This is a genomic window from Streptomyces sp. NPDC046900, from assembly GCF_040644975.1.
Lineage (GTDB): Bacteria > Actinomycetota > Actinomycetes > Streptomycetales > Streptomycetaceae > Streptomyces.
In genome coordinates, this window is record NZ_JBEYXD010000008.1 from 64989 (window position 1) to 179108 (window position 114120).

Annotated in this window: 102 protein-coding genes, 1 tRNA gene, 3 pseudogenes and 1 riboswitch (1 of these 107 cut by a window edge); of the genes and pseudogenes, 38 read left to right on the forward strand and 68 right to left on the reverse strand. The window is 70.6% G+C overall.

Going from position 1 to position 114120, the window contains the following annotated elements:
- Both ABZ904_RS10875 and ABZ904_RS10880 read right to left on the reverse strand, forming a co-directional pair.
- Positions 1-245: pseudogene (locus ABZ904_RS10875) on the reverse strand (hypothetical protein); the annotation flags it as partial.
- A 235-nt stretch (positions 246-480) separates the two neighbouring features.
- A complete protein-coding gene (locus tag ABZ904_RS10880; protein ID WP_359409195.1) occupies positions 481-777 on the reverse strand; it encodes a hypothetical protein in 297 nt (98 codons plus the stop codon).
- Positions 778-1114: 337 nt separating this feature from the next.
- Between ABZ904_RS10880 and ABZ904_RS10885 the strand changes: the two genes are divergently transcribed.
- The 6 genes from ABZ904_RS10885 (at position 1115) to ABZ904_RS10910 (ending at position 5996) form a co-directional block, all read left to right on the forward strand.
- Positions 1115-1762 carry a class F sortase gene (locus ABZ904_RS10885; RefSeq protein WP_359409193.1) on the forward strand — a complete coding sequence of 216 codons (648 nt, stop codon included), beginning with the start codon at positions 1115-1117 and terminating at the stop codon, positions 1760-1762.
- A 73-nt stretch (positions 1763-1835) separates the two neighbouring features.
- Complete coding sequence (locus tag ABZ904_RS10890) at positions 1836-2297, forward strand: universal stress protein (RefSeq protein ID WP_360997998.1); 462 nt, start codon at positions 1836-1838, stop codon at positions 2295-2297.
- Positions 2298-2454: 157 nt separating this feature from the next.
- Positions 2455-3879: an amino acid permease gene (locus ABZ904_RS10895; RefSeq protein ID WP_361822522.1), complete on the forward strand. Its 1425-nt coding sequence runs from the start codon at positions 2455-2457 to the stop codon at positions 3877-3879.
- A 119-nt stretch (positions 3880-3998) separates the two neighbouring features.
- Positions 3999-4544 (forward strand): sigma-70 family RNA polymerase sigma factor, encoded by a 546-nt coding sequence (locus ABZ904_RS10900; protein WP_360998000.1) that lies wholly within the window; start codon positions 3999-4001, stop codon positions 4542-4544.
- A 136-nt stretch (positions 4545-4680) separates the two neighbouring features.
- Positions 4681-5196 carry a hypothetical protein gene (locus ABZ904_RS10905; protein ID WP_359409185.1) on the forward strand — a complete coding sequence of 172 codons (516 nt, stop codon included), beginning with the start codon at positions 4681-4683 and terminating at the stop codon, positions 5194-5196.
- 143 nt (positions 5197-5339) lie between these two features.
- On the forward strand, positions 5340-5996 hold the full coding sequence (locus tag ABZ904_RS10910; protein ID WP_360998002.1) for a zf-HC2 domain-containing protein: 657 nt from the start codon (positions 5340-5342) through the stop codon (positions 5994-5996).
- A 44-nt stretch (positions 5997-6040) separates the two neighbouring features.
- Here the strand turns inward: ABZ904_RS10910 and ABZ904_RS10915 are convergent, their stop codons facing one another.
- The 3 genes from ABZ904_RS10915 to ABZ904_RS10925 all read right to left on the reverse strand — a co-directional run bounded on the left by ABZ904_RS10915 (position 6041) and on the right by ABZ904_RS10925 (position 10496).
- On the reverse strand, positions 6041-6901 hold the full coding sequence (locus tag ABZ904_RS10915; RefSeq protein ID WP_359409181.1) for a DNA-formamidopyrimidine glycosylase family protein: 861 nt from the start codon (positions 6899-6901) through the stop codon (positions 6041-6043).
- 49 nt (positions 6902-6950) lie between these two features.
- Positions 6951-9023 (reverse strand): SpoIIE family protein phosphatase, encoded by a 2073-nt coding sequence (locus ABZ904_RS10920; protein ID WP_361822527.1) that lies wholly within the window; start codon positions 9021-9023, stop codon positions 6951-6953.
- Positions 9024-9101: 78 nt separating this feature from the next.
- Complete coding sequence (locus tag ABZ904_RS10925; protein ID WP_360998007.1) at positions 9102-10496, reverse strand: DUF6777 domain-containing protein; 1395 nt, start codon at positions 10494-10496, stop codon at positions 9102-9104.
- A 223-nt stretch (positions 10497-10719) separates the two neighbouring features.
- Between ABZ904_RS10925 and ABZ904_RS10930 the strand changes: the two genes are divergently transcribed.
- Positions 10720-12144, forward strand: coding sequence for a lipase maturation factor family protein (locus ABZ904_RS10930; RefSeq protein ID WP_359409175.1), 1425 nt, complete (start codon positions 10720-10722; stop codon positions 12142-12144).
- Here ABZ904_RS10930 and ABZ904_RS10935 read toward each other — a convergent pair.
- The 8 genes from ABZ904_RS10935 to ABZ904_RS10970 form a co-directional block, all read right to left on the reverse strand.
- Complete coding sequence (locus ABZ904_RS10935) at positions 12132-12971, reverse strand: amidohydrolase family protein (protein ID WP_360998009.1); 840 nt, start codon at positions 12969-12971, stop codon at positions 12132-12134. The genes ABZ904_RS10930 and ABZ904_RS10935 overlap by 13 nt on opposite strands.
- Positions 12968-13282, reverse strand: coding sequence for an L-rhamnose mutarotase (locus ABZ904_RS10940; protein ID WP_359409171.1), 315 nt, complete (start codon positions 13280-13282; stop codon positions 12968-12970). Before ABZ904_RS10940 ends, ABZ904_RS10935 begins: the two co-directional genes overlap by 4 nt.
- Positions 13279-14274, reverse strand: a complete 996-nt coding sequence (locus ABZ904_RS10945; protein ID WP_360998012.1) for an aldo/keto reductase — start codon at positions 14272-14274, stop codon at positions 13279-13281. Before ABZ904_RS10945 ends, ABZ904_RS10940 begins: the two co-directional genes overlap by 4 nt.
- On the reverse strand, positions 14271-15026 hold the full coding sequence (locus ABZ904_RS10950; protein WP_360998014.1) for an SDR family oxidoreductase: 756 nt from the start codon (positions 15024-15026) through the stop codon (positions 14271-14273). The genes ABZ904_RS10945 and ABZ904_RS10950 overlap by 4 nt, the downstream gene beginning before the upstream one ends.
- A complete protein-coding gene (locus ABZ904_RS10955; protein ID WP_359409165.1) occupies positions 15023-16363 on the reverse strand; it encodes an L-fuconate dehydratase in 1341 nt (446 codons plus the stop codon). The genes ABZ904_RS10950 and ABZ904_RS10955 overlap by 4 nt, the downstream gene beginning before the upstream one ends.
- A gap of 77 nt (positions 16364-16440) precedes the next feature.
- Complete coding sequence (locus ABZ904_RS10960) at positions 16441-17466, reverse strand: ABC transporter permease (RefSeq protein WP_359409163.1); 1026 nt, start codon at positions 17464-17466, stop codon at positions 16441-16443.
- Entirely contained in the window at positions 17459-18958 is a 1500-nt protein-coding gene (locus ABZ904_RS10965) for a sugar ABC transporter ATP-binding protein (RefSeq protein ID WP_360998016.1), read from the reverse strand. Before ABZ904_RS10965 ends, ABZ904_RS10960 begins: the two co-directional genes overlap by 8 nt.
- Positions 18955-20040 carry a sugar ABC transporter substrate-binding protein gene (locus ABZ904_RS10970; RefSeq protein WP_360998018.1) on the reverse strand — a complete coding sequence of 362 codons (1086 nt, stop codon included), beginning with the start codon at positions 20038-20040 and terminating at the stop codon, positions 18955-18957. The genes ABZ904_RS10965 and ABZ904_RS10970 overlap by 4 nt, the downstream gene beginning before the upstream one ends.
- A gap of 162 nt (positions 20041-20202) precedes the next feature.
- Here ABZ904_RS10970 and ABZ904_RS10975 point away from each other — a divergent pair, with 162 nt between their 5' ends.
- Positions 20203-20937, forward strand: coding sequence for a FadR/GntR family transcriptional regulator (locus ABZ904_RS10975; RefSeq protein WP_359409157.1), 735 nt, complete (start codon positions 20203-20205; stop codon positions 20935-20937).
- A 307-nt stretch (positions 20938-21244) separates the two neighbouring features.
- On the opposite strand, the gene ABZ904_RS10980 is transcribed toward ABZ904_RS10975, so the two are convergent.
- The 6 genes from ABZ904_RS10980 to ABZ904_RS11005 are packed head-to-tail and all read right to left on the reverse strand — an operon-like array spanning position 21245 to position 30727.
- Positions 21245-24262 (reverse strand): glycoside hydrolase family 38 C-terminal domain-containing protein, encoded by a 3018-nt coding sequence (locus ABZ904_RS10980; RefSeq protein WP_361822535.1) that lies wholly within the window; start codon positions 24260-24262, stop codon positions 21245-21247.
- A 30-nt stretch (positions 24263-24292) separates the two neighbouring features.
- Complete coding sequence (locus ABZ904_RS10985) at positions 24293-26314, reverse strand: endo-beta-N-acetylglucosaminidase (RefSeq protein WP_360998022.1); 2022 nt, start codon at positions 26312-26314, stop codon at positions 24293-24295.
- A 40-nt stretch (positions 26315-26354) separates the two neighbouring features.
- Positions 26355-27587, reverse strand: coding sequence for a glycosyl hydrolase (locus ABZ904_RS10990; protein ID WP_359391470.1), 1233 nt, complete (start codon positions 27585-27587; stop codon positions 26355-26357).
- 36 nt (positions 27588-27623) lie between these two features.
- A complete protein-coding gene (locus ABZ904_RS10995) occupies positions 27624-28535 on the reverse strand; it encodes a carbohydrate ABC transporter permease (protein ID WP_359391469.1) in 912 nt (303 codons plus the stop codon).
- Entirely contained in the window at positions 28532-29425 is an 894-nt protein-coding gene (locus ABZ904_RS11000; RefSeq protein WP_361822539.1) for a sugar ABC transporter permease, read from the reverse strand. The genes ABZ904_RS10995 and ABZ904_RS11000 overlap by 4 nt, the downstream gene beginning before the upstream one ends.
- Before the next feature lie 6 nt (positions 29426-29431).
- Entirely contained in the window at positions 29432-30727 is a 1296-nt protein-coding gene (locus tag ABZ904_RS11005) for an extracellular solute-binding protein (RefSeq protein ID WP_359391467.1), read from the reverse strand.
- Between the two features lie 215 nt (positions 30728-30942).
- On the opposite strand from ABZ904_RS11005, the gene ABZ904_RS11010 reads away from it, so the two are divergent.
- Positions 30943-32022 (forward strand): LacI family DNA-binding transcriptional regulator, encoded by a 1080-nt coding sequence (locus ABZ904_RS11010; RefSeq protein ID WP_359391466.1) that lies wholly within the window; start codon positions 30943-30945, stop codon positions 32020-32022.
- Between the two features lie 137 nt (positions 32023-32159).
- Here ABZ904_RS11010 and ABZ904_RS11015 read toward each other — a convergent pair whose 3' ends face one another.
- Entirely contained in the window at positions 32160-34508 is a 2349-nt protein-coding gene (locus ABZ904_RS11015) for an alpha-L-fucosidase (RefSeq protein WP_361822542.1), read from the reverse strand.
- 236 nt (positions 34509-34744) lie between these two features.
- Here ABZ904_RS11015 and ABZ904_RS11020 point away from each other — a divergent pair, with 236 nt between their 5' ends.
- From ABZ904_RS11020 to ABZ904_RS11035, 4 genes are all read left to right on the forward strand, one after another.
- Positions 34745-36088, forward strand: a complete 1344-nt coding sequence (locus tag ABZ904_RS11020) for an amidase (protein ID WP_359391464.1) — start codon at positions 34745-34747, stop codon at positions 36086-36088.
- A 285-nt stretch (positions 36089-36373) separates the two neighbouring features.
- Positions 36374-36547: a hypothetical protein gene (locus ABZ904_RS11025; RefSeq protein ID WP_359391463.1), complete on the forward strand. Its 174-nt coding sequence runs from the start codon at positions 36374-36376 to the stop codon at positions 36545-36547.
- Between the two features lie 95 nt (positions 36548-36642).
- Positions 36643-37830: an alcohol dehydrogenase catalytic domain-containing protein gene (locus tag ABZ904_RS11030; protein ID WP_359391462.1), complete on the forward strand. Its 1188-nt coding sequence runs from the start codon at positions 36643-36645 to the stop codon at positions 37828-37830.
- Between the two features lie 61 nt (positions 37831-37891).
- Positions 37892-38266 (forward strand): TraR/DksA C4-type zinc finger protein, encoded by a 375-nt coding sequence (locus ABZ904_RS11035; protein ID WP_359391461.1) that lies wholly within the window; start codon positions 37892-37894, stop codon positions 38264-38266.
- Positions 38267-38403: 137 nt separating this feature from the next.
- Here ABZ904_RS11035 and ABZ904_RS11040 read toward each other — a convergent pair whose 3' ends face one another.
- From ABZ904_RS11040 to ABZ904_RS11050, 3 genes are all read right to left on the reverse strand, one after another.
- Positions 38404-39927, reverse strand: a complete 1524-nt coding sequence (locus ABZ904_RS11040) for an FAD-dependent oxidoreductase (RefSeq protein WP_359391460.1) — start codon at positions 39925-39927, stop codon at positions 38404-38406.
- Between the two features lie 173 nt (positions 39928-40100).
- On the reverse strand, positions 40101-40583 hold the full coding sequence (locus tag ABZ904_RS11045; protein WP_359391459.1) for a GNAT family N-acetyltransferase: 483 nt from the start codon (positions 40581-40583) through the stop codon (positions 40101-40103).
- Between the two features lie 54 nt (positions 40584-40637).
- The gene (locus ABZ904_RS11050; RefSeq protein WP_359391458.1) at positions 40638-40814 is read right to left on the reverse strand and encodes a hypothetical protein; all 177 of its coding nucleotides are present in this window, start codon (positions 40812-40814) and stop codon (positions 40638-40640) included.
- A 473-nt stretch (positions 40815-41287) separates the two neighbouring features.
- Between ABZ904_RS11050 and ABZ904_RS11055 the strand changes: the two genes are divergently transcribed.
- Together ABZ904_RS11055 and ABZ904_RS11060 are read left to right on the forward strand one after the other, a co-directional pair.
- Positions 41288-41848 carry an inositol oxygenase family protein gene (locus tag ABZ904_RS11055; RefSeq protein ID WP_360998032.1) on the forward strand — a complete coding sequence of 187 codons (561 nt, stop codon included), beginning with the start codon at positions 41288-41290 and terminating at the stop codon, positions 41846-41848.
- A gap of 195 nt (positions 41849-42043) precedes the next feature.
- Positions 42044-43297 (forward strand): glycosyltransferase 87 family protein, encoded by a 1254-nt coding sequence (locus tag ABZ904_RS11060; RefSeq protein ID WP_359391456.1) that lies wholly within the window; start codon positions 42044-42046, stop codon positions 43295-43297.
- Here ABZ904_RS11060 and ABZ904_RS11065 read toward each other — a convergent pair.
- Positions 43267-43971 carry a nucleotidyltransferase domain-containing protein gene (locus ABZ904_RS11065; RefSeq protein WP_361822548.1) on the reverse strand — a complete coding sequence of 235 codons (705 nt, stop codon included), beginning with the start codon at positions 43969-43971 and terminating at the stop codon, positions 43267-43269. The genes ABZ904_RS11060 and ABZ904_RS11065 overlap by 31 nt on opposite strands.
- Before the next feature lie 149 nt (positions 43972-44120).
- Here ABZ904_RS11065 and ABZ904_RS11070 point away from each other — a divergent pair, with 149 nt between their 5' ends.
- Positions 44121-44303, forward strand: coding sequence for a hypothetical protein (locus tag ABZ904_RS11070; RefSeq protein ID WP_361822551.1), 183 nt, complete (start codon positions 44121-44123; stop codon positions 44301-44303).
- A gap of 5 nt (positions 44304-44308) precedes the next feature.
- Here the strand turns inward: ABZ904_RS11070 and ABZ904_RS11075 are convergent, their stop codons facing one another.
- The 4 genes from ABZ904_RS11075 to ABZ904_RS11090 form a co-directional block, all read right to left on the reverse strand.
- Positions 44309-44542 (reverse strand): hypothetical protein, encoded by a 234-nt coding sequence (locus ABZ904_RS11075; RefSeq protein ID WP_359391453.1) that lies wholly within the window; start codon positions 44540-44542, stop codon positions 44309-44311.
- Positions 44543-44648: 106 nt separating this feature from the next.
- Positions 44649-46139, reverse strand: a complete 1491-nt coding sequence (locus ABZ904_RS11080; protein ID WP_361822554.1) for an SDR family NAD(P)-dependent oxidoreductase — start codon at positions 46137-46139, stop codon at positions 44649-44651.
- Between the two features lie 290 nt (positions 46140-46429).
- Complete coding sequence (locus ABZ904_RS11085) at positions 46430-47791, reverse strand: wax ester/triacylglycerol synthase family O-acyltransferase (RefSeq protein ID WP_359391451.1); 1362 nt, start codon at positions 47789-47791, stop codon at positions 46430-46432.
- Between the two features lie 145 nt (positions 47792-47936).
- Positions 47937-50267 carry a GH92 family glycosyl hydrolase gene (locus tag ABZ904_RS11090; RefSeq protein WP_360998037.1) on the reverse strand — a complete coding sequence of 777 codons (2331 nt, stop codon included), beginning with the start codon at positions 50265-50267 and terminating at the stop codon, positions 47937-47939.
- Between the two features lie 460 nt (positions 50268-50727).
- Here ABZ904_RS11090 and ABZ904_RS11095 point away from each other — a divergent pair, with 460 nt between their 5' ends.
- Entirely contained in the window at positions 50728-50880 is a 153-nt protein-coding gene (locus ABZ904_RS11095) for a hypothetical protein (RefSeq protein ID WP_360998039.1), read from the forward strand.
- A gap of 29 nt (positions 50881-50909) precedes the next feature.
- On the opposite strand, the gene glgC is transcribed toward ABZ904_RS11095, so the two are convergent.
- The 3 genes from glgC to ABZ904_RS11110 form a co-directional block, all read right to left on the reverse strand.
- Positions 50910-52130: a glucose-1-phosphate adenylyltransferase gene (gene glgC / locus ABZ904_RS11100; protein WP_359391448.1), complete on the reverse strand. Its 1221-nt coding sequence runs from the start codon at positions 52128-52130 to the stop codon at positions 50910-50912.
- A 38-nt stretch (positions 52131-52168) separates the two neighbouring features.
- The gene (gene glgA / locus ABZ904_RS11105) at positions 52169-53326 is read right to left on the reverse strand and encodes a glycogen synthase (protein ID WP_359391447.1); all 1158 of its coding nucleotides are present in this window, start codon (positions 53324-53326) and stop codon (positions 52169-52171) included.
- Between the two features lie 75 nt (positions 53327-53401).
- Positions 53402-54121, reverse strand: a complete 720-nt coding sequence (locus ABZ904_RS11110) for a (2Fe-2S)-binding protein (RefSeq protein WP_359391446.1) — start codon at positions 54119-54121, stop codon at positions 53402-53404.
- 228 nt (positions 54122-54349) lie between these two features.
- On the opposite strand from ABZ904_RS11110, the gene ABZ904_RS11115 reads away from it, so the two are divergent.
- Positions 54350-55444 carry a DMT family transporter gene (locus ABZ904_RS11115; protein WP_359391445.1) on the forward strand — a complete coding sequence of 365 codons (1095 nt, stop codon included), beginning with the start codon at positions 54350-54352 and terminating at the stop codon, positions 55442-55444.
- Here the strand turns inward: ABZ904_RS11115 and ABZ904_RS11120 are convergent.
- Positions 55434-56627 (reverse strand): transglycosylase family protein, encoded by a 1194-nt coding sequence (locus tag ABZ904_RS11120; RefSeq protein ID WP_361822561.1) that lies wholly within the window; start codon positions 56625-56627, stop codon positions 55434-55436. The genes ABZ904_RS11115 and ABZ904_RS11120 overlap by 11 nt on opposite strands.
- A gap of 307 nt (positions 56628-56934) precedes the next feature.
- On the opposite strand from ABZ904_RS11120, the gene gndA reads away from it, so the two are divergent.
- On the forward strand, positions 56935-58374 hold the full coding sequence (gndA, locus tag ABZ904_RS11125; protein ID WP_359391443.1) for an NADP-dependent phosphogluconate dehydrogenase: 1440 nt from the start codon (positions 56935-56937) through the stop codon (positions 58372-58374).
- 468 nt (positions 58375-58842) lie between these two features.
- Here gndA and ABZ904_RS11130 read toward each other — a convergent pair whose 3' ends face one another.
- The 4 genes from ABZ904_RS11130 to ABZ904_RS11145 all read right to left on the reverse strand — a co-directional run bounded on the left by ABZ904_RS11130 (position 58843) and on the right by ABZ904_RS11145 (position 61156).
- Positions 58843-59529: an aspartate/glutamate racemase family protein gene (locus ABZ904_RS11130; RefSeq protein WP_360998047.1), complete on the reverse strand. Its 687-nt coding sequence runs from the start codon at positions 59527-59529 to the stop codon at positions 58843-58845.
- A 20-nt stretch (positions 59530-59549) separates the two neighbouring features.
- A complete protein-coding gene (panD, locus tag ABZ904_RS11135) occupies positions 59550-59969 on the reverse strand; it encodes an aspartate 1-decarboxylase (protein WP_359391441.1) in 420 nt (139 codons plus the stop codon).
- A 338-nt stretch (positions 59970-60307) separates the two neighbouring features.
- Positions 60308-60448, reverse strand: a complete 141-nt coding sequence (locus ABZ904_RS11140) for a hypothetical protein (protein ID WP_359391440.1) — start codon at positions 60446-60448, stop codon at positions 60308-60310.
- 177 nt (positions 60449-60625) lie between these two features.
- Positions 60626-61156 (reverse strand): TerD family protein, encoded by a 531-nt coding sequence (locus ABZ904_RS11145; protein WP_359391478.1) that lies wholly within the window; start codon positions 61154-61156, stop codon positions 60626-60628.
- A gap of 244 nt (positions 61157-61400) precedes the next feature.
- On the opposite strand from ABZ904_RS11145, the gene ABZ904_RS11150 reads away from it, so the two are divergent.
- Positions 61401-62114: a DUF2993 domain-containing protein gene (locus ABZ904_RS11150; RefSeq protein ID WP_359391439.1), complete on the forward strand. Its 714-nt coding sequence runs from the start codon at positions 61401-61403 to the stop codon at positions 62112-62114.
- Between the two features lie 182 nt (positions 62115-62296).
- Here the strand turns inward: ABZ904_RS11150 and ABZ904_RS11155 are convergent.
- From ABZ904_RS11155 to ABZ904_RS11185, 7 genes and pseudogenes are all read right to left on the reverse strand, one after another.
- Positions 62297-62508: pseudogene (locus ABZ904_RS11155) on the reverse strand (ISAs1 family transposase); the annotation flags it as partial.
- A gap of 680 nt (positions 62509-63188) precedes the next feature.
- Positions 63189-63431 (reverse strand): DUF5302 domain-containing protein, encoded by a 243-nt coding sequence (locus ABZ904_RS11160; RefSeq protein WP_359391438.1) that lies wholly within the window; start codon positions 63429-63431, stop codon positions 63189-63191.
- Between the two features lie 211 nt (positions 63432-63642).
- Positions 63643-65058 carry a DEAD/DEAH box helicase gene (locus tag ABZ904_RS11165; protein ID WP_361822565.1) on the reverse strand — a complete coding sequence of 472 codons (1416 nt, stop codon included), beginning with the start codon at positions 65056-65058 and terminating at the stop codon, positions 63643-63645.
- Between the two features lie 882 nt (positions 65059-65940).
- Complete coding sequence (locus tag ABZ904_RS11170; RefSeq protein ID WP_360998167.1) at positions 65941-66915, reverse strand: antibiotic biosynthesis monooxygenase; 975 nt, start codon at positions 66913-66915, stop codon at positions 65941-65943.
- 5 nt (positions 66916-66920) lie between these two features.
- On the reverse strand, positions 66921-69638 hold the full coding sequence (locus ABZ904_RS11175; protein WP_360998169.1) for a molybdopterin cofactor-binding domain-containing protein: 2718 nt from the start codon (positions 69636-69638) through the stop codon (positions 66921-66923).
- Positions 69635-70462: an FAD binding domain-containing protein gene (locus tag ABZ904_RS11180; protein WP_360998171.1), complete on the reverse strand. Its 828-nt coding sequence runs from the start codon at positions 70460-70462 to the stop codon at positions 69635-69637. The genes ABZ904_RS11175 and ABZ904_RS11180 overlap by 4 nt, the downstream gene beginning before the upstream one ends.
- Positions 70463-70930: 468 nt before the next feature.
- Positions 70931-71158 (reverse strand): DUF2945 domain-containing protein, encoded by a 228-nt coding sequence (locus ABZ904_RS11185; protein WP_361822569.1) that lies wholly within the window; start codon positions 71156-71158, stop codon positions 70931-70933.
- A 254-nt stretch (positions 71159-71412) separates the two neighbouring features.
- On the opposite strand from ABZ904_RS11185, the gene ABZ904_RS11190 reads away from it, so the two are divergent.
- Entirely contained in the window at positions 71413-72423 is a 1011-nt protein-coding gene (locus tag ABZ904_RS11190; protein WP_359391432.1) for a LacI family DNA-binding transcriptional regulator, read from the forward strand.
- Positions 72424-72496: 73 nt separating this feature from the next.
- Here the strand turns inward: ABZ904_RS11190 and ABZ904_RS11195 are convergent, their stop codons facing one another.
- The 4 genes from ABZ904_RS11195 to ABZ904_RS11210 form a co-directional block, all read right to left on the reverse strand.
- The gene (locus ABZ904_RS11195; RefSeq protein ID WP_361822572.1) at positions 72497-73363 is read right to left on the reverse strand and encodes a carbohydrate ABC transporter permease; all 867 of its coding nucleotides are present in this window, start codon (positions 73361-73363) and stop codon (positions 72497-72499) included.
- Entirely contained in the window at positions 73353-74315 is a 963-nt protein-coding gene (locus tag ABZ904_RS11200; RefSeq protein ID WP_361822575.1) for a sugar ABC transporter permease, read from the reverse strand. Before ABZ904_RS11200 ends, ABZ904_RS11195 begins: the two co-directional genes overlap by 11 nt.
- Positions 74312-75679 (reverse strand): sugar ABC transporter substrate-binding protein, encoded by a 1368-nt coding sequence (locus ABZ904_RS11205; protein ID WP_359391429.1) that lies wholly within the window; start codon positions 75677-75679, stop codon positions 74312-74314. The genes ABZ904_RS11200 and ABZ904_RS11205 overlap by 4 nt, the downstream gene beginning before the upstream one ends.
- Before the next feature lie 89 nt (positions 75680-75768).
- On the reverse strand, positions 75769-76815 hold the full coding sequence (locus ABZ904_RS11210) for a glycoside hydrolase family 172 protein (protein WP_361822578.1): 1047 nt from the start codon (positions 76813-76815) through the stop codon (positions 75769-75771).
- A 284-nt stretch (positions 76816-77099) separates the two neighbouring features.
- Here ABZ904_RS11210 and ABZ904_RS11215 point away from each other — a divergent pair, with 284 nt between their 5' ends.
- Together ABZ904_RS11215 and ABZ904_RS11220 are read left to right on the forward strand one after the other, a co-directional pair.
- Entirely contained in the window at positions 77100-78578 is a 1479-nt protein-coding gene (locus ABZ904_RS11215) for an FGGY family carbohydrate kinase (protein ID WP_359391427.1), read from the forward strand.
- A gap of 240 nt (positions 78579-78818) precedes the next feature.
- Positions 78819-80453: a fucose isomerase gene (locus ABZ904_RS11220; protein WP_361822582.1), complete on the forward strand. Its 1635-nt coding sequence runs from the start codon at positions 78819-78821 to the stop codon at positions 80451-80453.
- Positions 80454-80568: 115 nt separating this feature from the next.
- On the opposite strand, the gene ABZ904_RS11225 is transcribed toward ABZ904_RS11220, so the two are convergent.
- Positions 80569-81174, reverse strand: coding sequence for a gamma carbonic anhydrase family protein (locus tag ABZ904_RS11225; RefSeq protein WP_359391425.1), 606 nt, complete (start codon positions 81172-81174; stop codon positions 80569-80571).
- Between the two features lie 241 nt (positions 81175-81415).
- Between ABZ904_RS11225 and ABZ904_RS11230 the strand changes: the two genes are divergently transcribed.
- Positions 81416-81631: a hypothetical protein gene (locus tag ABZ904_RS11230; protein WP_361822584.1), complete on the forward strand. Its 216-nt coding sequence runs from the start codon at positions 81416-81418 to the stop codon at positions 81629-81631.
- 106 nt (positions 81632-81737) lie between these two features.
- Here ABZ904_RS11230 and ABZ904_RS11235 read toward each other — a convergent pair whose 3' ends face one another.
- The 5 genes from ABZ904_RS11235 to ABZ904_RS11255 all read right to left on the reverse strand — a co-directional run bounded on the left by ABZ904_RS11235 (position 81738) and on the right by ABZ904_RS11255 (position 84064).
- A complete protein-coding gene (locus ABZ904_RS11235) occupies positions 81738-81944 on the reverse strand; it encodes a hypothetical protein (protein ID WP_359391423.1) in 207 nt (68 codons plus the stop codon).
- The gene (locus ABZ904_RS11240; RefSeq protein WP_359391422.1) at positions 81931-82182 is read right to left on the reverse strand and encodes a DUF6400 family protein; all 252 of its coding nucleotides are present in this window, start codon (positions 82180-82182) and stop codon (positions 81931-81933) included. Before ABZ904_RS11240 ends, ABZ904_RS11235 begins: the two co-directional genes overlap by 14 nt.
- A gap of 144 nt (positions 82183-82326) precedes the next feature.
- Positions 82327-83088, reverse strand: a complete 762-nt coding sequence (locus ABZ904_RS11245) for a metallophosphoesterase (RefSeq protein WP_360998188.1) — start codon at positions 83086-83088, stop codon at positions 82327-82329.
- Positions 83085-83372, reverse strand: coding sequence for a hypothetical protein (locus ABZ904_RS11250; RefSeq protein ID WP_360998190.1), 288 nt, complete (start codon positions 83370-83372; stop codon positions 83085-83087). The genes ABZ904_RS11245 and ABZ904_RS11250 overlap by 4 nt, the downstream gene beginning before the upstream one ends.
- Complete coding sequence (locus tag ABZ904_RS11255; RefSeq protein WP_360998192.1) at positions 83372-84064, reverse strand: nucleotidyltransferase family protein; 693 nt, start codon at positions 84062-84064, stop codon at positions 83372-83374. Before ABZ904_RS11255 ends, ABZ904_RS11250 begins: the two co-directional genes overlap by 1 nt.
- Positions 84065-84374: 310 nt before the next feature.
- On the opposite strand from ABZ904_RS11255, the gene ABZ904_RS11260 reads away from it, so the two are divergent.
- Positions 84375-85241 (forward strand): oxidoreductase, encoded by an 867-nt coding sequence (locus tag ABZ904_RS11260; RefSeq protein WP_360998293.1) that lies wholly within the window; start codon positions 84375-84377, stop codon positions 85239-85241.
- A 59-nt stretch (positions 85242-85300) separates the two neighbouring features.
- Here ABZ904_RS11260 and ABZ904_RS11265 read toward each other — a convergent pair whose 3' ends face one another.
- Both ABZ904_RS11265 and ABZ904_RS11270 read right to left on the reverse strand, forming a co-directional pair.
- Positions 85301-86539, reverse strand: coding sequence for a SpoIIE family protein phosphatase (locus ABZ904_RS11265; protein WP_361822588.1), 1239 nt, complete (start codon positions 86537-86539; stop codon positions 85301-85303).
- Positions 86540-86672: 133 nt separating this feature from the next.
- Positions 86673-88574, reverse strand: a complete 1902-nt coding sequence (locus ABZ904_RS11270; RefSeq protein ID WP_361822687.1) for an ABC transporter ATP-binding protein — start codon at positions 88572-88574, stop codon at positions 86673-86675.
- A 204-nt stretch (positions 88575-88778) separates the two neighbouring features.
- Between ABZ904_RS11270 and ABZ904_RS11275 the strand changes: the two genes are divergently transcribed.
- The 5 genes from ABZ904_RS11275 to ABZ904_RS11295 all read left to right on the forward strand — a co-directional run bounded on the left by ABZ904_RS11275 (position 88779) and on the right by ABZ904_RS11295 (position 94897).
- Positions 88779-89741, forward strand: coding sequence for a lysylphosphatidylglycerol synthase domain-containing protein (locus ABZ904_RS11275; protein WP_359391417.1), 963 nt, complete (start codon positions 88779-88781; stop codon positions 89739-89741).
- A 72-nt stretch (positions 89742-89813) separates the two neighbouring features.
- Complete coding sequence (locus ABZ904_RS11280; protein WP_359391416.1) at positions 89814-90578, forward strand: crotonase/enoyl-CoA hydratase family protein; 765 nt, start codon at positions 89814-89816, stop codon at positions 90576-90578.
- A gap of 271 nt (positions 90579-90849) precedes the next feature.
- Positions 90850-91947, forward strand: a complete 1098-nt coding sequence (locus ABZ904_RS11285) for a mechanosensitive ion channel family protein (protein ID WP_359391415.1) — start codon at positions 90850-90852, stop codon at positions 91945-91947.
- A 171-nt stretch (positions 91948-92118) separates the two neighbouring features.
- Complete coding sequence (locus tag ABZ904_RS11290) at positions 92119-92523, forward strand: DUF4186 domain-containing protein (RefSeq protein WP_361822593.1); 405 nt, start codon at positions 92119-92121, stop codon at positions 92521-92523.
- A gap of 154 nt (positions 92524-92677) precedes the next feature.
- Positions 92678-94897, forward strand: coding sequence for an NADP-dependent isocitrate dehydrogenase (locus ABZ904_RS11295; protein ID WP_359391413.1), 2220 nt, complete (start codon positions 92678-92680; stop codon positions 94895-94897).
- Positions 94898-95105: 208 nt separating this feature from the next.
- On the opposite strand, the gene ABZ904_RS11300 is transcribed toward ABZ904_RS11295, so the two are convergent.
- The 7 genes from ABZ904_RS11300 to ABZ904_RS11330 form a co-directional block, all read right to left on the reverse strand.
- Positions 95106-96482 (reverse strand): NtaA/DmoA family FMN-dependent monooxygenase, encoded by a 1377-nt coding sequence (locus ABZ904_RS11300; RefSeq protein ID WP_360998202.1) that lies wholly within the window; start codon positions 96480-96482, stop codon positions 95106-95108.
- 22 nt (positions 96483-96504) lie between these two features.
- The gene (locus ABZ904_RS11305) at positions 96505-97713 is read right to left on the reverse strand and encodes an LLM class flavin-dependent oxidoreductase (protein WP_361822596.1); all 1209 of its coding nucleotides are present in this window, start codon (positions 97711-97713) and stop codon (positions 96505-96507) included.
- A gap of 111 nt (positions 97714-97824) precedes the next feature.
- Entirely contained in the window at positions 97825-97956 is a 132-nt protein-coding gene (locus ABZ904_RS11310; protein WP_359391410.1) for a putative leader peptide, read from the reverse strand.
- A gap of 130 nt (positions 97957-98086) precedes the next feature.
- Positions 98087-99112, reverse strand: coding sequence for an ABC transporter substrate-binding protein (locus tag ABZ904_RS11315; RefSeq protein ID WP_361822599.1), 1026 nt, complete (start codon positions 99110-99112; stop codon positions 98087-98089).
- 73 nt (positions 99113-99185) lie between these two features.
- Positions 99186-99971 carry an amino acid ABC transporter ATP-binding protein gene (locus tag ABZ904_RS11320; protein WP_360998208.1) on the reverse strand — a complete coding sequence of 262 codons (786 nt, stop codon included), beginning with the start codon at positions 99969-99971 and terminating at the stop codon, positions 99186-99188.
- A complete protein-coding gene (locus ABZ904_RS11325; protein ID WP_359391407.1) occupies positions 99968-101008 on the reverse strand; it encodes an amino acid ABC transporter permease in 1041 nt (346 codons plus the stop codon). Before ABZ904_RS11325 ends, ABZ904_RS11320 begins: the two co-directional genes overlap by 4 nt.
- Before the next feature lie 368 nt (positions 101009-101376).
- Positions 101377-101487, reverse strand: a riboswitch (SAM riboswitch).
- 87 nt (positions 101488-101574) lie between these two features.
- Entirely contained in the window at positions 101575-102456 is an 882-nt protein-coding gene (locus ABZ904_RS11330; protein ID WP_361822602.1) for a glutathione S-transferase C-terminal domain-containing protein, read from the reverse strand.
- A gap of 427 nt (positions 102457-102883) precedes the next feature.
- On the opposite strand from ABZ904_RS11330, the gene ABZ904_RS11335 reads away from it, so the two are divergent.
- The gene (locus ABZ904_RS11335) at positions 102884-103399 is read left to right on the forward strand and encodes a MarR family transcriptional regulator (RefSeq protein WP_361822605.1); all 516 of its coding nucleotides are present in this window, start codon (positions 102884-102886) and stop codon (positions 103397-103399) included.
- 215 nt (positions 103400-103614) lie between these two features.
- Here ABZ904_RS11335 and ABZ904_RS11340 read toward each other — a convergent pair whose 3' ends face one another.
- Entirely contained in the window at positions 103615-103953 is a 339-nt protein-coding gene (locus ABZ904_RS11340) for a GNAT family N-acetyltransferase (protein ID WP_359391403.1), read from the reverse strand.
- 22 nt (positions 103954-103975) lie between these two features.
- Positions 103976-104965, reverse strand: a complete 990-nt coding sequence (locus ABZ904_RS11345) for a pirin family protein (RefSeq protein ID WP_361822608.1) — start codon at positions 104963-104965, stop codon at positions 103976-103978.
- A 123-nt stretch (positions 104966-105088) separates the two neighbouring features.
- On the opposite strand from ABZ904_RS11345, the gene ABZ904_RS11350 reads away from it, so the two are divergent.
- The 4 genes from ABZ904_RS11350 (at position 105089) to ABZ904_RS11365 (ending at position 108276) form a co-directional block, all read left to right on the forward strand.
- Positions 105089-105577 carry a carboxymuconolactone decarboxylase family protein gene (locus tag ABZ904_RS11350; RefSeq protein ID WP_359391401.1) on the forward strand — a complete coding sequence of 163 codons (489 nt, stop codon included), beginning with the start codon at positions 105089-105091 and terminating at the stop codon, positions 105575-105577.
- A 268-nt stretch (positions 105578-105845) separates the two neighbouring features.
- Entirely contained in the window at positions 105846-107015 is a 1170-nt protein-coding gene (locus tag ABZ904_RS11355; protein ID WP_359391400.1) for an MFS transporter, read from the forward strand.
- A gap of 129 nt (positions 107016-107144) precedes the next feature.
- Positions 107145-107564, forward strand: coding sequence for a hypothetical protein (locus tag ABZ904_RS11360; RefSeq protein WP_360998220.1), 420 nt, complete (start codon positions 107145-107147; stop codon positions 107562-107564).
- Between the two features lie 175 nt (positions 107565-107739).
- Entirely contained in the window at positions 107740-108276 is a 537-nt protein-coding gene (locus ABZ904_RS11365) for an NUDIX hydrolase family protein (RefSeq protein ID WP_359391396.1), read from the forward strand.
- Positions 108277-108423: 147 nt separating this feature from the next.
- Here the strand turns inward: ABZ904_RS11365 and ABZ904_RS11370 are convergent, their stop codons facing one another.
- Entirely contained in the window at positions 108424-108978 is a 555-nt protein-coding gene (locus ABZ904_RS11370; RefSeq protein ID WP_361822612.1) for an ester cyclase, read from the reverse strand.
- A 172-nt stretch (positions 108979-109150) separates the two neighbouring features.
- Here ABZ904_RS11370 and ABZ904_RS11375 point away from each other — a divergent pair, with 172 nt between their 5' ends.
- Entirely contained in the window at positions 109151-109762 is a 612-nt protein-coding gene (locus ABZ904_RS11375) for a helix-turn-helix domain-containing protein (RefSeq protein WP_359391392.1), read from the forward strand.
- A 332-nt stretch (positions 109763-110094) separates the two neighbouring features.
- Positions 110095-111099, forward strand: a complete 1005-nt coding sequence (locus ABZ904_RS11380) for a helix-turn-helix domain-containing protein (protein ID WP_359391390.1) — start codon at positions 110095-110097, stop codon at positions 111097-111099.
- A gap of 212 nt (positions 111100-111311) precedes the next feature.
- Here the strand turns inward: ABZ904_RS11380 and ABZ904_RS11385 are convergent.
- A pseudogene (locus tag ABZ904_RS11385) lies at positions 111312-111509 on the reverse strand (YbhB/YbcL family Raf kinase inhibitor-like protein); the annotation flags it as partial.
- Between the two features lie 103 nt (positions 111510-111612).
- On the opposite strand from ABZ904_RS11385, the gene ABZ904_RS11390 reads away from it, so the two are divergent.
- Positions 111613-112143, forward strand: coding sequence for an NTPase (locus tag ABZ904_RS11390; RefSeq protein ID WP_359391388.1), 531 nt, complete (start codon positions 111613-111615; stop codon positions 112141-112143).
- Positions 112144-113167: 1024 nt separating this feature from the next.
- Here ABZ904_RS11390 and ABZ904_RS11395 read toward each other — a convergent pair.
- A tRNA-Pro gene (locus ABZ904_RS11395) sits at positions 113168-113241 on the reverse strand.
- Positions 113242-113343: 102 nt separating this feature from the next.
- On the reverse strand, positions 113344-114120 hold the 3' portion of the coding sequence (locus ABZ904_RS11400; protein ID WP_361822617.1) for a LysR family transcriptional regulator. It continues 147 nt past the right edge of the window; the window shows 777 of its 924 coding nt (coding positions 148-924); its start codon lies off the right edge, out of view — the gene reads right to left on this strand; it ends in the stop codon at positions 113344-113346.

Sequence of the window (114120 nt, forward strand, 5' to 3'; positions counted from 1 at the left end):
GCGTCGGAAACGCATGCGGCGTCGGAAACGGATGCGGCGTCGGAGACGGGATCGGGAACGGATACGGGATCGGGAACGGATACGGCGTCGGAAACGCATGCGGCGTCGGAAACGGATGCGGCGTCGGAGACGGGATCGGGAACGGATACGGGATCGGGAACGGATACGGCGTCGGAAACGGATACGGCGTCGGAAACGGCGGGGGCTACCGCGGGAACGGGGGCGGAGGCGGATACGAACAGCACGGCGTGCAGGCAGGCGGCGGGGGCAGCGCCGGCGGCTTCGACCCGAAGAAGATCGGTCTTGGCGCAGCGCTCATCGCGGGCACGGTCGGCGCGGCCTGGCGCATGACACGCCGGCGTAGCGCATCCGGGTCCTGACGCGCACCGCCGCCCCTCGACCGACCGCACCCCGGAGCCCATCGGGTTCCGGGGTGCGGTCTGTTCTGGTGCCGGAGCAGGCTCGGGATCCGGGCCAGGATCAGCTCTCGTCGTCCGACCGGCCACGCCACCACACCACCCCGCCCGCGATGATCGCCGCCGCCACCAGGCTGCCGCCGATCGCCATGTCGGTGGGCGTGGCGCCCGAGGACGTGCCGTCGGCACCGCGGCGGACCGCGTCCCCTGTACCGAGGACGGCGTCCGGCGGGAGAAAGGTTCTCTGACCGGGCGCGGCGACGGCGGTATCCGGCTCGTCCCGGGCCATGGCCGCTGGTGCGGCGAACCCGAGAGCCGCGGCCGCGATGGCACTGACCGCCAGGGCAGCACTGGTATGCATGAGGCCTCCGCGGGAGGCGCCCCGGGGACCGTCCCCCGGTCGAATGGGAGAAAGCACCTCCTCGACGAACCCTCGAACGGGATACGCGCGAGCGCATGTCGGGGGTGGCCCGACCCGGTGAGAGGACAAGCGGCGGACCGGACGGCCGGGCTGACGTCCCCGTAGTTCACGACGTGTCAGAAATGCGGCTGATCCGGGCAACTCGGACGGCGTACCGCGGAACCGCCCTCCGCCACCCGTTCGCTCTCTCCCCGTCGCTCACACAGTTCGCTGCGCCTAGCGTTCTTCTTGTTGCGTGACGGACGCGGTGACGGCCGCGTGGAGAGGGGAATCGCGAATGTCTGCGTCCGAGTCGGCCGGCAAGGAGAAGCGCGCCCCGTGGGGCGTGATGGCCCTCGTTCTGCTGACGGGCCTCGCTCTCGTGCGCAACGGATCGGGCGTGCTGCACGTGGGCCCGCCGCAGCCGGCCTCCGCGGCGGCCCCGGGTACCAGCGGCACCCAGAGCCCCACCAGGACTCCCGCCCCCCTGACGTATTCCGTGGTCAGCCGCGTCCGGATCCCGGCGATCCAGGTCGATGCCCCCGTCATGCCGGTGGGCCTGGACGCGTCCGGCTGGGTGAGCGCGCCGCCGTCCGAGGACCCGAACCTCGCGGGCTGGTTCACGGGCGGGGTCTCGCCCGGTGAGAAGGGCACGGCCGTGATCGTGGGGCATGTGGACAACAAGGAAGGGCCCGCCGTCTTCTACGGACTGGGCTCCCTGAGGCAGGGCAACCGCATCGAGGTCCGGCGCCTGGACGGGAAGACCGCCGTGTTCGAGACCTACGGCAACGAGGTCTTCGACAAGGCGCACTTCCCCGGCGCACGCGTCTACCGCAGCAAGGGCACCCCGGAACTGCGTGTCATCACATGCGGCGGCGGATTCTCCGAGGAGCACGGTTACGCGGGGAACGTGGTGGTTTTCGCCCGCCTGGTCCAGGTGCGCTGAGCCGGGCCGGCCGCATGGCTTCCCCCGCCGCCCGCACAGCCCCGGACCTGCGACTTCCGATAGCCTCACTGCCGTGAAGGAACAGCACTCGCATCGGTTCGAGCGCGGCACCGACGGGCCCAAGGTCATCGTCGTCGGGGTGGACGGCTCCGACTCCTCGCTCCGGGCCGCGGCCTACGCCGGCGGACTGGCCAGGCGGCAGCGTGCGCTGCTCGCGGTCGTGTACGTGCAGCCGGTGATGGCGGCGGGGGCGGCACTCGGGGTGCCGGTCGCCGAGACGACCGACGCGATCGCCGAGGACCTGGTGAAGTACATCCGCGAGGCCACCGAGCGGGTCAAGGACATATTCGAGGTGCGCTGGGAGTTCCACACCTTCCGGGGCGACCCCTTCAACGGGCTGGTCAAGGCGGCCGACGAGCTGAAGGCGGACGCGGTCGTGGTGGGCGCCTCCGAGCAGGCCGGCCACCGCATCGTCGGCTCGGTGGCGATCCGGCTGGTGAAGGCGGGGCGCTGGCCGGTCACGGTCGTACCGTAGAAACAGCCTCCCGGCGGGGCCGGACCCGCCCGCGAGGCGGCGGCCATGAGTGGTCGCGCCCGGGCGCGAGGGCATGCACGCCGTCTTCCGTCCTTCGCCTCTCTGCGCCATCATGATCCGCCGTCAGCAGATTGCCGTCTGCGAAGAGGTGAGGCTCATGGCCGGGCTCAAAGTGGGCGAGGGGATTCTCCGCCGCAAACCCATCGAGCACATCGAGGAGACGGAGGCCCGTGAGGGCACCCGGCTCGACCGTTCACTCGGGCTGTGGCAGCTGACCGCCATCGGTGTCGGCGGGATCATCGGGGCCGGCATCTTCACCCTGGCCGGTACCGTCGCCAACGGCACGGCGGGTCCCGCGGTCCTCGTGTCCTTCCTGATCGCGGGCGTGGCCAGCGCGGCCGCCGCACTCTCGTACGCCGAGTTCGCGGGCCTCATCCCCAAGGCGGGGTCCGCCTACACATACGGCTACGCGGTGCTCGGCGAGTACGCCGGCTGGTTCATCGGCTGGGATCTGCTGCTGGAGTACACGGCGATCGTGGCGGTGGTGGCGATCGGCATCTCCGGCTACTTCGGCTTCCTCGTCGGGGAGATGGGCGCTCATCTGCCGGCCTGGATGCTGGGCGCGCCGGGCACCGGAGCCGGGCACCGGGTCGACCTGTTCGCGGTCGTGCTGTGCCTGCTGATCGCGTGCCTGCTGAATCTCGGCATCCGCAACGCGGCCCGTTTCGAGACGACGGTCGTGGCCCTGAAGGTCCTCGTCGTCCTGCTGGTGATCGCCGTCGGCGTCTTCCACATCGACACCGCCAACTACCACCCGTTCTTCCCGTACGGCGTCGGCGGTGCGTTCACCGGTGCGGCGACCGTCTTCTTCGCGGTCTTCGGGTACGACGCGATGTCCACCGCGGCCGAGGAGTCCAAGGACGCGCAGCGCCACATGCCGAAGGCGATCCTGTACTCGCTCGGCATCGCGATGGTTCTGTACGTGGCGGCCTGCCTCGTGCTGACGGGCATGCAGAACTACAAGCACATCGACAAGGAGAGCGGCTTCTCCAGCGCGTTCAAGTCGGTGGGCCTCGGCGGTCTCGCGGATCTGATCGCGCTCGGCGCCATCGTCGGCATCCTCACGGTGATGTTCACGTTCATGCTGGGCGTCACCCGGGTGTGGTTCTCGATGTCCCGGGACGGGCTGCTGCCGAAGTGGTTCGCGAAGACGCATCGCACACGTCATGTCCCCACGCGTGTCACCTGGATCGTCGGGGCCGCCTCCGCCGTCATCGCCGGGTTCCTGCCGATCTCCGAGGCGGCCGAACTGACCAACATCGGGATCCTGCTGGCGTTCGTCGTGGTGTGCGTGGCGGTGATCGTGCTGCGCTACCGGCAGCCGGACCTGCCGCGTACCTTCCGCACGCCGTGGATGCCGTTCGTGCCGGCGCTGGGCGTGGTCTTCTCGCTCTGGCTCATCACGTTCCTGCAGTGGCAGACCTGGGTGCGCTTCGCCGTGTGGTTCGCGATCGGCCAGGTCGTCTATTTCGGTTACTCCTACAAGCACTCCGAGCTGGCCGGGACCGGCACGTCGCGGTGAGACGTCACCGCTCCCCGGCCGACCGCTCGCCGCACCGTTCACCGATGAACAGCGACCGCCCACCGCACAGCCCGGTCGCGCACCTGTCCGGGCGGCGTGCGGCGCGTTGCCATACGCGCATGACGGCCGGAACCACCACCCGCACCGGGACGACCGCCGAGCACGAGCTGGCCGAGCTGCAGCGCGAGCACGGCCGCCCCCTCTTCGCCCTGCTGCTCAGGCTCTCGGACGGCGACCGCCAGCGCGCCGAGGATCTGCTGCAGGAGACGTTCGTACGCGCCTGGCAGCACCCCGAGGCCCTGCGCGCACACGATTTCGACTCCGTGCGCCCGTGGTTGCTCACGGTCGGCCGACGGCTCGCCATCGACGCCCGGCGGGCCCGCCAGGCGCGTCCCGCAGAGGTCGGGGACGCCGTGCTGGAGAACCTCCGGGTGATTACCGACCACGCGGAACGGTCCGCCGCGATGCTCGACGTACGCGAGGCTGTGAAGACTCTCACGCCCGAGCACCGGGATGTGCTGGTGCAGGTGTACTTCCAGGGGGCCAGTGTGGCGGAGGCTGCCGAGGCCCTGGGAATCCCGCCCGGTACGGTGAAGTCTCGCGCGTACTACGCCCTGCGCGCCCTGCGCAGGGTTTTGCCGGGTTACGCGGCCGAGCTGCGGTGAAACCGAAGGCCGAGTCAAGCCTCCGTAAAGCGCCTTGCTGCGGACCATGGTTGAGCACTCAGCTTGCCTCATCCGTGTTCGGGACTGGGGGCCCGGGTTCGGGCGACGCGCACGTACCGGAGGAAGGCAGGAAGGGATGCTGCACAGAGGCCAAGAGAGCACGGACGGCACCGGCGGCGGTGAACTGGCCGTCCCCATGGCGTGGCTCTACGCCGAGTACATCGCGGACGAACTGCTGCGGACCGGCGACCTCATGCCGCCGACGTCCTTCGAGTTCCGCGCCGGGCGTGACGCCCTGGCACTGACCATCTTCCTGTCCGACACCGGCGGCGAGCTGTCCGGGATCCGGGTGGTCTCACAGCTGGAGACCTGGCTTTCGCTGACGGCGTACGACCAGCCCTGGCAGGACTGGGTGCGCGAGCGGATGGCCGAGCTGACCGCCGAGGCGGTCGCGACGGCAGGCCCCGCACCGGATCTGGAGCTGGCGTCGGCGGCCTGGCGCTGGCTGGAGGAGACCGAGCTGCTCGCCCCTGACCTTGACGCGGTGCCCGGCGGCGCGGCCGTGGTCGGCGAGGACGACGGTCCCAAGGTCTGGACGCCGGCCTGGCAGCTGGGACTCCCCCTCGGGCATCTCGCCATCCATCTTTTTTGAGCACGGACCAATCCGCAGACCCGACGGCTCCGAATGTCTTGGCCGCGATTCGGTAACGGCCTTGAGTGATTCAGCCGTCAGGTCCGTACCGGTGAGCAACAGCAACACCACCCCCACCCCGCTCACCGGCATGAGGATTTGGTATGAGGTCCCTGGAACGCCATCGCGACGTCGGTGCCTACGCGCTCGGCGTGCTGGACGAAGCGGAAGCCTTTCGCTTCGAGGACCACCTCATGGAGTGCCCCAGTTGCACGGCACACGTGAGCGAGTTCCGCCCCGCGGCACGACAGCTGATGCTGTACCGCCAAGCGACCCCGCGGTCCGTGCATCCCTTCGCGGCCCCCGGGCCGCGCCTGCTGGAGCGGCTGCTCGAGGAGGTCACGGCCAAGCACCGCAACGAGCGCAGGCGCCGGCTGTACGCGGTCGCCGCCGCCGCGGTGTTCGCGGTCGGCGCGCCGGCAGCCGCGCTGGCGACCGGGCACGGCTCGCCCTCGGCGGCCACGGCCATGAGCGCCACCGACCCCGACACGGGCGTGTGGGCGGAGATCACCACACAGGACCGGCTCTGGGGCAGTCAGGTCGACGTCACGGTCAAGGACAAGTCCGGACCGCACCCGTGCCGGCTGGTGGTGATCGGCAAGGACGGCACGGAGCACACGGTGACGAGCTGGATGGTGCCCTCGGACGACGGCGAGGCGACCTCCATGCAAGGGGGCTCGGCGCTGCAGTCCGGGCAGATCGACCGCTTCGAGGTGCGCACCAGCGACGGGCAGCACCTGGTCACACTGAAGTCCCGCTGATCGGGTAGGACCGGGCGCCGGTGTCCCGCCGCCGACAGCCCGCGCTACTTCAGCAGCCGTGACAACCGGCGGTCTGCGAGCGGCTTGCCGCCCGTCTGGCAGGTGGGGCAGTACTGCAGCGAGGAGTCGCTGAAGGAGACCTCGCGGATGGTGTCCCCGCACACCGGACACGGCTCCCCCGTGCGGCCGTGAACCCGCAGGCCGCTCTTCTTCTCCGCCTTGAGGCGGCCGGCGGCCAGACCCCGCGAGCGCTCCACCGCCTCGGTGAGGGTGGTCCGCAGCGCCTCGTACAGGTGCCCCGTCTCCTGCGGCGACAACGACGCGGCCAGTTTGAACGGGGACATCTTCGCCGCGTGCAGAATCTCGTCGCTGTAGGCGTTGCCGACACCCGCGATCAGGCTCTGGTCGCGCAGTGCTCCCTTGATCTGCCGGCGCTCGCCCGCGAGGAGCCGCGCGAGCCGCTGCTCGTCGAAGTCGGCGGCGAGCGGGTCCGGGCCCAGCCGGGCGATCCCCGGGATCTCCTGCGGATCGTGTACGACGTACACGGCGAGCCGCTTCTGGGTGCCCGCCTCCGTCAGGTCGAAGCCCTCACCGGTCTCCAGCGCGACCCGGAGGGCGAGCGGGCCCTTGCCTGGACGGGGCACGCCGTCGGGCAGGCGGTCCTTCCACTGGAGCCAGCCCCCGCGGGCCAGATGGGTGACGAAGTGCAGTCCGTCGGCCTCCAGGCCGAGGAACTTGCCGTACCGGCCGACCGCGGTGACGGTGCGGCCCTCGAAGGCGTTGACCGCCGGGTCGTACGTCTTCAGGACACTGATGGCGACGGGCAGCACCCGCACCACCTCGTGACCGACGACGTGCTCGGTCAGGAAATCCTTGAGCGCTTCGACCTCGGGCAGTTCCGGCATGTGTACCAGAGTGCCATCTGCCGCCGGCGACGCGCCCCGTCCTTGGGTGTCAGCCGCGTCGCGGGACCAGGAACTCGCACCACACGACCTTTCCATAGCCCCTCGGCTCCACCCCCCACACGTCCGTGAGCCGGTCGACGAGCAGCAGGCCGCGGCCCGAGACGCACTCCTCGCTCGCCTCCCGGCGCCGGGGCAGGGCACTGGAGGTGTCCTCGACCTCCACGCGGAGCCTGCGGTCGTGCCCGGTGACGATCCGCAGGGTGACGGTGGCCGAGCCTTCGGTGTGCAGCAGGACATTGGTGATCAGCTCGTTGGCGACCAGTTCGATCTCCGAGGACCGCTCGGCCACCCCCCAGGCGCTCACGGCGGCGCGGATCGCGCGGCGGGCCTCGGTGAGCGCGTCCGGGTCGCCGGGCTCCACGTGCTGCTGCAGGCGTCCGCCGGACCGCTGGTACAGACACCCGCGCCGCAGCAGCAGGATGGCCACGTCGTCGTCGCCACCTCGCTCCTCGGCCACGTCGATGAGCAGGTCGGCGAGGTCGCGCACATCGTCCGGGCCGGCGCAGACCAGGTCCCGCAGGATCATCATGCCGTCGTCGATGTCGGCGCCCGGCTCTTCGATCAGGCCGTCGGTGCACAGCAGCAGGGTCTCGCCGGTCCTCAGCTCGACGGTGGTGACTGCATATTCGAGGCGGTCGAATTCGGCGGACAGCCCGAGCGGAAGCCCGCCCTCGATGGACACGAGCCGGCAGCCGCCACCGGGCAGCCGCACCAGCGGCTCCAGATGGCCCGCGCGGACCACCTGCACCACTCCGGTGGACAGATCGGCCTCGGCGTACAGGCAGGTGGCGAAGCGCTCGGTGTCGAGTTCCTTGAGGAAGACCGAGGCGCGGGCGACCACGGTGGCCGGTGTGTGGCCCTCGGCCGCGTAGGCGCGCAGCACGATGCGCAGCTGGCCCATGACCGCGGCCGCGTGCGTGTCGTGGCCCTGGACGTCGCCGATGACCGCGCCGACCCGCCCGCCGGGCAGCAGGATCACGTCGTACCAGTCGCCCCCGATGTCCCGGCCGAGGGCACCGGCGCGGTAGCGGACGGCGATGTCGGCGCCGGGCACGCAGGGGATGGAGCGGGGCAGCATCGCCTGCTGCAGCCCCTGGGCGAGGTCCTTCTCCTGCTCGTAGAACATGGCGCGCTGCAGGCTCTGCGCGATGCTGCCGCCGAGCGCGATGAGGATGTTGCGTTCCTCGGGAGTGAAGCCGTACCGGTCGTCGTACAGCAGGCCCAGGCCACCGATGGGCCGTGCCTGCACGATCAGCGGCAGATAGGCCGCCGAGGTGATGCGCAGGTTCGTCAGATTCGGCCACAGGACGGGATAGCGCTCGGCGAACTCCTCCGGGGACTCGATGAACCGCGGGGTGAGGGTGCGCACCGCCTCGCTCATGGGGTACGGCTCGTCGATACGGGTGACCAGCGTGCCCGGTACGGAGCTGCCCGCGGGTCCCTGGACGACGAGCCGGAGGCGGCCCGCCTCCACCAGTCCCACGACGAGGCTGGTCGCACCGAGGTGGGTGAGGCCGCGACAGTCCTTGAGGACGTCGATGACGTCCTGGACGGTGCGGGCCTGGGCGAGCGCCGCGCTGGTGATCTGGACGACGTCCGTCTGCCGGCGCAGGGCCTCGTCGTGGGTCGTCTGCTCGGTGCGGGTCCGGCTTTCGCGCAGTTCCTGCGCGGCGTCGCGGACGATGCCGATGATCCGGCGCGGTCTGCCCGTCCCGTCGCGCCGGATGTGGCCCTGGGCGTGGGCCCAGCGCAGGGTGCCGTCGCGGTGGCGGACGCGGAAGTACGTGCCGTAGTTCTCGCTGCCGTCCTTGATGGCCCGGGAGATCAGGGCGTCGAGACGCTCGAACTCCGTCGGCGGGATGCGTGCGGAGAGACTCTCGGGGCGGCCGTCGTATTCGTCGAGGCGCACGTCGAAGATCTCGTGGGCCAGGGCGTCCATGTGGAACAGCCCGGTGTCCAGGTCCCAGTCGAAGCTGCCCATCTGGTTGAGCGCCAGGATCGGATCCGGGTGGTCGGGCCAGTCCTTCGGGAGTGACAGGGCGCCCGCTCCCTGATCAACCATGGGGCCACCTTGCCAGGATTTACCCGAATATTCGACTTCTGCCCCTCTGTCCCGCGGGCCTGCCGGTACGCCGCCGGTTCAGTGGCCGAGTATCCGGGCCGGGCTGTCCAGCAGAGGGCTCTCGGTGCCGGTGGCCTGGGGGACCGGACCGCCTCCGTCAGCCACGCCGGACGTCTCGGGCACGCCCGCGGGGCCCGTGTCCTCGCCCGGCGAGTGCAGGGAGGCCGACGCGTCCGGGGCGGAGGGAGGGGATGCCGGAGCCGAGGGGGAAACCGGGGGTGCGTCGGCCGTCGGGGAGGCCGCCGGAGCCGTCGCGGCGGCCGGAGGCGCGGCCGCCGTGGCAGACGGTGTGCCCGAGCCGGAGGGGGCCGACGACGGAGCCGCGACGATGGTGGGGGCGGCGCAGTCGTCGCCCCGCTTGGTGGTCTCGGCCGGGGACTGCCCGGACTGCGACGGCTGCCCCTTCGGCGCGACGGTCACGGTCGCGCCCGGCGTCACACAGTCGAGCCCGGACCGCGCCGGCAACCGGCTCTTCTCGTACGGCGCGGCGCCCGTCCCGCTCGGGGAGGGTGTGTCGAGCGGTGGCGCATCGCGTTCGTCCGGAACCTCCTCGGACTCGTCCGCGTGCTCCTCGGGCTGTTCGGTCCGCGTGTCCTCCGTGTCGGGCGTGCGCATCCTGTCTTCGGACGACCCCGAGTCGCGCCCGGGCGGCGGTGGTACGACCACGTCCCGGCGTCCGTCGTCGCCGATCCGGCGCTCGATCCAGGTGTCCTTGTCCTCGATGTTGATGATCATGATGTTCAGGATGATCTGAGGGGCCGGGGTCACCACGACCACCTGCCCGGGCCGGTAACCGGACCAGGGACGGCCTTGGATGGCGGGGGTGCCCTGCAACCGTGCGGGTTCGCTGATGGGGTTGCCGCCGGCACAGCGCACGCGGGGCACACCGCGGTTGTCGACGAGGACGGCGGTTCCGGCCTCCAGGACGGACTGCCGGGCGGTCGCCTGTCCGTCGCGGAGGCCGTGCAGCGTGACCAGGGTGTCGGCGCGCAGGACCACCGAGGTCAGTCCGCGCAGACGGTCGCGCAGGGACGCCTGGTCGATGCCGGCCGCCTGCGCGAAGGCCCGGGCCTTGGTGGCGTCGGCCGTCAGAAGGGCGATCTGCCGCTCGATGTCACAGCTGGGAGCGGACCGGGTGCCGCCGTAGAGGCCGGGCGTCGCGCCGGAGACCGAGCGTGCCGCCGACAGCGCTTCGTCCACGGTCGGCTCCGGCAGCCGGGTGACGGGACGCGGCGAGGCGGCGGATCTGACGGTGGAGTCGGTGAAGGAGTCCGGATCGCTCGCCTCGACCGGCTGGAGGAAGACCTCACCGCCGGTCGGGACGGCGGATATCGAGTCCGCGCCCGCGCATCCGGCGCAGAGCAGGGCGGTCGCCGACAGGGTGCCTACGGCAGCGAAGGCCCTGGCGGGCACGTTCCGCTTCCCGGCGGAGCTCCTGGGTGTCCTGAGGGGTGCCTTTCGCGAGTGGATGGACGTCTTCACCGGTTTCTCCCGTTTCGTCCAAGGCGATTCGTCCCTCATTCTCTGCGCCACTCACTTGGGTTACGCAAGCCGAACAGTGGTGTACACAGAGTCACGAGCCCCTCCGCCTCCACACGGGGTACTCGGGCACACTGAACGGAGAGGAGCGGTCGCCGTGGACTGGTTCGTCGCGCCGGAGTACTGGATGAGCCGGCTGGTCTTCCAGCGGGCTCTCGCGGTCGTGTACCTCTTCGCCTTTCTGACGGCCGCGCTGCAGTTCCGCGCGCTGATCGGGGAGCGCGGGATGCTGCCGGTGCCCCGCTATGTCGCCCGGCTCCCCTTCAAGCACGCGCCCAGCGTCTTCCACTTTCATTACTCCGACCGTTTCTTCGCCGTCTGGGCGTGGACCGGCTGCGCGCTGTCCGCGGCGCTGATCGCCGGAGTCGACCATCAAGTGCCGCTCTGGGCGGCGATGGTCATCTGGCTGATTCTCTGGGCGATGTATCTGTCGATCGTCAACGTCGGCCAGACCTGGTACTCGTTCGGCTGGGAGTCGCTGCTGCTGGAGGTCGGGTTCGTGGCCGTCTTCCTCGGCAACGACACGGTGGCCCCGCCGATCGTCGTGCTGTTCCTGCTGCGCTGGATCCTGTTCCGGGTGGAGTTCGGCGCCGGACTGATCAAGATCCGCGGGGACGCCTGCTGGCGCGAGCTGACCTGTCTCGACTACCACCACGAGACGCAGCCGATGCCGGGCCCGCTGAGCTGGTTCTTCCACCATCTGCCGAGGCCGCTGCACCGGGTCGAGGTGGCGGCCAACCATGTGACCCAACTGGTCGTTCCGGTGCTGCTGTTCACCCCGCAGCCGATCGCGACGGCCGCCGCCGCCCTGATGATCGTCACCCAGCTGTGGCTGGTCCTGTCCGGCAACTTCGCCTGGCTGAACTGGATCACGATCGTACTGGCCCTGTCGGCGGTTCAGTTCCCGTCCGCGGCCGCGAAGCCCGCCGGGCCGCCGCTGTGGTACGAGGTCGTGGTCCTGGTGGTGGCCGTAGGTCTGGTCGCCCTCAGCTACCACCCGGTGCGCAACATGATCTCGCGGGCCCAGATCATGAACCGCTCCTTCGACCCCCTGCACCTCGTGAACACCTACGGCGCGTTCGGCAGCGTCAGCCGTGTGCGGTACGAGGTGGTGATCGAGGGCACGGCGGACGACGCGCCGCGTGAGGACTCCGACTGGCGGGAGTACGAGTTCAAGGGCAAACCGGGCGATCCCCGGCGCTGGCCGCGCCAGTACGCCCCGTACCACCTGCGGCTCGACTGGCTGATGTGGTTCGTGGCGCTCTCCCCCGCGTACGCGGGCGCCTGGTTCGGCGCTCTGGTCGAACGCCTCCTGGAGAACGACCGCGACACGCTGCGGCTCCTGCGCCGCTCCCCGTTCCCGCCGGACGCGCCTCCGCGCTACGTACGCGCCCGGCTGTTCCGCTACCAGTACACCAGCTGGCGGGAACTGCGGGAGACGGGGGCGTGCTGGAAGCGGACCTACGTGCGCGAGTTCATGCCGCCGACCCGGCTCTCCGTCCCAGCGGCTCAGAGCCGGTAGACCCGGGCCGCGGTGCCCTCGAAGACCATCGCACGCTCGTCGTCACCGAGGCCCAGCGTCAGCGTCCGGGCCGTCCGCGACACCTCCGCGTATGTGGCGGCCAGCGTGCACACGGGCCAGTCCGAACCGAACATCAGCCGGTCCGGGCCGAAGGCGTCCAGCACGGTGTCGGCGTACGGCTGGAGGTCCTGCGGGTTCCACTCCTTCCAGGCGGCCTCGGTCACCATCCCCGAGAGCTTGCACACCGCGTTGGGCAGGACGGCCAGGTCTCTGATGTCCGACGCCCATGGTTCAAGGGCACCGGAGGCGATCGGCGGCTTGCCCAGGTGGTCCAGGACGAAGGTCAGCCCGGGCAGCGCGGCGGCCGCCTTGACGCACGCGGGAAGCTGGTGGGGCAGGACGACCAGGTCGTACACCAGACCTGCATCGGCGACCGCGGCCAGCCCGCGCCGTACGTCGGCGCGCAGCAGCCATTCCGGGTCCGGTTCGTCCTGGACCTGGTGGCGGATCCCGCGCAGATACGAACCGCCGGGCAGTTCGCGCAGCCGGGCCAGGGCCTCGGCGACGTCGGGTGCCGTGAGGTCGGTCCAGCCGACGACTCCGGCGACGAGTTCGTGCTCCTGGGCCAGGGCCAGGAACTCCGGGGTCTCCTCGGCCACCGTGATCGTCTGCACCAGCACGGTCCGGTCGACGCCGGCCGCGCGCGCCTCGGGCTCGAGGTCAAGGACGGTGAAGTCCCGCCGTAGCGGTGCCAGTCCGGGCCCCGTGAGCCAGTCCTGATCGCGGACGGCGAGGTCCCACACATGGTGGTGGGCGTCGACGGTCACGGCAGCTCCCACACGACGGGCAGGCCGGCGTCCGCGCCGTCGCTCGAGTAGTCGTGCACGACGTCGAGCAGCTCCGCCATCCGCGCCTGCCAGGCGACGTTGACCGGCAGCTTCTCCAGCTCGGCCAGCAGCCGCGCGTAGTCCTCGCACTCCAGGACGTGGAAGAGGTCCGTCCCGCTGCGCCAGATCGTCCAGGAGGTGACCCCGGCCGCGCGGATCGCCGCCGTCAGTTCCTTCGGCACCTCCCGATGGGCGGCCTCGTACTCCTCCATACGGTCGGCACGCACCTTCGTGTGCAGAGCGACTCTCATGACGGCTCCTCGGCGTGGGGCTCGGGGACGGGGGCGTCGGCAGGCAGCAGGTCCGCGTCCTTCAGTTCCTGCCAGAACGCGGCCGGTGCTCCGGCCGCGAACTGCTCCGCGCAGTCCAGGACCTCGGGCGCCGAGCGCGCCCCGGCCAGTACGCTCACCACGGCCGGATGGGCGGAGCAGAACGCCAGCGCCGCGGCCCGCAGCGTGGTGCCGTGCCGTTGCGCGAGCGCCTGCAGCCGAAGCGCGCGGTCCAGCAACTCCTCCGGCGCGCTGGCGTAGTTGTAGGTCGTCCCCGGCCGCGGATCGGCCAGCAGGCCGGAGTTGAAGGCGCCGCCGACGACCACGGACACGCCGCGCTCCAGCGCCGCGGGCAGCAGCCCGGCCAGTGCGCGCTGGTCGAGCAGGGTGTACCGGCTCGCGCACAGCACCACGTCCACATCCGTGTCGTGGACGAACCGGGTGAGCATCTCGGCCTGGTTCATGCCCGCGCCGATCGCGCCCACCACGCCCTCGGAGCGCAGTTTCTCCAGCGCCGGATAGCCCTCACCGAAGGCCTGCTCGGCGTGGTCGTCCGGGTCGTGGAGGTAGACGACGTCCACCCGGTCCAGGCCGAGCCGCTCGAGACTGCTCTCCAGACTGCGTCGGACGCCGTCCGCGCTGAAGTCCCAGACGCGGCGGTGGGTGGCGGGTACGGCGAAGCCGTTCGCCAGGTCGTCGCCGCCCGCGCCGGTCGGCTCCAGCAGGCGGCCCACCTTGGTGGAGACCGTGTACCCGGTGCGCGGATGTTCGCGCAGGGCGGCGCCGAGGCGGCGCTCCGACAGACCGAGACCGTAGTGCGGGGCGGTGTCGAAGTAGCGGATCCCGGCGTCCCAGGCGGCCTGCACCGCCGCGTACGCCTGCTCCTCGCCGACCTCGGTGTAGAGGTTGCCGACGGCGGCGCCGCCGAAGGCGAGGGGGCCGACCTCGACGGCGCTGCGGCCGAGCGCGCTCACCGGCCCGCCGGTCGCAGTCTCAGGCCCTGCATGCCGCCGTCCACTGCGAGGGCGGTGCCGGTGGTCGCACCGGACAGCGGGCTGGCCAAATAGGCGATGGCGCCGGCCACTTCGTCGGCACTGACCAGGCGCCCGGTGGGCTGGCGGGCCTGGAGCGCGGTGCGTTCGGCGACCGGGTCGGGGGCGGCGTCGAGGAGCCGGCCGACCCAAGGAGTGTCGACCGTACCGGGATTGACGCAGTTGACGCGGATGCCCTCGCGGACGTGGTCGGCGGCCATGGCAAGGGTCAGCGAGAGGACGGCTCCCTTGCTGGCGCTGTACAGCGCCCGCTGCGGCAGCCCCGCCGTCGCCGCGATGGAGCAGGTGTTCACGATCGACGCGTGCGCCGACTCGCGCAGATGGGGCAGCGCGGCGCGGGCCACGCGGACCATGCCCAGGACGTTGACGTCGAGCACCCGCCACCATTCCTCGTCGTCGTTGTCCTCGACGGTGCCCTGGGCGCCGATGCCCGCGTTGTTGACCAGGACGTCCAGGCACCCGAGGTCGGCGACGGCGGCGGCCACGGCCGCGCGTACCGAGGCGTCGTCGGTCACATCGGCCCGGTAGGCGCGCAGCGGCTTGTCCACCGATGAGGGATCGCGGTCCAGTACGGCCACCTGGGCGCCACGCTCGCTCAGCAGTTCCGCGGTGGCCCGGCCGATGCCGGAGGCCCCGCCGGTCACCAGGACCCTGAGACCCTCGAAGTCGCTCATGCCGCATGCCCCTTCTTGCCGTCGAGGTCGGCGGCCCAGAAGGTGCCGCCGGGGAAGGTGTACTGCGCGATGGACTCAGGACGCATCACCGCCGAGAAGCCCGGCGCGGTGGGCGCGATGTAGTGCCCCTCCCTGACCGCCACCGGGTCGAGGAAGTGCTCATGCAAATGGTTCACGTATTCGATGACACGGTCGTCGGTCGTGCCCGAGAGGGCGACGAAGTCGAACATCGACAGGTGCTGCACCAGCTCGCACAGTCCGACCCCGCCCGCGTGCGGGCAGACCGGCACCCCGAACTTCGCGGCGAGCAGCAGGATCGCGAGGTTCTCGTTGACGCCCCCGACGCGGGCCGCGTCGATCTGCAGGACGTCGATCGCGCCGGCCTGGAGGAGTTGCTTGAAGACGATACGATTCTGCACGTGTTCGCCGGTGGCCACCTTCACCGGGGTCACCGCCTTGCGGATCGCGGCATGGCCGAGGACGTCGTCGGGACTGGTCGGCTCCTCGATCCAGTACGGATCGAACTCCGCGAGCGCACTGGTCCAGGTGATCGCCTGGTCGACGTTCCAGCGCTGGTTGGCGTCGACGGCGATACGGATGTCCGGGCCGACGACGGACCGGGCGACCCGGCAGCGGCGCATGTCGTCGGAGAGGTCCGCGCCGACCTTCAGCTTGATCTGCCGGAACCCGTCGTCGACGGCCTGTGCCGCCAGTCGGGTGAGTTTCTCGTCGCTGTAGCCCAGCCATCCCGGTGACGTGGTGTAGGCAGGGTAGCCCCGCTCCAGCAGCCGGGCGGTTCGCTCCGCGGCGCCCTCCTTGCCGCGGCGCAGCAGGTCCAACGCCTCGTCGGGGGTGAGCGCGTCGGTGATGTAGCGGAAGTCGATCTGGCGGACCAGCCACTCCGGGTCGGCCTCGGCGAGCAGCTTCCACAAGGGCTTGCCGGCACGCTTGGCGGCCATGTCCCACACGGCGTTCACCACCGCCCCGATCGCCATGTGCATCACGCCCTTCTCGGGCCCGAGCCAGCGCAGCTGGCTGTCGGCGATCAGATCGTGGAACAGCGATCCCGGATCGTCGCAGATCGTGTCCACGTCCCGTCCGACCACATGTCCGCGCAGCGCCTCGATCGCGGCGACCTGGACCTCGTTGCCCCGCCCGATGGTGAACGTGAATCCATGACCCTCGAGCCCTTCGGCGGCTTCGGTGCGCAGCACGAGATAGGCGGCCGAGTAATCGGGGTCCGGGTTCATCGCGTCGGAGCCGTCGAGCTCCCTGGAGGTCGGGAAACGGATGTCGAAGGTGTCGACCGCGACGACACGGGCGGCAGTTGGGGACACAGGAGGCCTTTCGGTCCGGAGCACTGGGTCGTACACGATGTGGCTTGTCGTACGGCGCTGTACGACAACGAGGAGGGTCAGTCCTGGGCACGGCCCGTCGTCACGCGCGCGATCATCAGGGCGACCAGGATGATTCCGCCGTAGATGGCCTGGATCCAGAACGACGGCACCTGCGCGAGGGTGAGCAGGTTCTGTACGACGCCCAGGAGGAGCACACCTGTCAGGGCGCCGAACATGGTGCCCTTGCCGCCGTCCAGGCTGATGCCGCCGATGACCGCCGCCGCGAACACGGTGAAGATCATGTTGTTGCCCTGGTTGGCACTGATCGCGCCCACATAGCCGGTCTGCATGATCCCGCCGACGGACGCGAGGCAGCCGGCGACGACGAACACGCCCAGCATCACGCGCTCGACGCGGATACCGGCCGCGCGGGCCGCGTCCGCGTTCCCGCCGATCGCGTACAGGGCGCGGCCGACGCGGTGGTAGCGCAGGAAGAGACCGGCGACCGCGAAGGCCACCGCCGCCAGCCACACCGACATCGGGACGCGCAGGAAGGTCGTCGTGGCCAGGGTGAAGAACGCGTCGGGCATCCCGAACAGCGTCTTGCCCTTGGTCGCGCCGACCAGCAGGCCGCGCAGGACGATCAGCATGGCCAGAGTGACGATGAACGCGTTCAGCTTGAACTTCACCACGAGGATGCCGTTGAAGGCGCCGATCGCCGCGCCGACGACGAGGATCGCGACCAGCGCGAGCCCGGCGGGCCACTCGGTACCCCAACCCGACTGGGCCGCGGGCAGCACGAGCAGTGCGCCCACCGCCGGCGCGATGCCGACCACCGACTCGAGAGACAGGTCGAACTTGCCGGTGATCAGGACGAGCGACTCGGCGAGCACGACCATCGCGAGGGCCGCGGAGGCGCCCAGGATCGAGACGATGTTGCGTTCGGTGAGGAACGAGTCGTTGACGAAAGCCCCCAGCACCAGCAGGAGCAACAGGGCCGGGACCAGGGCGAGTTCACGGGCCCTGCGGAGCAGGACGGCCTTGGCCGAGCGGGGGCCGGTGACCGGGACGGGCGTGAGCGGCGGGGCCTTGGTGTCAGCCATGGTCCACTCCTTCGATGGAGGCGATCAGCTCGTGGTCGTGCCAGCCCGCCGGGTGCTCGGCGACGATCCGGCCGTGGAAGAGGACGAGGACGCGGTCGCAGCGGCGCAGGTCGTCGAGTTCGTCGGAGACCACGAGCACGGCGGTGCCGTCCTCACGCGCGCTGTCCATCCGGGCCAGCAGCGACTCCTTGGACTTCACGTCGACACCCGCGGTGGGATTGATCAGGACGAGCAGACGCGGGTCGGAGGCCAGGGCACGCGCCATGACGACCTTCTGCGCGTTGCCTCCGGAGAGGTCCGACACGGGCTGGTCGGGCCCCTCGGCGTGAAGGTCGAGGCGCTCGATCAGATCGGTGGCGAAGGCGCGTTTGCGCCGGCTGCCGACGAACCCGTACCGGCCGAGGCGGCCGAGGACGCTCATGGTCGCGTTGTCGCCGACGGTCATCCCGGCGACGAGGCCCTGTTCGTGCCGGTCCCGGGGCACGCATCCGACCCCCGCCCGGAGCGCGGCCTGTACGTCGCCGAACGGAAGCGGCCGGCCGTCGAGACGGGCCGTACCACCGGTCGGGGTGTGCAGTCCGGCGAGGGTCTCGGCGAGTTCGATCTTCCCGCTGCCGCTGGACCCGGCGAGCCCGACGACCTCGCCGTGGCGGACGCTGAAGCCGATGTCCTCGTACGACGGGGCGGTGAGCCCCTGCGCTTCGAGGGCCACCGGCGCGTCGTCGGGCACGGCGTCCCGCGCGATCGCCGTCGCCCGCTCCGCCAGGCTCTCCCCCGCCATGGCCTCCACCAGGGCGGCGCGGGGCAGGTCCGCGACCGGGGCGGTGGTGATCCAGCGGGCGTCACGCAGGACCGTGACGGTCTGGCAGACCTCGTACACCTCCTGGAGGTGGTGCGAGATGAACAGGAAGGTGACACCGGAGTCCTGAAGCGCCCGCATACGTCTGAACAGGCGCTCGATCTCGCGGTTGTCGAGCTGGGCGGTCGGCTCGTCGAGGATGATGAAGCGGGCGCCGAAGCTCAGCGCCCGGGCGATCTCCACCATCTGGCGGTCCTCGACCTTGAGATCGGCGGTGCGTGCGTCCGGGTCGACGCGCACGTCCCAGGTGGCGAGGACCTCGGCCGCCTCCGCCTTCAGCCTGCGCCAGCTGATGAGCCCGCCACGCCCGGTCGGCTGCCGGTTGATGAGGAGGTTCTCGGCGACCGTCAACTCCGGTACGACCGTGGGCTTCTGGTAGACGCAGGCCACCTTGCGGCGCCAGGCGTCCCGGTCGGCGAGCGCGGGCGCGGGATCGCCGTCGAAACGGACCGTGCCCTCGTCGGGGGCCTGGAGGCCCGTGAGGACGTTGACGAGCGTGGACTTGCCGGCGCCGTTGCGGCCGACGAGGGCGTGGGACTCGCCGGGGAACACGGTCAGCTGCCCGTCCTGGAGAGCGACGGTGGGACCGTACCGTTTGACGATGTCCCGCGCCTCAACGAGTGGGGTGCTCATTTGACCGTGTTGCCCCAGAGCTTGGGGTCGTCGACGTTGTCCTTGGTGACCAGCGGGGCGGGCAGCTGGTCCTCCAGGATGCCGCTGGGCAGCTTGACGATCTCGGAGTCGTGGTCGGTGGGGCCGGGCTTGAACGTCTTCCCCTGCATCGCGGCCTTGATGTAGTACATGCCGTACTTGGCGTAGGCGTCCGCGGGCTGGGAGACCGTGGCGTCGATCTCGCCCTTGCGGATGGAGTCGAACTCCTGCGGGATCCCGTCGTTGGAGACGACGACGATATGGCCCTTCTGACCGGCCGCCTTCAGCATGTTCTTGGACTTGAGGGTCTGCAGGGTGGGCGCGAGGTAGACACCGCCGGCCTGCATGTAGATCCCCTTGATGTCGGGGTTGGCGTTCAGCAGGGTGTCGAGTTTGGATGCCGCGGTGTCGGACTCCCACTTGGCGGGGATCTCCAGGACCGTCAGCTTGGGGTACTTCTTCTTCACGCAGGAGCGGAACGCCTCGGAACGGTCCCGGCCGTTGACGGAGGCGAGGTCGCCCATGATCTGCACGACCTTGCCGCTGGTGATGTGCTGTCCGAGGTATTCGCAGGCCTTCTCGCCGTAGGCGACGTTGTCGGCACGCACCACCATCGCGACCTTGCCCTTGTCGGGCGCGACGTCGACGGCGACCACGGGGACGCCCTTGCGTTCCGCCTGGTCGAGTCCGGCCTGGATCGCGGCGCTGTCCAGCGGGGCGACGACCAGGCCCTTCACGCCCTGGTTGAGCTCGTTGTTGATGTCGGTGATCTGCTGCGAGGGGTCGCTGTTGGAGTTGACGGTCCCCAGGGCGTCGACGCCTTCCGACTTCGCCATCTTGGGCACGTAGTCGTTGTACGACTGCCAGAACGGCGAGGTCAGCAGGGGCAGGATCACTCCGACCTTGCCGGTGCCACCGCCACCGGCACCGGAGGAACCGCTGTCCTTGGTACTGCCGCATGCCGTGAGCGCCAGGGTGCAGCAGGCGGCCGCGGCCGTCGCGCGCACCGCCCACGGGGAGATCCGCCTGTCTTGCCTTCCGTTCCGCACAGTACTGCCGGCCATCTGTCGGCTCCTCATCGAGCGTGATCGAGCAGTTGCCCGCATACTTATCAGACCACTCAGCCGCTACAACACCCTTGGGTGCCAAGTTTTCCCGCCTTTCGGCCATAGTGGTCGGACCACATCGATGGTTAGACTGCGGCGCACGGCGACAGGAGGAGTGGCGTGGACGAGACACCGACCGGGACGGAACCGGAGAGCACGGCGGCCGCTCCGCAGAAGGGCACCGTGACGGAACGCGCCATCGAGCAGATCAAGGCGATGATCGCCGGGGGCCGGCTGGAACCGGGCGAGCGGCTGCCGACGGAACGCGATCTGGCGGCTCGACTGGGCATCTCCCGCAGTTCGATGCGGGAGGCGATCCGTGCGCTCACGGTCCTCGGCGTGTTGGAGGCCCGGCACGGATCGGGCATCTATGTCACCCAGTTGGAGGCGGGCGACCTGCTGGAGACCTTCGGCGTGGTCGCGGACCTCTCGCGCGGGCCACGTCTGGTCGAGCTGCTGGAGGTCCGGCGCATCCTGGAGTCGACCGCGACCGCACTGGCGGCGGCCCGGATCTCCGACGACCAGCTCGCCGAAGTGGAGAAGCACCTGACGGCGATGAACGCGACGGACGACCCTGAGGAGATCCTCGCGCACGACCTCGCCTTCCACCGCGAGATCGCGGCGGCGGCCGGCAACGAGACCATGGCGGCGATCCTGGAAGGCCTGTCCTCACGCACCTTCCGCGCCCGCGTCTGGCGCGGCTACCAGGAAGAGGGCGCCTTCAGCCGTACCCGCCGCGAGCACGCCGCGATCCACCGGGCCCTGGTCGCCCACGATCCGGAGGCGGCACGGGCGGCCGCGGCCGCGCACGTGGGTGAGGTCGAGCAGTGGCTGCGGGCACAACTCGGCCCCTAGGCGCAGTCTTCGGTCGCGGTCGCTGGGCTCGCGGGAGGCTGCGGATCCGGATGGCCACAGCGCGGAGAAGGAGTCCGGCGCGGCAGCTCTCGGCTGCCTCGTCGTAGCGCCGGGCCGCAGGAGTCCGGCGCGGCAGCTCTCGGCTGCCTCGTCGTAGCGCCGGGCCGCAGGAGTCCGGCGCGGCAGCTCTCGGCTGCCTCGTCGTAGCGCCGACGCGCCGGGCCGCAGGGGTGGTTCGCCCGGCGGTGCTCCCACACGGCTCCCGGTGGGGCACCGCGCGCCGGGCGCGCGGTGCCCCACGTCCGCCTCAGGCCCGCTTCAGCCGCAGCGTCACCAGCTCGAACGGGCGCAGCCGCAGCGTGATCCGGCTGCCTTCGCGATGCGGTACGGGCGCGTCGGTGAGCGGCCGCTCCAGCAGGTCCGTCGCCACCACCGCCGCCACGTCGAAGTCCGCGGTGAGGGTGGCCCGGGTACGGCCGCCGCGGGACTCGTGGAACCGTACGACGACGTCGCCGCTGCCGTCGTCGGCCAGCTTCACGGCCGTGACCACGACCGCGTCCTGAGCCACCGTCACCAGCGGCGGCACCTCGGCCGCGCCGGTCAGCCGCCGTTCCGGCAGGTTGATCCGCCAGCCCTCGCGCACCGCGTCCCCGATCGACGCGCCCGGCACCAGCGCGTGCCGGAACCGGTGGAGGCCCTGGTCGGTCTCCGGGTCGGGGAAGCGCGGGGCGCGCAGCAGGGAGATCCGGACGGTCGTGGTCGTGCCGGAGTCCGTCTCCCGCACCGTCCGGGTCACGTCGTGGCCGTACGTCGAGTCGTTCACCACGGCCACCCCCCAGCCCGGCTCCTCCAGATGCACGAAACGGTGGTTGCACGCCTCGAACTTCGCCGCCTCCCACGAGGTGTTGGTGTGCGTGGGCCGGAAGAAGTGCCCGAACTGGGTTTCCGAGGCGTACCGTTCGGCGTGGGCGTCCAGGGGGAACGCCATCTTCAGGAACTTCTCCGTCTCATGCCAGTCGACCTCGGTGTCGATCTCCAGCCGCCTCTCCCCCGGTGCGAGGAACAGCACCTGGACGACACGGGAGGCACCGAAGGACCGTACGACGCGGACCGACCCGCCGTCCTCACCCGGGGCGATCTCATCCGCGTCCACCAGGTCGGTGACCGTGTTCCGGTAGAAGGCGTCCACGTCCCAGGCGTCCCACTGGTTCGGGAAGTCGGGGTGCAGCTGCAGCAGGTTCGCGGCCCGCCCGGGTGCGACCGTCTCGCGTTCGGCCTCGATGTCGTACGCGGAGACGACCAGTCCCCGTGCGTCGATCTCCACCCGCAGCAGCCCGTTGTCCAGCACGAAGCCGCCGTCCGGCCGCGCCGTCAGTGACACCTCGCCCGCGGCGGCGGGTGTGCCCGCGCCGCCGGCCGGTACCCCGGCGCGGGTGTGCGGGGCCGCGTTGAACACCAGCGGCACCGTGCCCTCACCGGCCAGGGACCGCTGCGCCGCCTCGATGATCCCGTTCAGTTCCCCGGCGACCCGGTCGTAGGTCGCCCGCGCCTCCCGGTGCACCCAGGCGATCGACGAGCCGGGCAGGATGTCATGGAACTGGTGCAGCAGGACCGTCTTCCAGATGCGGTCCAAGTCCTCGTGGGGGTAAGCGAAGCCGGTCCGCACCGCCGCCGTCGCCGCCCACAGCTCGGCCTCCCGCAGCAGGTGCTCGCTGCGCCGGTTGCCCTGCTTGGTCCTCGCCTGGCTCGTGAGCGTGGCGCGGTGCAGTTCCAGGTACAGCTCGCCCACCCAGACCGGCGGGTGCGGGTACTCCTCCTGCGCCTTCTTGAAGAACGCCTCCGGTGTCTCCCACACCACCGTCGCCGAGCCCTCGAGGTCGCGCAGGCGCGCCGCCTTCGCGACCATCTCCCGCGTGGTGCCGCCCCCGCCGTCGCCCCAGCCGGTGGGCGCGAGGGAGTGGCTGGCCACTCCCTTGTCCTTGAAGTTGCGTGCGGCGTGGGCGATTTCGCTGCCCTTCATCGAGCAGTTGTAGGTGTCGACGGGCGGGAAGTGGGTGAAGATCCGGGTGCCGTCGATGCCCTCCCACAGGAAGGTGTGGTGCGGGAACTTGTTGGTCTGCGACCACGAGATCTTCTGCGTGAGCAGCCACTTGGAGCCCGCCGCCTTGATGATCTGCGGCAGCCCGGCGGCGAAGCCGAAGGTGTCGGGCAGCCACGCCTCGTCGTTCTCGATGCCGAACTCGTCGAGGAAGAAGCGCTTTCCGTGCACGAACTGACGGGCCATCGCCTCGGATCCCGGCATGTTGGTGTCGGACTCCACCCACATACCGCCCGCCGGCACGAACCGGCCCTCCGCCACCGCCTTCTTCACCCGCGCCCACACCTCGGGCCGGTGCTCCTTCACCCATGCCCACTGCTGTGCCTGCGACATGGCGAACACGAACTCCGGCTCGTCCTCGATGAGCGCGGTCATGTTCGACGTCGTACGGGCCACCTTGCGCACCGTCTCGCGCAGCGGCCACAGCCACGCCGAGTCGATGTGCGCGTGCCCGACGGCGCTGATGCGGTGCGCGGAGGGGGCGGCGGGGACCGAGAGCACACCGGCCAGCCGGTCGCGGGCCCGCTCGGCCGACCCGCCGACGTCCTGCAGGTCGACCGCGTCCAGCGCCCGCTCGACCGCGCGCAGGATCTCCCAGCGCCGCGCCGACTCCACCGGCAGCTCGGCCATCAGCTCGCCGAGCACCTCCAGGTCGAGCACCAGCTGCCACACCGTCTCGTCGAAGACGGCGAGGTCCATGCGCTCCAGCCGGTACTGCGGCTCGCTGCCCGCGGTCGCCTTGTCTCCCAAAAGCGTGGGCCGGAACGGGTGGTAGTCGAGGATGACCGGGTTGGACGCCGCCTCGATGTGCAGCTCCACCCGCTCGCCGCCCTCGACCGGGGAGCCGATCCGCACCCACTGGTTGCGCGGGTTGAGCCCCTTCACCGGGGAGCCGTCGGGCCGGTAGACCAGGCCCTCGCACTGGAAGCCGGGCATGTTCTCGTCGAACCCGAGGTCGAGCAGGGCCTCGACGGTCCTGCCGGCCCAGGCCTCGGGAACGGCCCCGGTCACCCGGAACCAGCTCGTGCCCCACGGGGCGCCCCAGCGTGTGCCCACCGTGATCGGCTCGCCCGGGGCGGCCAGGCCCTCGGCGACGGGTACGGGCTCGCCGGGCGCGTGCCACACCGCCACCTCGAGCGGTACGGACTCGGGGTACACGGCGGGGCGGATGCGCTCGTCGAGGACGCGCCTGAGGCGGGCTTCGACCAGGGTGCGGTCGTCATGCATGGGGTGCTCCGTGGGGTGAGGGTGCGGGTGTTACCAGTGGTGGGTGGTCGTGGCCGGGGTCGAGACGTTGTAGAGCTCCCCGACCGCGCGCAGTTCGAACCGCGCGACGCTCTCGCCCTGCTCGGCCGTGAGCCCGCCGACGTAGTACGCCGACTGGCATGTACCGCCGAGGAAGCGGCGGGTGCCGTCGGGCAGGACGCGGTACAGCTCGTAGTGGCGGCCGGCGGATGCGGCGGCCCGGTGGACGGCGGCGGGCGCGGCCCGCCAGGCGAACCGCAGGTTTCCGCCGTCGGCATCGGTGACCCGCAGACCGACGGGGGCGGCCGGGGCGGTCACCGCGTCCCGGACCGCGAGGCCGCCGAGCCGCCAGCGCACCGGGCCGCCGTCGCCCGTCAGGCGCACCGCCAGCGTGCGCACCGTGCCGGACAGGCCGGTCAGCGGCACGGTGGTGGTCTGCCAGCCGTCACCGGCGGCCAGCGGGAAGTAGGTGTACGAGGGTGCCTGCCCCGGGGAGCCCGGCTCGGCGGTGGCGACGGCCAGTTCGGCCCGGACGTCGCCCGCGTCGGCCCGATGGGTCAGCTCGACGGTCGTCCCGGGACCGATCGGCAGCCGGGTCGCGTAGAGGTCCAGGGTGGCGGGTGCGTCCGGAGCACCGGAGACCAGCAGACTGCTGCCGCCGCGCCAGGCGTCCGAGAAGTCGAAGGCGACGGAGGGGCGGGTGCCGCTCGTGCGGACGACCCAGCGGCGGGACGGCAGCCGGTCCTGGAGGCCCAGGTGGTTCCACGGGGTGTCCGAGGTGACCTCGCCGTTCTCGTACCACTGCAGTCCGTGGCCGGTGTTGAAGACGGTCGCGAACGGGAGCGCGCCGACGGTGGAGCGGTCGGCGACCGACACGGCCGGGGCGCGCCAGTTCACCGTGGTGTCGGGCCTGGACGGGTCGAGGGACGCGCCTGTCCAGAAGAGGTCGTCGGCCGTGTGGAAGTCGCCAGGCGTGCGGGTCGCGGGCAGGTGGTTACGGGTCCACTCCGGCCGGTAGAAGCCGATGGACGTCACCTGCGCCGCCGTGGCCGGCACGATCGCGTCCCAGTTCACGAAGGTGTTCGTACCACCCGACTCCACGTCGACGCCCGCCCACAGCTCATAGCGGCTGCGCCCGAGCTGCCCGGCCAGCGTGCCCGAGGACGCCAGCGAGCTCTGCGACCATCCGAAGTCGACGAACATCGAGTCGGCGGACTGGAAGAACGCCTGGTTCTGGCTGTCGAGGGCGCCCTGCCAGGAAACCGTGCCGTTCACCGTCATCGCGTCGTACCAGGTGACGCGTAGCCCCTTGGCCGTGCCGAGCGCCTTCAGCTCCTTGACGAAGCCCAGCATGGCGGCGCCGAGCGCGCTGTTCCCGCCGCCGGTCTCGGCGTTGACGAACCAGCCGTCGAAGCCGTACGCCTGCGCGACCGCGACGAGCTGCTTGGCGAGCGAGTAGTGCCCCGTGCCGTCCTTCTGCACCAGGTCCCGCGTCCACTGGAGCTGTCCGCCGTAGGCGACGGGCGGCAGGAATATGGTGCCGAGGACGCGAACGCCGTGCCGGTGCGCGGCGTCGACTATGGGCGCGTTGGGCGCGAGGATCAGGCCCTCGCCGGCGGAGCCACCCCAGAAGACCAGTTCGTCAAGGTAGGCCCAGTGGGTGAGGGCGTAGTAGTCGGCGGTCGGCGCGCCCTGGGAGGGGTTGGAGGAGGTGGGTCCGAAGGAGACGAGCGACTGGATACGGGCCTGGCCGGAGCGGGCGGTGGTGTTCACGGGGGCTGGGGTGAAGCGGGCGGCGAGCGGCACGGACGCGGCGTTGAAGGCCAGGTCGGTGTCCGTGGCGGCGCTCCACGACTTCAGGCTGCGCCAGGTGATGCCGGGCTCCGGGGTGCCGGCGGGCAGGGAGTCCGGGTACCAGTAGGAGGCGTACGGCTGCAGGTCGCGGCTCGCCGCGGAGGCGATGGGTGCGTGCAGCGCGGGGGTCAGCACGGCTGCGGCTCCGGCGAGCAGGACCGTGCGTCTGCTGAGGTTCACTGTGCGCTCCGTTTCGTCGTGGGGACGGTGCGGGGACGGGCTACTCGGTGACCTGTTCGGGGGTGACGACGTCGGTGATGCCACGGGCCGCGAGATGCTCTACGTCGTCGGCGCGGCTCGCGAGAACGGTGGTGGGGCGGGCGCCGTCGGCGGTCAGCCGGGCGAAGGCCTCGAAGACCGGGCCGCCGGGGGCGCAGACCGAGCGGCCGGGGGTGGTGTCGACGACCAGCGCGGTGGTGCGGGCGGCGGGCTCGGAGGCCGGCTGCTCCTTGATGATCCGGGAGAGCGTCCGCGCGGCGGGCTTGGGCCGCCGGTCGTTGGTCAGCAGACCCAGTCCGTACTCGAGTTCGGGAAAGTCGGCGAGGTCACGGCTGACGTCGTGCGAGCACCACCAGGTGACACCCCACAGGTCGGGGCAGTCGAGGACGTTGCGCACCGTGGCCTCGGTGAAGGCCGCCGCGTGCTCAGGAGGGATCAGCGGGGCGGGCGCGCCGACCTCCTGGAGCCATACGGGGCGGTGCGGGTCGTCCGCCCAGGCCTTGGAGAGCTCGACGAGGTAGGCCGCGTGGTGCTCGGTGGCGGTTCCGGTGCGGCCGTGGCGCTGGGCGGCGCCGTTGAACACCCAGGAGTGCACGGCGGTGAGGTCGCCGAGGCGCGCCGAGTGCTCGGGGGTGAAGGGCTGCTCGTCCTGGTACCACGCGGCGTCGTACGAGGCGTGCAGATGCAGCTTGCCGGGGGCGCCCTCGGCGCAGGCGGCGAGCAACCGGGTCAGCCACTGTCCGGCCTGCTCGGCGGTGATGCGGTCCGGGTCGGGATGAGGGCTCGCGGCGAACTGGTTGACCTCGTTGCCGATCGTCATGCCGATGAAGTTCGGCCGGTCGGCCAGGGCCGCGGCGAGCGTCCGCAGGTAGGCCGCCTCGCCCTCGACGACCTCCGGATCGGTGAAGATGTTGCGCCGGTGCCAGGTCTGCGTCCAGGCGGGCAGGAAGTCGAAGCTCGACAAGTGCCCTTGCAGGCCGTCCACATTGACGTCGAGTCCGCGTTCGGCCGCCGCGTCGGCGAGCGCGACGAGCTGCTCGACGGCGCGGGGCCGGATCAGAGCGCGGTTGGGCTGGAAGTAGGGCCACAGCGGGAAGACCCGGATGTGGTCCAGGCCCAGTGCGGCGATCGAGTCGAGGTCGGCGCGTACGGAGTCCAGGTCGAAGTCGAGCCAGTGGTGGAACCACCCCTCGCTCGGGGTGTAGTTGACGCCGAAGCGCACGGCATGGGGCATGCGGATTCCTTCAAGCAGTGGTACGCGTACGGAGGTTCAGCCCTTGACGGCGCCCTCGCCCACGCCGCGGAAGAAGTAGCGCTGCAGACAGGCGAAGAGGACCATGAGCGGCGCCACCGCGATGACGGTGCCCGCGGCGACGAGGCGCTCGTCGTTGGCGAAGGTGCCGTGCAGATAGTTGAGTCCGATGGTCAGGGTGAACTTCGACGGGTCGCTCAGCACGATCAACGGCCACAGGAAGTCGTCCCAGGAGAACATGAACGCGAAGATCGCGACGACGGCCAGGGTCCCCTTGACCGAAGGCAGCGCGATCCTGAGGAACCGCTGCCAGGCGTTGGCGCCGTCGACGAACGCGGCCTCCTCGATCTCGAACGGCAGGTTGAGGAAGGCGTTGCGCATCAGCAGCACGTTCATGGCGCCGACGCTGCCCGGAAGCACCACGCCGACCAGCGTGTTGTTGAGGTCGAGCTCCCGCATGGTGGTGAACTGGGCGATGATGATGCTCTCGGCGGGGACCAGCATCGCCAGGATGAAGACGAGGGTGGCGACCCTGCGGCCCCGGTAGCGCAGCCGGGCCAGCGCGTAGCCCGCGAGGGCCGAGCCGACGCAGTTGGTCACCACGTTGGCGGTGGCGACCTTCAGGGAGTTGAAGGCGTAGTCCCACACGGGGATGGTGTCCGAGACGCGCGCGTAGTTGTGCAGCGTCGGATGGGCGGGCAGGAAGGAGGGCGGGGAGCTGAAGATGTCCTCGGTCGGGCCCTTGAGCGAGGTGGACAGCTGCCACAGGAACGGGCCGACCGTCAGGGCCAGTACGACCAGCAGCAGCACATACCGGAGAATCAGCTCCCACACCCGGATGCGGCGGCCGTGCTCGTCGGTGACCGGTCCGCGGCGTACGGCGGCCGGAGCCGGAGCCGGGACCGGCGGTGCCTTCTCCACGACGCTCATGCGTCCTCCCTCCGGTCCGCGCGCAGGACGAGCAGCATCAGCGCCACGGTGACGACGAACACGACGAGCGAGATCGCGGAGGCATAGCCGACCCGGCCCGTGAGACCGGTGCCGGTGCGCTGGACGAGCATGACCAGGGTGGTGTCCTCGCCGGCCGGCCCGCCGCTGGGGCCGGCCATCAGGTACACCTCGGAGAACACCTTGAAGGCGGCGACCGAGGAGAGTGCGGCGACCAGCACCATGGTGGAGCGGAGCGCGGGCACGGTGACCGTCAGGAAACGCCGCACCGCGCCCGCGCCGTCCACGGCCGCGGCCTCGTGCAGTTCACGCGGCACATTGGCGAGGGCGGCCAGGTAGATGATCATGTAGTAGCCGAGACCCTTCCAGACCGTGACGGCCATGGCGCTCAGCAGGAGCAGCCACTGGTCGCTGAGGAAGCCGACCCGGCCGACCCCGACCGTCTCCAGCAGCGAGTTCACCAGGCCGCGCTCGTCCAGCAGCCACACCCAGATCAGGCCCACCACCACGATGGAGGCGACCACCGGGGTGTAGAACGCCGAGCGGAAGAACGCGATACCGGGGATGTTCTTCTGCACGAGCAGAGCCAGCAGCAGGGGCAGCACGACGAGCGCGGGGACGACCAGGAGAACGTACAGCGCGCTGTTGCGCAGGCCGATCCAGAACATGTCGTCGTGCAGCAGCTCGCGGAAGTTGGCGAGCCCCACGAACCGGCCCGGGATCAGGGTGCGGCGGTCGGTGAAGGCGTTCACCACGGTGGAGACGAACGGATAGAGGATGAAGGCGCCGGTCACCACCAGCCCCGGGGCTGCGAAGAGCCAGGGGCTGGTGGGCAGTTGGCGCCGCACCCGTGACACGGTGGAAGTGGCCATGCTGGTTCAGCCCTGCTGCTGGAGGAGCTGGTCGCAGGCCTTGACAGCGTTGTCGAGGGCCGCCTTGGGGCTCTCCTTGCCCTGCAGCGCCTTGGCGACCTCGTTGCGCAGCGCGGTCTTCATCTGGTCGCTGAACAGGACGGGCGTGTAGTTGACCGCGTTCTTCAGGGACTTGGCGGCGGCGATCCTGACCCGCGTCTCGTCCGTGCCGTCCTCCTTGGTGAAGTACGGGTCGTCGAGGGAGCCGGCCGTGCTCGGGAAGATGGCCACCTTCTTCGCGAACGACATCTGGTTCTGCGCGTCGGTCACGTAGTGCGCGAAGGCGACGGCGGCCGGGGTGTGCTTGGTGCGGGAGTTGACCATCACACCCATCACGTACATGTTGACGTGGCCCGTGCTGGTGATCTGGTCGGTGATCCCGATGTTCTTGTACAGGTTGGGCGCCTGCTTCTTGAAGTTCTCGAGGTCCAGCGCGCTGCCCGGGTTCATGGCGACGGCCTCGGTGAGGAACTTCTTGCCGGAGGACTCGGGGGTGGCGGTCAGGGCCTGCGGGTCGAGCGCCTTGGCGTCGTACAGCTCCTTGTACTTGGTGAGGAGTTCGATGCCCTTCGCGTCGTTGAAGGCGAAGCCCGTGCCCTGCTTGTCCATGAGCTCGACGCCGTAGCGGCCGAAGTCCTCGATGGTGGGCACGTTGGCCAGGGTGGCGACCTTGCCGTTGCTCTTCTTCGCCATCTGCAGGGCGTCGGCGAAGAGTTCGTCATACGTCTTCGGGGGCGTGTCCGGGTCGAGTCCGGCCTTCTTGAAGAGGTTCTTGTTGTAGAACAGCGGCCCGGTGTTCAGGTACCAGGGGAAGGCGTAGGTACCGGTCACGCCCGGTGTCTGCTGTCCCGTCCAGGCCCCGTCGAGGTACTCGGCCCGGTACTTGGCGGCCGCCTTGTCCAGGTCGAGGGCGAGTCCGGCCTTGACGATGGGGGCGAGCAGGTCGGGCGAGACGTTGACGACGTCGGGCAGGGTCCCGCCCGCGGCGTCCGCGCTGAGCTTGTCGGCGTACCCCTCGGCGGGCTGGTCGATCCACTTCACGTGGGTGCCGGGGTACTTCTTCTCGAAGTCGGCGATCAGGCCGTCGAAGTAGGACTTGAAGTTGGCGCGCAGGTTCCAGGTCTGGAAGGTGATGTCTCCCTCGACCTTGCCGGATGCGTCGGTGGATCCGCTGCCGTCGTCCGAGGAGCCGCAGGCGCTCAGCGGCAGGACGAGAGCGGCGAGGGCAGCGACGGCGAATGTTCTGCGGGACGGAGTGGGCACGGTGACACGACTCCCTTGCGGCGTCGGCGGCTGGTGTCGCCAGCGACCATGCACGGCACGTTCGAGAGAAGTCAATGGATTTGCCTCAGCTAATGAAATTCCCCGTTCATTAGTCCAGGTCAGACGCGCTGTCGAACGATACTTGCTCACGCTACTAATGCGCTTTAGAGTCTTGGTACTCAAGCGCATTAGTCCACTCACAGAAAGGGGCCGCCGTGCCCGCCAAGCGGTCCCCCGCACGCCGTCCGACCATGAAGGACATCGCGCAGCGCGCGGGAGTCTCCGAGAGCGCCGTCTCCTTCGCGCTCAACGGACGCCCCGGCGTCTCCGAGGTCACCCGCGACCGGGTGCGCCGGGTCGCCGAGCAGCTGGGCTGGCGGCCGAGCACGGCGGCGCGCCAGCTCTCCGGCGAGGGCGCGGCCACGGTGGGCCTGGTGGTGGCGCGCCCGGCGGACACCCTGGGCGTGGACTCCTTCTTCCTCCAGCTGATCTCCGGGATCCAGGAAGTGCTGGCGGAGCGTCACCTGGGCCTCCTCTTCCAGGTGGTGGAGGACGTGGACGCGGAGTGCGGCGTCTACCGGCGCTGGTGGGCCGAGCACCGGGTGGACGGCGTGATGGTGGTGGATCCGCGTACGGACGACCCGCGCCCCGATCTGCTCGACGAACTGGGCCTGCCCGCCGTGGTGATCGGCGGAGTGCCGGACGCGCGCCATCCGGGACTGTCCACGGTCTGGGCCGACGACGCGGGCGCGATGGCCGCGGTGGTGGACCAGTTGTATGCGCTCGGCCATCGCAGGATCGTGCACATCGCCGGCCTTCCGGGACTCGCGCACACCGAGCGCCGGATCCGTACGCTGCGCACCGAGGCCGAGCGGCGGGGCCTCGCCGAAGTGAGGTCGGTGACCACCGACTACTCGGACGCGGAGGGTGCCGCCGTCACCCGCCGCGTGCTGGCCGAGGACGCGCCGCCGACCGCGCTGGTCTACGACAACGACGTGATGGCCGTCGCCGGGGTCACCGCCGCCGTCGAACTGGGATTCTCGGTGCCGGCCGACGTCTCGGTCATCTCGTGGGAGGACTCGGCACTGTGCCGCATGGTCAAGCCGTGGCTGTCCGCCCTCTCACGTGACACGGTGGAGTTCGGCCGCAAGGCGGCGGGTGAGCTGACCGCGCTCCTGGACGGGGGCCCGGCCCGCACGGTGCAGGTACCCGTACCGCGGCTGATCGAGCGGGAGAGCACCGGGGCGGCGCTCGCATCCCGTCCCCGTCCCCAGGGCGGCGCATCCCCCGGGTGAGGTCGCCGGGGCGACGCGGGAGGGGCGGGCATGGCCCTGACCGGACGACCGTCACCCCGCCCGCCCCCTGTCAGACCGCCCCGGCGCCCCCGCGATGCACCCCAGTCAGGAGGTTCGCCGCCCACGGCCCTTCCTGCTCAGCCGTGCCACTCCACCTTGAAGACCCAGACGTACCGGCCCGCCTTCCGGGCCGCCTCCGGTACGTCGATCACCAGGGAGCCGCCCCGTGTGGTCCAGGTCAGTGGCCGGTCGTGGCCGAGCATGGTCACCTTGTCGCCGCTGCGGACCGGCACCGGCGCCTCGACGGTCAGGGTGCTGCCCGGTTCCGTCAGCGAGTGGATGTAGAACGCCTCGTTCTCCCGGACCGTGAAGCGCAGATCCTCGCCGAGCTGCGCCATGCGCGACCAGTAGGTCGTGTCGTAGATCGCCTCGCCGTTGGTCCGCAGCCAGCAGCCGGTCTCGCGGAGCCGGGTCTGCATGATCTCCGGAATGGTGCCGTCGGCGCGCGGGCCGATGTCGAGGAGGAAGTTGCCGTTCTTCGACACGATGTCGACCAGACTCCGCACGACCTCCTCGGCCGTCATGTAGCGGTCGTCGGGGGTCGCCTTGTTGTAGCCGTAGCTGAAGGGATCGAGGCCCCGGCTCGCCTCCCACTTGGCGACGACGGTGTTGTCGTACGTCGTGTACTCGGGGGTCGTGAAGTCGTGGAAGGCGATACCCGAGCGGTCGTTGACGGCCACCTCGTACGGCTTGGGCCGGTTCTTGCCGTGGTTGAAGAACTCCGCGAGGACGGTGAGGCTGTCGTTGGCGCCGCCGATGTCGCACCACAGGACGGCCGGGTCGTAGCCGTGGATCAGCTCCAGCATCTGCCGGGCCTGGTAGTCCTCCACATAGTCCTTGCCCGTGGTGTATCCGGTGTACGGGAGCGGCTCCAGGGTGTACGGATTGCGCGGGCCGTGGCCCGTCCACGGGTTGTCGGGGTTGAACCACTCCGGCATCGAGAAGTACAGGCCGCGGTGCAGCTCGGGCGTGTACTTCCGGGACGCGTCGAAGAGCTCGCGGACCAGGTCACGTCGCGGGCCCATCTTCACGGCGTTGCGGTCGGAGACCTTGGTGTCCCACAGGGCGAAGCCCTCGTGGTGCTTCGACGTCAGCACGTGGTACTGCGCCCCCGCGTCCCGGAACAGCTCCACCCAGGCCCGCGGGTCGAACCTCTCCGCCGTGAACATGGGGATGAAGTCGTCGTAGGCGAAGTCCTTGCCGTAGGTCTGCGCGTGGTACGCGTACACCGCGTTGTCCGGGCTCTGCATGTGGTTCCAGTACCACTCGGCGTACTGCGCGCCGACCGGCGACCAGGCGGGCACGGAGTAGACGCCCCAGTGGATGAAGATGCCGAACTTCGCGCGGTGGAACCAGTACGGCGCCTGATGGCCGGCGAGCGACGCGTCGGTGGGCCGGTAGTCGGGCACCCCGAGAGTCAGTTCACGGGTGGCGGAGGTGACGCGCTGCCCTCGGCCGTGGACGGTCACCGCACCGCTGTGTGCCGTGCCCGGCGTGGTGCCGGCGCGGTTGCGGATACCGATGCGGACCCGGGCCTGTTCGCCGGGGTCGAGGCGCCTGATCCGGGCCGGCTCGACGGTGCGGGCACCGGGTACGTCCACGCTCACGGCCACGTCGTCGCCGGCGAGGACGGGCAGAGTGCCCGCGTTGACCACGGTCGCCTCGACGCTCTGGGCACCGCTGGACTCCAGGAGCGAAGAGGTCGAGTGTGCGTCGCGCAGGGCCAGCGCCCGTCCCTGGGCGGCGGGTTGCAGGGAGAGCGCGAAGATGTGCAGGGACGTCCTGCCGGCCTCGGCGGGGTTGGTGACGGGCAGCGTCAGGGCGACCGCCTCGCGCTGCGGGTCCATCCAGACCTCGGCCGTGCCGAGGCCCACCGGGTGCATGTCCTTGGTGCCGTCCGGTGTGTACCGGTACGGGACCGAGAGCGGGCCGCCCCCGCTGTACCAGTCGCTGCCGCCCAGACCGGCGGTCGTGGTGGAGCCGTCCGCGTAGTGCACGGTCGCCGTACCGGAGGCGTTGCCGTAACTGCCCGCGGTGAGGAACAGCGCCGACAGGTAACGGCCCTTGGGCAGGTCGATGCGCTGGCCGAGGGCCACCACATTGTTCCGGGCGCCCGCGGCGGAAGACGTGAGGACGAAGGAGACGCCGTCCACGTCCACACTCCCGGTGGGGAGTTCCTCGCCGGGGAAGGTGTAGCCGGAGCCGTCGAAGTCGCCGCCGCGGGCGGAGGCGGTGTCGATGCCATCGTTGTCGAACTGGGCGTCGAGGGGGACGGGGACGGGTGCGGGGACCTGCACCCATCCGGGCCCGGGGGCTGCGGCTCCGCCGGACCGCGCGGCGGCGGGCGGGGCCGAGAGGGCGACGGTGGCGCCGGCGGCAGCCAGTGCGGCGGCACCGAGAACCTGACGTCTTGGATATGTGCTCATGAGCGCCTCCAATTCATCGGATGTCTGATGATTGAACTGCCGCGGAAGACTGTCAATGGGGCCTGCAGCGACGGGATTTGAGGCAGTGATCGGATGTTCCCGCGTGGTGTGCCGGCCGTGACGGCGACGGGTCTCGCCAGACTCTCGACGCGGTACCGTCCGGCAGTGCACAGTGCTCCTCGAACTCGCCAGTAAGTTCCCCCATCCACCACGCCGAGGACCGACAGGGAGCGCCCGTGACCACCTGGGCCGGCCGGACCGCCGCCGAGATCGCCGCCGCCGTACGCGAGAAGCGCGCCACGCCGCACGAGGTGGTGGCCGAGCACCTGGCCCGGATCGAACAGCTCGACGGCCGGGTAGGCGCCTTCCGCCGGCTGCGCGCGCAGGCCGCGCTCGCCGAGGCCGACGAGGTGGCCGCCCGCACCGATCTGGCCCAACTGCCCCTGGCCGGCGTGCCGGTGGCCGTCAAGGACAATCTGGCCGTACGCGGCGAGTCCACCCGCAACGGCTCAGCCGCGACCCCGGACACACCCGCGGACGACGACCACGTCACGGTGGCCCGGCTGCGCGCGGCGGGCGCGGTCGTCGTGGGCCTGACCAACGTGCCCGAACTGTGCGTGTTCGGCACCACGGAAGGGGTGCACGGGACCGCTCGCAACCCCTGGGACACCTCCCGTACGGCGGGCGGCTCCTCCGGCGGCAGCGCTGCGGCGGTGGCCGCCGGCATGGTGCCGATCGCGCTCGGCAACGACGGGATGGGCTCGCTGCGCATCCCGGCCGCCAACTGCGGACTCGTCACCCTCAAACCCGGCCACGGCACGGTCCCGGCGGGCATCGGCAACGGAGACTGGTTCGGCATGTCCGAGAACGGCCCGCTGGCGACGACGGTCGAGGACGCACGGCTGATGTTCGAGATCCTGGCGGGCACACAGGACACGGGCAAGCCGCGGAACGGTACGCACACGATCGCGCTCTCGCTCCGCAGTCCCCTGCCCGGCGTGACCGTGAGCCGGCCCTACGCGGACGCGACACGCACGGCGGCCTCGCTGCTTGCGAGGGCGGGGCACGAGGTCCGGCCGGCCGACCCGCCCTACCCCTGGTGGCTCGGCACGACGTCACTGGCGCACTGGACGGCGGGGACCGCGGTCGACGCGGAGGACCTCGACGTACGGCGGCTGGCCCGGCGTACCCGGGTGCACGCGGCGGTGGGCCGCCGCTTCGTGGAGCGCGTGCGCTCCGGCGACCGCCGCGAGCAGCTGCGCCGTGCCCTGGAGCCGTTCTTCGCTGCTCACGATGTGCTGCTCACTCCCGCGCTCGCCCGCCGGGGTCCGGCAGCGGAGCCCTGGCACGAGCGGGGCTGGCTGCGCAACGTGCTGGCCAACACGCAGTACTCCCCCATGACGCCTCCCTGGAACCTCACGGGCTGGCCCGCCATGTCGGTCCCCTTCGGCGCACTTCCGAGCGGCGCGCCCTGCGCCGTGCAACTGGTCGGGCGGCCCGGGTCGGAAGCGGAACTCCTCGATGTGGCCGCACAGTTGGAGGCGCTGCACCCCTGGCAGCGTACGGCGCCGCTGAGTTAGACCGGGCCCCCGGGCCGGGCGCTGCCGGACGCGCATGGCCGAACATCCCGCAGGCGCTCCAAGTGACGTTGCGCAGATCCGCGGCTGCGGCGCCGGCGGGCCATCTCCTCTTCCTCCGCTCCTCCCTAGATCGCGCGGTGCCGGCCGCTCGCATCGGCGCCCGAGGCGGCGCGGGCCGCACCAGCACTGTTTCCGATCGCCGCCGGTGGGGACTCGACCGGAAAGCTGGACGGACCGATGGCGGCGCAGCCCCGCCGCCATCGGAGGGAAGGAAGATGAAGGTTCGTGAGTGCATACCTGAGTGAGAAACCGGTCGACCACCCGACCGAGTCGGGCTGGGCGCAGTCCCGCGACCAGCAGGAGGGCAGCCCCCGCACCTGCGTTCCGGCCGTCGGGGACGCGCCGGCCCCCGAGATCTGCCGTGGCCCGGACTGGAACATCGTCAGGGGCGAGGACTGACGGACTACCGGGGGTGTGTCGAACCGGTGCGCCAGGGGACTCGGAGGGCCGGTGCCGATCCCGGCACGCCAGACCTGAGGAGCGGGAGCATCAGGATGCGAGCACTGACCTGGCAGGGCCGGCGGGACGTGCGGGTGGAGACCGTCCCCGACCCCCGGATCGAGAAGCCCGACGACATCATCGTGCGGATCACGTCGAGCGGGATCTGCGGTTCGGACCTTCATCTGTACGAGCTTCTGGGCCCCTATCTCGACCCGGGCGACATCCTGGGCCATGAGCCCATGGGCGTCGTCGAGGAAGTCGGACCGCAGGTGCACGCACTCGCGCCGGGCGACCGAGTGGTCATCCCGTTCAACGTCTCCTGCCGTGACTGCTTCATGTGCGACCAGGGTCTGCACTCGCAGTGCGAGACGACGCAGGTCAAGGAGCGCGGAACGGGCGCCGCGCTGTTCGGGTACACAAAGCTGTACGGACAGGTGCCGGGCGGCCAGGCGGAGTTCATGCGGGTGCCGTTCGGCAACAAGCTGCCCATCAAGGTGCCCGAGGGGCCGCCGGACGACCGTTATGTGTACCTGTCCGATGTCCTGCCCACAGCTTGGCAGGCGGTCGAGTACGCGGCGCTGCCGGAGGGCGGGAGCCTGGTCGTCCTGGGACTCGGTCCCATAGGCGACATGTGCACCCGGATCGCCCGGCACCGCGGCGCCGGACCGGTCATCGGGGTGGACCTGGTCGACGAGCGCCTGGAACGCGCGGCGGCGAACGGCGTCACCTGCTTCGACCTCCGGCGGCACGGAGGAAGCGACCTCACCGAGGCCGTACGGGACCTCACCGGCGGGCGGGGCGCCGACGCCGTGATCGACGCGGTCGGTATGGAGGCGCACGGAGCGCCGTTCGCCAAGGCGGCCCAGTGGCTGACCGGCCACCTGCCCGACGCCATGGCGCAGCCCCTGATGGAACACGCCGGTGTGGACCGGCTCGGGGCCCTGCACACGGCCGTCGACCTGGTGCGGCGCGGGGGCACACTGTCCGTCTCGGGGGTGTACGGCGGGGCCGCGAGCCCGATGCCGCTGCTGACGATGTTCGACAAGCAGATCCAGGTGCGCATGGGCCAGGCGAACGTCTGGAACTGGGTGGACCGGATCCTTCCGCTGCTCACGGACGACGATCCGCTCGGCGTGGACGGCTTCAAGACCCACGCCGTACCGCTGGAGGACGGTCCCAAGGCCTACGCGATGTTTCAGGCCAAGGAGGACGGGATGGTCAAGACCCTCCTCAAGCCCTGACGACCCGCCGTGCGCGCCCGTCCCCGATCGCGCGGGAACCCACTACCGAGCTGGAGCACCCATGCCCACCACGCTGTCGGATCACGACCTCAGAGAGATCGCCGACCGGCTCACCGCCGAGGCGGACACGCTGCGCGTGGAGCTCTCGGCGGCCGAGGCGAAGATGCCCGCGCTGTACACGGACTGTGACCTCGACGCGGCCGACGTGGGCGCGCGGGTGACCGCGTTCGAGGCTCTGCGCGCGGACGCCGACCGCGCCCGGACGATGCTGGAGCGGGTGCTCGCCGCCCTGCACCAGGTGGGCACGCCCGGCTTCGGCCGGTGCACGGCCTGTGGTGCCGTGATCGACCGGGACCGGCTGCTGGCGGTACCGCACACGCAGGTGTGCATCGACTGCGCCCGGGCCGGGGCGGGGGCGCGGGCCGGAGGGGCCTGACGGCGGACTGACTCCGTCGGGCCCGCCGACGGGCAGCCGGGGCGATCGCGCCGTCACTTCCATGGAGGAGTGGCGGCGCCATGAGCTTCCCCCAGCCTTCGCCGGGGCCTGTCCGCCGGTCGGCACGAGACGGGCTCTCAGACGTCCCGCGGCTCCAGGGGGCGGGTGGCCGGGCCCTGCAGGACACGTCCGTCGAGTCCGAAGCGCGAGCCGTGGCAGGGGCACTCCCAGGCCTGTTCCGCACGGTTGAAGGCGACCAGGCACCCCAGGTGGGTGCAGCGCGCCGACAGCGCGTGCAGCCTTCCGCCCTCGTCGCGAGAGACGGCACACACATGGGCACCGATGCGCGTGACGGCGCCCTCGCCCGGCGCGATGTCGTCGGCCGACGGTCCGGTCAGCGGCGGCAGCCGGTCCGCCACGAAGTGCTGGGCGACCTGTGCCTGGTGCTTGAGGAAGGCGGGCGCCTCCCGCACGACCGAGCCCACGCGCCGCGGGTCGTAGAGCTTCGTCCACGGCGGCTCCCGCCCCTCGATCAGGGCGGACAGCAGCAGTCCCGCCATGATGCCCCCGCTGAGCCCCCAGCCACCGAAGCCGGTGGCGACGTAGGTGTGGCGGCTCGCCGCGTGCAGGGGCCCCACCAGGGGCACCGTGTCCGTCGAGTCGTTGTCCTGGGTGGCCCAGCGGTAGGTGAAGTCGAGCGGCCCGAAGTGCTCGGTCGCCCAGTCGGCCAGCCGTGCGAAGTGCTCCTCGCTGTCCGTCGTTCCGGGTGTGAAGTGTTCGCCGGTGAGAATCAGCAGACGTGAACCGTCCCGGTACGGGGCGGTCCGGAACGAGCGGGTGTTCTCCTCAGGCGTGAGGTACATGCCCCGGGGGGCGCGCCCGGAGTCGATCGGCGCTGTCAGCACGACCTCGCGGCGCGGGGAGAGGCGTGCGAAGAGCATCGCGCGGTCGAAGACCGGATAGTGCGTGGCCACCACCACGTCCCGCGCGGTCACCGTGTGCCCGGCCTCGGTGCGCAGGCGGCAGGGTTCACCCTCGTGCAGAGCGACCACACGGGTACCTTCGTACAGCTGTCCGCCGAGGCGCTCCAGCGCCTCGGCGAGTGCGAGCAGGTACGTGCGCGGATGGAACTGCGCCTGATCGGCCGCCCTGACGGCGCCCGCCACGGGGAAGGGCAGTTCGGTTTCGGTGACGAAGTCGGCGGCCAGCCCCGCCTCGCACGCGGCCTCCGCCTCGGCGCGCAGCTGCGGAACGCGTTCCTGATCGAGCGCATAGGTGAAGGCCGGCGCGTCCTCCCAGTCGCAATCGATGCCGAGCTCGTCGACGAGTTCGGCCGCTCTGCGGATCGCCTCCGTCTGGGACCGGGCGTACAGCGCCGCGCCTTCGATGCCGCGGGTGCGGCGCAGGTGCTGGTACACGAGGGAGTGCAGGGCGGTGAGCTTCGCCGTGGTGTGGCCGGTGACGCCGGCGGCGAGACCGCCGGCCTCCAGCACGGCGACGCTGCGGCCGGCCCGCGCCACTTCCCAGGCGGTGCTGAGACCCGCCATACCGCCTCCGACCACGGCCACGTCGACGGTGATGTCCTCCGTGAGGGCCGGTCGCGGCGTTCCGGGCGCCGTCTCGATCCAGTACGACGCCTGCCTGCCGGTGTGCTCACTCATGGGGGCCGGGTTCCCCGAAGCGGATCTCCGATGCGCGGACCGCGTCAGGGCAGCGCCGGACGGGTGAACAGCACGTCGACGCACTCGCGGGCGCCCCAGTGTGTCCGAGGCACGAGGCGCCTCCCGCTCGGCATGCGTGCCGCCCTCAGAGCGCCCGGTACATCGTGCCGCCCTCAGAGCGCCCGGTACATGATGTGCAGCCCCACCCTGCCGAACCGGGGATGCTCGTACGCCTCGGGAACGGTGCCGAGGATCGTGAAGCCGAGGGACTCCCACAGCCGTACCGCGGGGTTGGTCTCCACAACCGCGTTGAACACCATGCCGCGGTAGCCCTCGGCCCTCGCGACGGTCAGGACGTGTTCGGCGAGGGCACGCCCGACGCCGCGTCCCGCGCGGTCCGGGTCGACCATGAAGCCCGCGTTGGCGATGCGGGCGGCGGGGCCCGCGTAGTTGGGCGTGACGTAAGCGGAGCCCACGACCGCCCCGCTGTCGTCCTCCGCCACGTACACGTCCTTGCCCGGCGCCATCCACAGGGCGCGGGCCGCGTCCTCGGTGGTGTCCGGGTCCCAGGTGTAGGTCTCGCCCGCGGCGACGATCCGGTGCCAGAAAGGCCAGATCCGCGGCCAGTCATCGGCCGCGGCTTGTCTGATCAGCATGGGCGCGAGTCTGGCACGCCCATGCTGTCAGCGATCACGACGGATCCAGCGAGCTCAGTCCACGCTCGGCAGGATGTGGGGTTCGGCCAGGTCGTCCTCGTAACCGGCCAGTCTGATGGGGGCCGAGCGGGCCCACACGTCCAGGCTGCCGAGCTTCTTCTCTGTTCGCCTGCCCCCGCGCTCCCCGCGTTCCTTGGGGCGCTGATCGTGATTCATCTTCTCCGGTGTCACCGCGCACTCCTTATGTGTCGGGTAACCCTTGGGACGTACCGGCCCAGTCGGCCTGTGCTCTCGGCGTCCGCTCGGGTCTGAGTCAAGAACTGTTCGGACGCGGTGGCGCCGGCTACTCGTACGAGAGCAGGCCGTGGTGATCGGCTTGTCCCGGGGCGGACCGTGGGGTGTGGGTAGCTCCCCAATGGCTGTCCGCACCGTCCAGATTAACCAAATGAGCGGACGTCCGCTCGATGGGGCTGAAACAACCAGGTAACTGTCTTGGGTCATCCGGCACCCATTCGGCCGCGTTCTCTGGCGATTGGATGGCAATCGTCCCTTTTGCAATCCACCCATTCGGCGCAATCCTCGAACTGCTCACCGGTACGGCAAGTGTACGGACCGTGCTCAGTTCAAGTCCCGTTGGCCGCGTCGCAAGCTCGCCATGATCTGCTGCAGTCCGGCAACGGCTTTTCTCGCGGGAGGACTGACGCATGGAGCTGCGCAGCGTCGAGGAGCTGATGGATCTGCTGCACGCCTGCCGGGGTGCGTGGGACACGCCGGATCGCAGTGGCGACCCGGTCGATCTTCACGACCACGCCCTGCAGACCGCCGCACTGCTGCGCCGGAGTCACCCCGCGGACAAGGAACTCCAGGTGGCGGGTCTGGTGCACGACATAGGCCACCTCCTGCGGCCGGGCGACGACGCCGGGCACGCGGACCACGCGGCCGACGCGGTACGGACGCTGCTCGGCGAGCGTGTCTCCCGCCTCGTACGCCTGCATGTGGCCGCCAAGCGCTATCTGGCCACGGTCTCGCCGGGGCGCGGGCTGTCCCCGCAGAGTGCGCTCACCATGGCCCGGCAGGGCGGACCCATGTCGCGTGCGGAGGCGATGACGTTCGAACACGACCCGCTGGCGGAGGACGCGGTCACCCTGCGTCAGGCGGACGACGCGGCCAAGGTGACGGGTCTGGACGCCGGGGTGATGGAGGACTGGCGGACGGTACTGGAGCTGGTGGCGGCCCGGCACGCCCGGCTGGGAGCCGTGGACTGAGCACGAGCACGGCCCGCTTGACGGCCGTGGACTGAGAAGCGCGCCGACGCGCCGCGCGCTGGGCTCCCGAGCCCAGGCAGGCACGTCTGTGGAGCGCGCGACGGCCCGAGTCGAGTCACCCACCGGACAGGGTGCGACACGCTGCCGTCGGCCTAATCGGCTGCGTGGAGCGTCCGGCCGTTCACACTGTGCGAGGTGCGCCTCCGACACGGAATCGCCCTGGCATATGGCCGCGTGATCGGCAGGTGGATTACGGGCCATGCAGGCTGGTGTCTGGGCGCGTCCCTGGTCCTGCATCTTCTGGCCGCGGTCCTCTTCTCCCCCGAACCGCTGGATCTGCGGGTCTACCGGGAGGCCTCGCCCCTGGTGCTCTCCGGCGGTCTGTACGACTACCGGCTGCACACAAGTCCGCCGATCCCCGTGCTGCCCTTCACCTATCCGCCGTTCGCGGCCCTGGTGTTCCTGCCGCTCGCGCTCCCGCCCTGGGCGGCCCTGGTCGTCCTGTGGCAGGCGGCCTCGGTGGCGGCTGTGGGCGTGATCTGCCTCTGCGCCGACCGGCTCCTGCACCCGGACCGCGGCAGCTCCGCGAGGTCCCGTGTCCTGGTGTGGACGGCGGCGGCCCTGTGGCTGGAACCCGTACGGCACACCCTGGACCAGGGCCAGGTCAATCTGCTGCTGGCCGCCCTGGTCCTGGCGGCGCTGGCGGTGTCCCGCACCGCGATGACCCGGGGAGCGGTTCTCGGCCTGGCGACCGCGGTGAAACTGACTCCGGTCTTCGGCGGCCTCTACCTGCTGGCGACGCGGCAGTGGCGGGCGGCCTTCTGGGCGCTCGTCGCCGCGGGCGGCGCCACGGCCCTGGGCTGGGTGATCGCTCCACGGGAGTCGGCCCGCTACTGGTTCCGCCTGGTGAAGGAAACCCAGCGCATCGGCCCGGCGTGGTCCGTGCGCAACCAGTCGCTGCGGGGCGCACTCGACCGGCTCCTCGGGCACGACACCGCGGCCTCCGGCGTGTGGTGGGCGGCCCTCGCGCTGGCGACCGTGCTCACGGCGTGCGTCCTGTGGAAGGCCGGGCGACGCGGGGACCTGCTCGGTGTCCTGGTCACCGCCGAGCTGTACGGGCTGCTCGTGTCCCCCATCTCGTGGAGCCACCACTGGGTCTGGTGCCTGCCGGCCATGATGTGGCTCGCCCACGGACCCGCCCGGCGCCGGCCCCTCAGCCGTGTGGCGCTGGCGGCGTGGACCGTCGCCACCGCCACACGACTGGTTCCGCTGCTGATCCGCGTGGAGGACCGCCTGCCGCAGCACAGCCCGTACCCGGCACTTCTGGCCTGGCCCGGCACGGCCTACGCCGCGTGCGCGCTGCTGACGATCCTCGCCGTCGCCACCACCCGCGAAGAGGCCTCCGGCAGACGGGCGGATCAGCGGGAGCCCGCGGCCTTCGGTGCGTAGAACCGGTCGCGGACGCGCCGCAGCCAGCCCTCGGCCGCCGACTCGTCCGGCCGCAGCGGCAGCACGCTGCGCGTGTCGTCGAAGGCGTTCTCGTAGTACCGGAGCAGGGACCGCGCGGCTGTGGCGTCCGCGGCCACTCGCTCACCGAAGTCGTGGTACTCCTGCGGGTTCTCGACGCGAATGGTCAGACGTCCGGTCGCGTACAGTTCCAGACCCTGGTGGCACAGCCGCTTCAGGTGACGGGCGTGTTTGGCGGTGCGTCCGCGCGTTTCCGTCGAGACGGGTCCGGCGCCGCGCGCCTCGAGCCTCCTGAACTGCTGCCTGGCGTAGCCGAGATAGGCGTCCCGGACCCGCTGGGCGCACAGCAACGACGTACGGATGCCGGTCAGCTCGTCACCGAGCGGGGTGCGCACCTCGTACAACTCGGCAGGCAGCCAGACCAGTTCCATCGCGGTCGGGTTGCCGCCGAGAGCGAGCCGGCACCACTTCGCCGCCTCGTGGAAGGTGCGGTCGGGGGCCGTGCCGACATGGGACTCCTTCGGCCGGTGCAGGCCGTGCAACTGGTCCGTGGGTGCGGCGAACACGCCGAGCCGGTCGACGTCGGACCCCGCGTGGGCGAGTCCGTACGCGGTCGAGCCGACGATGCCGGACAGCAGGACGTTGGGGACGGTCACGTTCGGCCGCCTTCCTCGGTTCGAGCGATCGCGACGGCTCCGGGCCGGCCGGGCCCGGAGGCGCGAGCCGCTCCTTCCGGCATCCGGACGAACTCCGCGGAACGCGGCTCATGCACGGGAGGCTATGCGCCGACGGCCGGGCGGTGCCAATGATTTTCGCACTCCCGTACGCCATCGCCGACCGGGTCGACGGCGGAACCAGCGGCAGAACGTCGTACGTCCCGGAGACCTCTCCGGGACGTACGACGTTTACGACCGGCTTCGGTCACCCGCGCCACATCACATATGACGTCACGCGCACCACCTCACTCGTGACAGCGACCTCGACCTGATTCCGTCACGGGAACAGCGCGATCCCCACGGCGATCAACAGGACGATGCAGGCGATCAGGCCTACGGTGGCCCAGGTCCCGCGGTGCTTCACCGGGGCGGGCCGGCTCCCGCCGCGCGGCCGGTCCTCCGGCAGTGCGGCATTCACCGGACGGTCGGACGAATAGAACTGCTCGTCGCTCGGATACACGTTGCGGGGGTCTCCGGCGGCGCGTGGATCGATCTCGTGCGGCATGGCCATGAGAACTCACTCCTTGCGCGGTGCTCACGAGAGCTCGAGTTCCCGCCCGGCGCCGGGTCATGCCCCACGGATGGGGCATCGCCCCCCTCGGGAGGCCCGCCCGGTGTCACCACTTGCCGGGCGCGTAGTCCTTCAGGAAGACGCCGTACAGGTCCTCGCCCTGCTCGCCGCGCACGATCGGATCGTATACCCGTGCCGCTCCGTCGACGAGATCGAGCGGAGCGTGGAAGCCCTCGTCTGCCAGGCGCATCTTGTCCGGATGCGGGCGCTCGTCGGTGATCCATCCGGTGTCGACGGCGGTCATCAGGATCCGGTCCCGCTCGAACATCTCCGCGGCGCTGGTGCGCGTGAGCATGTTCAGGGCGGCCTTGGCCATGTTGGTGTGCGGGTGGCCGGCACCCTTGTAACCGCGGCTGAAGACGCCCTCCATCGCGGAGACGTTCACGATGTACGTGCGCCGGGCAGGGGAGGTGGCCAGTGCCGTCCGCAGACGGCTGATCAGGATGAAGGGCGCCGTCGAGTTGCACAGCTGCACCTCCAGCAGCTCGACCGGCGTGACCTCCTCCACCGGCTGGATCCAGGTGTTGGTGTCGTGCAGATCGGGGACGAGGCCGCCGGCGTCGATCGCCGTACCGGCCGCGATCCGCTCCAGGGAGGCGGAGCCGGAGACCAGGGCGAGGTCGGTCACGTCCTGCGCGGTCAGCGCGCCGCCCCCGGCCACCGGCAGAGCGGCCACGGCCCCGGAGCCGAACGTGCCGATGACCTCGGCGGACGGCAGCTCACCCGCCGGCAGCGGCGCGGACTCGGCGGACACCAGCTCGCTGTAGGCCTGCGGGGAGCGGCGTACGGTCTGGGCGGCGTTGTTGATCAGGATGTCCAGCGGGCCGTCGGCGGCCACCGAGTCGGCCAGTGCCACCACCTGGGCCGGGTCGCGCAGGTCGATGCCGACGATCTTCAGCCGGTGGATCCACTGGTCACTGTCGGGCTGGGCCTTGAACCGGCGGATCGCGTCGTTGGGGAAACGCGTGGTGATCGTGGTGTGGGCGCCGTCCCGCAGCAGCCGCAGCGCGATGTACATGCCGATCTTGGCGCGGCCACCGGTGAGCAGGGCGCGCTTGCCGGTGAGGTCGGCGCTGGCATCGCGACGGGCCCGGTTCTCCGCGGCGCACTGCTGGCAGAGCTGGTGGTAGAAGTAGTCCACCTCGACGTAGCGCTGCTTGCAGACGTAACAGGAGCGCGGGCGCTTGAGTATCCCGGCGATCTGGCCCGCCTCGGTGACCGACGACGGCAGGATGCCCTCGGTCTCGTCGTCGATGCGCTGCGCGGAGCCGGTCGCCGTGGCCTCGGTGACCCCCTTGTCGTGGGCCGTCTTGGCGGCCCGGCGCTCCTGGCGGCGGCGCTGCTTGACCATGCGGTAGATGTGCGAGGTGGCCCGGCGCACCTTGATCGCGTCGGGGTGGTCGACGTCGATGCCGTCGAGTTCCTCCAGGACGCTGAGGCAGACGGCCAGGCGTTTCGGGTCGATGCCGGGCCCGTACGACATCTCGTCCATGACCTCCGGGCCGACGCCCGTCAGGCCGTCCTCTGTCACCGTCATCGCGCTGCCGTTCCTCGCTCACCTGCGCAGCGCTCCGACCGCGCTCGCCTCCGAACGGAGAATTTTACGGAGCGCCGGGCCGGGTCTCCAAACCCGCGAAGATCAGCACAATTGCGAGCGGACCCGCGAGACCGCGGGGGACGCCCGGCCGGAAGCCCCGGACGGGACGGTTCCGGCCCTGCGGACGCCCCACTCGGCGCTGCCCGACCCGCTCCAGCAGGGGCCGGGCAGCGCCGAGGGCGGCCGTGCGCCAGGCACGGCCGCCCTCGGTCCGGCCACGGAGGGCCCGCTCAGGCGCGGCAGGCCGCCAGCAGCGTCTCCATCTCCTCCGGCACCGCCCGGGCGAGCCGCTCCAGGTCCGGTACCGCCCGGGCGTCGGCGACGAGCCCGTAGTGGACGCGGCCCCGGTACGTGGAGACCGCCACCGCCAGCGACTGGCCGCTGGCCAGCGGGGCCAGCGGGTACACCTCGGTGAGCGGGTTGCCGCCGAGCTTCAGGCCGAGGCTGGGCAGCGGCACGCTGGTGACCAGGATGTCGAACCAGAGCCGGGCGGCCTGGCTGACCAGTGGTCCGCCGATCCTGTGGCCGAGGGCCGGTACGTGGTCGGCGAGCAGCGCCACGGCACCCGCGCCCCGGTTGGGCCCGGCGTCCTTGTTGCGGTCCATGGCCGTGCGTACCGTCCGCAGCCGCGCCAGCGGGTCCGGGTCGGCCACCGGAAGCCGTATCAGATAGCCGGAGAGCCGGTTGCCCTGTGGATGCGCGCTGCGCGGACGGCGGTTGGAGACGGGGATCAGGGCGCGGGGCTCGACCCCCGCGCTGCCGTCGCCGCGCTCGTCCAGCCAGCGGCGCAGCGCGCCCGCCACGACCGCGATGAGGACGTCGTTGACGGTGCCCCCCGCCGACTTGCGCACCCGGTGCACATCGTCGAGTTCGATGACGACGCCGGCGGTACGGCGGGTGCCGCTCGGCTCGGAGGTGAGCGCGGACGACGAGCGCATCCCGAAGGTGGACAGGGCGACGGAGGCACCGATGTCCAGAGCGCGGCCCATGTCGGCGAGGGTGCCGCGCAGGAGGGCCGGGAGTCTGCGCACGTCGGGCAGAAGCCGGCGGGGAGGCTCCTGGCGGCGCGGCCGGGGAGCCGGCAGGTCCATCGGGTCCATGACCGCGGCGGCCAGTGTCAGGGCGCGCAGTCCGTCGGCGAGCGCGTGGTGGAACTTGAACAGCACGGCGAAGGAGGTGCCGTCCTCCCCCGGTAGCACATGCGCCTCCCACGGCGGCCGGCCGCGCTCCAACGGGCGTTCCATGAGCCGTCCGGCGGCCGCATGGAAGTCGTCGGTGGGAGCGTGCAGCCGCACATGGTCGAGCGGGTCGAAGTCGGGGGCCGGTTCGCGTGTCGCCCCGCCCAGGGCGAGCGCGAGCCGTGCGGCGGCAAGGTCGCGCTTCGTGCGTACGTCCGGCAGCCAGACGTCGCGGATCCGCATGCGCAGGCCCGGTACCGCGGCGGCGCGGGCGGCCAGCAGATCTGCGGCGTGGGCGCCCGCGGTGGGCGAGTTGCATGCGAACACGCCGATGGCACCGAGGTGCATCGGGTGCCGCGTGGACTCGATGTTCCAGAAGGCAAGGTCGAGTGGTGCGAGCAGGTCGGAAGTCAATGGCTTGCCTCGCGTCGACGACGGGGGAGCAAGAAAGTCAACCGCCCAGAGGCGATTACGGTCAAGTACGATCACGCTACATACAGTTAACGGCAGATTAAGTCCCGCCCTGGTGAGAAGGGCGGGACTCAAGCGACGCAAGAGGTCACATCAGTGCAGGTGGCGCCGCGTCAGGTGACGTACCCCACTCGGACGGCCGAGCCCCGACGATGAACTCCAGCCGGCTCGGACGGAGCAACGTGTCGCTGGTGACGTACGTCTGTTTGTACGCCGTTCCGTTGACACGCACGCCCTGGACGTACCGCTGGGTGTCCGAGGTGCCGGGCGCGGTGATGGTCAGACCGCCGCCCGGGTAGTACGCCCGGTCCAGGACCAGGTCGACCCGGTCGAAGACCGGCGTGGTCAGTCCCCAGGTGCGGTAGCCGGGCTGCACCGGGAAGATCCCGATCGACGAGAAGACGTGCCAGGCGGACATCGTGCCGAGGTCGTCGTTACCGGTCATACCGGTCGGCCCGTCCGTGAACAGGGTGAGCGCCGCGTGCACCACGTCCGTCGTCTTCCACGGCTGGCCGGTGGAGAGATAGGTGTACGGGGCGATGAGGTCGGGCTCGTTCTGCGGGTTGTACTTGTCCGCGTTGTAGTAGGCGTACGGCCCGTTCACCCACACCTTGCGCGCGGTCCCCGCGGGGTCCTTGAGCAGTTGGTCGTAGGCGAAGAAGGCGTCGAGCCGGTCGTTGGCCGCACGCTCGCCCCCGATGAGGCTCACCATGCCGCGCAGGTCCTGCGGCACGAGCCACTGGTACTGCCAGGCGCTGCCCTCGTGGAACCCCTCGCTCCTGGCCGGGTCGGAGGGCCCGGCGAAGACCCCGGAGGCGTCCCGGGCGCGGAAGAAGCCGGTGGAGGGGTCGAAGATGTTGCGGTAGTTGCGCGACCGGGCGGCATAGCGCGCGGCGTCCGCGCGATGCCCGAGGTCTCGTGCCATCTGGGCGAGCATCGCGTCGGAGAGCGCGTACTCCAGGGTCACCGATCCGCCGTGGTGGTAGTCCGAGTCGCCGGGCTTGGTGTACGGGCGGCCCTTGATGTACGGCGCGAAACCGTGCGCGATGTACTCGCGGTTCGCCTCCCGCCCCACATACATGGTGTCGGCGGGCGGGACGCCGTCGGCGTTCTTCTTCAGCGCGCGGTAGGCCCGCTGCTCGTATCCCTTGAGCAGTCCCTGCTGGTAGGCGTTGGTGAGGAACGGGGTGACCGGGTCACCGCTCATGATGTTCGTCTCCACCGTGCCGAAGCCCCACTTGGGCAGCCAGCCGCCCTCCTCGTCGATCTTGAGCACGGAGATCGCCATGTCGCGCGCCTCACGCGGCGCGAGCAGGGACAGGAGCTGGGACTGGGTCCGGTAGGTGTCCCACAGGGACCAGTTCTGGTAGTACGTGAACCCCTGGGTCCGGTGGATCTTCTGGTCCCAGCCGGTGTAGCGGCCGTCGGCGTCGCTGCCGATGTTCGGGGCGAGGAAGGACCGGTACAGGGACGAGTAGAAGGGGATCCGCAGAGCGGGGTTGCCGCCCTGCACCCGGACGTCGTCGAGTCGGCCCTCCCAGGCGCGCCGAGCGGCCTCCCGCACTTGGGCGAACGAACGCGCGGGTGCGGAACGGAGGTTGACCTCGGCCCCGCGTGGATCGACGTAGGACAGCGCGGTGGTCGCCTCCACGGTGCGATCGTGCCTCGCGTCGAAGGTGACGTAGGCGCCGTTGCGCCCGGGGCCCGACGACTTGGTCGCATCGGGGGTGATCGAGTCCTGGTACCACGTGCCGTGCGCGGTGAAGGGCCGGTTGAAACGGGTGACCGTGTAGACCGTGTAGGGCCGGGTGGACCGGCAGAAGCCGGTGCCCGTGATCGTGGTGCGCACGGTGCGGTCGTCGAGGATCTCGACCTTGGACGAGACGTTCTTGTGCAGCGCCTGGCCCGCGTTGAGCAGGACATTGGCCTTGCCGGTCGCCGGGAACGTGTAGCGCTGGACGCCGGTGCGCTCGGTCGCCGTCAGTTCGGCCCGGATGCCTCCTCCGAGTCCGACCCGGTAGTAGCCGGGACTCGCCTGCTCGTCGTCATGGCTGAACGTGGCCGCGTACTTGGCGTAGTCCGTCTCGGTGACGTCACCCGTCGTCGGCAGTACGGGCAGGTCACCTCCGATGGCGCAGCCGACACCGGAGAGGTGGATCAGGGAGAAGCCACGGATCCGGTTCTGGGTGTAGTCGTAGCCGGTGCGGTGCCCCGTGTCCGGCGAGAGCTGCACCATGCCGAACGGCACGGCGGCGCCAGGGAAGGTGTTGCCTTCGTTCTGTGTGCCGATGAAGGGGTTGACCAGGTCGGTGAGCCTCCCGCCGGACGGCTGGGCGGCCAGGGCGGCCGGCGGGGCGAACAGGGCCGAGGCAACCAGCGCACCCGCGGCACACAGGCGCAGACGCCGGGTCCATCTCATCTGGGAAGACCTCCGGAGGTTCGACATCGATGTCCCACATGGTGGTGGCGCGCTGTCGGTTTCCGGGGGAACCAGTGGGTTTGTCCCTGGACGCGTCGCCCGGCACAGGGCCCCGGATGCGCGGGCCGCAGGCACCCGGCATCCGGCGCGAGGAAGCGTGCCGGCCGAGAAGTCTTCTGCGCCCGGCCGGAGTTCACCGTCGGCTCCGGGTCCCGTCACCTCCGCACCCACGACGGTTGCGCCAGGCCGGCCCGCACCCACGGCGGGCCGGCCGTCGCGATGGGCCGCCCCTTCCACGACCGAACCGCTGTGCGGACCGGTCGGCCCGGGCTCATTGGCGACGATAGACGGCACGACATGCGCCCCGCCTGCCGGGGAACCGGCCGTGTGCGTCATTCGGGTGGCCGTGCCGGATCCCGGGAGTCCGCCGTCGCGGAGGCGGCGCCTTCGTGATCTACGGTTGGCTGCCGCAGGACCGGACCTGGCCGGCACCGGCCCTGTGGTCCAGCACGACGCCCGGTTCCGGCCTCCGGGACCGTACGTCCAGGTGCGGGCGCTGGACGCGCACGGCAGAGTCCTCAGGGCGTCGAAGGTCGTGAAGCTGCCCGGCTGACGGACCGTGAGCAGTACTCCCCCGGCCGTCTACGGAACCCGCTGCCCCTTGCCCAGCGCGATCACCCCGTCCTTGGACACCGTGTACAGCTCCGCGTCCCGCTCCGGGTTGACACCGATCGTGGCGCCCGGCGGCACCTCGACGTTCTTGTCGAGGACGGCGCCGCGCACGATCGCCCCCCGCCCGACGTGCACGTTGTCGTGCAGTATCGACCCCTGGACGACGGCGCCCGGGTCCACCACGACGCCCGGCGACAGCACCGAACGCGTCACCTGGCCCCGGATCAGGCATCCGGCGCTGATGATCGACTCGCTGGCGATCCCGCCCGCGTTGAAGCGTGCGGGCGAGAGCTGACCGGAGTGGGTGTAGATCGGCCAGCTGCGGTTGTAGAGGTTGAAGGCGGGGCGCTCCGCGATCAGGTCCATGTGCGCCTCGTAGTACGCGTCCAGGGTGCCGACGTCCCGCCAGTAGCCCTGGTCGCGGCTGGTCTCGCCGGGCACGTGGTTGGCGCTGAAGTCGTAGAACTGGGCCTCGCCGCGGTGGGTGAGCGCGGGCAGGATCGAACCGCCCATGTCATGCACGGAGCCCGGGTCCTCGGCGTCCCGCTGGAGTGCCTCGATCAGCGCCTTGGTGGTGAAGATGTAGTTGCCCATCGAGGCGTAGACGCACTCGGGGTCGTCGGGCAGACCGGGGGGATCGGCGGGCTTCTCCAGGAACCGCTCCACGCTCTGGCCGTCCGTGCCGGGGCTGATCACGCCGAAGGACGAGGACTCGGCCCGCGGCACCCGTATCCCCGCGACGGTCACGCCGGCGCCGCTGTCGATGTGCTGGGCGAGCATCTGCCGGGGGTCCATCCGGTAGACGTGGTCGGCGCCGAACACCGCGACGTACTCGGGCTGTTCGTCGTAGATCAGGTTCAGCGACTGCAGGATCGCGTCGGCACTGCCGAGGTACCAGCGCGGGCCCAGTCGCTGCTGGGCCGGGACGGGGGTGACGTAGTTGCCGAGCAGACTGGACATCCGCCACGTCGTGGTGATGTGCCGGTCCAGCGAGTGGGACTTGTACTGCGTGAGCACGCAGATGCGCAGGATGTCGCCGTTGACGAGGTTGGACAGGACGAAGTCGACAAGGCGGTAGGTACCGCCGAAGGTCACGGCCGGTTTCGCGCGGTCAGCGGTCAGCGGCATCAGCCGCTTCCCCTCCCCGCCGGCCAGTACGATTCCCAGCACCGAAGGTCCACCGCGCCGCATGCCGCCGCCCCTCTACGCCCGGTTGTTCCGCTCTCTGCTCACTTACTGCCCTGTTCGAGGACTTCCTCGTACAGGCGAACCGTGCGGCGGGCCACCGTGTCCCAGCCGAACTCCCGGACCGCGCGCTCGCGTCCGGCCTCACCCATGCGCTTGGCGGCCACCGGGTCGGCGAGGACGGAGTCGAGGGCGCGTGCCAGATGCTCCTCGAAGTCGTCGTCCACGTCGACCAGCAGACCGGTGCGGCCGTCGTCCACGACCTCCGGAATGCCGCCGGTGCGCGAGGCCACCACGGCCGTGCCGCACGCCATGGCCTCCAGGTTGACTATGCCGAGCGGCTCGTACACCGACGGGCAGGCGAACACGGCGGCGTGGGTGAGGAGCTGGATCACCTCGGGACGCGGCAGCATCTTCGGGATCCAGTGGACGCCCTCGCGGCTCCGGCTCAGCTCCTCGAACAGGTCGCGGAACTCGCGGTCGATCTCGGCCGTGTCCGGCGCACCCGCGCACAGCACGACCTGGACCTCGGGGTCGATGTTCCGCACCGCGCGCAGCAGATGGGGCACGCCCTTCTGGCGGGTGATACGGCCGACGAACAGGACGTAGGGGCGGCTCGCGTCGATGCCGAGACGGGCGAGGACGTCGGTCCCGTGGTCCGGCTGGTACAGCGCGGTGTCGATGCCGTTGTGCACCACGTGGACCCTCGCCGGGTCGAGGACCGGGTAACAGCCGAGGATGTCCTCGCGCATGGCGCCGGAGACGGCGATGACGGCGTCGGCGGACTCGATCGCGGTGCGCTCGGCCCAGCTGGAGAGGGCGTATCCGCCACCGAGTTGCTCGGCTTTCCAGGGGCGGAGCGGTTCCAGCGAGTGGGCGGTCATCACATGCGGGATGCCGTACAGCAGCTTGCCGAGGTGGCCGGCGAGATTGGCGTACCAGGTGTGGGAGTGGACCAGTTGGCGGTCGTCGAGGACGGCGGCCATGGAGAGGTCGACGGAGAAGGTGCGCAGGGCGTCGTTCGCGGTGTCCAGGGCGGGCCACGGTCTGTGGCGTATGACACCGCCCGCCCCGCCCTCGCCCCAGCAGTGCACGTCCAGGTCCGTGAGGGCGCGCAACTCCCGGGCGAGGAACTCGACGTGAACGCCCGCGCCGCCGTACACGTCCGGCGGGTACTCCCGGGTCAGCAGGCCCACACGCACCCGGAACCCCCTGTCTCAGCGGCTGGTTCCCACATGGTCACCCACATACCCCGGTTGCGGAAGACCATCCGTATCTCAGTCTCGGCCCGGTGGGCGGTCGAAGCAGCAGTCGCCGCACACCGAGCCGCCCGGCAGCCGGTAGTAAAGGCAGCAGCTGCGGCGCCGTCCGGTGGCGGGATCTAGGGTCCCGGCCAGGTCGGGATGGGCGAACAGCCCGGCGGCCAGCGTGCGGGCCCGCTCCCCCACCTCGGTACGGCCGTGCGCCCGAGCCCACTGGACGATCATGCGCGAGCTGCCCGCGAGGGCGGAGCCCGCGTTGCCCCACAGCAGCCCTGCGGGCAGGCGGTGGCGTGAACTCAGGGCGGCCGCGAGCGGGACGAGGTGGCCCTCGCGTACCACCGCGTCCAGCGCCTCGGCGGGCAGCGGGCGCACGTCGCTCAGCCACAGGTCCTCGGGCGCGCTGCCGTCCGGATCCCAGTGCAGCAGCCGGGGATCGAGGTCGGGCACCCGCCCGTACAGCGCGGCGCAGCCGAGGGCGACGGAGCAGAGCCGGGCCGCCAGTCCCAGGTGGGCGATGGAGGCGGCGACCCGGGCTTCCGGCGCGCGCAGGCTCCGGGCGACCTTGCGGGTGCGAAAAGTCAACGGATCCCCGTAGACATCGGCGGCGGCATCGATTGCGGCGGGTGCGTACGCCTGTGCGAGGGTGGGCAGCGGGCCACGCGGCGGTTCCCCGGTGCGCAGTACGAAGAAGCCGCCGAGTCCGCCCAGCGCGCCGAGTTGGGGGTCGAAGTCCACAAAAGTCAGTAGTACCAAGCTGTCCAGGGGCTTCAACCAGGCGGGATCCCCGCATTGTCACCCCTCTTGGGGAGGAGCGGAACCCGGTCGTACTCCATCGGCAGTACGACCCGATGCGTGCTCAGGTACGACGACGGGAAGAGCCGCGCACGGCATCGTGTTCATCATGGAAGCCGACTGTTCGCTGCGCCGGGCTCCCCGCCCCGGCCCCGCGCGAAGGAGGCGCTCGTGAGCGCCCTCGCGTTGTCCGTAGTGCTGTCGTTCGTCTCCGCCGTGGCATACGCGGGCGGGGCGATCGTGCAGGAGCGGGTCGCCGAGTCCTCGCCCGGCCAGGCGTACGCACCGCTGCGCCGGGCCGCCTGGTGGGGCGCCATCCTGCTGAACGGTCTCGGTGGGCTGCTGCACGTGGTGGCGCTCGCCTACGGTCCTCTGAGCCTGGTCCAGCCGCTGGGCGCGCTGACCATCGTGTTCGCGTTGCCGATGGCGGCGTTTTTCGTCGGCCGCCGGGCCGGGACGACCGCCTGGCGGGGCGCCGTCATGGCGACCGTGGGCCTGGCCGGTCTGCTGGCTCTGGTCGGTACCTCCGACGCCCGGTCCCTGGACAACGCCCAGCGCGTGCTGGTGGGCCTGGTCACCGCCGGCGGCGTGGTGGCGCTGATGGCCGCCGCCCGCGCCACGCAGCGGCATCCGGCGGTGCGCAGTGTGCTGCTCGCGGTCGCCTCCGGCGTCACGTTCGGCATGTCGTCGGTGTTCACGAAGACGGTCGCGGTGGACTGGACGAGCGGGGTGCTGCTCGCGGATCTGCCGAGCCTGGCCGCGATAGGCGTGTTCGCGACGGCCGGCCTGCTGCTGTCGCAGGCCTCCTACCGGGGTGCGGGCCTCGCGGCGCCGCTCGCCACGCTGACCGTGGTGAACCCGGTGGTCGCCGCCGCGGTCGGCATCACCTTGTTCGGGGAGGCGTTCCGCTACGGCACGACGGGGACCGTGCTCGCACTCGCCTGCGGGGTCGGCGCCGCGGGCGGCCTGATCCTGCTGTCCACCGAGCGGATCGGCAGCGAGCACCGCGCGGCGATGGCCTGCGACCTCGTGCCGCGAACCGGCGCGGAACCGGAACCGCGCCGGGAAACGCTCGTCCCGGTACCCGCGCAGGCTCCCGCCCCGGCCGAGGAGGAGGCGTTCGTACCGCCGCCGGTCCACGAGGGCCCGCACGAGGACCCGGTGGCGGCGGACGGCGGCCCGGCCGCACCGTACAGTGCCTTCTACGGCGGGCCGTTCGTACCCCTGCCCATGCTGGACCGGCACCGGGTCCGCATCAAATCCTGACGCCACCCGCCCGGAGGTAGGCGACCGGATCGATGTCGCTGCCGAACCCGGGACCCGTCCGCACCTCGAAGTGGAGATGCGGCCCCGTGCTGTTGCCCGTGGACCCGGAGCGGCCGATGCGCTGACCCGCCAGCACGCTCTGCCCGTCCTTCACGGAGATCGCCGACAGATGGGCGTACTGCGTATACCGGCCGTCGGCGTGCCGGACGACCACCTGGTAGCCGAAGGAGCCGCCCCAGCCCGCGCTGACGACCTGGCCCGCCGCCACCACCTTCACCGACGTACCGGTGGGCACGGGGAAGTCGACACCCGTGTGGTAGCCCTTCGACCATGCCGTCCCCGCGGCGTGGTAGGGCGTACCCATGGCGGCATGGACCGGGGCCACCATCTCGTGGGTCGTGGCGCTCCGCCCGGAACCGGTCTTCCCGGTGGAGGACTTGTGGGCCCTCGGGTGCGTCGCCTCCTTGTGGGCCCTCGGGTGCGCCGCCTCCTTGTGCGACGGGGCCTTGGCGCCCAGGCTCAGCCGCTGTCCCGGCAGGATCAGGTCCGGGTCGGCGCCGACCGTTCCCCGGTTGGCCGCGTACAGCCGCTGCCAGCCGCCCTGGACGTGATGGGTGTCGGCGATGTCGGAGAGCGTGTCGCCGCGCACCACGGTGTACATCTCGGCGGTGCCCGCCCGGGACTGGGGCGTCGTCTGCGGTGCCACGTCGCGGAGGGAGTGCTCGGTGGTCCGCGTCGAGGAGGCCGAGGTGCCGGTTCCTTGAGCGGCACCGGTGGGAGTGCCGCCGCCCGAAGGAAGTTGAGAGTGGTGGGTGAGACCGGCGTGTCCGGAGCAGACCGGCCAGGCGCCGGGGCCCTGACCCTCGAGGACCTTCTCGGCCACGGCGATCTGCTGGTCCTTGGCAGCGAGGTCCGCGCGCCGGGCGTACGCCGTGCCGCCGTAGGCCTCCCAGGTGGACTGGGTGAACTGCAGTCCGCCGTAGTAGCCGTTACCGGTGTTGACGCTCCAGTTGCCGCTCGACTCGCAGGCGGCGACCTTGTTCCAGGTGTCCACGTCGGCCGCGTGCGCCACGCCGGCGCCGATGAGCGGGATCGCCATGCCGGCGCCCCCCGCCGTGACGGTGAGCGAGGCCCGGTCGATCCTTGTCGGCTGATACCGGCGGTGCCGGCCGCGTGCGGCCATGGAGACCCCCTCGACATGCGTCAGGAGGAGAAAAATTAAGGGCGGCGAACAGGCCATGACAAGACGGCTATCGGCCGCTTCGTCCCACCAACTGACCGGGAATCGGCCCCTCTTGCCGATGCGGCGAACCGTCGGGACGGGCGGACGTCGGCCCGCAGCGGGGACACGCGGATGTGCGACGGGCGTACCGGCACGTCAGGATGGTCACCGGGCGATACTGACGACCACGCCAGGCACCACACCCCCGAGGATGTGTTCGGAACCGAACCGGCACCCCCGATTCCAGGACCTCTAGGAGCCAACCGCTATGAGCACTTCAGCCCAGATCGGCGTCACGGGCCTCGCGGTCATGGGCCGCAATCTCGCCCGCAACTTCGCGCGCAACGGCTACACGGTCGCTCTGCACAACCGGACCGCGTCGAGGACGCACGACCTCGTGAAGGAATTCGGGCACGAGGGCGACTTCGTGCCGACCGAGACCGCGGAGGACTTCGTGGCTGCGCTGGAGCGGCCGCGACGCCTGATGATCATGGTGAAGGCGGGCACGCCGACCGACGCGGTGATCCAGGAGTTCGCCCCGCTCCTGGAGCCAGGTGACATGATCATCGACGGCGGCAACGCGCACTTCGCCGACACCCGCCGCCGTGAGAAGCAGCTGCGCGAGCAGGGCATCCACTTCGTCGGCAGCGGTATCTCGGGCGGCGAGGAGGGCGCGCTGCACGGCCCGAGCATCATGCCCGGCGGATCGAAGGAGTCGTACGCCTCCCTCGGCCCGATGCTGGAGAAGATCGCCGCGAAGGCGAAGGACGGCGCACCGTGCGTCACGCACATCGGGCCGGACGGCGCGGGCCACTTCGTGAAGATGGTCCACAACGGCATCGAGTACGCCGACATGCAGCTGATCGGCGAGGCGTACCAGCTGCTGCGCGACGTCGCCGGCTATTCCCCCGCCGAGATCGCGGAGATCTTCCGCACCTGGAACACCGGCCGCCTCGACTCGTACCTGATCGAGATCACCGCCGAGGTGCTGTCGCACGTGGACGCGGCGACGGGCAAGCCGTTCGTGGACGTGGTCCTCGACGAGGCCGAGCAGAAGGGCACCGGCCGCTGGACCGTGCAGATCGCGCTGGACCTCGGCGTACCGGTCTCCGGGATCGCGGAGGCGGTGTTCGCCCGCTCGCTGTCCGGCCACAAGGCGCTGCGCGAGGCCTCGCGGGGTCTGGTGGGGCCGAAGGCCGCGCCGCTCCGCAAGGACGAGGCGGCGGCCTTCGCGGACCGCGTGGAGCAGGCGCTGTACGCGTCGAAGATCGTCTCGTACACCCAGGGCTTCCACGAGATCACCGCGGGCAGCGACGAGTACGACTGGGACATCGAACTCGGCAAGGTGGCCTCCATCTGGCGCGGCGGCTGCATCATCCGCGCGGCCTTCCTGGACCGCATCCGCGCCGCCTACGACGCGCGCCCCGACCTGCCGAGCCTGCTGTCCGACGAGACCTTCGCGCAGGAGATCGCGGCGGCGCAGGACGACTGGCGCGAGGTCCTCGTCGCCGCGACCCGCCAGGGAGTCCCCGCGCCCGGTTTCTCCGCGGCGCTCGCCTACTACGACGCTCTGCGCGCCGAGCGGCTGCCCGCCGCGCTGACCCAGGGGCAGCGGGACTTCTTCGGGGCGCACACCTACCGTCGGACGGACCGCGAGGGCTCGTTCCACACGCTGTGGGGCGGGGACCGGTCCGAGGTCGAGGCGTAACGGCCGCACGCCGCCCGTGGCGGTGACCCGGAACGCGGGTCACCGCCGCGCCGGCCGAGGCGTGGTCACTTCAGGGGCGGCCCCGGTTCGGGCTGGGGCACGGGGTCCGGGCCCGGCGGTTCGGGGATGGGGGAAGGCGGCGGCTCGGGAGTGGGCCGCTCAGGGCCGGGCACCGGTTCGGGTCCCGGCTGCGGGCGGTCGGGGCCGGGCCCCGGCGGTGCCGGGGGCACGGGGTGCGGTCCGGGAGGCACGGGTTCGGGTCCGGGCGGCTCGGGTCCCGGGCCCGGCGGAACCGGTTCCGGTGTGGGGCCCGGGTCAGGGGTCGGCTCCGGTCCCGGAGTCGGTCCCGGTCCGGGAGTCGGTCCCGGCTGTACGGGATCGGGGAGCGGGCGGGTCATCGTGTCCTCCAGCCATTCGGTACATCGGCCCTGGACTTGTCCCCCGGGTACCCGGGCCCCCCGCAGGCACTCACCCCGTAGCGGGACGGGAGGACGGCCGGGCGGGGTACGTCGCGGCGGCGGCGGCCGCCGCGAGGCCCGGCTCGGGGCTCGACAGCACCGGGACGGCCGTGGTGGTCAGCCGGCGCGCCGGGGCCATGGACGCCTGGGCGAGGACGATGGCGTCGGCGTCGGCGTCGGTGACCGTGTCGGCGGCGTCGGCCACCCTGCGGAGGTATCCCTCGATGTCACCCGTCTCGAAGCGGTGCCAGGCGCCCTCCACGAGCAGTGGGCGCACCTCGACCGCCCTGCCCGCCGCCTCCTCCTGGATCAGGGCGGACGTCGGCCCCAAGGTGCTCTCCACGGCGGCGATCACGGTGATGCGGGGGCCGGCCGCGACCGCCGCTGCGGCCATGGGCCGGTCCACGCGCAGCACGGGCACACCCACGTCCACGCCCTCGGCGACCCCGCCGATGGTCGAGCAGGTGCACAGTACGGCGCGGGCACCGGCTGCGACGGCCCGCGCGAGCAACTCCCGGATGTCGCCGGCCACGGCGTCGGGGCCCTGCACCCGCGCCCCGGCCAGCAGGTCCTCCGCCACGAGGTGCGTCAGCGCGAGCCCCGGATGGGACCGGTCACGCAGTTCCTCGAAGACCGGGACGTGCACGGGCGAGGTGTGCAGCAGGGCGAGTGTGCCGTGGGTGCCGCTGTCGCTCACGGTCGGTTCCCCTCCGCCGGTCAGGCCGTGACGGCCTGCGGGCTCCGCTCCTGGTCCGAGCCCGGTACCGGGGCGGACGGGTCCGTGCCGAGTGCCACGATCCGGTTGTCGCCGTCCACGTGCACGACCCGGGGCCGCAGGCTCCTCGCCTCGGCGTCGGACACCTGGGCGTAGCTGATGACGATCACCAGATCGCCGGGGTGCACGAGATGGGCCGCGGCCCCGTTGATGCCGATGACGCCGGAGCCGCGCTCACCCTCGATGACATAGGTCTCCAGCCGGGCGCCGTTGGTGATGTCGACGATGTGGACGAGCTCCCCCGGCAGCAGATCGGCGGCGTCGAGCAGGTCGGCGTCGATGGTCACGGATCCGACGTAGTGCAGGTCGGCCTGGGTGACGGTGGCACGGTGGATCTTGGACTTGAACATGGTACGAAGCACGGAGAAACTCCCGATTGGTCTGCTCCCTGCCTGCTTTTTGCAGGTCAAGGGCGATGTTCGGAGGCTACATAGTTTCGCATGTGTGGTCAGCTGTCGCCGGGTGTTTGAGGACTCACACTGACCGGTTGCTGACTTTCCTAACGGCGCGCCAGTCACATGGCCACACGCGTGACGTTCAGCCGACCAGCCTCACCATCGCGCAAGCAGCACATCGTGATGAGTTCTGGCGCGAGCTCATCGTCAGCGGCGGTCAGCGCCTTCTCCTGGGTTCCGCAACGGATCCCGTGCATCTGCACCTCGTCTTGGGAAACGCCCGCCCAGGATTGGTCTGACGGAGTTCAACTCTTTGCCTCCGCCTGCGTGGGCGCCGCTTCCCTGGCGCGCTCCAGGAGGGCCGCCACGGCCTGTCGGCGGCTGGAGCGGTCCTCGTCGAAGCCCTGGTCGGCGGCCACTCCGGCCACCGTTCGCGGTCGCGCCACCCAGCACTCCTCCGAAGCGGACTGCGCCGCCACCGCCACAGCCTCTTGCGGAGCGTCCCGCGCCGTCCCCACCTCATCGCCATGGACGGACGCCCCCCTTACGAGCACCAGCAGCCTTCCGTGGTGTTGTCCGGAACCGTAAGGAAACCGGCTGCTGACCGAAAGACCTGGCAGCGGTTATCGCTGCGGACTGCCCATCTCAGCGGTGAAGAGCACCGGGTCACTCTCGAAGCCCTGAATCATCTCGCGCATACCCCACACCCCAGATGAGCTTCGGGTGAACTCGGCAACCGTCGCGGCCGTGGCATCGGCGACCTGTGAGAAGTCGTCCGCCAACAGCTGCTGGTACCCCTGGACAACGACCACCCCGGCGTTGGAGATGTCCCCGAACGTGCGGGGTGTACCATCCTGGTGGATAGCCACACCGACCACCACACGCCCGTACACAGGCGCCAGCCGGTGGAACTCCAGGACCATCATCTCGACGAACCCGAAACCCATGCCCGTCTGACTGTGCCGGGGCATGTTAATGGTGCCGTCCGGCGACCGGCTGTCGTAGTGCACGACGTACGCCGGCCGCCCGTGGGGATCGTCCGCCGAGTAGGTCGCGGCGATGATGTCGAGATGCCGGGGTGTTTCCCCGAAAGGGCTCGGGTCCCACTTGAGCCGTACCTCGACCTTGCCCAGCCCATTGCCCGCACCACTCACCTTGCCGGTTCCCCTCAGGATCACCGCGAGACCTTCCCGCACGGTCAAGTATGTGTTCCAGACGGCTCTTTGACGCCTCCTTGGCGGTCCACATCCGAAGCGAACCCGGGTCCGACCTGCCTGTCGTGGATGCAGTGAACCCGTCACCCCTCTCCGCAAGGCTGGTGCCCAAACCGCCGACCGTGCATGATCGGTTCCCGGACTGATCATGTTCGGCCGTGGCCGGTACAAGGGGGGGATTCTAATGAGGCGTCGCTGGGTCAAGGTCGTCGCGATCACGATGGTGGTGCTGGCCGTTCTCTTCACCGTCGCGGACCGGGTCGCCGTGCACTACGCCGACAAGGAGGCCACCCACCTCGCCGCAGAGAAGTACGGCTACCAGAACTCCACCGACGGACACCTGGACGTGTCCATCGAGGGCTTTCCCTTCCTGACCCAGGCGTTCAGCCAGAACTTCGACCATGTCAGCCTGAATGCAGGACAGTTCACCATCGACACCACGAACAATGCCCAGGGTGGCTACCTGCCCGTCAAGCAGCTCCAGCTCGACCTGCACGGCGTGCAGGTGACCTCCCTGACCGCACGCAGTGCCGACGCGAACCTCGCCACGGGTACCTTGACGCTCTCGTACGAGGCGCTGTCCGGCGTGGTCACACGGCTGGCGGGCAGCGGCGGCCCCATCCACATCTCGCAGGCCGCCGGTTCGGCGGGGCAGGCCGCTCGGGTCAAGGTCACGGGCACCGTCGGCGGGCGCGAGCTGAACAGCACGGGCACGCTGCTCGCCCAGGGAAATGAAATCTCCCTCAGCCTTCCCGGGGCCGAACAACCGACGGCCACCTGGCGGGTCCAGCTCCCCGAGAACGTCGGCTTCACCGCGGCGCGCGCCACCTCGGACGGTGTGCAGATCAGCATGGTCGGTCACCTGGTGAATCTCGGCTACTCACGCTTCACCAGGTGAGCCGACTCTGTCCCTCGGCCCTGTTCGGCCGAGAAGCCAGGACGTCGCAGCTCGGACGGCGAAGGCGACCAGGACAGGGCTCAGGGGAAGGCCGCCGTCGCGGGGGAAGATGCAGGGCGGCGGCGCGCCGCCGAGCCAAACCAGTGAGCAGCATTCGCCGAGGGTGACCGCTGGACACTCGGTTCGCTGCGGCCGTGGCCGGTGGTGTCGTCACGGTGGACGACGGGGATGTCCTTCCAGGGCAGGCTGTGCAGCTGGCGGGCGAGCTTCTTCTGGTGCCCTTGACCGTGAACAGGTAGTGGACGCCGCGCGGTTTCAGGTGGGTGGCACGGTCGCGTTGAGCGTGCAGGGCGTCCACGGTGACGATCGCGTGGGTGAGGTCGGTGTCGTCGATGCCGCGACCCTGTCGCCGCGCTCCAGGGCCGCCTGCGCGTACTCGCTGCCGAAGCCGCGGGAGGAACGGGTGACGCAGCGGGGGTGCACCCGCCAAGATGTTGCACCAGATCGAACAGCGTCCACTCGACGGGTCGGCACCTGCACGTCGAGGCTAGGCACGAAGGCGACGGCGGCCGAGAACGCGACCGACCGTGCGTCGATCAGCCGCAGCAGAACGGGGCAGCAAATGTCCTTGCCGCGCCGGATGCCTACTGTCAGGCCCGGACAACCGCCGTCGATTTTCACAGCGGTACAGCGAGCACGGCGGGAGCGCGAAACCGGCCGCGTGCCCTCGGACGAGACGAGGCAGTGCCCTCATCCCGGAATGATCAGTGATTCGGACGGCTCCGGTGGTGACGCCGACTGGAGTGGCCAGACGCGCCGACGTCGCACCGGGCCGTCAGCTACGTCCTGGCCACCGTGCAACGTCGGCGGCCGGACGTCCTGGCCGGAATTCCAGCGCGGCGGCGCCACCGACCTGAGCCAACCGCAGCTGGGCCATTCCCTCAGGCGAGACCGCCGGCTACGTCCCGCCCGCAACGCGCGCACGGGCATGCGCAGGTTGCGGGCCACTGCACTCGGCGCGCGAGTGGATACCGCGGGTGCCGGTGAAGCGGCCAGATCGCGGGACTGATCGACTCAGCCACCGCTCTTACGCCTGAACGACCGCTGGCTCGCAGCCGGGCCGTGCGCCGCACGCACCTTCGACGCATCCGGGTTGGCGGCAACATCGGCGGCGTCCGCCTGCGCACCGCGCTTGCGCGCCAAGGCTTCGCGGAACTTTCGCTTGAGGTCGTAGTTGCCGTCGCTGTCCGGCGCCAGAGGGGACGTCTCGGGGGCAGCCGGCTCCGAACCTTCCGTAGATACGGGCTCTGCGGTCATGGTGACCTCCTGGGTTCGGGGGTGGGCAAGCACAGCTTGTCATGCCGGGCGCAGTACGGGCGCCGGCAACATCATCCTGCTCCGTTTCGGCGGGTATCCCTCTCGCGGCCGAGGGCGTTCGCTTCGTAGGTCGGGGGGCAGGACGGGCTTCGGGCCGGGCCGAGGGTTGTCGATCCCGTGGCCAGGAAATTCGCTGCCAGGGCAATGGCTCTCAGCCGTTGCGACGCACGAGGGCGGCCTTGCGGGCCTCGGCGAGCTTGCGGGCCTCGCCGGCCTTTCGGGACCTGCCGCCGGCGCCGCGGGAGGCGTCCTTGCTGGTGCCGAGGCCGCGGAAGGGAGCGTTGCTGTTCTTGGGTCGGGGGACGGCGGGCCCGCCGTCGAGCGGGGTGCCGGAGGGAGCCTTGGCGCCGGTGATCCGGCTCAGCTCCGCCTCGCCCGAGCGCACCTTGGTGACGGTCGGCTCGATGCCGGCCCCGGCCAACATTCGGCTCGTCTCCCGGCGCTGGCCCGCCAGCACGAGCGTGACCACGCTGCCGGACTCACCGGCGCGAGCGGTGCGGCCCGCCCGGTGCACATAGTCCTTGACGTCGGTGGGCGGGTCGACGTTGACCACGAGATCGAGTTCGTCGACGTGCAGGCCACGGGCCGCGACATTGGTCGCCACCAGAACGGTGATCTGGCTGTTCTTGAACTGCGCCAGGGTCCGTGTGCGCTGTGGCTGGGACTTGCCGCTGTGCAGGGCCCCGGCGTGCACCCCGCTGGCCCGCAGATGCCGGGTGAGCTGGTCGACGGCGTGCTTGGTGTCGAGGAACAGCAGTACACGGCCGTCGCGGGCGGCGATCTCCGTGGCGACGGCGTAGCGATCAGGGCCGTGGACGACCAGAACGTGGTGCTCCATCGTCGAGACCGTACCCGCGGCCGGGTCGACCGAGTGGACGACGGGGTCGTGGAGGTAGCGGCGGACCAGCTGATCGACGTCGCGATCGAGAGTGGCCGAGAAGAGCATCCGCTGACCGTCGGGGTGCACCTGGTCGAGCACGTCGGCAACCTGCGGCAGGAATCCCAAGTCGCACATCTGGTCGGCCTCGTCCAGCACGGTGATTCTTACCCGTCCCAGGCGGCAGGCGTTGCGCTCGATCAGGTCGTGCAGGCGTCCGGGGGTGGCGACGACTACCTCGGCTCCCTGACGCAGCGCGGCGACCTGCCGGCCGATCGACATGCCGCCGACGACCGTGGCCATCCGCAGCCGCAGTGCCTCGGCGTACGGCGCCAGCGCCTGGGTGACCTGTTGGGCCAGCTCCCGGGTGGGCACAAGGATCAGAGCGAGGGGCTGCTTCGGTTCGGCGCGCCGCCCGGCCGTACGTGTCAGCAGCGGCAGGCCGAAGGCGAGCGTCTTGCCCGATCCGGTGCGCCCGCGTCCCAGGACATCGCGCCCCTCCAGGGCATCGGGCAGTGTCGCGGCCTGGATCGGAAAGGGTTCGCGCACCCCGAGTCCGGCCAGTGTCCGCACCACCTCCACCGGCAGTTTCAGACCGGCGAAGGAGACGGTCGGGGGCAGCGCCGGGGTCGTGGCCTCGGGCTGGGCGGGACCGTCGTGAGCGATGCCGGAGTCATCGGGATGCTTCATGAACAGCCTTCCGCAGAGGAACGTACCGAGGAAGGCCCGGCAGGATTGAACAGCCCACGCACAAGCGGACGAACATGCGACTCGCCCACCGCGACGACCACGCAAACGCGTGAGACTAACACAAGGCACAACATCGCGCCGTGATACCGATCGCCCCTCCCGCGTCGGTGACCCGACGCAACACGACAGTCCTGTCGGCTCCATGATCCGGACGATCCCAGCACCGCCCGCCTGGACACCGCCCAGACGCGCACCACACAGATCTTGTTCCATGAAGGGCTGCAAGAGGCCCTGTCGAGTCAACCACAGCGCGGTGCCCGCCCCGCACGGGGCCGCACCCACGCGGCAGCCCGCACGCCGGATGTCTCTGGCCTCGGGCCTCTGCTCGACAAAACACACCGACCGGTACCGGACAAACCCCGAATGAGACCCGACCCGCGAACGAGCGGCACAAGGCCCACGTCGGAACAGCCGGCTGTACGGACAACACGCCACCCAGGCGCGCCAGCTCCGCATAGACACCGGACGGACATCACGGCATTAAGTGATGACTCTTAGTGGTGGCTCTCTGCCTGCTCTCTGCTCTGTGCAGGTCAAAGGCGTGCATTCACTCTACAGCGGCGGATTTGAGTGCCTGGCCTTGCAGCTCTCACCGCTGGAGCCGGCCCCATTCAGGCACAGCTGCGCGATCCCACTCAGGCCGTCCTGTCACCCAGATACCTCCCTGCGACTTGAGCCGCTTCCGGATTGTCAAGGACGGGCAGTCGTGCCGGGCAGCGACATGAGCTCTGCGATCGCACCCTGGTGTACGCCCTGTCGGGCGACCATGGCGCCGACCCGTATACAACCCTCCCCAACGACGACCGTTGGTGCGGTCGCCGGTCAGGGCAGCGTCCACCACCGGACCGTGACGAGGTAGAAGACGACAGCCCAGAAGGCCATCGCCACAGCGACGACACCGAGGCCACGGAGGTTGGTTCTTGCCGCCGGTTCGTTCGGGGGTGGCCGCAGCCACCGCCCGAGCAGCGGGTTCACGTAGTAGGGCATGGTCAGGAAGCTCATGATGAAACTCGACAGCAGGTTGCCCACGAGCAGGCCGATCCAGAGCGGCATGTGCAGTGGGGACAGAGCGAGCGTCAGCAGCACGACAGTCGGGTACAGGCCGACCCAGATGGCGAGGGAGGTCCTGGTCTCGGAGGGCGGCGGCGGTGCCTGCTTGCCGTTGCCCTCGAAGGCGAACCAGCTGCCGAACGAGTTGTCGATCGTGTGCAGCTTGAAGTCACTGAACTTCTCACCCTCGGCCAGGACCTCCTGCCGTTCGGGCGACGTCAGCCAGGCGTCGAGGTGCTCGGCGCTGTCGTAGCGGTACAGCGTGGTCCATTCCTCCTGAAGCCCCTCGATGGGGCGGAAGAGCTCGGTCCCGCGAAACCCCTCGAACTTGCTCTCCTCCTGGACCATGTGGTGCTGCCAGTCGAGGAAGTCGTCGACCTGGTTCGGGGGGACGCGATGGGTGACCACCACGGTGACCAGCGGATCCAGTGACTGGCTGCCGCTGCTGACCACCTGCTGGGTCGCCGGCCCGTCGAAGTACTTGGCACCGACGTCGAGATATGTCTGCCTGGTCCCGCTGTTGATCCACGCCTGAAGATGCGCCACCGAGTCGAACCGGTACACGACGACCCAGTCGGGTTGCAGCGGTGTCGGCGGGGAGATCTCGGCGCCGAGGAAACCGGGGTAGTAGGCGGCCGCGGCGTTGAGCTCCTCCTGCCACGACTCGAACTCCCGATCAAGCCCGGGCAGGACCTTCTGACCGATGATCGCCGTCGCCGCGGCGGCTAGGTTCTTTTCGGTGTTCATGCGGCTCAACCTGTCGACACCGACTGCTCCGCAGGGAGTCGGCCGTAAATGCGTTCCGGAGTCAGCGGCAACACACGGTAGCGGACGCCTGTCGCGTCATGCACCGCGTTCGCGAGCGCGGGGGCGACCGGGTTGATACAGCACTCGGCCATCCCTTTCGCCCGCATGGGCCCCGTCGAATCCGCCGAGCTCACCAGGAGGACCTCGGTACGGGGGATGTCGGCGTAGGCGGGGATGCGGTAGTTCCGGAGGTTCGGATTGACCATGACGCCGTTGTCGTCGACGTGATGGTTCTCGGTCAGCGCGAAGCCGATCCCCTGCGCGACACCGCCCTCCACCTGTCCCCGGACCTGCGCCGGGTTGATGATCACTCCGGCGTCCGCCGCATGCACGCTGTACAGGATCCGTATCTCACCCGTCACGCGGTGCACGGCGACCCGGAACCCCTGCGTGTTGGAGGTGACGCTCCGGGGCGAGCCGTACGCCTTGCGTGCGGCGGTGAATCGGATTCCACGCGCCCGGGCCGGCGCGACGAGTTCGGCCAGCGACACCCGCCGGTCCCCGCAGACGACACCGTCGTCGTCCATCACGCACATCACGACGTGGACGCCCGTGTGCGCCGCGGCGAATTCCAGGATGCGGTCGCGCACGGCGTTGGCCGCCCGCAGGACCGCGTTGCCCGCCACGAAGAGGCCGGCGCTCGCGAAGGCACCGGTGTCGAATCCCGTGCGGTCGGTGTCGGACTGCACCAGACGGATCCGCGAGGGCGTCGTGCCCAGCTGGTCGGCCGCGATCTGGACATGGGCCGTGGAGGTTCCCTCCCCGAACTCGGCGGTCCCGACGGCCAGTTCGTAGATGAGGTCGTCGCCCAGGGTGACCCAGGCCTCGGAGAGGTGTTCCGTCGGGGGCGCGGTCTCGTGCAGGGAACTCGCCACGCCGGCTCCGACGAGCCACTCGGGGCCGGGAGGCGGCCGGTCGGCCGTACGGGCCAAGGCGTCGCCGACCAGGTCGATGCACTTGGCGAGTCCGTCCTCGGTGAAGACCACGTCGTCGGGGCCGTCGTGCAGGGCCACCAGGGGCTCGCCCGGCCGGACGATGTTGCGCCGGCGCAGTTCCAGCGGGTCGATGTGCAGGGCGCGGGCCAGTTCGTCCATCGCCGACTCCACCGCGAACGCCGGCTGCGTCATCCCGTACCCGCGCAGCGCCCCGCTCGGCACGGTGTTCGTGTAGACGGAGTACGCGTCGTACTTCTTGTGGGGGCAGCGGTAGATCATGACGGCGGCTCCGCCCGCGTACAGCGTTTCGCCGCCGTGGTTCCCGTAGGCGCCGGTGTTCGACACGTTGCGTACCTGGAGGGCGGTGAGCGTTCCGTCGGCCTTCGCGCCGAGCTTGACGGTCAGGGTCATCGGATGCCGCGGCGAGGCTGTGGTGAACTCCTCCTCACGGGTGTACTCGAGGCAGGTGGGCCGTCCGGTGTCCAGGGTGGCAAGTGCGACCAGGTCCTCGGCGATCACCTCCTGCTTGCCGCCGAATCCGCCGCCGACGCGCCTGCAGAACACCCTCACCCGATCCGGGCGCAGCGCGAACAGGTACTCCAGTTTGACCTTCGCGATCGACGGTGACTGCGAACTGGTGCGGACGTTCAGCCGACCGTCCTCCATCCATGCGATGGAACCGTGGGTCTCCAGATGCGCGTGCTGCACCCGCGGTGAGAAGTACGTGCCTTCGTGGACCACGTCGGCTTCAGCGAATCCTGCGTCGACGTCGCCGATGTGCGAGTGAAGTTCGAGCAGGATGTTGTGGACGGGGTCGCGGACGAACGGATCGTGGGAGCCGTGCAGCTGGGGTGCGCCGTCGGCCATCGCCGCCTCCGGGTCGAACACCGCCGGCAGCACCTCGTAGTCGACCGCGAGACACCGGCAGCCCTCCTCCGCCGCCCCGACCGTGTCGGCCAGGACCGCGGCGACGCGCTGGCCGGCGAAGCGGACCGTGTCGTCGAGGATGCAGGTGTCGTCCGGGTCGACCAGGTGGTCGGTGTGGATCGCCGTGGTGAAGTGTCTGCGCGGTACGTCTTGCCAGGTGTAGACCCGGTGCACGCCGGGCACCGCGAGGGCGGCGCTCTTGTCGATCGAGAGGATCCGGGCGTGCGCGTGGGGCGAGTGCAGCACCTTGAGGTGCAGCATGCCGTCGATGTGCGTGTCCATGGTGAACTCGGCGTGACCCGTCACCACGTCGTGGCCCGCGGGAGCGCCGATGCTCGTCCCGACGGCCTTGCCCGGTGCTGCCGTCTCCACCGCGCTGACGCCCTTCACGGCGTCCTCGATCGCCCGGTATCCGGTGCAACGGCAGAGGTTGCCTTTCAACGCCCGTGGCAGATCCGCCTTCTGGTCCTCGGTGAAGGTCGCCGACGTCATGATCATCCCCGCGGTGCAGAAACCGCACTGGAACCCGGGGGCGTCCTCGAACTGCCGCTGCATGGGATGCGGGGCGCCGGGCCGTCCAAGTCCCTCGATCGTGGTCACCTCCCGGCCCTCCGCGCGGAACGCAGGGGTGATGCAGCTGTGTACGGGTGCGCCGTCCAGCCACACCGTGCAGGCGCCGCAGTCGCCGGCGTCGCACCCCTTCTTGACGCCGAAGTGGCCGAGCTCGCGCAGGAAGGTGCGCAGGCACTGGCCGGGGGCTGGTTCCCGGTCGAATGCCTTGCCGTTCACGATGTAGCTCATGCCAGGTCCCCAGCCGTGAGTTCCCGGCAGATCTCTTCGGCGAAGTGCCGCGTCAGATGCCGACGGTGGTCAGGGGTTCCGTTGGGATCGGCGAACCAGACGTCGGCAGGCACGGCGTCGATGCTCTGCCGCAGGGTTCGGACATCGGGCAGGGAGTCGAAGACGACGCGGACGGGCCGTGTGGTGCCGGCCGTGACGGTGAGCACCAGGTCACTCGCTCCCAGCCGTTGGGTACCGACTAGGAACACCGTCGAACGGCCGAGCCGGGTCAGCGCGAAGCGACGGTGCGCGGTGCGTTTGCGCAGCGCGTGCTCCGGAATGGTGATGCGTCGGAGGATCTCCCCGGGGGCGAGAACGTTGCGGTGGTCGCCGGTGACGAAATCGAGGGCGTCGACGAAGCGCGCGGAGCCATCGGGCGCCCACAGTTCGTACTGGGCCTCCAACGCGACCGTCAGCGTGATCATCGGGCCGGCGGGCAAGGACATGCAGATATTTCCGCCGACGGTCGCCGCGTTCCAGACCTTGAACGAGGACAGGAATGCCTCACAGCTTTTCCGGAAAAGAATTCCGGCGGTCCAGCCCTCCGGCCATGGGAAGGCGTACAGGTCGCGGACAGTGCATGTGGCGCTGATCTCCAGGCCCTTGTCCGTCGGAACAAGGGGCTCCCAACGCAACGCCGTCAGGTCGATCAGCCGTCGCAGGTCCGGTTGCTCCGTGGAATAGAGCCAGGTTCCGCCTGCGAGCCAGGCGTCACCATCGCGCCAGTCCATGCCTGGCCGCTCGGACGGTCGCCGGACTACTTCGGTGATGGTGTTGAGGTCCATGAAAGCCGACCCACGGGAAACGGAATGCGGGAAGACAACTGTCCCCTGGCACTGCTGGAGTGGATTTCCTGCTGATCGAGCAGGTATTGGCCGCCATCCCGCACCGTTCGGGGCGGCTGAGCCGCGAGGGACCGGCGGGCCCAGAAACATGCGTCATCAGCTTATCGCAGTATGTGGACGAGGGCCCGGCCAGGACAGCTCAAAGTAACCGACCCATCCCGGACAGTCACCCTGCTCGTCGGGGTCGCATCGTCCTGCGGCACTGGTCGTCCACACCCGCGTCGGCGCCGCGATCGCCGGCGCCGAGGCGCTCGCCGTGGCCGCCTGACTCGCGTCGCGGGTCGTCGCCGCACCGGCGCAGTGCTCACTGTTCACGGCGGCAGCCGTCAGGCCAGGCGGGTCGTGGCCCCGGACCATCAAGGCAAACAGCCACCGGACGTCCCGTACCGAGCGTCCGTCCTCGCCGTATCACTTCTTCTTCAGCGCGGACGGCTTGTGCACCGCGGATCTGCCGGACTTGTGGCTGCGGACCTGGTACTGCGGACCGTCCGGCGATGCGTCCACCGTGCGGCCCGCCGCCTCGGTGCGCTCGGTGATCTTCTTTTCCACCTCGCCCTCGGCCTGACCGCCGTGACTGCTCCAGGCCACCGGGTCGCCCTTCTTCAGCTTCTTCGTCTCACGACGGCCCTTCGCCATACGGACGCTCCCTCGCAGAGAGGACAGTGCACGTCCAGCGTGAGGGCGTCCCGAGCGCCGCGCAGCTTCTGGACCGGCGGAGCGGAGGAGCAGGGGCGTCAGTCGATCGCGCGGGGCATGGGCATTCCCCGGTGGGCGTGGCACCGGCCGACGGTTCCGAGTCGCCACCGGCGGAGGGGCCAGTTCCGCCTCAATTCAGGGATGAAATCCTTTTCAACAGCGGGGTAGGCTGTTGCCCCACGCACGGTGAAAGGATGCGCACTCAGGTGGTGACGATCCATGACGTGGCGCGGGCCGCCGGGGTTTCCCCAGCGACGGTCTCGCGCGTGTTCAACGGCGGCAAGGTGACGCCGGAACGCGTCCTCTCCGTCCAGCAGGCCGCCGAGGCTCTCGGCTTCGCGCCCAACCGGCTCGCCCGGTCGCTGCGCAAGCAGCGCTCCAGCGTGATCGCCCTGATCATCCCGGACATCGAGAACCCGTTCTTCACCTCGCTCGCCCGCGGGGTCGAGGACGCCGCGCAGCGCACCAGCTTCTCGGTGGTCCTGTGCAACTCCGACGAGGACACCGACAAGGAGCGCCGCTATCTGGAGGTCGCCCTCGGCGAGCAGATGGCCGGCGTGATCGTCGCCGCGGCTTCGCAGGACGAGACGGACCTCGGGCCGCTGCTCGCCCGTGGCGTACCCGTGGTCGCCGTGGACCGCCGGCCTCACGAGGCGGATGTGGACGCGGTGCAGGTGGACAACCAGCACGGCGGCGAGGCGGCCACCCGTCATCTGCTGCGGGCCGGATACCGTCGGATCGCCTGCATCGCCGGCCCGCCGGGTGCGTCCACCTCCGAGGAGCGCCTGGCCGGGTATCGCATGGCGTTGCGGTCCGCGCCCGACCCCGCTCCGGCCGACGACGCCTATGTACGCCACGGCGACTTCCGCGTAGAGGGTGGCCGGGCCGCGATGCGCGAGCTGCTGGCGCTGCCCGAGCCACCGGACGCCGTGTTCGTGGCCAACAACCTCATGACCATCGGCGTCCTGGGCGCGCTCCGCGAGGTCGGGCGCACTCCGCCGTCCATCGGAGTGCTGTCCTTCGGCGACGTGCCGTGGTCCTCGCTGATACAGCCGTCCCTGACGGTCATGGAGCTGCCCTCGTACGAGCTGGGCCGTACGGCGGCCGATCTGCTGCTGCAGCGCATCGAGGGCAAGCCGTCCCCGCTGCAGACGGTGGTGCTGCGCGCCACGCTGCAGGTACGGGAGAGCACCGCCGGGCCGTGAGCGGGGGGAGCGCGCGAAGGGGCGCGGTACCGGTCGGGTTGCCGGTACCGCGCCCCTTTTCGTGGGCCCGGAGCTACTTCAGTCCGGACGTCTTGATCGACTCGACGATCTGCCGCTGGAACACGAAGAACAGGGCCAGCATGGGCAGTGCCGCGACCGTGGCCGCCGCCAGGATGTAGTTCCAGTTGGAGCTGTACTGGGTCTGGAACGAGGCGATGCCGAGCTGGACCACCGTCAGGGACTGGTCGTTGGTGGAGACCAGCGGCCAGACGAAGGCGTTCCAGTTGGCGAGGAAGAAGAAGATCGCCAGGGCCGAGAGGATGGGGCGGGACATCGGCAGGACGATGTTCCAGTACACCCTCCAGTGGCCGCAGCCGTCGACGATCGCCGCCTCCTCCAGTTCCTTGGGCAGTCCCAGGTAGAACTGGCGCAGCAGGAAGATGCCGAACGCATTGAAGATGGCCGGGATGATCAGGCCGGCGTAGCTGTTGAGCAGGCCCAGCTCGCGAGCGACCAGGAACAGCGGGATCAGCACGACGGGAGCCGTGACCAGCAGGGTCGCGAAGATGGCGCCGAAGAGCTTCTCGCGCCCGGGGAAACGCAGCCGCGCCAGGGCGTAGGCGGCCATGGAGTGGAAGAACAGCGCCGCCACGGTGATCACCGCGGAGATGAAGAAGCTGTTCCAGAGGTACCGGGCGAAGGGGACCTCGGTGAAGACGTAGACGAAGTTGTCGAAGGTGAAGTCCCGTGGGATCAGGTTGCCGTCGGTGACGGTGGCCCGGGTCTTGAAGGCCGAGGTGACCATCCAGAGCACGGGGAAGATACTGATCAGCGACAGTACGACGGCCAGCGCCGTCAGTGTCAGGCGTGTCGAGCGGGGCCGTCGCCCGCCGGCCCGGGTCGCCCGGCCTGCCCGGGCCCTCAGGGTGTCACTCGCCATCGTCGAACCTCCCGCCTCTGGTGAACTTGAAGATCACGGCGGAGATCAGGACCATGATCAGCACCAGGAACGAGCCCATGGCCGCCGCGTAGCCGTACTCGCCGAATCCGAAGGCCTGCTGGTAGATGTAGAAGATCGCCAGCGAAGTGCCGTTGGCGGGGCCGCCGTTGGTCAGGACGAAGATCAGGTCCAGGCCGCCGGTGATGGCCGCGACCGTCGACATCAGCAGGACGAAGAAGCTGGTCGGGCGCAGCAGCGGCCAGGTGATGGTGCGGAAGGTGGTCCAGGGCCCCGCACCGTCCAGCTTCGCGGCCTCGTAGTACTCCTTGGGGATCTCCTGGAGCCCCGCCAGGAAGATGATCATGTAGTAGCCCATCATCACCCACACCATGACGGCGATCACGCAGCCGAGGGCCAGGGAGGGGCTGCCGAGCCAGGACTCGCCGTCGAAACCGGCCGCGCGCATGGCCCGGTTGACCACGCCCGTCTGCTCGTCGAGCAGGAACTTCCACAGCACGCCGACCACCACGAGGCTGATCACGTACGGCAGGAAGAGCGCGGTGCGGTAGGCGCCGACGCCGGGCAGCTTCTGCTTCACCAGAAGGCCGAGGCCAAGGCTCACGCAGAAGAGGACGGGGACGAGGATCACCACGTACTCGCCGGTGATCTTCATCGAGTCCCAGAACAGCGGGTCGTGCATCATCCGCCGGTAGTTGCCGAGCCCGATCCACTCGTACGAGCCGAAGCCGCTGACCTGGAAGAAGCTCAGGACAATGGAGAGCACCATCGGGATCGCGACGAAGACGAGGAGCCCCAGCACGTCGGGGGCGATGAAGAGGCCCGCGGCCAGCCATTCGCGGTGCTTGCGGCTGAGTCTCGGCGCGCTCGCGGATGCGGGTGCCTGCGCCGGTGTGGCGGTGCGCCTGCGCTGTTGTGCGGCGACGCTGCTCATATAAGGCTCGCCCCCTTGTAGCTCTTGGTGTAGGCAGCGATGGAGTGTGCGGCTCTTGCCGCCTCGCCGGACACCCCGCGGCCGGCGAGCATGGTGCCCTGGATGGCGTCCGAGATGGCCTTGTAGACGACCGGGGGGTAGCGCGGCTCGGCGCGCCCGCCCGGGAAGATCTCGTCCTTGAACTTCTTCATGATCTCGGAGTCGTAGCCGCCCTTGGCGGCGCCGCGTTCCAGGGCACTGGCGCGGGGCGCCACATCGGACTTGGCGCCGATGCACCAGTCGACCATCCGGTTGATCGAGTCGTCCTTCATGGACCCGAGTGCCCAGACGCAGAACTCTGCCGCCGCCTCAGGGTTGCGCCCCTGGGCGTTGGCGCAGAAGGACCAGCCGCCGAGCGCCGTGACGTACTTGCCGCCCGGCGGGAGCGGCAGTTTGAAGACGCCGTAGCGGTACTTCGGGGCGAACGCCTTGAAGCTGGAGACGTTCCAGATGCCCTGCTGCCACATGGCGACGTTGCCGCCCTTGAAGCCGCCGATCACATCGCCGGCGGCGGGCAGCGTGCGCGGGGCGATGCCGTGGCGCACGGCATCCTGCCACAGCCCGAGGGCCTGGCGGGTGGCCTGGGAGTCGAAGGCCACGTTGCCCTGGTGGTCCAGCACCTCGCCGCCGCCCTGCCACATCCACGGGTACCAGGTGAAGTTCTGGTAGTAGCCGGGGTTGGTCTCGAAGACGAGGCCCGCTCGGGTCCCCGTGCGCAGCTTGTCGCCGACGTCGAGCATCTGGTCCCAGGTGGTGGGGATGTCGGCCTCGGACAGGCCGGCCTTCTCCCACAGGTCCTGGGCGTAGAACATGGCCAAGGGCTCGACCTCCATGGGGAGGGCGTAGACCTTGCCGTCGACCGTGCGGCTGTCCAGTGCGGAGCCGTAGTCGTCGATGGCGGCCTTGTCCATGTGCGGGGTCAGGTCGGCGAGGACGCCGCCGTTGTAGTAGCGCAGGAAGTCGCCGGGCGAGAGAAGGAAGATGTCCGGGCCCTCGCCGGTGGCGAAGGCGGACGGGAGCTTGAAGCCGTTGAGGTAGGTGGGCTGCGGCAGATAGACGAGGTCGATCTGCGCCTTGTGAGTGGCGTTCCACTTCGCGACCATGTCCACGAACCACTTGGACTGGGCGTTGATCGCGGGGTCGGGCGAGCGCTGGGGGCCGTAGAAGTTCCAGAACTGGAGGTTGCCGCCCTTTGCCTGGGCCGTGCCGCAACCGGTGAGCAGGGGCGTGGCGGCGAGGGCCGCGCCGGCGCCCGCCGCCGCGGTGAGGAAACGCCGGCGTGACGAGGGGGCCGAGCGACCGGCTTCGTTACCGTGCTGGAGCATGTGCGCGCTCCTGTCGGAGTGGGATGAGGGTGTGCTGACGAGAGGCTTGAGGAAAGCGCGGACCGGGTCGGGAGTACGGGAGCGGGGACTCAGTCGACTTCGAGGGTCAGCAGGTCCGGTGTGGTGGGGCGGGAGGCGGAGGCCGGGGCGTCCAAATAGAAGAGCGAGGTGCTGGCGATGTCGTCGCCGGTGTGCCGGTAGCGGTGCGGCAGACCGTTGCCCTGGCCGGGGCCGATCCCGAGGCTCTGCACGGTGACGCGCAGGTTCTCGGAGAAGCGGACCGGGTCGAGGACGTGCCAGCGGTACATCCCGAACCGCTGCTGGCTGCGGTAGAGCCCGTCGGGACGCAGGATCTGGTTCAGCCCCAAGTAGGGGGTGGTGTAGGCGGTGTAGCCCTGCCCGGGGACGTCGAAGTTCCAGGCGCCGCCGAAGTAGTCCTCGGTACCGGTGCCGCAGATCGTCGGGAACTCGTCGTCGCCGTCGAGGTAGAACTTCAGCTCGCCCTCGCCCCACCAGCCGGGGCTGTTCACTCCCCAGGCGAGGTACGTGCCCGCATAGCTGCCGGCGCCGGTGACCCCGTCGAGCAGGGTGTGCACCGCGCCGAACGGCACGGGATGGCTGCGCCGCCACTGGGCGTGGAAGTAGGAGGCGTCGTCGGCGACCTCGTCCAGCTCGTAGTCGACCTGGTAGTAGAGGGTGACCTTCTCGGCGGTCAGATTCTCCAGGGTGATGCGGGCGCGGCGGCGGAACGGCATGGGCCAGTACGCGTTGAACCCGCCGTTGGGATTGGCCGCGACGGGTACGGAGGAGACCTGGCTGAAGGTGTTCCAGCCGTTGCAGAAGAAGTCGCCGAGCGGGACCTCGACGGCCGGGGTCTCCTCGTCCTCCCAGTACATCCGCAGCAGGGTGCCCCGCCAGGCCGTGTGCGGGTCGGTGGTGCACCACAGGTGGCGGATGGTGCCCGGCCCCTCGATGTCGGCGAGCACCGCGGTCTCGCCCGCGGCGATGTCGATGCTCGGGGAGATCTTCCAGCCCGGCCCCAGCCTGCTCGCCGCGACCGCTCCGGTGCCCTCGGTGGCCCGGCCGCCACCGCCCCTGGCACCGGTGAAGTTCTCGGCGCTGATGGAACGGCTCACGGCACGCGTCCTGTGGGAGATGCCGTCGAGTCCAAAGGTCGTCATCGTGTCTGTGCCCTCAAGGTTGAGTGCGGGGCGGGCCCGGACCGAGCCGCACACCCCTGTGAAATCCATTTCAGCGAAACGTAGGGGGGCCTCCAGGGGGTGTCAAGAGCTGAGATGAGAGGGAATGATTCTGATACTCAACGTCCTACTTGTGTAGTTTGGACAGAGCCTTCTCGGCCATAAGACTCGGCGTTGTACGGCCTCTTGACGTTGAAATCGATTTCTGCCAGCGTGCCGTCATGCCTCGTAACGCAGTCATCGGTGTGGACATCGGCACGTCGAGCAGCAAGGGCGTCCTTGTCGGCCTCGACGGCGCCCTGATCCGCTCGGCCGTGCGGGAGCACACCCCGGCCAGGCCGGGCCCGGGCCGCTTCGAAATGGACGCCGCCGTGTGGTGGCGCGAGTTCACGGAACTCACCCGCGAGCTGACCGGCCCGGGCGACACCACCGTGCTCGGCGTCGGGGTCAGCGGGATGGGCCCTTGCGTCCTGCTCACCGACGAGCACGACACCCCGCTGCGCGCCGCGATCCTCTACGGCGTCGACACCCGCTCGGTCCGCCAGATCCACCGCATCGAGGAACGGCTCGGCGCCGAGGAAATCATCCGCCGGGGCGGCTCCGCGCTCTCCACCCAGGCCGCCGGGCCGAAGATCGCCTGGGTCGCCGAGGAAGAGCCCGAGATATACGCCCGCGCCCGCCGCCTCTATATGCCCAGCTCCTGGCTGGTCCGTAAGCTCACCGGCGCCTATGTGCTGGACCAGCACTCGGCCAGCCAGTGCACCCCGCTGTACGACACGCACGCGGGCGAGTGGTACGGCCCGTGGGCCGACGACGTGGCCCCCGGCATCGAACTGCCGCCGCTGCGCTGGCCCGGCGAGGCGGCCGGCACCGTCACCACCGAGGCAGCCGCCGCGACGGGCCTGCCCGCCGGGATCCCCGTCACCACCGGCACTGTCGACGCCTGGGCCGAGGCCCTCAGCGTCGGCGCACAAAACACCGGTGACCTGATGCTCATGTATGGCACGACCATGTTCCTGATCCACACCGTGCCCAAGCCGATCACCAGCCCCTCGTTGTGGGGCACGGTCGGCGCACTGCCCGGCACCCGCAACCTGGCCGGCGGCATGGCCACCTCGGGGGCGGTCACCAACTGGCTGCGCGACCTGTTCACCGGTGGTGACCACACCGAACTGACCCGTCTGGCGGGCGAGTCGGGTCCCGGCGCGGGCGGCCTGCTGATGCTTCCGTACTTCTCCGGCGAACGCACCCCGATCATGGACCCTGACGCCCGCGGGGTGATCGCCGGACTCACGCTGTCCCACACCCGCGGCGACCTCTACAGGGCCGCGCTGGAGGCCACCGGGTTCGGGGTGCGCCACAACATCGAGGTCATCGAGGAGGCGGGCGGCGACATCCGCCGCGTGGTCGCCGTCGGCGGCGGCACCCAGGGCGCCCTGTGGACGCAGATCGTCTCCGACATCACCGGGCGACCGCAGGAGGTGCGCACCACCACGATCGGCGCGAGCTACGGCGGCGCACTGCTCGCGGCACAGCTCGCCGGGGATGCCGACATCGACGCCTGGAACCCGGTACGCGAGATCGTGACACCGCGCGCGGAGCACCGAGCCCGCTACGACGAGCTGTACGGCCTCTACCGGCGGCTGTACCGCGAGACTTCGGCGACCGTCCACGCCCTTGCGCCGCTCCAGCAGCGCTGAGGCCGACGGCCCGACAGCCGGTCTCCCCGACCGGCTCCCACACCGGTGCGCGTCAGCCATCGCGGCGGCACGAAGGGCTGACGCGCACCGCCGGTCCCACCGCGGCTGCCGCCGCCGTACTCCCCCGCCCGGGCCCGGCAACAGTCCTGCCGCATCCGCGCCGACCGCGACCGCGTCGGCGTCCATCGGCTCCCCGGGCCCGCACCTACCCCGGACCACACGCACACCAACGGAGATCGCATGACCGCGTACACCCTGCCCACGCCGAGCCGGCCGGCTCCCGCCGAGCCCCGCACCGTCTACACCGTGGCCAGTGGTGACCTGCGCCCCGCCGCCAACGTCACCTGCTGGCCGACTCAGGAGAAGCTGGAGCAAGACCTCACCGCGGCGCTGACCGACCTCGGTTGGCAGGTCCGCCGCGGCCATGACCACGACGCGGCCAAGGGACACGGCTTCATCGACAGCCAGCGCGCCGGCATCGAGGTGTTCAAGACCCTCCCCAAGGACGCGCCGCTGATCGTCGTCGAAGGTGTCTGGCAGTACAGCCACCACGTCCTGGCCGGACTGCGCGACCATCGCGGCCCGATCCTGGTCGTCGCCAACTGGAGCGGCGAATTCCCCGGTCTGGTCGGCCTGTTGAATCTGGCCGGCAGCCTCACCAAGGCCGGTCGGCAGTATTCCGTGCTGTGGAGCGCCGACTTCACCGACGACTGGGCCCGCGACGGCCTGCGCACCTGGCTGGACACCGGCGTCCTCACCCACGACACCAGCCATGTGCACCCGCTGCCGCCGTTGCCCGAAGACCCCGAGACGGAGCTGGGCGTGGCCCTGGCCCGCCAGTTGCGCGAGGAGAAGGCGATCATCGGCGTCTTCGACGAGGGCTGCATGGGCATGTACAACGCCATCATCGACGACGAGTTCCTCAACCCGCTCGGCATCTACAAGGAGCGCCTGTCGCAGAGCGCCCTGGTCGCCGAGATGAACAGGGTCCCGGACGAGGAGGCGCAGGCGGTCCGCGCCTGGCTCGACCACGCCGGTATGCGGTTCCACACCGGTACCGACGAGGCCACCGAGCTCACCGACGCCCAGCTGCTCAGCCAGTTCAAGATGTACATCGCCGCGCTGCGCATCGCCGACGACTTCGGCCTCGACGCGGTCGGCATCCAGTACCAGCAGGGCCTGAAGGACACCGTCCCGGCGAGCGACCTCGCCGAGGGTCTGCTCAACAACGTCCAGCGCCCCCCGGTGTCCAGCCGCGACGGCGCCCGCGTGCTGTACGCCGGCGCACCCCTGCCGCACTTCAACGAGGTGGACGAGGGTGTCGCCGTGGACTCCCTGGTCACCAACCGCATCTGGACCGCGATGGGCCTCGACCCGGCCACCACCCTGCACGACATCCGCTGGGGAGAGGAGTACGACGGCCGGTTCGTCTGGGTCTTCGAGATCTCCGGCTCGGTGCCCGCCTCCCACAACGGCGGTTACGACAAGTCGTACAGCACGCGGCAGCCGCCGATGTTCTTCCCGCTCGGCGGCGGCACCCTCAGCGGGGTGTCCAAGCCGGGCGAGGTCGTCTGGTCGCGGGTGTTCCTGATGGACGGCCGACTGCATGTCGACCTCGGCCGTGCCACCGCGATCGAGCTGCCGGAAGAGGAGACGCTGCGCAGGCTGAAGGCCACCAACGAACAGTGGCCGATCATGCACGCGGTGCTGCACGGCGTCAGCCGCGACCAGTTCATGGCCCGCCACCGTGCCAACCATCTCAACGTGGCCTACGCCCCCGACGCGGCGACCGCGGACAAGGCACTGCGCGCCAAGGCGGCCCTCTTCGCCGAGCTGGGCGTCGAGGTGCACCTGTGCGGAGACGTGGCGCTGTAGCCGCACCGGCGGGCCCCACCGGCCCGACGTGCGCGGCGCGGTCATGTCGCGGTGTTCCGCCGCCGCACCGGCGGAACACCGCGCACCGGACAGTGAACGACTGCCGTGCCCGGGCTCATCGCCCGTCGTCACCGAGGGGCCTGTCCCGACGATGGGAGCCGTAGAACTCGCTCTGCCGGGACATGATCTCGCGCATCGAGGTGCCGCGCGGAACCCCGTAGACCGTTCCGGGGAAGTCCAGTTCCCGTTGCACGGCCCAGATGTCCTCGTGCCGGTCGGGAGAGATCAGCCGGGCCGGGTCGCCCACGGCGATCCAGCCGATCGGCACGACGGTCCCCGGCTCGAGCCGGGAATTGGCGTGCACCACCCCGTTGATCCGCACCTCGGCGCCGGCGCCGACGACCGCTCCGGGGAAGAGGGAGGCGCCGGCGGCGAGGAACGCCTCGTCCTCCACGCGTGTCCCGTTGACGTGCGCGTGCGGTCCGACCATCACGGCGTCCCCGATCACCGCGGGGCGCCCCGACCGTCCGCGCACCAGCGCGTTCTCCATCACCACGGTGTTCTCCCCGACCGTGACCTCTCCGTCCTCCGAGGTCAGCACGGCTCCGTGCAGCACGCGCGCACCCTCGCCGAGGACAACGGCCCCGCACACCGTGGCGGAGGCCGCGACATAGGCCGAGTCCGGTACGACAGGCCTGCGGCCCCGGTGCTCGATCAGCATGCATCCCCTCCAACGCAAGCACCGGCCCATCACCGGCAGAGACCAGCCGTCTTCCCCGCCAGGCGGAGGATCGCCTGCGCCGTGTCCGCGGGCACCTCCCGGGACGAGACTCCGGGTAGCCCTCGCCCGGTGCCCGAAACGCCCCTGGTCTTCACGCAGAGCGTCCCTTCGGGGGTGCGAACCGGGTGAGAACGGGAGCGACCGCACGCTGCGCACCGTATCCGCCGTACGCGAGGACCTTGTGCCCTCGGTCGCCCACCCGGTCCGCTGGTACGACGCGGCCAGCGTCCTCTACGAGCGGGGGGCCCGCCTTTTCGTCCAGATGTGGCCCGGAGACTCGCTGGCCCGTCTCGCTCAGGCGGCTTTTCCCGACGTCCGCAGCACGAGCATGCGCGCCGGCTCCCCGGAGCACATCCTTCAATTCGTCCGCAGGGAACGGGAAACGTCGACGATCTGACCTCGGTCGGGCAGGTTCGGAACAGCCGTGCGACGGCTGAAGGTCATGGTCGAGTCAATGTGATGCGGCCAGGGCCGCGTCCAGCGAAAGCGTGCCTTGTGCCCCGTCAGGCGGAGGTGTCGTGCACCCAGATGTGGGTGCAGTTGGGGCACTGCAGATGGACCACGTGTCCCGCGTTGGACAGCAGATAGCGCCAGTGCACTCGGCAGGTCCGGCCCGCCAGGCAGTTCTCGCAGTTCTCGTGGTCCCGGCATCGCGGGCACGGGAGCCAGGCCCGGCGGGCCTTGTCGGCGTGGGGATCAATCGGCAGCACGGGCGTCACCGAGGCCCGCGGGCAGCACTCCGGCTGCCACCAGGCGGTCGTAGATCTGCCGCTGGTGCTCGTCGAGGCCGGAGTAGAGCATGCGATACGCCGCGTCCTCGTCGGCCATGGCCGTGATCGGGTCCCAGTGGGGCCCCATCGCCGTGTAGAACGCCGCCCGCCGGCGCGCTTCGTCAGCGGTGAGATCCATCTCGAATATGTGATGGTCGTGGGTGTTCTCGTGGGCCATGAGCGGGCTTTCCTGGAGGAAATGGAAAACTATCCGCTCCTTCCTACCAGGGTTTGTCCGATTTCCGGACAGATCTGGAGCGAGATCCTGGTCACGTGACCGGGGCGCCTTGTCCCAGGATCATCACGACTGGTCAGGGCCCGGCTACGTTCCGTCGGCCGCACTCGCTGCCAGGGATTCCCGCACCTGTAGGTGGTAGACCCGGAAGGCCCGCCCGATGACGGGCTGGGCCACGTTCCGGACCTTGACCCCGCCGCTCGTCATGCCGTGTTCCGTGCCCGCGTGCGCGTGTCCGTGCACCGCCAGGTCCGCGCCGGCGGTGTCGATCGCCTCCGCAAGCAGATAGCTGCCGAGGAACGGATAGATCTCCAGAGGTTCACCGGCCAGGGTCTCCGGCACGGGGGAATAGTGGGTGAGGGCGATACGAACCTCACAGCGCTGTTCGTCCAGTTCCTCCAGAGCCTGCCGCAAGGCGTCGGCGCTGCGGCGTGAGCACCGTACGAACTCCTTCATCAGCGGCTCGCCGAACTCCCCGGCACTGCGGCCGACGAAGCCGCCGCCGAACCCCTTGGTACCTGCCACACCGACGCGCGTGCCGGCGCAGGTCAGGGTGGTGGCGCTGCCCTCGAGGACCCGTGCGCCGCCGGTGCCCTCCAAGATCGCCGCGACTTCCTCCGGGCGCTCGTCGTGGTGGTCGTGATTGCCGAGGACCGCCACGACCGGGACCGGCAGGTCCCGGATCTCCCTCGCCACCACCCCGGCCTCCTCCGGGGTTCCGTGGCGGGTGAGGTCCCCGGCCAGCAGCAGGAGGTCCGCGCACTCCGACAGGCTCTCGAAAGCGGTGCGAAGCGCCCCCTGGCTGCCGGGCCCCATGTGGATGTCCCCGACGGCTGCCACCCGGATCATGCGAGCTCCTCGGCCTGGTCGGGCGCCGAGTTCTCGGCGACCACGAGGTCGCAGTGGACCGGGACTCCGGCGAGTTCCTCGCGGACGGTGCCGAGGACCTCCTCACGGCACTGAACGGAGGCGACGGTGCCGGTCACCATCACCGCCTCGCCGCGGACCTCGATCCGTACACCCAGCTCACCGGCGTGCCCTTCGGCCAGACGTTCGAGGAGATGGGCGACGCGGTACTCCGTGTTCTGCGCGGCCTGGGCACCGGGTGCGCCCTCTGCGCTGTGCTGGTTCATCACGTCTCCTTCTGCGGGGCGATGACGTCGAGGCGTTCGAGAAGGAAGAAGAAGGCGGCAGGCATGGGATCGTCCTCGCACTCCCGGCGCATCCGGTCCCAGTCGACCTTTTCGCGCAGCGCGCGGGCCACGGGGAGAACCGCGCCGAAGTCGCAGTGGTGCTCCGAGAAGGCGGCGATCAGGCTCCAGAGCAGGTCGGTGGGTGCCAGCACCGGCATGCGCACCGAGTCGACCGGGAGTTCCCGCGCGCGTGCGAGCATGTCGGAGGTGACCGGCTTGTGCGCCAGTTCGAAGATGATGTCGATGTCCTGGCCGAAGCACTCGGCCTTCATCAGCCAGTCCTCCGGCGGCCGGTACACGGTCAGCCCCGCGTCCCGCAGCGTGTCCGTGACCGCCTCGGCGTCATCGGGCGACACACAGAAGTCGGCGTCGTGCTGCAGGTTCTCGCTGCCGCCGTGCGCATAGACGGCGACGCTCCCGGCCAGCGCGAAGGCGTGCCCCTTCCGCTTCAGAAGGACGCCGACCCGCTTGGTCGCCTCAAGAATCGCCCGGCTGTGATCGGGGGGCAGCTGCTCGGCCTCCTGCGGCCGCGTCTCGGGCCGCGGCGGCTGCCCGGCCCGCGCCGTCGCCGGGCGCACCTCGGGTTCCTCCGCTCCACGGGCAGGGGGCGCGGGCTCCCCGGACTGCGTCATGACCACCCCCTCTGCCGAACGAGAGCAGTCCGCCGGCTGCGCGTACCGGACCGGACGGCTGCGTGCACCCGTGTGAGTACCCGGTACCTCCTCGTCGACACGGCTCGGAACCCGGGCGCCGGACAGACCGGGACCGCCGGATGGTCCCGGGCCGAAGGCGCCTGGCCCTGTCACTCCCAGGAACCTCAGGGAACTACCTGCGGGAACGGGCCGCCCCGAGGATGGACGTGTCACTCCGGGTCGGAACGGCACACCGTCCGTCGTTGCCGCTCCGGGGAGCAATGTCGAACGTGTGAACGAGAGGAACACCATGGTCACCACCCTCGCCGGCGGTACGGTCACTCTGGCGGACGGCGTGACGGTCTCCCGTATGGGATACGGCGCGATGCAACTGGCGGGTCCGCACGTCTTCGGGCCGCCCAGGGACCGTGACCAGGCGCTCGCGGTGCTGCGCGCGGCGGTGGAGGCCGGCGTCACCCATATCGACACCGCCGACTTCTACGGTCCCGTCGTGGTCAACGAGCTGATCAGGGAAGCCCTCGCTCCGTATCCCGCAGGTCTGCACATCGTCACCAAGATCGGCGCCCGCCGGGGCAGCGACGGCAGCTGGATCCCGTCTCTGGACCCCGCGGATCTGAAGGAACAGGTCCGCGAGAACCTCACCCACCTCGGCCTGGACACCCTGGACGTGGTCAACCTGCGGGTCGGCGGTCACGACACCACCGACGACGAGCCCCTGTCCGAGCAGTTCGGCGCCCTGGCGGAGCTCCAGCAGCAGGGCCTGATCCGCCACCTCGGGCTCAGCGGTGTCTCCACGACGCAGCTCGCCGAGGCCCAGGCCATCGCGCCCGTCGTCACCGTGCAGAACCTCTACAACCTGGCCAACCGGCAGGACGACGCCCTGGTGCAGCGGTGCGCGGACGAGAACATCGCCTTCGTCCCGTTCTTCCCGCTGGGCGGCTTCAGCCCGCTGCAGTCCGAGACCCTCGACAAGGTCGCCACCCGCCTCGAGGCATCCCGGCAACAGGTCGCTCTGGCCTGGCTGCTCCAGCGCTCGCCGGGCATCGTCGTCATCCCCGGCACCTCCTCGCTCTCCCACCTGCGCGAGAACATCGCCGCCGCCGACCTGGTCCTGCCCGCCTACGCCGTCGCCGAACTGGACGCCATCGGGGCGTAAGGGACTCAGCCGCACGGCACGGTGGGGTACGGCGCCGGCTGAGGGGCTCCGCGCCCGCGTCACAGCCGGATGATGACCAGGGCGATGTCGTCCCGGGCGCCGCCGGCCACGCCGAGTTCCGTCAGCAGGACGTCGGCCAGGCGCTCCGGGCCGAGGGTGCAGTAGCGGCCGAGGACGTCGGTCAGCCGGCTCAGACCCGTCTCTATGTGCTCGCTCCGGCGCTCGATCAGCCCGTCGGTGTAGAGGACGAGCGTGTCGCCCGGCCGGTAGGGCTGGCAGGCCTGCGGGCGCGGCACGTGCTGGGGCCGGGCGGCCAGCGGCGGGTCGGTCGCCTTGTCGAGCAGTTCGCATGTGCCGTCCCGATGGACGAGGACGGGGGGCGGGTGGCCGGCGCTGCTGTAGATGATCAGTTCGCTGCGGGTGTCGATCATCGCCTTGACAGCGGTGGTGTTCAGCGCGCCTTCCACCGACCGGGCGTACCGTCCGAGCACCTCCAGTGCCTGGGCGGGGCCCTCCAGCGCGCGGGTGGCGGCGCTCAGCGCGCTGCGGAGCATCCCCATGACGGCCGCGGCCTCCAGACCGTGGCCGACGACGTCGCCGACCGCCACCGCGAACCGGGTCTCGGACAGATCGATGACGTCGTACCAGTCGCCGCACACGTTCAGCGAGCCGGTGGCGGGCAGATAGCGCACCGCGATGTTCTCGTGCCGGGCCAGGTCGGGTGCCTGGAGCATGGCCTCCTGCAGTGCCACAGCCACCTTGCGCTCACGGGTGTGCGCCTGCCGCAGCTCCTCGTTCAGCAACTGCAGCTCGCGCGCCCGCGCGTAGAGCTCGGTCTCCAGGGCCTCGCGCTCGGTGAGGTGCTTGGACAGGCGCCAGTCGCCTCTGCCGTGGGTCAGGATGTACCCGGTCACGTCCTCCACGCGGTGGATGATCCACGTGACCTTCCCCTCGGGATCGAGGATCGGCGTGTTGACCGGGGACCACCATCGCTCGTCGAATGCGCCGGGTCTGCCCATGATGGGGATGTCGTACTTCTGCAGCGCCATCGTGTCGGGCTGTTTGGAGTTCAGGACGCGGTGCAGCGAGGCGTTCAGATTGCGAACACCGTCGGCATCCGGGTCGTCGGGGTTCTCCGGGAAGGCCTCGAAGATGTGCTGCCCGATCAGGTCGTCCCGGGTCCGGCTGGTCGCGTTCAGGTAGGCCTGGTTGACCTCCACGATGATCAGGTCCGGGGCCAGCACGAGGTAGGGACTCGGGGTGGCGGCGAACAGTGCCTCGTAGTCCATCGTCGACATCGTCACCGTCTCCCTTGTGCGCCGCGCCGCGCCACCCCCTTCACGCTACGATCCGCGCAGCTCAGGCGCCCCCGGAGAGAACGGCACGGTGCGGACACGCGGCCGGGGCACATCAGGCACGGAGACCTGCCGTCTACGCGACGGCCTCCGTCTCCGCTCCGCCCTCCGCCTCCCAGTGCGCCGGCTTCGCGAACTGCGTCCGGTACAGCTCCGCGTACCGCCCGCCCCTGGCCAGCAGCTCCTCGTGGGTGCCCCGCTCCACGATCCGGCCCGACTCGACGACGAGGATCACGTCGGCTGCCCGCACGGTGGACAGGCGGTGGGCGATGACGACGGCGGTACGACCCTCCAGCGCTTCCGTGAGGGCCTCCTGCACGGCCGCCTCGGAGGTGTTGTCCAGATGGGCGGTGGCCTCGTCGAGGATGACGATCCGCTGGCGGGCCAGCAGCAGGCGGGCGATGGTCAGGCGCTGGCGCTCGCCGCCGGACAGTCGGTAGCCGCGCTCACCGACGACCGTGTCGAGCCCGTCGGGCAGGGCGCGTACGAGGTCGTCCAGGCGGGCCCGGAGCAGCACGTCCCACAGGTCGTCCTCGCTCGCCCCGGGATCGGCCAGCAGCAGGTTGGCCCGCACCGTGTCGTGGAACAGGTGGCCGTCCTGGGTGACCATGCCGAGGGTCTCGCGCAGTGATGCGGCGCTCAGGTCGCGGACGTCGACGCCGCCGACGCGGACGGTGCCCTCGTCGACGTCGTACAGCCGCGGAAGCAGTGCCGCGATGGTGGACTTGCCGGCGCCGGAGGACCCCACGAGGGCGACCGTCTGGCCGGGCTCGGCGCGGAAGGAGACACCGTGCAGGATCTCGGCGCCGCCGCGCGTGTCCAGGACCGCCACCTCCTCGAGCGAGGCCAGGGAGACCTTGTCGGCGGCCGGATACCCGAAGCGGACGTCCTCGAATTCCACCGCCACCGGGCCGCCGGGGACCTGCCGTGGTCTCGGCCGCTCCTCGATCAGCGGCTTCAGGTCCAGTACTTCGAAGACGCGCTCGAAGCTGACGAGCGCGCTCATGATCTCGACGCGGGCCCCCGCGAGGGAGGTGAGGGGTGCGTAGAGCCGGGTGAGCAGCAGGGCGAGCGAGACGACGGAGCCCGCCTCAAGGCTGCCGCGCAGGGCGAACCAGCCGCCGAGCCCGTAGACCAGGGCGAGCGCCAGGGCGGAGACCAGCGTGAGCGCGGTGATGAACGCCGACTGGGACATGGCCGTCCGCACCCCGATGTCCCGCACCCGGCGGGCCCGCGCGGCGAACTCTTCGGACTCCTCCTCGGGGCGCCCGAAGAGTTTGACGAGCGTGGCGCCGGGTGCGGAGAAGCGTTCGGTCATCCGGGTGCCCATCGCGGCGTTGAGGTCGGCGGCCTCCCGTTGCAGCAGCGCCATCCGGCGGCCCATCCGGCGCGCGGGGAACAGGAAGACCGGCAGCAGCACCAGGGCGAGCAGGGTGATCTGCCAGGACAGCGTCAGCATCACGACCAGCGTGAGCAGCAGCGTGACCACATTGCCGACGACTCCCGACAGGGTGTTGCTGAAGGCGCGCTGCGCGCCGATGACGTCGTTGTTGAGACGACTGACCAGCGCGCCCGTACGAGTACGTGTGAAGAACGCGACCGGCATGCGCTGCACATGATCGAACACAGCCGTCCGCAGATCGAGGATGAGGCCTTCCCCGAGCGTGGCCGACAGCCTGCGGCCGAGGAGCCCGAGCGCCGCCTCGGCGACCGCGATGAGGGCGATGAACAGCGACAGCCGTACGACGGTTCCCGGGTCGCCGTGCGACACGATCGCGTCGACGACACGGCCGGCGAGCAGCGGGGTCGCCACCGCGAGCAGTGCCGTCACCACGCTGACCAGGACGAACTGCACGATACGGGGGCGGTGGGGGCGCGCGAACGCGCCGATGCGGCGCAGCGTGGCGCGGTCGAGGGGGCGGCGCTCCCGCTGCGCGCTCATGACGCTGTGCAACTGGTGCCAGGCGGTGGTCTCCATACTCATAAGACAGACGTTAGGACCTCGAGCAACCTTGAGGTCAAGGGAAGGCGGACGGGCTTCACACGCAGGGAGACCGGGACGAATGCCCCTGCGACACGGGCTCCCGGGAACCCGGTCGCTCCCGTGCCTTGCCCCGCACGTCAGCCGCCGTCCGCACGCCCGCAACCTCACGTTGGTGCGGCACGGAAAACCTCTCCTGGTGTGAGTGCCGTACGTCTCCCTCAGCGACTCGCCGGACGTGTCCCGGTCCGCCAGATCCTGTGCCTGCTTCCGCTGGCCCTCGTGGCCGTGGTCGCGGTACAGCACTGGTCCGTGCTCGTGGAGGGCTTCAAGCAACTGGCGTCCGCCGAGTGGCCCTGGCTGGTGGCCGCCGCCGGCGCCACCTGTCTGACCTGGGTGGCGGCCGCCTTCACCCGCCAGGGCGCGGTCATGCAGCGGCTGCCCGTACGCCGGCTGCTCGCCACCCAGTTCGCGGCGGGCGCGGCCAACCATCTGCTGCCGACCGGTCTGGGAGCGGGTGCGGTCAACCTCCGTTTCATGACGGTGTGCGGGGTGCCGCTGGCCAGTTCGTCGGCGGCGATCGCGCTGTACCTGCTCGCCGAGTCGATCACCCGGACCGGTCTGCTGGTGGCCCTGCTGATCGCCTTCCCGCACGCCCTCCGCCTCGGCACCCTCCTGCCCGCCCCGGCGGTGGGCCCGGTGCTGATCGGTGTGGTCGCGGCGGTGTGCGTGGCGCTCGCGGTGGTGCTGCTCGTGCGGCGGCTGCGCACGGCGGTGTTCTCCTTCCTGCGTGCGGCACTCGGCGAGGCCCGCACGGTGCACACGCGTCCCTCCCGCGCGATCGCCCTGTGGGGCGGGTCGCTGGCCTTCCCGGCACTGCAGGCGGCCGGACTGGCCGCGGTGGGGCGGGCCTTGGACCTGCCGGTGCCGCCCGCGCACATGGCCGTCGCCTACCTGGCGGCGACCATCGCGGTCGCCGCCGTGCCCACGCCCGGCGGCATCGGCTCGGTGGAGGCGGCGCTGATCGTCACCCTGGTCGCGGCCGGCGCCCCGGTGGCCCTGGCGACGGCGGTGGTCCTGGCGTACCGGATCATCACGGTGTGGGTGCCGCTGGTGCCGGGGGCGCTCACGCTCGGGGCACTGGTGCGGCTGAAGGTGATCTGACCGGGGACAGCGGCCGTACTCCCGAGTAACCTCTGCTGGGCCAGCCCTCCGCCGTGTGAAAGGGGCAGCCCGATGCCGGTCCGGACCGAACGCCAGGGGTACGTCACCACGGTCGTCCTCTCCCGCCCCGAAGCCCGCAACGCCGTGGACGGGCCGACCGCCGCCGCGCTGGCCGCCGCCTTCAGGGAGTTCGAGGCGGACGCGTCCGCGCGGGTGGCGGTGCTGTGGGGCGAGGGCGGGACGTTCTGCGCGGGCGCCGATCTGAAGGCCGTAGGCACCGAGCGCGGCAATCGCGTGGCCGAGGACGGCGACGGCCCGATGGGGCCGACCCGGCTGCGGCTGTCCAAGCCCGTGATCGCGGCGGTCACCGGACACGCGGTGGCCGGCGGTCTGGAGTTGGCGCTCTGGTGCGATCTGCGCGTCGCCGAGGAGGACGCGGTGTTCGGGGTCTTCTGCCGTCGCTGGGGTGTGCCGCTCATCGACGGCGGGACGGTGCGGCTGCCACGGCTGATCGGTGCCGGCCGGGCCATGGACATGATCCTCACCGGTCGTCCCGTACCGGCCCGGGAGGCCCACGAGATGGGCCTCGCCAACCGCGTCGTGCCGACGGGACAGGCACGCGCGGCGGCCGAGGAACTCGCCGCCGAGATCGCCCGCTTCCCACAGGCCTGCCTGCGCGGCGACCGCGCCTCCGTCCTCGACCAGCAGGGACAGGACGAGACGACGGCGATGCTGGGCGAACTCCGCTACGGCATGGGGGTGCTGGCCGAGGGCCTGGAGGGCGCGGCCCGGTTCACGGCGGGGGCCGGACGGCACGGGTCGTTCTCGGACATGTGACCGCGACGAACGACTGCCGCACGACGTGAATGAGCGCACGTCAAGGGCGGCTTCCGAACGGCCCGGTGACGGCCGGGCTCCTGGATACGGCAGGATGACCTTTCGCTGCGGAACGGTGCACACCGCTTCGCAGCGCGATCGTGCATCCCGTGGGCACGCGGCCGTGCATCCCCGATGCACGGCCGTGTGCCGTCCGTATTCGAGCAGGTGGCAAGGTGACGACTCCTCACATCCGGCCCGGCAGCCCCCTCCCCCTCACGGGAGGTGACCGGTGAACCGCGCGCTCACCCTGGACGATCTGGTCGTCGCCGGAATAGCCGTGGCGGCGGGCCTGGTGGCCGGATTCCTGCTGCGCATACTGCTGCGCTGGCTGGGCGGGCATGCGAGCCGTACCAAGTGGAGCGGCGACGACGTCATCGTGGACGCCCTGCGGACGCTGGTGCCGTGGGCGGCGATCGCCGCCGGCGCGGCCGCCGCGGCCGCGGTGCTGCCGCTCACGCGGACGGTGCAGCACCACGTCAACCAGACGCTGAGCGTGCTGCTCATCTTCGTCGCGACGGTGACGGCCGCGAGGGTGATCGCCGGCCTGGTGCGGACGGTCACCCAATCCCGGTCCGGGGTCGCCGGATCGGCCTCGATCTTCGTCAACATCACCCGGGTCGTGGTGCTGGCGATGGGCTTCCTGGTGATGCTGCAGACCCTGGGCATCTCCATAGCGCCGCTGCTCACCGCTCTCGGCGTCGGCGGTCTGGCCGTCGCCCTCGCCCTCCAGGACACCCTGGCGAACCTCTTCGCGGGCATCCACATCCTCGCCTCCAAGACCGTTCAGCCCGGCGACTACATCCGGCTGAGCAGCGGCGAGGAGGGCTATGTCGTCGACATCAACTGGCGGCAGACGACCGTCCGTCAGCTCTCCAACAACCTGGTCGTCATCCCCAACGGGGAGCTCGCCAAGACCAACATGATCAACTACACCCGCCCCGAGCAGCAGTTGACCGTGCTGGTGCAGGTGGGGGTCGGCTACGACAGCGACCTGGAGCATGTGGAGAAGGTCACCACCGAGGTCGTGGCCGAGGTGATGACGGAGATCGCCGGAGCGGTCCCGGACCATGAACCGGCCATCCGCTTCCACACGTTCGGCGACTCCCGGATCGGCTTCACGGTGATCCTCGGTGTCGGCGAGTTCAGCGACCAGTACCGCATCAAGCACGAGTTCATCAAGCGCCTGCACAAGCGGTACCGGGCCGAGGGCATCCGCATCCCCGCACCGGCCCGGACGGTGGCGCTCCAGCAGGGCTCGGCGGTCATACCGCATCAGCGCGGCGCCGACGACGGGGCCGTCGAGCACGGCGGTCCGCTCGCGCTGTGACACCGGACCCGTGACGGGCCCCGCGCCGGGCCGCCGTCCGGCCACCCGCCCAGCACGCCCCGGCCCGGCCGATCGCCCGGGCCGGGGCGCTGCCCAGGCGCTCGGCTTCCGTGTCCGCGCGTCGCCGGTCATATGCTCGAAAGAGCGTGACACCCCCGACCGGAAAACTCGATGTCTGATCCGACGACTCGCTCGCTCGACCAGCGGCTGGACGTGATCGCACGCCATCCGTTCCGCGCGAGGTTCCATCTGCGCGGGCGCGACCTGGCCACCGCCGAACTGAGCGGCCCCGGCACGCTGCGCCGGCACGCCTACGACCTCATCGCCAGGCGGCTGGCACCGGCCGAGCCGTACAAGGACGGCAAGCAGACCCCCTACCGGGGCCACCCGGTCTTCGTCGCCCAGCACGCGACCGCGACGTGCTGCCGCACCTGTCTGCAGCACTGGCACGAGATCCCCAAAGGACGGGACCTGAGCCGCGCGGAACGCGCCTACGTGGTGACGGTGATCTGCCGCTGGATCGAGCGGGAGGTGGCGTCGGCAGCGGCGACAGCCGTCGACCGGGGCCCGGCCTGACGGGCGACGGGACGGGCCACAGGACCGCACGGGCCGTGCTTCCGGTACCGATCATCCGGCAGAGGCGCCCAGGGCGCGGGCCACTGTCGAGCGAGGGCCGCTCACGAGATATCTTGATGTCGAGCAATGTTGCAGACGTGGAGCGGAGCACCCGGTGACTGACTCGACCATCATTTACACACACACTGACGAGGCCCCGGCCCTGGCGACGTATTCCTTCCTGCCGGTGGTCCAGGCGTACGCCTCGCAGGCGGGTGTCACTGTGGAGACTCGTGACATCTCGCTGGCCGGGCGCATCCTCGCGGTCTTCCCCGAGTACCTGAACGAGGACCAGCGGATCAACGACGCCCTCGCTGAGCTGGGCGAACTGGCCAAGACCCCCGCGGCCAACATCATCAAGCTGCCCAACGTCTCGGCGTCCGTCCCGCAGCTGAAGGCGGCCGTGGCCGAACTGCAGGCCCAGGGCTACGCGCTGCCGGACTACCCGGACGAGCCGAAGACCGACGAGGAGCGGGAGATCCGCGCCCGTTTCGACAAGGTCAAGGGCTCCGCCGTGAACCCGGTGCTGCGCGAGGGCAACTCCGACCGCCGCGCCCCCGCCTCGGTGAAGAACTACGCCAAGACCCACCCGCACCGCATGGGCGCCTGGACCTCCGAGTCGAAGACGAACGTCGCGACCATGGGCGCGGACGACTTCCGTTCCACCGAGAAGTCCGCGGTGATCTCCGAGGCCGGTTCGCTGCGCATCGAACTGAAGGGCGACGACGGCTCCACCACCGTGCTGCGCGAGTCCGTCCCGGTCCTCGCGGGTGAGGTCGTGGACGCCTCCGTGATGCGCGTGGCCGCCCTGCGCGAGTTCCTGACCGCGCAGGTCGCGCGCGCCAAGGAGGAGGGCGTCCTGTTCTCCGTGCACCTGAAGGCCACGATGATGAAGGTCTCCGACCCGATCGTCTTCGGTCACGTGGTGCGCGCCTTCTTCCCGAAGACCTTCGCGAAGTACGGTGAGGCGTTCGCCGCGGCCGGGCTGACCCCGAACGACGGTCTCGGCGGCATCTTCAAGGGCCTCGAGTCGCTGCCCAACGGCGAGGAGATCAAGGCCTCCTTCGACGCCGAGCTCGCCGAGGGCCCGGAGCTGGCGATGGTCGACTCCGACAAGGGCATCACCAACCTGCACGTCCCCTCCGACGTCATCGTCGACGCCTCGATGCCGGCCATGATCCGCACCTCCGGCCACATGTGGGGCCCGGACGGCCAGGAGGACGACACCCTCGCGGTCCTGCCGGACTCCAGCTACTCCGGCGTCTACCAGGCCGTGCTCGACGACTGCCGCGCCAACGGTGCCTACGACCCGGCCACCATGGGCTCGGTCCCGAACGTCGGCCTCATGGCGCAGAAGGCCGAGGAGTACGGCAGCCACGACAAGACCTTCGAGATCCCGACCACGGGCACGGTCCGCCTGGTCGACCAGGCCGGCAACGTCGTGCTCGAGCAGACCGTCTCCGCCGGCGACATCTTCCGCGCCTGCCAGACCAAGGACGCCCCGATCAAGGACTGGGTGAAGCTCGCCGTCACCCGCGCCCGCGCCACCGGCGACCCGGCCGTGTTCTGGCTGGACGCCACCCGCGCCCACGACGCCAACCTGATCGCCAAGGCCGAGCAGTACCTGCAGGAGCACGACACCGAGGGCCTGGACATCCGCATCCTGGCCCCCGTCGAGGCCACCAAGCTGTCCGTGGAGCGCATCCGCCGCGGTGAGAACACCATCTCCGTCACCGGCAACGTGCTGCGTGACTACCTCACCGACCTGTTCCCGATCCTGGAGTTGGGCACCAGCGCCAAGATGCTGTCGGTCGTCCCGCTGATGGCGGGCGGCGGCCTGTTCGAGACGGGCGCCGGCGGCTCCGCCCCCAAGCACGTCCAGCAGCTGGTGAAGGAGAACTACCTGCGCTGGGACTCGCTGGGCGAGTTCTTCGCGCTCGTGCCGTCCTTCGAGCAGTACGCGAAGGCCACCGGCAACCAGCGCGCCCAGGTCCTCGCCGACACCCTCGACCGCGCCACGGCGACCTTCCTCAACGAGGACAAGTCCCCGACCCGGCGCGTCGGCGGCATCGACAACCGCGGCAGCCACTTCTACCTGTCCCTGTACTGGGCGCAGGAGCTGGCCCAGCAGACCGACGACGCGGAGCTGGCCAAGGCGTTCGCCCCGCTCGCCGAGACGCTCGGGGCCAACGAGCAGAAGATCGTCGAGGAGCTGCTCGCCGTCCAGGGCAAGCCGGCCGACATCGGCGGCTACTACCAGCCCGACCCGGCCAAGGCCACTCAGGTCATGCGCCCCTCGGCCACCTGGAACGAGGCGCTGGCCGCCCTCGCGTAAGGCAGCCCGCACAGCAGCGGACAGCCGCCCCGGCCGGATCCACTCCGGCCGGGGCGGCCGCGTTCCGTCGTCGGCCCCTGCCCGCACCCGGTCCACGGCGGGGCTCGCCGCCACCGGGCCGATGCCGCCGCGGAGAACGAGCGCGCCCGCCGTGTCCCACGTGCACGAGCGCCGCGCCCGGCGACAAGCGGAAGAGCCCCGCGTCGTCCTACGAAGCCGCCCGCTCGCTGGACGTCCCGGCGTCGGGGTGGTCCAGGCCCAGGTGATCGCGCAGGGTCGTGCCCGCGTACTCGGTGCGGAAGACGCCGCGCTCCTGAAGCAGCGGGACCACGGTGTCGGCGAAGACGTCCAGGCCACCCGGGGTGATGTGCGGAACGAGGATGAAGCCGTCCGACGCGTCGGACTGCACGAAGTCGTCGATGGTCCGGGCGACGGTGGCCGGGGACCCGACGAACGTCTGGCGGTTGCCGGTGTTGATCACCAGGTCGCGGATGGACCAGTTGTTCGCTGCCGCCAGCTCTCGCCATTCCCGGACGGTGGCCAGCGGGTCACGGTACATGCGCACCTGCGCCCGTCCCCGTGCGATGTGGTGTTCGCCGAGGTCCGGGTCGATCTCGGGCAGCGGGCCGTCCGGGTCATAGCCGGACAGGTCCCGGTTCCAGACGAACTCCAGGTGTTTGATCGCCGTGGCGCCGCTGACCTGTCGGCGGCGCACCTCGCGGGCCAGTTCCTCGGCCTCCGCGTCGGTCTCGCCGAGGACGAAGGTGGCGGCGGGCAGGATCAGCAGCTGGTCCGCCCTGCGGCCGTACTTGGCGAGGCGGCCCTTGACGTCCTTGTAGAAGGCCTGGCCCGCTTCCAGGGTGCTGTACCGGCTGAAGATCGCGTCGGCACTCGACGCGGCGAACTCGCGGCCCTCCTCGGAGTCACCGGCCTGGAAGATCACCGGCCGGCCCTGGGGGCTGCGGGGGACGTTGAACCGGCCGTGGATGTCGAAGTGCTGTCCCTCGTGGACGAAGGCGCCGGCCTTCGCGTCGCGCAGGAAGAAACCGGTGGCCTGGTCGGCGGCGATCTCGTCGCCCCGCCAGGAGTCGAAGAGTTCACTGGCGGTGGCCAGGAACTCCTTGGCGCGGGAGTAGCGCTCCTCCTGCGGCAGGAAGCCGCCGCGGCGGAAGTTCTCGCCGGTGAAGGCGTCCCAGGAGGTGACGACGTTCCAGGCGGAGCGTCCGCCGGAGAGGTGGTCGAGGCTCGCGAACTGGCGGGCCACCTCGTAGGGCTCGTTGAAGGTCGAGTTGATGGTGCCCGTCAGGCCGAGGTGGTCGGTGACGGCCGCGAGCGCGGCGAGCACGGTGAACGTGTCGGGCCGGCCCACCACGTCCAGGTCGTAGATCTCGCCGCCCTGCTCCCGCAGGCGCAGCCCCTCGGCGAGGAAGAGGAAGTCGAACTTGGCGCGCTCGGCGGTCTGCGCGAAGTGCACGAACGAGCTGAACTCGATATGGCTGCCGGCCTTGGGGTCGCTCCACACGGTGGTGTTGTTGACGCCGGGGAAGTGGGCCGCGAGGTGGATCTGCTTGAGCGGCTTGCTCATGGTGGTCGGGAATCCTTCCGGCTCAGGCTGCGGAAGCGGCATAGCGGTTGGCGGGACGGGCAAGGCCCAGCAGCCCGCGCAGGGTGTCGGCCTCGTAGGCGGTGCGGAAGGCGCCGCGGCGCTGCAGTTCGGGAACGAGTCCGCGGGTGATGTACGGCAGGTCGTGCCCGGCCACGGCGGGCCACAGCCGGAAGCCGGACAGTCCCGTCGACTGCAACTCCAGGAGCAGATCGGCCAGTTGTGCCGGTGTGCCGGTGAAGATCCGGGCGTCGCCGGTGTACGGGTACCCGGCGAGTGCGTCCAGGCGCTCCCGGCGTTCGGCGGCCTCGGCGGGGTCGTCGTCGAGGAAGACCACCAGGTCGCCGAAGAGGTGCAGCGGTTCCCCGGCCCGCCCGGCCGCGCTCTGCTCGGCCCGGATCTCGGCGACGATCGCCCGGGCCTGCTCGGTGTCGTGCGGGGTGACGTAGCCGAGGTCGGTGGAGCGGGCGACGAGCCGGAAGGGCACGGTCTGGTGGGCGAGGGCGGTGACAGGGGGCTGGCCCTGCGGGGGGCGTGGCGTGATGGAGGGGCCCTTGACGCTGAAGTGCCTGCCCTCGAAGCCGATGTAGTGCAGTTTGTCGCGGTCGATGAAGCGGCCGGTCGTGACGTCCCGGATCTCCGCGTCGTCCTCCCAGCTGTCCCAGAGCCGGCGCACGACCTCGACGTAGTCGGCGGCCTCGTCGAAGAGGTCGGTCACCAGGTCCTGTGCGGCGGGGTCACCGTAAGCCTCGATACGGGGGATGGTGCGGCGGCCGAAGTGCGCGGCTTCGTTCGGGCGCGCGGTGATCTGCACGCGCAGCCCGGCGCGGCCGCCGCTGACGTAGTCGAGCGTGGCGATCGCCTTGGAGGTGTGGAACGGCTCCGTATGCGTGGCGACCACGGTCGGCACCAGGCCTATGTGCCGCGTCAGAGGAGCGACCCGTGCCGCGGTCAGCAGGGCGTCGAGGCGTCCGCGGACCTGGTCGGTGCGTTCGTCCGCGTCCAGGAAGTGCGAGGACTGCGGGCCGAGGCCGTCCTCGAAGGTCACGAAGTCGATCAGGCCGCGCTCGGCCTCGGCGACGAGGTCCACCCAGTAGCCGGCGGTGAACAGGTCGCCGGGCCGGGCCACCGGTTCCCGCCAGGAGGCCGGGTGCCAGCCGGTGCCCTCCAGGGCGACGGCAAGGTGCAGAGGGGAAGGAGCAGTTGAGGACACGAGTGGGTGCCTTCCTGAATTCCGTACGGGATCGCCGACCCCTTGCGCAAGCCGGGTACGGCGGCGGGCGAGCGAAGCGGGATGAGAGCCCCGGCCCGGGCCGGGGAGGGGTCAGGAGCGACAGAGCGCGCCGGCCACGCGCAGCAGATCGATGTGGGGCCGGGAGTGCAGGCGGACGGTGCGCGGTGCATGTGTCACGTCCGTCACCTCCGTACGTCGGGCGCGGCGGGCGCGCCGGCACATCTCCCCGTCACAACGCCCTGGTCGCGGTCTCTGTTCCTGGTGTGAGGCCACCGGCCGGGCATCCGGACCAGATGGCGGTGCCGGATGCCCACACGGGTGCGAGCTGCGGCCGGTCGCGGTGCCGCGGGGATCAGGAGTTGTCGACCGGCAGGCCGGGCGGGTTGATCTCGGACTTGGTGACGGCCTCGTTCGAGAGGTTCCAGGCGGCCAGCCACTTGGCGTACTGGCCGTTCTCGATCAGGTGGTTGATGGCCTCGGCGAGCGGCTTGGCCAGCCCGCTGTCCTTCTTCGCGGTCGCCGCGATCAGACCCTGGAGCGTCTCGCCGGCGCCGGAGAACGTGCCCGCGCTCCGGGTCGCCTGCGGCGTGTTCGCGACCTGAGTGATGTGGTACGCGATACCGGGGTTGGGACCGAAGTACGCGTCGATCTTTCCGCCGGCCAGCGCCAGGTAGGTGCTGTTCTGGTCCTGGAAGTACTTGACGGTGAGCTTCTTGCCCTCCTTGGCCAGCTTGGCCTTCCACTCCAGCAGGATCTTCTCCTGGTTGGTGCCGGAGCCGACGGAGACAGTCCTGCCCGCGAGGTTCTCGTAGTCGCCGCCCAAGTTCCAGGTGCTCTTCCTGGGCACCTCCCAGCCGAGGTTGTCCTGGCGGTAGGAGGCGAACTCGTACTTCTTCTTGCGTTCCTCGGTGTCGGTGACATTCGAGAAGGCGACGTCGACCTTGCCGCTGTCGATGCCGACGAAGAGGTTCTCCCAGGTCGAGTTCTTCACCTCGGGCGTGAGCCCGAGCACCGCGGCCACCAGGCGGCCGAGGTCGGGCTCGGCGCCGGTGAGACTCTTCTGGTCGCTGCCCACATAGGCCAGCGGCGGGAAGCCGGAGGGCAGGGCGCCGACGCCGATCTCCAGCTTGCCGCTCTTGCGGACGGCCGCGGGCAACTCGGCGCTGATGGACGTGACCTCGGGCACCTGGAGGGTGGTCTGTTGCGCGGCGCCGTTGGAGAGCCGGCCCACGGTGACCGTGCCGGAGGAGGCACTGTCCGTGGTGGTGGCGGCGTCGCTGTCGCCCCCGCACGCGGCGAGCCCGGCGGCGAGGGCGACTACGGCGGTTCCCGCGGTGAGACCGCGAAGGATTCGGCGGCGGAGACGGAGCGCAGGCATGGCTGTCCTTGTCCGGTGGGCGGTGAACATGAGGGCATGGGGGGAGACTTGGGGAACGGCAAGGCCGCGGACTTCAGAGCACCTTGCTCAGGAAGTCCCGGGTCCGCTCGTGCCGTGGATTGCCGAGGACCTCGGCGGGCGGCCCCTGCTCGACGATGCGGCCGCCGTCCATGAAGACCACCCGGTCGGCGATCTCCCGTGCGAAGGCGATCTCGTGCGTGACGATGAGGAGGGTGGTGCCGCCGCCGGCCAGGTCCTTGATGACGGCCAGCACCTCGCCGACGAGTTCGGGGTCGAGGGCGGAGGTGGGCTCGTCGAAGAGGATCACACCGGGGCGCAGGGCGAGCGCGCGGGCGATGGCCACCCGCTGCTGCTGGCCGCCAGACAACTGCCGCGGATAGGCCCCGGTCCGGTCGGCGAGTCCGACCCGGGCGAGCAGTTCGCGGGCGAGTTCCTCGGCTTCAAGCCTGGTCAGCCGGCCGGTCGCACTCGGGGCCAGGGCCACGTTGTCCAACACGGTCAGGTGCGGAAAGAGGTTGAAGTTCTGGAAGACGAAGCCGATGCGGCTGCGCTGGGCCAGGATGACCCGCTCGCTCAGCTCCTTGAGGCGGTCCCCGTGCCGGCGGACGCCGATGGGCTCGCCGCCCACGCTGACATAGCCGCGTTCGGGCTTCTCCAGGTGGTTGATCACCCGCAGCAGGGTGGACTTTCCCGAGCCGGAGGGTCCGAGGATCACGGTCACCTCGCCCGGACGTACCGTCAACTCGATGCCGTCCAGCACCCGGTGGGCGCCGTACCACTTGTGCACATCGTGCACCTCGACCGCGGCGGAGTGCGTCTCGAGCGTCTGGGTGGTCATACGGCGGCCTCCCTGCGCGCACGTGCCCGCAGCTCACGCAGACCGGTGCGGAGCCTCTGCAACGGGGTCGGCGGCAGGGTGCGGGTGGCGCCCCGGGCGTAGTGCCGCTCGACGTAGAACTGGACGACGGACACGATGCTCGTGAGGATCAGGTACCAGACGGTGACGACCAGCAGCAGCGGCACGATGTCGCCGGGGTAGGTGCTGCCCATGGTCTGCGCCGAGCCGAAGAGATCGAGCAGCGAGACATAGAACACCAGCGAGGTGCTCTTGATCAGTCCGATCAGCTGGTTGACGTAGTTCGGGGTGATGGACCTGAGGGCCTGCGGGAAGACGATTTTCCTGAACTGGTGGCCCCTGGGCAGACCGAGGGCGGCGGCGGCCTCGTGCTGACCCTGGTCGACGGAGAGGATGCCGCCCCGGACGACCTCCGCCGCGTACGCGGCCTCGTTGAGGCTCAGACCGACCACGGCGACGGCCATGTCGGTGGCCAGCCTGGACTCGTCGAAGGTGAGGAAGGCGGGGCCGAAGGGCACCCCGATGCTCAGCGTCCGGTACAGCGCGCTGAAGTTGTACAGGAAGATCAGCACGACGATCAGGGGTACGGACCGCAACGCCCATACGTAGGTCCAGCTGACGGCGCGCAGCACGGGGCTCCGGGAGAGCCGCGCGAGCGCCAGCACGATCCCGCCGAGCAGGCCGGCCACGGCGCTGAGCGCGGCGACTTCGAGAGTGATCAGCAGTCCGTCGAGGATGGTGGGGCGCAGGAACCAGTAGGCGAACCGGTCCCACTGGTAGAAGGGGTTCGAGACCAGGCCGTGGACGAACTGGGCCACCACGACCAGCACCACGGCCGTGGCGATCCAGCGGCCGGGGCGGCGCAGGGGCTGTACCCGCTGGGCGGTGAGCGGTCGGCCGGAAGCGTCCGGCGAGGGGTCGCGGACCGGGTGGGCTGGAGTGGTGGGCGTGGCGTCGGCGGTGGCTTCGGCCGTCGGCAGGGCGTCGACGGACACGGCTGTGCCTGGGGGTTCAGTCATGGAGGGCTCCGGCAGGTCGGACACCCGAGGACCGCGGCGGCGGTGCGTGACCACGACAGGCCGGCAGGGCAGGGGTCGCTCTGCGGAGCGGGGCAGCGCACGGGGTCGCACGGAACCGGGGGCTGGGCGGACAACGGCACACCGCTCAAGCGGTGTTCGTCACGGAGGCGGGGCTGGTGGAAGTCGTCAGCCCCGACAGCGGGCGCGGCCCGGTGCGGTACACAGTGCGCTGCTGACGCGCAGAAGGTCGACGGCCCGGTCGGCGACGAGCAACTGTGCGTACGGCTGTACGCAGCACTGAGGACGGCGTGCGGCCGTCCTGGAAGCTGCGTACATGTCCGCCACCTGTCGCTGTCCTGGCCCCTTGGGCCTCGCGCTTACCGAAACGTCATCCCGGTCCGGTCGTCACCTGGGGCACCCCACCGCGGCGCGAGGGTTGCCGGTCAGCAAGCCAGGGCTTGTCGCTGACGCTCATGACCGTTCTGAGCCGTAAGTAAGTCAGGCCCCGGAACCGATGTCAATGTGCGTCCATCAGGTGATACATCGGCCTACGGACGGACACCCCGTCAACTGGCCCGTACCGGCGCGCTGTCGGGCACGTGCGCGGCCCAGTCGAGGATCTGCACCGCCGCCCCCGCGGCCTCGAGACCACGGCAGCGCGCGTGGTGCCGGCGGGCGATGCCGTCGAGGTCGAGGTGCGGGCCGAAGGCCGGACGGGCGGCCAGCCGGCGGGCGTAGGCCCACAGATGCGGGTGGCCGGCGATGCGGTGCACCGCGTCTGCGTCCAGGTGCCAGCGGTGCACGGTGTCCAGTTGCACCAGGCTCACCCACAACTCCACGTCGGCGGCGGTGAGTTGGTTGCCCAGCACATACTCCTGACGCTCCAGCCGGCCCTCCAGCGCCCGCAGGGTGCACAGCAGCGAGGTGAGCGCGTCGGCCCGCTCCTCCGCGCCGGCGTCGGCCCGACCGGCGCGCTGTGCGGCCGCCTCGAGACCCTGCGCGCACAGGCGGCGCACACCCTCGAGCTCCGCGTCGGCGCCCTGCGGGTACAGCACATCGCAGCCGGCGCCGAAGTGCCGGGCCAGGTCGCGCATGATGTCCGGGGCGTGCGTGCTGACGATCCGGCCCGACCAGTCGTCGCTGAGCACGGGCGCGACGGCCGCCCCGGGGTAGTGGTGGGCACTCGCCTCGTACAGCGGGCGCAGCGCGGAGTGCTCGCCGCCGGGGCCGTCGGGCACCGCGGGCAGGAGGGTCACGGGGCAGACCTCGTCGAGACCGAGGAGGCTGTGGGTGACGGCTGTCCGCAGACAGTGCGGACAGGGAAGCGACAGGTGGAGGCGGTAGCGGCGGGGTACCGCGTAGTGACCGCTGCGTGCGTCGCGGCCGATGCGGCCCCGGAAGGCCGGGACGGACGACGGCGGGAGTGCGGTCAGGGCATGGGCGGACATGTCTCTCCCCGGGTACTGGTACGCGAAGATGCGGAGGGTGGCGGCCCGGCGGGCAGGTGACGCTCCCCGGCCCGCACGGCGGGGCGCGGGGTTCCGGCACGGCCGGTTCAGCTCGAGGCGCCGGCCGCGCTGCAGACCCGCAGCAGATCGATGTGACGGCGGGAGGTCAGAAGAAGGGACTGCCGACGTGTGCGGTGCACACGGCCGATGACCGGCTCCAGGCGTCCCATGTTTCCCTACCTATTGACTAGGAAATCCCACTGGAGTGTCGAGCGGGCTCCGGTCTGCGTCAAGGGGGCCGTCCGCAATGTGAGAGCGAGGGGGCCCGTCGCATCGGAACGCGGTGGTTCGTCCCCGGTCGGTCCGGCCCATTTCCCCATCTGTCGGGCCCGTGTCCATATCTGGACGGCCGGTAGACTCGGGGACCATGGCCGACTCCCCCGCCCCCGCCGACCAGCCCGCATGCGAAGGGTCGGCCGAGGACACGCTGCTGCCGGCCGAACTGCGCGCCTGGATGCAGTTGCTGGCCGCTGCCGGGGCGATCGAGCAGCGGCTGCGTTCCCAGGTCAAGGAGTCGCTCGGGGTCTCGCACGACGAGTTCCTGGTGCTGTGCCTGCTCGCCGAGCAGCCCGGCGCCGCTCTGCGCATGTCGCGGATCGCCGAGTCGCTGGGCCGCCCCAAGACCCGTCTGACCTACCAGATCGCCTGTCTGCAGCACGCGGACCTGGTGACCCGGCGTTCGGTGTGCGGCGACAAGCGGGGCATCGAGGTCGCCCTCACGGACAAGGGACGGCGGCTGCTGCGGGAGGTCTCTCCGGCGCTGGCCGAGACCGTCACCGAGGCCGTGCACGGGATGATCGACGACCGGCAGTGCGAGTCGCTGCGCGGCCTGCTGCCCGAGGTGGCCGACGCCTCCGTCGCCGGGTCCGACACGGCCGTCTGACGGCCGCACAAGGGCGCGTCACGCCGCGTCGCCCTCCACCTCCGACAACCAGCGGTACGGGTTGCCCGCGGGTTGCCCACCCGTGACGGCCGCCGGTACGGGCTCCCCCACGCGCGGCGGAGTCCGCTAGGCCCTGGCACCGCGGACTCCGGGCGGCCCGGCCGGGCCGGACCGCCCTCCTGTGGCGGTGGGAGGCCGCCGTAACCGCCCGGGCCTCAGCCCAGTTCTCCGTCCAGCCACTCCAGGACGTCGGGGGTGGCGGGGTCGGTGATGTCGGCGAACTCCTCGTGCTTCTTGAGGAACTTGGCGACGTAGGGGCAGACCGGCACGATCCGCTTCCCGGACTCCCGTACGTCGGTCAGCGCCTGCTGGACCAGCTGCGAGGCCAGGCCCTGTCCGGCGAAGGCGTCGTCGACCACCGTGTGGTAGAAGACGCGCTGGTCGCCGCGGTCGCGGTAGGCGGTCAGACCGGCGCGCCGGCCGTCGACCAGGATCTCGTAACGCTGCTTGGCGTCTACCCGCTCGACGGTGGGAGCGGCGGACGGCTGGCTCATCGGGATGCCTTTCGTCTGGAGGTCAGCGGCGCGCTGGGTTCTTGCGCGGCGTGATGACGGCGTTCGGCAGGGCGGGGGCGGGAAGGCGATCTCCCGGGTACCCCTCGACCGCGCCGAAGCGGTCGGAGGCGTTCTGCCACTCCTCGCGGGCCCGCACGATGTCGTCATGGCTGCGGCCGATGAAATTCCACCACATGACGATCTCTTCCTCGAAGGGGGTGCCGCCGAGCAGAACCGTCCGGGCCGTGTCCGCGGACTCGTTGACCAGTGTCAAGGGCTCGGTGCCCGGTGCGGCGTACCCCAACTCCGCCGGGTGCAGCAGGGTGCCGGCCATGCGGACCTCGCCGTGGTCGACAAGGAGACCATGCTCGAAGTCCGGGTCCACGGCGAGCGTGATCGCCGCACCCGCATCGAGGACGATCTCGGCGCCGAGCAGCGGTGTGAAGGTCCGCACCGGGGAGGCCTGCCCGGCCAGGGAGCCGAGGAAGACCCGGAGTTCGGCGCCGTCGATCCGGAGTGGCTCGGGTACGTGGTGCTGGAAGTCCCGTGCGGTGTGCCGGTGTTCCCCGGGGAGTGCCACCCACAGCTGCACACCGTGCAGGACGGTGGTTCCCGGTGTCGACACCTCCGAGTGGCTGATGCCGTACCCGCCCGTCATCAGGTTCAGCTCACCGGGCCGCACGAAGGCGTGACTGCCCAGGCTGTCACGGTGCTCGATCTCCCCGCTGAACAGCCAGCTCACCGTCTGCAGCCCGGTGTGCGGGTGCGGGGCGACGTCCATGCCACCGGTCTTCGCGACGTCGTCGGGGCCGTAGTGGTCCGCGAAGCACCAGGCTCCGATCAGGGTCCGGGCCCGCTGGGGCAGCGTGCGCCGCACCGGCATCGCCCGTGGGCCGCCCAGCGGCACCTCGCGCGGGGTGAGCACCTCTATCTCCGGCACTTTCGCCTCCCGTCGGTCGTCCACCGCCGCTCCGCAGCGCACTTCGGCGGACTCCGCCTCGACGTTGCTCATGAATCAGCGCCCTCCGTCCCTGGATGGTTTTATATTCAACAATTATACAAGGATCATAGAACGATGATCCCGCCGGCGCAGCCGAGCACGGAGCCCCGAGCGGCGAACCCGAAGGAGTCCCAGTTGAGCAGCCGTACGACAGAGTCCGCGGGCCGGCGGATCTTCATCGACAAGCAGAGCCCGAAGGCCTACCACGCCCTGCTCGAGACGTCCGAGGCCGTGCGCTCCGTCGCCTCCGAAGCAGGGCTCGAGCGTATCCTCGTGGAGCTGATCAACCTCCGGGTCTCGCAGCTCAACGGCTGCGCCTACTGCCTCGACATCCACACCAGGGCAGCCCTGCGCGCGGGCGAGACCACGCAGCGGCTCGGCGTGCTGGCGGCCTGGCGGGACACCGAACTGTTCACGCCCGAGGAACGCGCGGCGCTCGCGCTGGCGGAGTCGGTCACCGAGGCGTCGGACGCCGCGGCCCAGGAGTCCGCCTACGACGCGGCCCGCGAGGTGCTCACCGACGACCAGATCTCCGCGGTGATCTGGGTGGCGATCACGATCAACGCCTTCAACCGGGTCTCGATCATGAGCAAGCACCCGGTGCGGGCCCACGTCCCACAGTGACGCATCGGGCCCGGCACGGAGGCACGGGGCGTGCTGGATGCGCTCATCTCCTGAAGAGATGACCGTTATCAAGAACCATCGCCGTGAACAGGGAAGCGAGCGGGGTACTGCGACGCTTATGCCGTCTGTGAGCACCGAGGACGCTGCTCTGTCACCGCACCGCACGCCGAGCCCTCCCGGCTCCTTCTGCGAAGAGGGGCCCGTGTCCCAGCCCATGGATGTCCGAACGTCACACAGGCGCACCACAAGCACGACACCGGCTCACGGTGTGCCGGGCCGGCTGATCGCACTGCTGGCCGCCGCCTGCGGTATGACGGTCGCCAACCTGTACTACGCGCAGCCCCTGCTCCCCTCGCTGCGGGACGTCTTCCACCTGAGCGAGGCCACCGCGGGCCTGTTGATCACGCTCACCCAGGTCGGCTACGTGATCGGCATGCTCTTCCTGGTCCCGCTCGGCGACCGGCTGGAGAAGCGCTCCCTGATCACCACCCTGCTGACCGTCACCACCGTCGCACTGGTGGCGGCGGGCCTGGCAACCGGGTTCCCCATGCTGCTGGCCGCCTCCCTGATCAGCGGCACCACCTCGGTGGTCGCCCAGATCCTGGTCCCCTTCGCCGCGAGCCTCGCCCCCGACCACGCGCGCGGGCGGATCGTGGGCCGGGTGATGAGCGGCCTGCTGACCGGCATCCTGCTGTCGCGGGCGGTCAGCAGCCTGGTCTCCGAGCTCGCCGGCTGGCGCGTGGTCTACCTCGGCTCGGCCGTGCTCATGGCCGTCCTGGCCGTGACGCTGCGCGTGGCACTGCCACAGCACGAACCCACCACGACCGTGCCCTACACCCAGGTGCTGCGCTCCACCCTCGCACTGCTGCGCACCCACCCGGCACTGCTGCGCCGCGGCCTCTACCAGGCGGCGATGTTCGGGGCGTTCAGCGCCTTCTGGACCACCGTCTCCTACCTCCTCACCGGCCCGCGCTTCCACTACTCGGCCATCGGCGTCGGCGTGTTCGCCCTCGTCGGAGCCGCCGGTGCGGCCGTCGCCCCGCTCGCCGGACGCTGGGCCGACCGCGGGCACGCACGGCCCGCGACCGGCATCGCGTTCGCCGTCGCCGCGCCGGCCCTCGTCGTCGCGGGCCTCTACGGGCACAGCATCGTGCTGATCGCCCTGGCCGCCGTCCTCCTCGACATGGCCGTCCAGACCACTCTCATCGTCGGCCAGCACACGATCTACCAGCTCGACCCCCACGCCCGGGCCCGCCTCAACTCCGCTTTCATCGCCACCTTCTTCATCGGCGGCGCAGTCGGATCCCAGCTCGGCTCGATCGCCTACCGGGCCGACGGCTGGGGCGCGGTCAGCCTCCTCGGCGCAGCCCTGCCGGTCCTCGCCCTGCTGTACTGGACCACCGAGCGCCGGGCCGCGAGCAAGGCTGCGAGCTCGTAACGCCTGGTTACAGAAATGTGACATACGGTGAGCATGGTGCACTCGGTCGGATCCGTCAGCGCACTGTTCGCTCCCCGGCCGCGGAAGCCGGCGGGATCGTCTCGCGGTCCGGCGGGGTACGTCTGGGATGTGGAGCCCATCCCGCGCGCCGCCCAGTTGGAGGCGCTGACCGGCCTTCTCGACGAGGCGCTCGCGACCCAGGTCGCGACGGACAGCGCGGTGGCTGCCTGCGGTGAACCGGGACCCGTGTCCGCCCAGGTCGCCCGGGACTGCGGCCGGCAGAGCGTCACCCTGCAGCGGCTGCTCGGGCGCCTGCGGCGGCTGCCGGTGACGGACCCCGACCTCCTCGACGCCAAGCTCCACGCGGTCCGCTTGCTCGCCTATCAGCAGTGGATGGTGCGCGAGGCACTGGATCTCGCCTTCACCACGCACCCGGACGCCCGGACGGAGGCCGCGCGGCTCGGCCTCAACGGTCTGGGCCGCCCGGCGGACGACCTGCGCCGTTTGCGGGAAGCTCTGCCAGGCCCGGGCCCGGGCGACGGGGCGTGAGGTGCGTACCGGCCGGCTTCGCCCCCAGCGGAGCGGCGGCAGACCCGGCCCGGAGACCGCATGTGGACGGGCGCCATCACCGCGTCGGGGGACGGATCGGCTCCCGTCCGTGTGACTTGCGGCTGACCTGGACAGACACGCGGACAACACGAGGTGTGGACCGTACGATCGGGCAATGCCCGACACGACCGAAACCACGCCCGGCTGGCTGAGTCCCGACGAACTCGAGCTCGCGCGTGCGCGTATGCCCATCCTGTACGTGGAAGCCGTGCCTGTGCGCGTCGACGACAGCGGTGAAGTCACCAGCATCGGACTGCTGCTGCGGATCGGTCCGGACGGGACCGTCAGCCGCACGCTCGTCTCCGGGCGGGTCCTGCATCACGAGCGGGTCCGCGACGCCCTGCTGCGTCATCTGGAGAAGGATCTGGGGCCCGTGGCGCTCCCCCGCGTCCCTCCGTCCCTGCAGCCCTTCACCGTCGCCGAGTACTTCCCGACCCAAGGGATCACACCGTTCCACGACCCCCGCCAGCACGCGGTGGCCCTCGCCTACATCGTGCCGGTCGCCGGCGACTGCCGCCCCCGCCAGGACGCGCTCGACCTCGTGTGGTTCAGCCCGCAGGAAGCCGCCTCGGCCCTGGTGCAGAACGACATGCCGGGCGGGCAGGGCGTCCTGCTCAAGCAGGCGCTGGCCCACGTCGGCTACCTGGCCTGAACGGCGGGTCCGCCGGCCCGGTCCGCCGGGACTGAGACCCCGGGCCGGCGGTCCCGACGACAGCATCCCGCCGAACGACCAGGAGGCGCCCACGCCCTTGTACGGGCAGCGGCTGCTTGGGCTCCCGGTGTGGCGTGGCGCGCCCCCTCACCCCTTCAGCGACGCGGCCGCCTCGGCCGCCTCCGCCGTGACCTGGGCGGCCGCCCGGGCGGCGCGTCCGGTCACCCGCCAGGCGAGCATGCGCAACGCGGTGGGCGGAGCCGGAGGGAAGACACCGAGCTGACCGAGCATGGTGATGTCGTCGCGCACCGCCTCGTGTCCGACGACCTTGCCGTCGCGCACGTCTAGGACATGGATCTGCTCGTAGTCGATCTCACGGCCGGTGGGCGGCACGGCCTGGTCGAGCGCGCCGTCGCGGAACCGGACGAACGCGCCGGTGTGACGGCCCTGCATGCGCAGCCGTACCCAGACCTGGTCGTCGTTGCGGGCGACGCCCAGGACGGGGAAGCGCAGGTCGCTGAAGGCGTACCGCATCCACGCACCCGAGGCGAGGGTGCCCGCGGGTCCGGGGAGCGCGCAGGCCGGAGGTGCCACGGCCGCTTCGCGGTTACAGAAGTCCTTGTGCACCACATCCAGTGTCAGTGCCGGATCTCCGGTCGCAAGGACCCGGAAGAGCCCGTCGGCCAGTTCCGCGACATCCATACCCATTGCTTCCATGCCTTTCAGCGGTCGTGCGAGGCGTGCGCCTCGGTCGCGGGGACGGACGGGGCAGCACGGGACATCCCCCCTGCTCCACCGCCCGCTTCCCAGATTGAGGTTATAAGGCGCCTAATGAATAGTGCAATCATATGGTCACTTTCACTAGGATGACGGCATGTCCTCTCCTCGCCGCTATGTCTCCCCGCTGCGCGAGCAGGCCGCCGCGCGGACCCGTGCCCTGATCCTCGAGCGGGCCACGGAGCTGTTCGCCGAGCGCGGGTATGGCCGGGTGACCGTCGCGGACATCGCCTCGACGGCCGGCGTCGCGACGAAGACCGTCTTCGCCAGCGTCGGCAGCAAGGGCGACATCCTGGACCGGATCGTCGAACAGGGCGAGCGCGACTCCGGCTACGAGCAGTCCCTGGCGGACCTGCTCGCGCTGCGCACGCCCCAGGCGGTCCTCGAACGGCTCGCCCGTGGCACGCGCTTCGGCAACGAGAGCCAGTTCACGGTGCACGAGTCGATCCGCAAGGCCCTGCCGGTCCACGAGAACGGAGAGGCGCTCTGGGACCGCTACACCGCGGTCTATCGCGCGGTACTGAGCGCCGCCGCCCGCCATCTGCACACGCTCGAACCGCGTCCCCCGTACTCGGTCGAGGAGACGGCGGACCTGCTGTGGTTCTGGTTCGGCCCGTCGGGCTGGCGCACTCTCGTGGTCGAGAACGGCTTGTCGTGGGACCGAGCCCAGGACCTCCTCCACCGCACGGCGGTCGCCACACTGTGCTGAGGGGCGGCATGCCTCCGGCGCGGAACGCGGAGTCTCCTGCCGCCCTGTGCGCCGGCGGTCGGGGCCCTTCCCACACCGCTGATTCAGCGCGGTCGTCAGCAGGCCGTCCCGGATGCACGGCATCGCGAATGTGACGCTGCGCATCCCGGCGCGGGACCCTCGGGCAACGCCGTCCGGCAGCCGGCACAGCGCGCCCACCTGCAAAAAGGCCGGCCCTATCTGAGGCGGTCAGCGGTGGGCGAGAGGGCGGCAACCGGACCCTCACCCACCGATTTGCCATTCCGTGTAGTACGGTGCTCAACCGATAAGCTGCCGGTCTCGGGGAGGGCGCCGTGGCGCTGGAGGCCGCTGGGGTCTCGGATGTCGAGGAGTCGGTGTACCGACTCCTCGTGACGTCAGGGCGGGCCTCCGCCACCGATGTCGCCCACAGGACGGGACTGAACGAGGCAGAGGCCGCTCATGTCCTGCACACGCTGGCCTCCAAGGGGATGGCGAGCCACACGGACGGCAGGCCGCGGTTCTTCCGGGCCACTCCCCCCGACGTGGCGCTCCTGCCGAGGCTGAAGCGCAGCGCCGATGCGCTGGACCTCGCCCGGGCCGAGGCCACCAGTCTGCTCGAGTCCTACCGGGACACCATGCGCAGGCAGGACGCCGGCGAGCTGATCGAGGTCATCACCGGCGCGGAGGCGCTGCGCCAGCATCTGCGCCAGATCCAGGCGAGCGCCCACGACGAGATGCTCTGGTTCTGCAAGGCCCAGTATGTGGCGATGCCCTCGGGCAGCAACACCGCGGAGTTCGACGCCCTGGCCCGTGGGGTGCGCTACCGCGTCGTGTACGAAAAGGCCTTCTTCGACGACGAGGGGGCCGTCGACAACGTGGTGGCGGGCGTGCGCGCCGGAGAGACCGCTCGCGCGGTACCGCATCTGCCTTTGCGCCTGGCGATCGCGGACCGCTCCATCGCCGTCTGCCCGCTCGTACCGGGCGGGCCGCGCGGCAGCGCCGAGGAGCCCACCGCGGCCCTGGTCCGGGACAGCAATCTGCTCGCCGCCTTGATCGCTCTTTTCGAACGCTACTGGGAGGACGCCGTCCCGCTGGGCGTCGACGACAGCGGGTCGGTCTCCGGCACCGACGGGGTGACCGGTCCCGACCCGCTGACCGCCACCGACCTGCGACTGCTCGCCCTGCTGGTCGCCGGTGTGGCGGACAAGGCGATCGCGACGCAGATGGGACTGAGCCGGCGCACCGTGCAGCGCCGTATCCAGCACATGATGGAACTCGCGGGTGCGGCCACCCGCATGCAACTCGCCTGGCACGCGGCCCGCCGGGGCTGGCTGTGACGGCACCCCGCACACGAAGGGCCCCCACCGGCCCCTGCCCGTGAAGGCCCTTCGCTCCGTCGGACGACAGGGGTTCCGATCGGTGCCGGCTGGTGCGCAGCGCCGCCGTCCGGGCCGGGCGGCGTGCCGGTCCGTCCGTCAGCGGCGTGGGCCGTGCCCGGGCGGATGGAACCACCCCAGCCCACTCGTCCGAAGTCGTTGGGCCACGCGTGGCCGCCCGCAGGCACCTCGCCCTCGCCGACACTGGAACTGTCCGGCGCGATGCTGGTGACCAGCCAGTGGAGGAACGTCCCTCCCGGTGCGTCTGGGTCTTCGCCGACCAGGACCAGCTCCGCTGTGCCCTCCGGTGCCGTCGACCAGGTCAAGGGAGACGAGATGTCGTCCCCCTCCCCTGTGAACCGTATGAACATCACCAGGCGGGCGCACAAGAGACCCGATCAGCCCAGTTGGGGCTGCGAGGCCCTTCCCGCTGGAACCCTCATGGAAGCACGCCGACCCGAGAGGGAATACGAAATGCCGACGAGGATCCTGCTGGAGGGACGCCCCGGTGTGGGTAAGACGACCGCCGTCCGCCGGCTGGCCGTGCTTCTGCCCAGCCGCGCCATCATCGGCTTCACCACGGAGGAGATCCGGCAGCACGGCGCCCGGGTCGGTTTCGCTCTACAGACGGCGGCGGGACATCGCGCCGTGCTCGCCCATGTCGACTTCCCGGGACCGCCGAGGGTGGGAAGATACGGCGTCAACCTGGACGTGATGGACCAGGAGGCGCTGCCGGCGCTGACGTCCGCTTCGGCGGATCCGGCGCCTGGACAGCTCGTGCTCATCGACGAGCTCGGGCGGATGGAGTTGGCCTCCGCCTCGTTCAGGGAGGTTGTCCGGTCCGTTTTCGAGGCCGACACTGATGTCGTCGCGACCGTTCACACGCACAGCGACCCGTTCACCGACGCCCTGAAACGGCGTCCCGGCGTCGAACTCATCGCCGTCACCTGTGCGAACCGGGACGCTCTCCCCGGCGAACTGGCGGCCCGGCTGGAGAACCGGTGACAGGCTCGGACGAAGATCAACAATAGCAGGCGAACACGCAGGTCAGCGCATATGCGGGCTTTTGGGGCCCCACACCCAAGCCGCTGCGCGTGTGGCTCAGCCCCGAGCATGGGCCGGCCTTGACCTCGCTTCCGTTCGACCTCTTCTGGGCGACGACGTGGGAGGAGGAGGCCAACACTCCCTGGCGCTCCTACTCGGGCTCACGGAACGGCCGTACATCTCGCGGCGGAGATCGCATCCCACGCCGGATACGGAAGGTCCGTTCTGAAATCCGCCGAGATCGTCGCCCAGGCGAGCGACAGGCCGTTCGCCTGGCACGGCGGCCAGGACACTGACCCCCACCGCGTCTGGGTCGCCGAGGACCACCCGGCCCCGCCCCGCAGCACCACCTCGGCCCCCGACTCGGCCCGCGTACAGCCGACTTTGCATCACTTCGCACATGGGCTGCCGCGCCGCCGGCACGGATGTGGAACCCAGCGATGAACCGGATCGCACAGGCGCCGGAGTTCCTCACATCTGCGCAGCGGACCAACACCAGCGTCCAGCTGTCCGAGGCCGCGATGCAGCACGGGCTGGAGGCCGTGCCATGTGTCTCGCGTCGAGCTTTTGGCTCAGTGATCTGGGTTTGAAAATTGGGGATGCAGGAGCTGGTCGCGGTAGACCTCGAGCGCGCGTGGCCGGCCGGGGCCTCGTGCGGGTGGATGCGGTTGATGACGTGTAGGCAGCCACGTGAAGTGCGCGCCCTGCGGACGACGAAATCAGACATGGGGTCGACCCTCCGCACGACCCCCGCTGAAGGACCGGGAGCAAGCCGACCTCTTGACCAGTAAAAGGAGGGAGCAGCAGGTCACCCGCTCCGGGAGCGCAACCATCTCGACCGGATCGCGCGATGCCCAGTCAACGTCAGTTGACGCTGGCGACGGGGAACAGTGCGAGCACGGGGAGCGATAGAGAGGTCCCAGACTGCTCGCACTGACGCACCAGGGGCCCTCCGAAGAGGGCCCCGACCCGCAGAACATCACTGTCGGGACGACAGGATTTGAACCTGCGACCCCTTGACCCCCAGTCAAGTGCGCTACCAAGCTGCGCCACGTCCCGGTGCGACTCCGCGGTGTTCCGCGTGATCGCGCAGGCCAACCCTACCGTACGAGCCTGAGGGGGTCTCACACGGGCGACCGCGCGGTGGTGGCGGTGGCGGGACTACGGCGGGCCGGCCGTGTCCGCCGACGCCGCGCGCAAGGCCTCCACCAGACGGGCCGCCGGTTCCGGCAGCGGGTGCGGGAGATGGGCCACGACCAGGCGGCGCAACTCCTGCGGACCACCGCGCACGGACACGATCCGTACGCCCGGCGGTGCCGCGGCGGCGAGCGCGGCCGGCACCGTGGTCACCCCGCAACCCGCCGCGACCAGGTGCAGTTTCGCCAGCCAGTCCCGCGCCGTGTGCGCGATCTCGGGCCGCTCGTCCAGTCCCGGCCACACCCCCAGCAGTCTCTCCTTTCCGGACGAGGGTGCAGCGATCCACCGCTGGCCGCGCAGGTCCGCGACGTCGACGGAGTCGGCCCGGGCGAAGGGATGGGTGGCGGGCACCGCGAGCAGCAGGCTGCGTTCGCTCAGCGTCCGCACGGCCAGCGACGGCGCCTCCGTGTCGAGCGGACGGTACGGCGGTTCCATGGCCACCAGCGCCAGGTCGAGCGTTCCGGCACGCAAGGCGCGTACCAGGGCGGGCGTGGTGCCCTCGCGGGTGGTGACCGTGATGGCCGGGTGGGTGCGCCGCAGCGCGGCGACGGCCCGCGGCAGCAGAACGGCGCCCGCGCTGGCGAACCAGCCCAGGCGCACCGTGCCTCCCTCGGTGGGCAGCCCGGCGAGTTCGCGCGCCGTGGCGTCGATCTCGTCGAGCACGGCCGCCGCCCGCCGCAGGACGACATGCCCGGCGGCGGTCAGCCGCACCCCGTCCCGGCGACGCTCCAACAACGGGGC

Excerpts from the sequence above, each read along its gene's own strand:
- ABZ904_RS10880 (WP_359409195.1), bottom strand. The coding sequence starts at position 777 with ATGCATACCAGTGCTGCCCTGGCGGTCAGTGCCATCGCGGCCGCGGCT.
- ABZ904_RS10885 (WP_359409193.1), top strand. The coding sequence starts at position 1,115 with ATGTCTGCGTCCGAGTCGGCCGGCAAGGAGAAGCGCGCCCCGTGGGGC.
- ABZ904_RS10895 (WP_361822522.1), top strand. The coding sequence starts at position 2,455 with ATGGCCGGGCTCAAAGTGGGCGAGGGGATTCTCCGCCGCAAACCCATC.
- ABZ904_RS10900 (WP_360998000.1), top strand. The coding sequence starts at position 3,999 with ATGACGGCCGGAACCACCACCCGCACCGGGACGACCGCCGAGCACGAG.
- ABZ904_RS10905 (WP_359409185.1), top strand. The coding sequence starts at position 4,681 with ATGCTGCACAGAGGCCAAGAGAGCACGGACGGCACCGGCGGCGGTGAA.
- ABZ904_RS10910 (WP_360998002.1), top strand. The coding sequence starts at position 5,340 with ATGAGGTCCCTGGAACGCCATCGCGACGTCGGTGCCTACGCGCTCGGC.
- ABZ904_RS10915 (WP_359409181.1), bottom strand. The coding sequence starts at position 6,901 with ATGCCGGAACTGCCCGAGGTCGAAGCGCTCAAGGATTTCCTGACCGAG.
- ABZ904_RS10920 (WP_361822527.1), bottom strand. The coding sequence starts at position 9,023 with ATGGTTGATCAGGGAGCGGGCGCCCTGTCACTCCCGAAGGACTGGCCC.
- ABZ904_RS10940 (WP_359409171.1), bottom strand. The coding sequence starts at position 13,282 with ATGAGAGTCGCTCTGCACACGAAGGTGCGTGCCGACCGTATGGAGGAG.
- ABZ904_RS10950 (WP_360998014.1), bottom strand. The coding sequence starts at position 15,026 with ATGAGCGACTTCGAGGGTCTCAGGGTCCTGGTGACCGGCGGGGCCTCC.
- ABZ904_RS10960 (WP_359409163.1), bottom strand. The coding sequence starts at position 17,466 with ATGGCTGACACCAAGGCCCCGCCGCTCACGCCCGTCCCGGTCACCGGC.
- ABZ904_RS10965 (WP_360998016.1), bottom strand. The coding sequence starts at position 18,958 with ATGAGCACCCCACTCGTTGAGGCGCGGGACATCGTCAAACGGTACGGT.
- ABZ904_RS10970 (WP_360998018.1), bottom strand. The coding sequence starts at position 20,040 with ATGGCCGGCAGTACTGTGCGGAACGGAAGGCAAGACAGGCGGATCTCC.
- ABZ904_RS10980 (WP_361822535.1), bottom strand. The coding sequence starts at position 24,262 with ATGCATGACGACCGCACCCTGGTCGAAGCCCGCCTCAGGCGCGTCCTC.
- ABZ904_RS10990 (WP_359391470.1), bottom strand. The coding sequence starts at position 27,587 with ATGCCCCATGCCGTGCGCTTCGGCGTCAACTACACCCCGAGCGAGGGG.
- ABZ904_RS10995 (WP_359391469.1), bottom strand. The coding sequence starts at position 28,535 with ATGAGCGTCGTGGAGAAGGCACCGCCGGTCCCGGCTCCGGCTCCGGCC.
- ABZ904_RS11000 (WP_361822539.1), bottom strand. The coding sequence starts at position 29,425 with ATGGCCACTTCCACCGTGTCACGGGTGCGGCGCCAACTGCCCACCAGC.
- ABZ904_RS11015 (WP_361822542.1), bottom strand. The coding sequence starts at position 34,508 with ATGAGCACATATCCAAGACGTCAGGTTCTCGGTGCCGCCGCACTGGCT.
- ABZ904_RS11030 (WP_359391462.1), top strand. The coding sequence starts at position 36,643 with ATGCGAGCACTGACCTGGCAGGGCCGGCGGGACGTGCGGGTGGAGACC.
- ABZ904_RS11035 (WP_359391461.1), top strand. The coding sequence starts at position 37,892 with ATGCCCACCACGCTGTCGGATCACGACCTCAGAGAGATCGCCGACCGG.
- ABZ904_RS11040 (WP_359391460.1), bottom strand. The coding sequence starts at position 39,927 with ATGAGTGAGCACACCGGCAGGCAGGCGTCGTACTGGATCGAGACGGCG.
- ABZ904_RS11045 (WP_359391459.1), bottom strand. The coding sequence starts at position 40,583 with ATGCTGATCAGACAAGCCGCGGCCGATGACTGGCCGCGGATCTGGCCT.
- ABZ904_RS11055 (WP_360998032.1), top strand. The coding sequence starts at position 41,288 with ATGGAGCTGCGCAGCGTCGAGGAGCTGATGGATCTGCTGCACGCCTGC.
- ABZ904_RS11070 (WP_361822551.1), top strand. The coding sequence starts at position 44,121 with ATGATTTTCGCACTCCCGTACGCCATCGCCGACCGGGTCGACGGCGGA.
- ABZ904_RS11075 (WP_359391453.1), bottom strand. The coding sequence starts at position 44,542 with ATGGCCATGCCGCACGAGATCGATCCACGCGCCGCCGGAGACCCCCGC.
- ABZ904_RS11080 (WP_361822554.1), bottom strand. The coding sequence starts at position 46,139 with ATGACGGTGACAGAGGACGGCCTGACGGGCGTCGGCCCGGAGGTCATG.
- ABZ904_RS11090 (WP_360998037.1), bottom strand. The coding sequence starts at position 50,267 with ATGAGATGGACCCGGCGTCTGCGCCTGTGTGCCGCGGGTGCGCTGGTT.
- glgC (WP_359391448.1), bottom strand. The coding sequence starts at position 52,130 with ATGCGGCGCGGTGGACCTTCGGTGCTGGGAATCGTACTGGCCGGCGGG.
- ABZ904_RS11120 (WP_361822561.1), bottom strand. The coding sequence starts at position 56,627 with ATGGCCGCACGCGGCCGGCACCGCCGGTATCAGCCGACAAGGATCGAC.
- gndA (WP_359391443.1), top strand. The coding sequence starts at position 56,935 with ATGAGCACTTCAGCCCAGATCGGCGTCACGGGCCTCGCGGTCATGGGC.
- ABZ904_RS11150 (WP_359391439.1), top strand. The coding sequence starts at position 61,401 with ATGAGGCGTCGCTGGGTCAAGGTCGTCGCGATCACGATGGTGGTGCTG.
- ABZ904_RS11160 (WP_359391438.1), bottom strand. The coding sequence starts at position 63,431 with ATGACCGCAGAGCCCGTATCTACGGAAGGTTCGGAGCCGGCTGCCCCC.
- ABZ904_RS11165 (WP_361822565.1), bottom strand. The coding sequence starts at position 65,058 with ATGAAGCATCCCGATGACTCCGGCATCGCTCACGACGGTCCCGCCCAG.
- ABZ904_RS11170 (WP_360998167.1), bottom strand. The coding sequence starts at position 66,915 with ATGAACACCGAAAAGAACCTAGCCGCCGCGGCGACGGCGATCATCGGT.
- ABZ904_RS11175 (WP_360998169.1), bottom strand. The coding sequence starts at position 69,638 with ATGAGCTACATCGTGAACGGCAAGGCATTCGACCGGGAACCAGCCCCC.
- ABZ904_RS11180 (WP_360998171.1), bottom strand. The coding sequence starts at position 70,462 with ATGGACCTCAACACCATCACCGAAGTAGTCCGGCGACCGTCCGAGCGG.
- ABZ904_RS11185 (WP_361822569.1), bottom strand. The coding sequence starts at position 71,158 with ATGGCGAAGGGCCGTCGTGAGACGAAGAAGCTGAAGAAGGGCGACCCG.
- ABZ904_RS11190 (WP_359391432.1), top strand. The coding sequence starts at position 71,413 with ATGCGCACTCAGGTGGTGACGATCCATGACGTGGCGCGGGCCGCCGGG.
- ABZ904_RS11195 (WP_361822572.1), bottom strand. The coding sequence starts at position 73,363 with ATGGCGAGTGACACCCTGAGGGCCCGGGCAGGCCGGGCGACCCGGGCC.
- ABZ904_RS11200 (WP_361822575.1), bottom strand. The coding sequence starts at position 74,315 with ATGAGCAGCGTCGCCGCACAACAGCGCAGGCGCACCGCCACACCGGCG.
- ABZ904_RS11205 (WP_359391429.1), bottom strand. The coding sequence starts at position 75,679 with ATGCTCCAGCACGGTAACGAAGCCGGTCGCTCGGCCCCCTCGTCACGC.
- ABZ904_RS11215 (WP_359391427.1), top strand. The coding sequence starts at position 77,100 with ATGCCTCGTAACGCAGTCATCGGTGTGGACATCGGCACGTCGAGCAGC.
- ABZ904_RS11220 (WP_361822582.1), top strand. The coding sequence starts at position 78,819 with ATGACCGCGTACACCCTGCCCACGCCGAGCCGGCCGGCTCCCGCCGAG.
- ABZ904_RS11225 (WP_359391425.1), bottom strand. The coding sequence starts at position 81,174 with ATGCTGATCGAGCACCGGGGCCGCAGGCCTGTCGTACCGGACTCGGCC.
- ABZ904_RS11240 (WP_359391422.1), bottom strand. The coding sequence starts at position 82,182 with ATGGCCCACGAGAACACCCACGACCATCACATATTCGAGATGGATCTC.
- ABZ904_RS11245 (WP_360998188.1), bottom strand. The coding sequence starts at position 83,088 with ATGATCCGGGTGGCAGCCGTCGGGGACATCCACATGGGGCCCGGCAGC.
- ABZ904_RS11250 (WP_360998190.1), bottom strand. The coding sequence starts at position 83,372 with ATGAACCAGCACAGCGCAGAGGGCGCACCCGGTGCCCAGGCCGCGCAG.
- ABZ904_RS11255 (WP_360998192.1), bottom strand. The coding sequence starts at position 84,064 with ATGACGCAGTCCGGGGAGCCCGCGCCCCCTGCCCGTGGAGCGGAGGAA.
- ABZ904_RS11260 (WP_360998293.1), top strand. The coding sequence starts at position 84,375 with ATGGTCACCACCCTCGCCGGCGGTACGGTCACTCTGGCGGACGGCGTG.
- ABZ904_RS11265 (WP_361822588.1), bottom strand. The coding sequence starts at position 86,539 with ATGTCGACGATGGACTACGAGGCACTGTTCGCCGCCACCCCGAGTCCC.
- ABZ904_RS11270 (WP_361822687.1), bottom strand. The coding sequence starts at position 88,574 with ATGGAGACCACCGCCTGGCACCAGTTGCACAGCGTCATGAGCGCGCAG.
- ABZ904_RS11280 (WP_359391416.1), top strand. The coding sequence starts at position 89,814 with ATGCCGGTCCGGACCGAACGCCAGGGGTACGTCACCACGGTCGTCCTC.
- ABZ904_RS11290 (WP_361822593.1), top strand. The coding sequence starts at position 92,119 with ATGTCTGATCCGACGACTCGCTCGCTCGACCAGCGGCTGGACGTGATC.
- ABZ904_RS11300 (WP_360998202.1), bottom strand. The coding sequence starts at position 96,482 with ATGAGCAAGCCGCTCAAGCAGATCCACCTCGCGGCCCACTTCCCCGGC.
- ABZ904_RS11310 (WP_359391410.1), bottom strand. The coding sequence starts at position 97,956 with ATGTGCCGGCGCGCCCGCCGCGCCCGACGTACGGAGGTGACGGACGTG.
- ABZ904_RS11315 (WP_361822599.1), bottom strand. The coding sequence starts at position 99,112 with ATGCCTGCGCTCCGTCTCCGCCGCCGAATCCTTCGCGGTCTCACCGCG.
- ABZ904_RS11320 (WP_360998208.1), bottom strand. The coding sequence starts at position 99,971 with ATGACCACCCAGACGCTCGAGACGCACTCCGCCGCGGTCGAGGTGCAC.
- ABZ904_RS11325 (WP_359391407.1), bottom strand. The coding sequence starts at position 101,008 with ATGACTGAACCCCCAGGCACAGCCGTGTCCGTCGACGCCCTGCCGACG.
- ABZ904_RS11330 (WP_361822602.1), bottom strand. The coding sequence starts at position 102,456 with ATGTCCGCCCATGCCCTGACCGCACTCCCGCCGTCGTCCGTCCCGGCC.
- ABZ904_RS11335 (WP_361822605.1), top strand. The coding sequence starts at position 102,884 with ATGGCCGACTCCCCCGCCCCCGCCGACCAGCCCGCATGCGAAGGGTCG.
- ABZ904_RS11340 (WP_359391403.1), bottom strand. The coding sequence starts at position 103,953 with ATGAGCCAGCCGTCCGCCGCTCCCACCGTCGAGCGGGTAGACGCCAAG.
- ABZ904_RS11345 (WP_361822608.1), bottom strand. The coding sequence starts at position 104,965 with ATGAGCAACGTCGAGGCGGAGTCCGCCGAAGTGCGCTGCGGAGCGGCG.
- ABZ904_RS11365 (WP_359391396.1), top strand. The coding sequence starts at position 107,740 with ATGCCCGACACGACCGAAACCACGCCCGGCTGGCTGAGTCCCGACGAA.
- ABZ904_RS11370 (WP_361822612.1), bottom strand. The coding sequence starts at position 108,978 with ATGGATGTCGCGGAACTGGCCGACGGGCTCTTCCGGGTCCTTGCGACC.
- ABZ904_RS11375 (WP_359391392.1), top strand. The coding sequence starts at position 109,151 with ATGTCCTCTCCTCGCCGCTATGTCTCCCCGCTGCGCGAGCAGGCCGCC.
- ABZ904_RS11390 (WP_359391388.1), top strand. The coding sequence starts at position 111,613 with ATGCCGACGAGGATCCTGCTGGAGGGACGCCCCGGTGTGGGTAAGACG.